We start from the raw sequence: 112,628 nt of genomic DNA on the forward strand, positions 1-112,628 counted from the left end.
TCGACGAGACAGCCCAACGCGAGTGCGTGCTTCGCGCCTCGAAGATGGGGGCGATCAGTCCCTGAACGGTGCGAAGGAAATGCGGTGCAGGCGAAGAGATGCGCCGTGCTCGACGATCGCGGCGCGATGGCGCGCGGTAGCATAACCCATGTGGACTTCGAAGCCGTAGCGATTGTCGTTTGAGCCGCAGACAGACATCATCCGGTCGCGTGTCACCTTGGCGACGATGGAAGCTGCGGCAATGGATTGCGAACGCTGGTCGCCCTTGACCAGTGCGCGACAGGTGCAGGCAAGACCAGGCGGCACGTCGCGGCCGTCGGCGAGTGCTGATTTGGCAATCATGGGCAGGCCTGCCAGCGCCCGTCGCATGGCTTCGAGACTGGCCTTGCGGATATCGCTGCGGTCGATGCTGTCGGCCGAGACGGAAGCGACAGCGACGCCGAGCGCCTTGCTGAGTACCTCGTCGAACAAGGCTTCACGCTGCGCCGCCGAAAGGCGCTTCGAATCATCAAGCCCAGTCGGAATATTGTCGGGATCCAGCACGACGGCAGCCGCCACGACCGGGCCGGCAAGCGGCCCACGCCCTGCTTCGTCGAGCCCCGCGCATGGCCACAGGCCAGCTGCCATCGCCTTCTTTTCGAAGGCGAAGTCGGGCTTTTCGATGAATTCGAAGAGGGGCGGAGAATCGGAACGCGGTCGAGCCATATTGCGGCGATGCTCGCATCGGCTCCGATTCTCCGCAAGTCTTTCCCGACCGATTGGGGCGGCGGTCGGGAAAGCTACACCGTCAACTGGCCACGGGGAGGGGCCGGACGGGGTGGTGGAGGCGGACCGGCAATGCGATCCGCCGTATCAGGTCAAAGCAGCGTCAGCTGCAGCTGGTCCTTGGGCGCGGCTTCAAACAGGTCGGTCCTGAGCGGTGTGCGCACGGCGTTGAGACCCAGGCGCTGGGCGGCGATCTCGAAGCGGCGGCCTATCTGCCAGGCATAGGGACCCTTGCCCTTCATGCGCTTGCCCCACTCCGAATCGTAATCCTTGCCGTCGCGCATCGAGCGGATCAGCGACAGCACATGGCGATAGCTGTCGGGATAATGACGCAGCAGCCAGTCCTTGAAGATCGGGCTGACTTCGAGAGGCAGGCGCAGGATGACGTAGCCGGCTCCGGTCGCCCCAGCAGCCTTTGCCGAGTCGAGGATGCGTTCGATCTCCTGGTCGGTGAGGCCGGGGATGATCGGGGCGACCATCACCGAGACGGGAATTCCGGCATCGGACAATTGCCTTATCGCCTCAAGCCGCTTGGTCGGGGTCGCGGCACGTGGCTCCATGGTGCGGGCCAGCATGCGGTCGAGCGTGGTGACCGAAAGCGCGACCTTGGCCAGGCCCTTCTCGGCCATGCGGCCGAGGATATCGATGTCCCTGACAACCATCGCCGACTTGGTGACGATGCCGACCGGGTGGTTGCGCGCCTCCAGCACTTCGAGGACTTCGCGCATGATGCGCCAGTGCTTTTCGATCGGCTGGTAGGGATCGGTGTTGGTGCCGATGGCGATGGTGCGCGGCTGGTAGCCGTCCTTCGACAGCTCGCGGTCGAGCAGTTTTGCCGCATCGGGCTTGGCAAACAACTTGGACTCGAAATCGAGCCCAGCCGACAAGCCCATATAGCTGTGGGTCGGCCTGGCGAAGCAGTAGACGCAGCCGTGCTCGCAGCCGCGATAGGGGTTGATCGAGCGGTCGAAGGAAATGTCGGGCGACTCGTTGCGGGTGATGATGGTGCGCGGCTTCTCGACCTGGACCTCGGTCTTGAAAGGCGGCAGCTCCTCAAGCGTGCTCCAGCCATCGTCGAAGACGTGGCGGCTCACCGGCTCGTAGCGCCCGGAAGGGTTGACGCCCGCGCCACGGCCGCGCCTGCGCTCGTGGTTGATGCGCAGGCCGCTTTCCTCGATCATGGCATTGGCCATTCCGGCTCCGCCGCCCTTGAAGGCGGCGATATCGGCCCGTGCAATGGGTTCCATTTCACTGTCTCCCGAAGGGAAAGGCGCCGTCCGTCGATTCGTTCGGCATGAAACTATTCCTATTTTGAAAATGAGAACAAAGCAAGAACTTTGTGGTTAGAGCAGCGAAGCTGGCGCTTTGGCCGGCTTTCGGATATGCGGCTAGATATGCTGAGCGTTCTGATCGAGACCAAGGACGACGAGGAGGGGCTGGCGCGTACGCTGGCCTCGCTGGTCGGTGGTGCGGTCGAAGGTGTCGTGCGCGAGGTGATCGTCTGCGACCGCGGCTCGACTGACCAGACCCACTATGTCGCCGAGCATGCCGGCTGCACCTATGTCGCCAGCGGCGGCATTCAGGCAGGCATCGCGCAGGCCAAGAGCGATTGGCTGCTGCTGATCGAGCCCGGCGCGCGCCTTGCCGAGGGCTGGACCGAGAGCGTCGTGCGCCACATGAGCCGGCTGGCGATGGCCGCGCGCTTCACGCGCTCAAGAGCAAGCAACCGGCCGTTCTGGGAGCGCATGACCTCACGGCCGCGCGCGCTGGAGCAGGGGCTGGTTATCACGAAAAAGCAGGCAGCGGTTCTCGGTCGCAATGGCGCCGATGCTGAAGGCATTGCGCGCGGGCTGGCGATGAAGACGCTCGACGCTGAAATTATGGTGGCGCAGCGCTAGCAGCTTCAGGCTGTCTTGGCGCCGCCTCGCCTGAGGTGCTCGTCGAGGCGCGGCATGATCTCCACGAAATTGCACGGCATGTGGCGGTAGTCGAGCTGCGCCTTGAGGATGCCGTCCCAGGCGTCGCGGCAGGCACCAGGTGAGCCCGGCAGCACGAAGACGAATGTGGCGTTGAGCACGCCGCCGGTGGCGCGTGACTGGATCGTCGAGGTGCCGATCTTGTCGTAGGAGATGCGGTGGAAGAGGGCGGAAAAACCGTCCATCCGTTTTTCGAAGATCGGCTCAAGCGCATCGGGGGTGACGTCGCGGCCGGTGAAGCCGGTGCCGCCCGTGGTGATGATCACGTCGATGTCGGGATCGAGCGACCAGGTGGTGACGCGGTTGCGGATCTGGTCCTTGTCGTCGGTGACGATGTCACGTGCCTTCAGCACATGACCGGTCTCGGTGATGCGGTCGGCGAGCGTCTGGCCCGATCTGTCGTCGGCCAGCGTGCGTGTGTCGGACACGGTGAGTACCGCTATTCGGACGGGCACGAAGGGACGGGGCTCGCTTGCCATTGTCTTGGGCTCCTAGGTCCGGGTCGTGGTCGCGGCGCTGAACCAGTTGGGGTGTTCGCCTGAGATTGCCTCCGCGGCGCGCGAGGCAGCAGTGGCACTCTGGTAAATGCCGAAGCAGGTGGCGCCGGAACCCGACATGCGGGCGAAGGCGGCACCAGACCGGCGAAGGGCAAAAAGTACCTCGGTGATCGAGGGTTCGATCGAGATCGCCGCTGGCTCCAGGTCGTTGCGGGTCGTGGCGAGCCAGTCGAGCACCGTGTCAGCGCTGTCGAGCGGCGCAAGGGCGGGGTTGTCGCGCGAGGCCAGCGCACGGAATACTTTCGGTGTCTCGACGGCGACACCCGGATTGACCAGCACCAGATGCAGCGCGGGGAAATGCGTGACAGGTTCAAGTTGTTCGCCGATGCCGCGCGCAAACAGCGGGCGCCCCGCCAGGCACATCGGCAGGTCGGCGCCGAGCGGCAAGGCGAGATTCGCCAACGCTGCCGCATCGGTAGGGATGCGCCAAAGCTGCTTGAGTGCTCGCAAGGTGGCCGCCGCATCGCTCGACCCGCCGCCGATACCCGAGGCGACCGGCAGGTTCTTTTCGAGCGAGATTGAAACCGATTGCGCCGTGTAGGCGGGATAGGCAGCGCGCAGTGCGTCGCGGGCGCGCAGGACGAGGTTGCCGCCGTCGCGCGGCACAGCGCCAGCGAACGGACCGTCGACGAAGAAGCGGTCCTCATTTGAGGCAGTCACCGTGATGCGGTCGCCGAGTTCGGCAAACACCACCAGAGAGTCGAGCAGATGGTAGCCGTCGGCGCGCTGGCCGGTGACATGGAGTGCAAGGTTGATCTTGGCCGGGGCGAGTTCGGCGAGCGCGACGCTGTTCAAGGTCACGGGCTGGTCGTCAGTCCTTCTCGAGCCGGTATTCGCCGGTCTCGGGATCCTTGACCAATGTGCCGTTGGCGCCGGTCTGGCGCTGTTTTTCGCTGCGGCGCACCTTGGCGGTCACCCGGTTGGCTTCCTTGATGAAGGAGCGATAGCCGATATATGCCACCACGCCGACAAGCACGAAAAAGATGAGCTGAGGCATCGTCATTCTCCTCCCGTCGGGGGCCGGCTTTCCGGCCAGTCGGGGTTTCCCCTCAATGATAATCCGCTATCTCGGTTTTTTCAAAGGCCGAACCGGCTCCACAGCGCGCGCTCTTCCGCCGCATCCACAAGCCCTGAGGCGACCGCGCCTGCGACCTCGGGCGTGAAGCCCAAGGCTTGCGAGCCGAGGCCCAGCCTGCGGCCGAACAAGCCGCGCGGTGCGGTGATCAGCTTGAGCTCGACCTTGGCGCCGTAGCGGTCCCTGAGCACGGTGCGCATGTCGCCGAGCGCATCGACAAGGCCGAGTTCCAGCCCCTTCTTGCCCGACCAGAACAGGCCGGTGAACAGGTCTGGATCGTCCTTGAGCTTGGAACCACGACGTTCCTTGACCATGTCGATGAAGGTCTGGTGGACCTCGAGCTGCAGCAGCTTCAGCCGCTCGACATCTTCTTTCTTTTCCGGCTTGAACGGATCGAGCGTCGCCTTGTTTTCACCTGCGGTATAGACGCGGCGCTCGACGCCGATCTTCTTGATCAGCTCGGTGAAGCCGAAGGACGACGACACCACGCCGATCGAACCGACGATGGAGGAGGGGTCGACGATGATCTCGTCGCCGGCGATGGCGATCATGTAGCCGCCTGAAGCGGCAACATCCTCGACGAACACAAGTACTTTCTTGTTCTTCTCTGCGGCGAGGTCGCGGATTCGCTTGTAGATCAGGCGTGCCTGCACCGGCGAACCGCCGGGCGAGTTGATCGAAATGGCCACGGCCGGCGCGCTGGTCATCGCGAAGGCCTTTTCGATCAGCCCTGCTGTCGTTGCCAGCGAAAGCGTGGGCCGGAACTGGCCGCCGCCCGACATGATGGCGCCTTGCAGCCTGATGACAGGAATGATGACTTCGCCACCACGCATGGATTTCGGCAGCAGGCGGCGGAAGGGGTTCTTCACTTAGTCTCTCCGGTCAGTGTCATGCGGGATGTATGTATTCTTGTGACATCCGCAATGCTCGAGCGTTGTTCAATCGCCGAAAAGCGACGAGCTGCCGCTGCTTATGTCTTGGGCACGTTGCGAGAAACTGTCGTCTTGTTCATGCAGGACCAGTGGCCGGCACAGCGCCAACGGTGCTCGCGAGGCCCGCACGGCGCGTATGATGACGCGGATCGCTGCCGCGTCATCGCGCGGATGAACCGGCACGATCTCGGCCTTGCCGAAGCGCCCGTCCATCGCAGTCAGGATCGGTGCCAGCTGTTCTGGCCTTGCAATGATGGCGAAGCCGCCGCGTGGCTTGACCATGGCGGCAGCACTGCGGATCCAGCTTTCGAATAGCCCGTCTTCCATGACATGCGCCTGGCGCTTCAGCGCATCTGGGGTCGGGCGATGGTGCGGCGGGTTGAAGGGCGGGTTCATGATGACGAAGTCGAGCGAGGCGTCGGCGAGACCGGCGTCGGTCCGGGCCTTGCCCGACAAAGCGACGTCGGCAACCAGAACGGCGGTGTGCCGGGCGAGTTCCTCGTTGCCCGGATGGGCAAGCGTGGCGTTGGCGAAGGCTGCCATTTCGGGGGTAAGTTCGACCAGCAATACCTGTGCGCCCTTGCAGCGTGAGGCGACCGCAAGGCCGGCGGCACCGGCGCCAGCGCCAAAATCGGCGAGCCTCCCGGAAAATGCGGTCGGTACCGTGGCTGCCAGCATCAATGCGTCCATGCCGGCGCGATGGCCGTCATTCTTCGGCTGCACCAGCCAGAACGCGCCGCGATGGAAAGCGTCCACCGTATGCGGCGGCAACTCTAAAGCTTCGGCAGGCGTCGGCTGATTGGTCACTTCTGGCGTATTTCGTGCTCGATGCCGGCATCGGTGAGCAATTGGCGTGCTTCGTCGGCGTCGTCTGCGTCGATCATGATGCGGCGCGGCAGGATGCCGATCGAACCGTCGAGCACGCTCATGTTCTGGTCGGCGACGAAGCAGCTGATACGCGCGTCGCGCAGCAGCGATTGCACAAAGGAAATGATGACGGCGTCGTTGGTGCGGATGAGTTCGATCATGTGGTGAAATTCGCAGTTTGGTGCGACGAAGTAAACGCTACGTGTTGCACCGCGCCAATTCGCCACTTGCGGGCACGGTGCATGCCGCCCTAGAATCGCCTAAGAGATACGCGCGCGACCACGCGTCTGTGTAATTGGGAGTGTTGGCCTTGGGTGTCGTTCTCAACATCGAGAAGGGAAAGCGGGACACCGCGTCGATCAAGGACCTGATCGACCTGACCTCGTCCGACATGGCCAGGGTCAATGAGCTGATCCTGTCCAAGGCCGGATCCGATGTCGAGATGATCCCGGAGGTGGCCAACCACCTCATTTCGTCGGGCGGCAAGCGCCTGCGTCCGATGCTGACGCTCGCTGCGGCCCAGATGTTCGGCTATTCCGGCGAGCACCATGTCAGGCTCGCCACGTCGGTCGAGTTCATGCACACGGCAACGCTGCTGCATGACGATGTCGTCGACGAAAGCGATTTGCGCCGGGGCAAGAAGACCGCGCGAACCATCTGGGGCAACCAGGCGAGCGTGCTCGTCGGCGATTTCCTGCTTGGCCAGGCCTTCCGCATGATGGTCGAGGTCGGTTCGCTCGAAGCGCTCGACATCCTGTCTTCCGCCGCATCGATCATCGCCGAGGGCGAGGTCATGCAGCTTGCGGCCGCCAAGAACCTCGAAACCACCGAAGACGAGCATTTCGCCGTCATCAAGGCCAAGACCGCAGCTCTGTTTTCGGCTGCCGCCGAAGTCGGCCCGGTGATCGCGGGCGCGTCAAAGAACGACAAGGCAGCCCTTCGCTCCTACGGCATGAACCTCGGTCTTGCCTTCCAGCTCATCGACGATGCGCTGGATTATGGTGGGTCGAGCAAGGACCTCGGCAAGAATGTCGGCGACGATTTCCGCGAGGGCAAGGTCACGCTTCCGGTCATCCTGAGCTATCGCCGGGGCACTGCCGCCGAGCGCACTTTCTGGAAGAGCGCGATCGAAGATGGCGTTTCTGACGATGCCGCGCTTGAAAAGGCGGTCGGCCTGATGGTGCGCCACAGTGCCATCGCCGATACGATCGGCCGCGCCAGCCACTTTGGCGAGATCGCGCGCGATGCACTCGCACCGCTCGAATCGACGCCACAGAAGGCAGCCCTGCTCGATGTCATCGATTTCTGCATCAGCCGCGTCGTCTGAAGTCGGAAATGGCGCCATGCTGGCGCACATATTCTGAAAACCTTAAGCCGGTTGTCGGATTGTGAAGTGGTGGCGGATTGAAGCGTGACCCCAAAAAGGCCATGCTTGGCAACGAAAACCAAGTTGCGGCCACGGATCCCGCCTCGCGGGTGTCATGATGACCATACGACCTGACTAGGAAGGACCTTCATGCGGCAGCGACTCGCAATCTGGCTTTTGGGCCTGGCAGCTCTTGGGGGCTTCACCGCCCTGACCCAGCCCGTATATGCCAAAAAGGTCTCCTCCGAACCGGTCGAAATCAGTTCGTTTTCAGGGGCTTATCTGGCGGCACGCACCGCTGAAGCCGATGACGATCTCGACAGTGCGATTGCCTATTACAAGCGCGCTTTGGCCTTCGATCCCGCAGATACCGCGCTTCAGCAAAGTGTGATGCTGGCGCTGATCGCGCAGGGTCGGTTCGACGAGTCGCTGCCCTACGCCGAGATGTTGAAGACGGTTCCGGATGTGGAGCGCTTCTCGCGGCTGGCGCTTGCAGTCGATACTTTCCGCAAGAAGGATTACGAAGCCGCCGAGAAATGGCTCAAGCTGGCGCTCGAATCCGATCTGGACCGGCTGATCACCGGCACCATGACGGCCTGGGCCAAGCAGGGCGAAGGCCGTGGCGGCGACGGGCTGCAGTTCCTCGACAAGCTCCAGGGGCCGGAATGGTATGATCTGTTCAAGACCTACCACCAGGCGCTGATCGCCGAGACGGCCGGCAAGAACGACAAGGCCAACGAAATCTACCGCGCAACCATCGACAATGTTGGCGCTGGCAGTGCGGCACCCGAGACCTGGATGCGTGCGGCCGAGGCTTATGCCGGCTTCCTGGCACGCACCGGCAAGAAAACCGAAGCACTGGCGATCCTCGACCGTGCCGACGAGTTCGCTCCCGGCAAGCTGCCGATTTCAGCATTGCGTGAGAAGATCACCAAGGGCGAGAAAATCCCCCCTCTGGTGGCCGGCCCGAATGACGGTGCCGCCGAAATCCTGCTCAACCTGTCGACCGCGCTCAATCGCGGCGGCGGCGAGCCTTTCGTCCGGCTCTATCTGCAATATGCGCTGGCGCTGAAGCCCGAGAGCGACGAGCTTTTGGTGCAGCTTGCAGCCATTGCCGAGCAGCAGCAGGACAGCGAGGCGGCGATAGCACTTTATCGTCGCGTGCCGGCGACCTCGCCGCTGAAGCGGCTGTCGGAGTTGCAGCTTGGCCTCAACCTCGCCGACCTCAAGCGTCATGACGAGGCGATCACGCATCTCAAGGCCCTGGTCGAAGCCAATCCCGATGACATGCGCGGATATCTGGCGCTTGGCGGGGTCTATGCCTCCACGGAAAACTACCGTGCCGCAGCCGACGTCTACGACAAGGCGGTTGGCGTGCTGAAGACGCCGACCAACGCCAACTGGAACATCTTTTATCAGCGCGGCATTGCTTATGAGCGGCTGAAGGAATGGCCCAAGGCCGAGCCGAACTTCCGCGAGGCGCTCAAGCTGTTCCCCAATCAGCCGCAGGTGCTGAACTATCTCGGCTATTCCTGGGTAGACATGAATACCAATCTCGAGGAAGGCCTCGGGATGATCAAGCAGGCCGCCGATCTGCGGCCGAGCGACGGCTACATCATCGATTCGCTCGGCTGGGCCTATTACCGCCTTGGCCGCTACGATGACGCCGTGCGCGAACTGGAGCGCGCCGTGTCGCTCAAGCCCGACGATGCCGTGCTGAACGACCACCTTGGCGATGCCTACTGGCGGGCCGGGCGCAAGCTCGAGGCGACCTTCCAGTGGAGCCATGCGCGCGACATGAAGCCGGAGCCGAACGTCCTGGCTGAGGTCGAAAAGAAGCTCGCCAACGGCCTGCCGCCGCTGCCCGAGAAGCCCACGGCCCTGGAAGCCCCGGCCAAGCCGCCGGTGACCGAGATCAAGCCGGCAGCACCGGCACCGGACAGCCAGAAAAAGAGCGAGGCGGAGACGCCTGCGGTCGAGCCCGCGGTTCAGGTGATCCCGGCTTCCTACAAGGTGCTGCGCGGCCAGTCCTTGTGGTCGATCTCCAACGAGGTGCTCGGCGATGGCGACCGCTATCGCGAGATCCTCGACCTCAACCCGCAGCTGCGCGGCGACCCCGCCCGGCTCGCACCGGGCCAGGAACTTCAGCTGCCGGGCAAGTGAGCCGCATCGCGCGGCCACTGCTTGACCCTTGCCGAAGGCCGGACTAGGACGAACCGTCTTGCGGCCCCGCAGTAGTGCGGGGCGCGCGCCAATGATCGAGCTTCGCCCGTGACCAACCCAATGCCCGCCCACATGCACCCCAGCCGTTCGTTTCAGGGGTTGATCCTGACGCTGCACAATTTCTGGGCCGCGCAGGGCTGCATCATTCTCCAGCCCTATGACATGGAAGTGGGCGCTGGAACGCTTCATCCCGCAACCACGTTGCGCGCGCTTGGACCCAGGCGCTGGAATGCCGCTTACGTCCAGCCTTCGCGCCGCCCCAAGGACGGCCGCTACGGCGAAAACCCGAACCGGCTGCAGCATTATTACCAGTATCAGGTGATCCTGAAGCCGAATCCGGCCAACCTCCAGGAGCTCTATCTCGGCTCGTTGGCGGCGATCGGCATCGACCCGCTGGTGCATGACATCCGTTTTGTCGAAGACGATTGGGAAAACGCGACAACCGGTTCGGCGGGGCTCGGCTGGGAGTGCTGGTGCGACGGCATGGAAGTGTCGCAGTTCACCTATTTCCAGCAGGTCTGCGGCATCGAATGCGCACCTGTCGCCGGCGAGCTGACCTATGGTCTCGAGCGCCTGGCGATGTATGTGCAGGGCGTCGACAATGTCTACGACCTCAACTTCAATGGCCTCGAAGGCGACGACAAGGTCACCTATGGCGAGGTCTTCCTGCAGGCAGAGCAGGAATATTCCCGGCACAATTTCGAGCATGCCGACACGGCCATGCTGTTCAGGCATTTCGCGGACGCCGAAGCCGAGTGCAAGGCGCTGCTTGATGCGGGTGCACCTGCCGAAGGCGGTAATCGCCACAAGATGGTGTTCCCCGCCTATGACCAGTGCATCAAGGCGAGCCATCTGCTCAACCTGCTCGACGCGCGCGGCGTGATCTCGGTCACCGAACGCCAGAGCTACATCCTGCGCGTGCGCAATCTCGCCAAGATGTGCGGCGAGGCGTTCCTGCTGACGGAAGCGGGCGGCAGCGCCGAAGGCGCGACTGACAAGAAAGATGGCATGCGGATGGAGAAACTCTGATGCCGGATTTGCTGCTCGAACTCCGTTCCGAAGAAATCCCCGCGCGCATGCAGCGCAAGGCGGCGGCCGATCTCAAGAAGATGCTGACCGACGGTCTGGTCGAAGCCGGCCTCACCTATGAGGCGGCGCGCGAATATTGGACGCCGCGCCGGCTGACGCTCGATATCAGGGGGCTGACTGCACGCTCCAAGGACATTCGCGAAGAGCGCAAGGGCCCGAGCACCAAGGCGCCTGAAGCGGCAATTCAGGGCTTTTTGCGCGGCGCCGGCCTCGCTTCGCTTGCCGAGGCACATGTCCACAGCGATCCCAAGAAGGGCGATTTCTACGTCGCCCATATCTCCAAGCCCGGCCGCTCGGCCGAGGGGATCATCGCCGAGCTGATGCCGGCGATCATCAAGAGTTTCCCGTGGCCGAAGTCGATGCGCTGGGGCCCGGCGTCAGCCAAGCCCGGCAGCCTGCGCTGGGTGCGTCCGCTGCAGTCGATCATCTGCACCTTCGGTCCCGAGACCGAGGAGCCGGTGGTGGTCGACTTCGAGGTCGACGGCATCCGTTCCGGCAATGTCACCTATGGCCATCGTTTCCATGCGCCCGAGGCTATCAAGGTCCGTCGTTTCGACGACTATGCCGCCAAACTCGAGGCCGCCAAGGTCGTCATCGATGCCGAGCGCCGCAAGCAGATGATCGTCGCCGACGCGCGCAATCTCGCTTTCGCCAACGGGCTTGACCTTGTCGAGGACGAGGGGCTGCTAGAAGAGGTTGCGGGTCTGGTCGAGTGGCCGGTCGTTTTGATGGGCACCTTCGAGGAAGCCTTCCTGCAGATCCCCGCCGAGGTCATCCGGCTGACCATCCGGGCCAACCAGAAATGCTTCGTCACGCGCCCGCAAGGCAGCGAGGACGCGCTGTCCAACCACTTCATCCTGACCTCGAACATCGAGGCCAAGGATGGTGGCAAGGAAATCGCTCACGGCAACGGCAAGGTTGTCCGCGCGCGCCTGTCGGACGCGCTCTATTTCTGGAACACTGACCAGCACGATCTGCCCGACCTCGACACGCTGAAGCAGTCGGCCGAGGCCTTCGGGCTCGATCTCAAGAAGCCGCTCGACCAGCGCATGGCCCGCCTCGACCATCTCGGCGTGACCTTCCATGCCAAGCTTGGCACGCAAGGGCAGCGCGTCCAGCGCATCCGTGGACTGGCGCGCGAGATCGCAAAGCTGGTCGGCGCCGAGCCGAAGCTCGCCGACCGCGCGGCGGTGCTTGCCAAGGCCGACCTTCAGACCGAGGTCGTCGGCGAGTTCCCCGAATTGCAGGGTGCCATGGGCCGCAAATATGCACTGCTGCAGGGCGAAAGCCCTTCGGTCGCTGCTGCCATCGAAGAACACTACAAGCCGCAAGGCCCGTCCGACCGTGTCCCGGCCGACCCGGTTTCGGTGTCGGTTGCGCTCGCCGACAAGCTCGACACGCTGGTCGGCTTTTGGACTATCGACGAGAAGCCGACAGGGTCGAAGGATCCTTATGCGCTGCGTCGTGCAGCACTCGGCATCGTCAGGATCATCTTGTCGGCGCGTGGCCGCCTGCCGCTGCAGCAGCTGTTTGACGCCGCTCTGCGGCAGCTTGAGGAGGCTTCTGTCCAGCGCCGGCTCGCTGTGTTCGAAGCGTCGCAGGCTGCGATCGACAGCGGCGATGTCGACGGCGAACAGGATGTCGACAATGCGCTTGCCGCCTTTGAGGCAGAGCTGCGCAAGGAAACGATCGACCGCGCGGCCCCGCTCAAGGCCGACCTGATCGCGTTCTTCCATGACCGCCTGAAGGTCTATCTGCGCGAGCTTGGCGCCCGCCACGATCTCATCGATGCGGTGATCACCCCTGACGCCGACGACCTTTTGACCATCACCCGTCGCGTCGAAGCACTCGGCAAATTCCTTGATACCGAAGACGGCAGGAACCTGCTCGCTGGCACCAAGCGTGCGGCGAACATCCTGGCCGCCGAGGAGAAGAAGGGCACTGTGGTTGCCAAGGCGGTCGACCCGGCGCTTTTCCGCGAGGAGGCGGAGAGGGCGCTGTTTGCACCGGTGGATCAGGCTGTCAGCGAAGCTGGCCAAGCCATTCGCAGTGAAGACTTTTCCGCCGCCATGCGGGCACTTAGCGTGTTGCGTGAACCAGTCGATTCATTCTTCGAGAAAGTTCTCGTCAATGATGAGGATGTAGCCGTGCGCGCCAATCGCCTGGCGCTGCTCGCCCGCATCCGCACGGCAACCGATCAGGTCGCCGACTTCTCCAAGATCGCGGGCTAAGGCGGGTAGCGCGAAACCGGTCTACTGAGGCTCGACAGCTGCCGGTTCGACGGCAGGCGCCTGATCGCCTGCCGAAGCTTGCTGTGTAGGCGCGGCATCGGCTGATGTCGGGGCGATTGCCGCCGGCTCCGGCGATGCGCTGCCAACCTCGCCGCCGCGGATGACCATCAATTCGGCGCCCATCTTGGTGCCGGAGCTTTTGGGTGCGGCATCGATTGCCGCGACCTTGCCGGCGTCGATGGATGGAACGCCGATCTCGACGATCGACCTGGGCGTCGATTGAGGAACATCGACCAGGATCGATGACGGGCTGGTCGCACCGCCTTCAACAATGATGATCGAAGACGCATAAGCCGAACCGGACACGGTGATACCGGCCGTAAGAAGCGCAGCAAACAGACGCATTTGGCCCCCAGGGTTGAAGCAACTTTTGCGGGCAAGCTACCTGAGCGGCGGTTGCAGCGGGCTTGCGAAGATGCCGCGCATTTTAGCCAATGGCTGAAATCTTGGCCGCCGCGCCTTGTCGCACCTTCTGATGCGGGCTAGGGACGGGCATGCAACTGGAAGCTATGACGTGGCGGAACTGATCGCAGCGGACAAGGCGATGGATCGGGCGCTGGCGCTGCTTGGCGCGGGCGAGGTCGTCGCCATACCGACCGAGACCGTCTATGGCCTCGCCGGCGACGCCACCGATGGCGAAGCGGTCGCGCGCATCTTCGAAGCCAAGGGCAGGCCGCGTTTCAACCCGCTGATCGCCCATGTCGCCGACATGGCCATGGCCGAACGCATCGGCGTGTTCGATCCGCTGTCGCGCAAGCTTGCCGAAAAATTCTGGCCGGGGCCGTTGACGCTTGTGGTGCCGCTACGTGCCGGTTCGGGCATCCACCCTCTGGTCACAGCCGGGCTCGACACGATTGCACTGCGCATGCCCAAGGGCTTTGGCGGCACGTTGATCGCCAAGCTCGGGCGGCCGCTGGCGGCACCCAGCGCCAACAGCTCGGGCAAGATCAGCGCGACCAGCGGCGAGGCGGTGGCGAACGACCTTGGCGGACGCATCCCGCTTGTCGTCGATGGCGGCGCGACGCCGGTTGGCCTCGAGTCGACGATCGTCAAGGTCGAGGATGGCCGGGTGCGGCTGCTGCGTCCGGGCGGTGTTCCCGCAGGCGAAATCGAGGCGGTGACTGGCGCCCCGCTGCTGCGCGGCGTGACCGCCGGCATCGAAGCGCCGGGCATGCTGGCCTCGCATTATGCGCCGGGTGCCCAGATGCGGCTCAATGCCGAGCGTATCCAGGCAGGCGAGGCGCTGTTGGGCTTCGGGCCCCATCGCGCCGAGGGCTGGCAGCAGGCGCGCGCGTTCCTCAATCTGTCCGAAGCGGGCGACCTGCGCGAAGCGGCGACGAACCTGTTTGCGCACCTTCAAGCGCTCGACCGCAGCGGTGCTGAACTGATTGCCGTCGAGCCGATACCGTTCGACGAGCTTGGCGAAGCGATCAACGACAGGCTGGCGCGGGCAGCAGCACCGCGTGACATTCCCCACATCTGAATTTAGCTTTCATCACATGACCCAGAATCTTCCCGGCCTTGACCCCGCGCTTGCCGAGCGCTTTGCTGCCATCGTCGGCGACCGATACGCGGTTCGCTCGGACACCGACATCGAACCTTACGTGCACGAGCCGCGCGGGCTGTTTACCGGCGCGACCTCTCTGGTGCTGCGTCCGGGCAATGTGGAGGAGGTGAGCGCGATCATGAAGCTCGCCACCGAGACCCGCACGCCGATCGTGCCGCAGGGCGGCAATACCGGCCTTGTCGGCGGCCAGGTGCCTGATCGTTCGGGCGGCCAGATAGTGCTGTCGCTGTCGCGGCTCAACCGCATCCGCGAGATCGATCCGGTGTCCAATACGGTGATCGCCGAAGCCGGCGTCGTGCTCGATGTGCTGCACAAGGCGGCCGATGAGGTCGACAGGCTCTATCCCTTGTCGCTGGCGTCGCAGGGCTCGTGCCAGATCGGCGGCAATTTGTCGTCCAATGCCGGCGGCACCGGCGTCGTGGCCTATGGCAATGCGCGTGAACTGTGCCTTGGCGTCGAGGTGGTGCTGCCCACCGGCGAGGTGCTCGACGACCTGCGCAAGCTCAAGAAGGACAACACCGGCTACGACCTCAAGAACCTGTTCGTCGGTGCCGAAGGCACGCTCGGCGTCATTACTGCTGCCGTGCTCAAGCTTTATCCCAAGCCCAAGGGCCGGGAGGTTGCCTGGGTCGGCCTGTCGTCGCCCGAGGCAGCGCTTGCGCTGTTCGACCGTGCCCAGGACCTTGCCGGCACCGCACTGACGGCCTTCGAGCTGATCGGGCATCTGCCGATGGAATTTGCCATGCGCCACATTCCCGATGCGCGCCCGCCGCTGGAAGGCGACTGGCCCTGGCAGGTGCTGATGGAAATCTCGTCGGGCCGCTCGGCCGAGGACGCGCGCACGCTGATCGAGGATATCCTTTCAGCCGGTTTCGAGGCGGAACAGGTTGGCGATGCGGCGATTGCCGCAAGCGTCGGCCAGGCCAACGAGTTCTGGCGCCTGCGCGAAATGTTGCCCGAAACGCAAAAGGCGGAAGGTGCATCGATCAAGCATGACATTTCGGTGCCGATCGCCAGCATCCCTGATTTCATCGAACAAGGCGCGGTCGCTGTCGCCAGCGTCTGCCCTGAAGCACGGGTGGTCTGCTTCGGCCACATGGGCGACGGCAATCTGCACTATAACATCTCCCAGCCTGTCGGCATGGACGGTGGCGCGTTCCTCGCGCTGTACCGCCAGATGAACAAGGCGGTTCATGACGTGGTGCGTTCCATGAATGGTTCGATCTCGGCCGAGCACGGCATCGGCCAACTCAAGCGCGACGAGCTGATCGCCACCGCACCGCCCATCGCCATCGAGCTGATGCGCCGGGTCAAGTCGGCGTTCGATCCTGCCGGCATCATGAACCCCGGCAAGACGATTTGAACGTCTCTGGTGGCATTCCGATAACCATCGGAGAGATCAGCAAAATTTAACCCAATTTCTTAAGCGGGGCGGTAAGGACCCCCCGCTAGTGTCCTTCCCAACGAGACCGGGAAAACTGGTCCGGAGAGACCGGAAACCGGCTCTCAGGAGATAACAGGAAGGCACAATATGAACACCGGACTGAAGCCAGTCTGGGCGGGACGCAACATGCGCCTCGACCCGTTCCGCTTGCCGCAGAAGGTCAGCTACACCACGCGTGATGACCTTGGCGACGTCACATTCACGATCGACCACCGCGGCGCGGTGATCCGCCGCGTGCTGGCGCAAAGCGGGCTGCCCGCCGCCATCGCACTGCCGGCGCGCGCTTTTCGTGGTGTCGCTGCGCGTGCGATGGAAGACCAGGATCTCAACGTCACGGTGACGCTGGAACTGCTGCACAACGATCCGATGCTTTCGGTGCCGCTTCTGGTCGCCGACGATCTCGAGGATGTAGCCGCCGACTGGCGCGCCTGGGCTGATTTCTACAACCTGCCGATGCTGCTGATCGAGGCGGACGGCGTTGCTCGCACGCTGGAAGAGTCGCTCGGGGCGGCGATCAAGACAATGCCGCCACAGGAACGCCGCAAGGGCCGCGTGTCGCGCATGCGCCGTCCGCGTTTTCTCGCCCGCCGCAAGTCGGGTGAACTGGGAGTTCGGCTCGTTATCGACGGCGAAGAGATCATCGCCCGGGCATGACGCGTACTAGATCAGCGGCTTCAGCGCCACCCAGGCCCCGCCGCAGACCAGACCGATGAAGATGATCCAGCCAATCTGGCCGTTCGACCTGAACAGCCTGAGACACTGGTCTGGATCGTCGATGTCGAGCGTGATGATCTGCCTTGCCATATGTGCACCGGCGGCGACCAGGCCGGCGAGTGCGGGCATCGGCACCTGTGCGATGGCAAAGGCTGTGGCAAACAGCATCAGTGCGCCGGCGTAGAGCCCGACCAGCCAAGACTTGGTGTTTTCGCCGAAGAAGCGCGCGGTCGATTTCACGCCGACCAGCGCGTCGTCTTCCTTGTCCTGGTGGGCGTAGATCGTGTCATAGCCGATCACCCACATGATCGAGCCGAAATAGAGCAGCACGGCCGGGCCGTCGATGTCGCCGAACTCGGCCGCCCAGCCCATCAGCGCGCCCCACGAAAAGGCAAGGCCAAGCACGAACTGCGGCCAGTTGGTGATGCGCTTCATGAACGGGTAGATCGCAACGACAGCCAGTGACGAGATGCCGAGCAGGACGGTGAAGCTGTTGAACTGCAACAGCACCAAAAGCCCGACAAGTGCCTGCAGCACCAGGAACACCCACGCCTGACGGCGGCTGACCTGGCCGGAGGGAAGCGGGCGCGAACGCGTGCGCTCGACCTGGGCGTCGATACCCTCGTCGACGATGTCGTTGTAGGTGCAGCCGGCACCGCGCATGGCGATGGCGCCGACAAGGAAGAGGGCCAGGAACCATGGCGAGGGCAACAGCGAGATCAGGCTGTCGCCGGGCCGCGCGAAAGCGCTTGCCGCCATGGCCGCCGACCACCAGCAAGGCCACAACAAAAGCACCCAGCCAATCGGCCTGTCCCAGCGCGCGAGCTGTGCATAGGGCCATAGCCCGCGCGGCAAGGCGCGGTAGACCCAGTGTCGGGTTGGGGCATCAGCGACCCGGCCCTGGCCGGCTTTTGATTGGATCTGTTCCATCCGATGGGAGTGCCAGCGGCGCGAGCGGGCGTCAAGCGGGCTTCGGCTTGCTTCCAGATGTCTGTACATATATACGTACAGAGACGAGATCGAGGAGGTCGACATGGCCTACGTTACGCTTACCGAGTTGCGCGCCAACATGGCCAAGCATTTCGACAAGCTCGAGGAAGATCGGACGGAGCTGATAGTCACCCGTCAAAACCATGAGCCTGTGGTGGTGGTTCCCCTTTCCGAGTGGGAGGGGATGAAGGAGACCCTTTACCTTCTCAGCAACCCTGCCAATGCGGAAAGATTGCTGAAGTCCATCGAGGATGCCAATGCCGGCAAGCTCGAAGAGCATGAACTGATCGAGCCGTGAAGCTTCTGTGGACTGCGAGAGGTTGGGAAGACTACCTCTACTGGCAGGGCACTGATGCAAAGATGCTGGCCCGCATCAACGAGATGATCCGGGATGCGCGACGTAGTCCGTTCAGCGGGATCGGCAAGCCCGAGCCCCTGCGCAATGAGATGTCAAGCTGGTGGTCGCGACGGATCAACCATGAGCATCGGTTGGTCTATCGCGTTACGGGTTCAGGAGACACGCAGGCGCTGGAAGTTGCAGCTTGCCGATTTCATTACGCACGATAGCGCCGTTTCGCTTGACCTCAACCGCCTCGGCCACTAGCGGGTGCATCACGTCTAGCATTGGCAAGAGGTCACTGGTATGAACATCCTGCTCATCGGCTCCGGCGGCCGCGAACACGCGCTGGCCTGGAAACTTGCGGCGTCGCCGATGCTGACCAAGCTTTATGCCGCGCCTGGCAACCCGGGCATCGCGCAGGAAGCTGACCTGGTGGCGCTCAACATAGCCGACCATGCCGCGGTCGCTACCTTCTGCAAGGACAAGAGCATCGACCTCGTCGTGGTTGGTCCTGAGGGCCCACTGGTGGCGGGTATTGGCGATGATCTGCGCGCCCAGGGCATCCGTGTCTTCGGCCCGTCGGGCAAGGCTGCCCAGCTCGAGGGCTCGAAAGGCTTCACAAAGGATCTTTGCGCCCGCTACGACATTCCGACGGCCGCCTATGGCCGGTTCGACAATGCCGCCGATGCTAGGGCCTACGTTAAAAAGATGGGCGCGCCGATCGTCATCAAGGCCGACGGCCTCGCCGCCGGCAAGGGCGTGACGGTGGCGATGACGCTGGACGAGGCACTGGAAGCTGTCGACGCTTGCTTTGAAGGCGCGTTCGGCGGTGCTGGTGCTTCGGTGGTCGTCGAAGAATTCATGACCGGCGAGGAGGCGAGCTTCTTTTGCCTGTGCGACGGCAAGACCGCATTGCCGTTCGGCACAGCGCAGGACCACAAGCGCGTCGGCGATGGCGATGTCGGGCCCAATACCGGCGGCATGGGTGCCTACTCGCCCGCTTCGGTGATGACGCCTGAGCTGATCGAACAGACGGTGCGCGAGATCATCGAGCCGACGATGCGCGGCATGGCCGAAATGGGCGCGCCTTTTGCCGGCGTCTTGTTCGCCGGACTAATGTTGACCGACAAGGGGCCGAAGCTGATCGAATACAACACCCGCTTCGGCGATCCCGAATGCCAGGTGTTGATGATGCGGCTCAAGGAAGACCTTCTCGTGCTGCTCAATGCCGCCGCCGATGGCCAATTGGCGCATGTATCGGCGCGCTGGCGCGACGAGGCGGCCCTTACGGTTGTGATGGCGGCCAAGGGCTATCCCGGCACGCCGGAAAAGGGTTCGGTCATCTCAGGCATCGGGAGGGCCGAGGCCTCCGGTGCCCAGGTGTTCCACGCCGGCACAGCGATTAAGGATGGCCAGATCGTCGCCAACGGGGGGCGTGTGTTGAACGTCACCGCGACCGGCGGCAACGTCGGTGAAGCGCAGCAAAAGGCCTATGCGGCGGTGGATCTGCTCGATTGGCCGGAGGGCTTTTGCCGCCGCGACATCGGCTGGCGCGCCGTGGAGCGCGAACAGCAGGCTTAGCGTCCAGCGCTGTCCAGTTCGGTGGAAGCCGTGGCGACCGGATCGAACTCGGCCTTGCTGCTTGCACGCAGGCGCTGGTCGAGCTTGGCAGCGGCATATTCCGCCATGCCATTGGCGTAGCGGCTGTCGGGAGCCTTGATCGCCGGCAGGGCGCCAAGAACAGCCTTGTTCCAGCTCGACCGCAGCGTTTCGGCGAGAAGATCAAGCCGCACCGGATAGGCGACTGAGGCATAGGTGATGCGGCTTTCGCCCTTGAGGCCTTGATCGCGTGCGATCGGGACCGGCACATTGACCATGAATTCGTCGGTCGTCTCGATCAGCTGGCCAAATGGCCAGGCCTTGCGCAAACCTTCCGCGTCCATCGGCGCGACATTGACGTCGATGTCATTAGGCGTGCCGGCGACGCGGTAGGGGCAGCGGCGGATGCCGCAATTGGCCTGCGACGAGAATTGCCACAGCGAATAACCCTGCCAGTTGCCTTTCGGGAAATGGATGCCGATCTCGGGCTTGTAGCGCGCATACCACAGCGGCAGGCGCGACAAGAGCTGGTAGCGGTAGCGATTGTCGGCGATGTAACGCGAAGTCGTGCCGTTGGTGTAGAGGATCGGGTAGCGGCCGGTGCGCTGAAAGATGCGGCGCACGAACAGTTCGGCGTCCTCCAGCGACATCCACTTTGTCGGGTCGTTGTCCTCGATGTCGACGGCCATCAGGTCGTCGGGGCCGGGCTCGGCGAAGTCGAGGAAGTTGTCGGCCTGCTCGATCGGATTGCCGGGACGGGCGAGGTGGTAGGCGCCCCATTTGAGGCCAAGCGCCTTGGCGACCACCTTGCGCGTCTGGAACAGCTCGCGGGCGACCGCATGGCGTTTCCACAGCGCCTTGCACAGCTTGTAGGCTGTTTCATCGCCTGAACAGGCGTAGGGCGGCGGCAAGCCGTCCGAGGCCTTGTTGATGAAGCCGACGATGCGTTTGTCGCCCGACAGCTTCTGCCAGTCGATGGAGTTGTATTCGTAGGCGTCGATGACCAGCGCGCGGTCGACCTTCTTCCACGGTTCGGAGAAGTCGGATGCTTGGGCTGTCGCTGGAAGGTGGAATGTCCACGCGGCGGTGAGCGCTGCGAGCGCAAGACCGTGAAGCTTAAACGCCAGTCCCCTCAAAGGCGATCCTCGGTGACGAGCCGATGGTGAACCGTCATGGTTAAGGAAATGCTGATAAAGCTCCACCGCCCCTAGGTTGAAAGCGACAGCGATGGGGTTTCACTCAAACGGATCAGGCGCTGGCGTGGTCGGCAATGTGCCTTCCGCCGCGCGCTTGCGATGGTGCGCGAGCGAGCATTTCGGCGAACACAGGATGCCGCGATCGGTCCAGTAGGCGGCGCCGTCCTCGATCTTGCCGCCGTGATACCAAAAGCCTTCGGAACGGTAGGGCAGGCCGCATTCGATGCAGCTATAGGCGTCGGGCCGGGCGAGCATGGTCATTCCTCTTGATTTCGCGTCTTCTACCAACCTGAGACTTTGGTGGAAAGTGCGGCCAAAAATTTGACGTTTACGTAAAAAGTCACTTCCCCTCGCCGAAAGAACGCGGCTAGTGTGCATGCCAGGCGGTGGTGAGGCCGCGACAGCAGTTCATCAGGTCAGGCAGGAGGAAGCGTCATGTATCGCGCCCCGGTGGAAGAGATAGCTTTTGCGCTGAAGCATGTCGCGGGCCTCAAGGCCGCGCTCGACGCCGGCACCTTCGGCGACCTTGGCGAAGACCTGATTGACGCCATCCTGGGCGAGGCCGGGCGCTTCGCCTCCGAAGAGGTGGCGCCGCTCTACAAGGTCGGCGACCGGACCGGCGCCAAGCTCAAGAACGCGGCGGTGACCACGCCGCCCGGCTGGAAAGAACTCTACAAACATTGGACCGAAGGCGGCTGGAACAGCCTGAACGGCCCTGAAGAATATGGCGGGCAGGGCCTACCGACCATGATGGGGGTTGCCGCCCTTGAAATGTGGAACTCGGCCTCGATGGCCTTCGGCATCGGCCCGACTCTGTCCATGGGGGCGGTCGAGGCGCTGGAAAAGCACGCCTCCGAGGAGCTGAAGGCAGCCTATCTCGCCAAGCTCGTCTCTGGCGAATGGATGGGCACCATGAACCTGACCGAGCCGCAAGCCGGTTCGGACCTTGCCGCCTTGCGCACCCGTGCCGAACGGGCCGGCGACGGCACTTACCGAATCTTCGGCCAGAAGATTTTCATCACCTATGGCGAGCATGATTTTACCGACAACATCGTTCATCTGGTGCTGGCGCGGTTGCCGGATGCACCGGCAGGCACGCGCGGCATTTCGCTGTTTTTGGTGCCAAAATTCCTGCTCAATGACGACGGCACCCCGGGCGCGCGCAACGACGTGTTCTGCTCGGGTATCGAGGAAAAGCTCGGCATCCACGCCTCGCCAACCTGCACGATGATTTATGGCGACGGTTTTGCCAAGGATCGCGAGCCGGGTGCGGTTGGCTGGCTGATCGGCGAGGAGCATCGCGGCCTCGCCTGCATGTTCACCATGATGAACAATGCGAGGCTGCTGGTCGGTATCCAGGGCGTGGCCATTGCCGAGACCGCGTTCCAAAAGGCGCTTGCCTATGCCAACGACCGGCGCCAGGGCAAGGCATCGTCCTACAAGGGCGAGGGCATGGCACCGATCGTCCATCACCCCGATGTGCAGCGCAATCTGCTGACCATGAAGGCGCTGACCCAGACCGCGCGTGCGATTGCCTATTCCTGCGCGCACGCCATCGACATGGCCCGGGTTTCGGAGGGTGCCGACAAGGCGCATTGGCAGGACCGTGCCAATCTGTTGACCCCGGTTGCGAAAGCCTTTGCCACCGATGTCGGTGTCGACGTCGCGTCGCTCGGCGTGCAGATCCATGGCGGCATGGGGTTCATCGAAGAGACCGGTGCCGCAGCCCTACTGCGCGACGCCCGCATCGCTCCGATCTATGAAGGCACCAACGGCATCCAGGCGATCGACCTGGTGACCCGCAAGCTGCCGCTCGGCGGCGGCGAGCATGTATTCGGCTACATCGGGGAGCTGGATGGTGTTGGCATCGCGGTGGCTGCGATGAATAGCGAAGCCTATGGCCGTACCGCGCTCAATCTCGACCAGGCGCTGGACGATTTGCAAGACGCTACGCGCGATCTGCAAATCAAGCTCAGCGACGGCCGAACGGACGATGCGCTGGCCGGGGCCACGCCATATCTCAGGCTGTTCGCGCTGGTGGCAGGCGGCGCCTATCTGGCGCGCGCGGCCCTTGCCAGCGGCGATCAGAACCGCATCGCCCTTTGCCGGTTCTTTGCCGAAAACCTGCTAGGCGAGACGGGGGCACTGAAGGACCGCATCACCGGTGGCGCGGGCAGCCTTGCCGCTGCCGCCACGGCGCTGATTTCGGCGTGACATCTGGGACGAGGACGAGACCAAAGTGAGCGACCACATTCTCATCGAGCGGCAAGACGCCGTGCAGATCATCCGGATGAACCGTCCGGACAAGAAGAACGCCATCACGCGCGCCATGTATGCCGAGATGGCGGCTGCACTTGCCGCGGGCGATGCCGACCCGACCGTGCGCTGCCATGTCTTCCTTGGCGTGCCGGGCGCGTTTTCGTCCGGCAACGACCTCGCCGATTTCATGGTGATCGCGACTGGTGGCGAAGGCGGCGGCGAGGTGTGGGATTTCCTGCTGGCAATCGCCAAGACCGAAAAGCCTGTCATCTCTGGTGTCGACGGCATCGCCGTTGGCATCGGCACGACCATCAACCTGCATTGCGACCTGACCTTCGCCACGCCGCGCACAGTGTTCCGCACTCCTTTCGTAGATCTCGGCCTCGTGCCCGAAGCGGGCTCCAGCCTGCTTGCGCCGCAGGTGCTTGGCCACCAGGGCGCCTTTGCGTTGCTCGGGCTCGGCGAGGGCTTTCCGGCCGAACGCGCCTTGGCCGCAGGACTGATCTACAAGGTTGTCGCCGAAGACGAGTTGGAGGCGGCAACACTTGCCGCCGCCCGCGAGATCGCAGCCAAGCCGCCGCAAGCGCTGAAGATCGCCCGCGACCTGATGCGTGGCGACCGCTCGGAGCTTGTCGAGCGCATCGAGGAAGAAGGCGCGCATTTCCGTGCTCGGCTCAAGTCTGACGAAGCAAAAGCCGCGCTCGTCGCCTTCATGTCGCGCAAGAAAGGCTGAACGTTACCCTTCCCCCGCAGGGGAAGGTAAAGCCCTTACGGATAGAGCCGGTCCTTGTCCCAGCCGCCTTCTTCGTTGCGGCTGAAGACGACACGGTCGTGCAGCCTAAACGGGCGGTCGTGCCAGAATTCGATCTGGCTCGGCACGATGCGGAAGCCTGACCAGTGCGGCGGGCGCGGGATTTCGCCGATGGCGTGGCGGGCAGTGTATTCAGCCACCGCCTTTTCCAGCGCGAATCGGCTTTCGAGCGGGCGTGACTGTTTCGATGCCCAGGCGCCGATTCGGCTGCCGCGCGGGCGGGTGGCGAAATACTCGTCGGCCTCGGCGTCGGTGACGATTTCCACAGGACCGCGCACCCGAACCTGACGGCGCAGCGATTTCCAGTGGAAGCACATGGCCGCCTTCATCGTCGCCAGGATCTCGCGGCCCTTAGCGCTTTCGAAATTTGTGTAGAAGACAAAGCCCTGTTCGTCGAAACCCTTGAGCAGCACCATGCGCACGTCGGGCAGCCCATCGGTGTCGACAGTCGCGAGTGCGAGCGCAGTGGGATCGTTCGGCTCGCTGGCCGTCGCATCCTTGAGCCACGCGGCAAAAAGCCGGAATGGCTCAGCACTCTCCGTGAAGTCACCGCTTGTTAACTCTGTGTCCGTCATAGCTTTTACTCGATCTGCCATTTCCGACCGGGAGAATGCCTATTGTCGCGCTTCGCGCAAGCCTTTGAGGGCCATTGCCTCCCACAATTCGGGTTCCGATCCTTCAAGGTGGTGCTGCTGCTTAGCCTGACGACGATCAGCGCCTGTGGTGCTGGCGGCTTCAGCCTTGATAAGGCGGAGGTGGATCGCAGCCTGGTGACCAGCAAGATCCCCGACGACGTGAACCGTACCACCGATGCGAATCGGCTGGCCGATGAGACAACGATCCGCAACGCGGTTTCGTCCGCCGACGTCGCCGAGCTGAAGGGGCAGGCGATTCCCTGGGCCAACGCCGATACCGGTTCGCGCGGCGCGATCAGCGCGCTGGTGGAGAGCACCGAGCGCGGCGTGTTGTGTCGGGAGTTCGCTGTTTCGCGCGAAAGCTTTGACGGCGTCAGGCTGTTCAAGGGCGAAGTTTGTGCCGCCGGTGCTGGTGCCTGGCAGATGCTGGCATTCGAACCTGTCTGACGATCAAGGCACTTCCGCCTCTGGAATTTCTTCCTAGCCAAGCGCATATAGGGAGGAACCAACCCTTTTCTCTGTTTATGGAATGAGACATGCGCGACCCCTATGAGGTGCTGGGCGTTGCCAAGAACGCCTCGGCCAAGGACATAAAAGCGGCTTACCGCAAGCTCGCCAAGAAGCATCACCCGGATCAGAACCCTGACGATCCGAAGGCAAAGGAACGCTTTTCCGCGGCCAACCAGGCCTACGAGATTCTCGGCGACGAGAAGAAGAAGGCAGCCTTCGACAGCGGCGAGATCGACGCCGAGGGCAAGCAGCGCTTCCATGGCTTTGAAGGCGCTGCGGGTGGCGATCCCTACAGCGGTTTCCGCCGGCAGCAGGCCGGACCTGGCGGCTCGCGATTCGAATTCCGCTCCGGTGGCCCGGGCGGCCAATCGTTCGATGCCGGTGACATATTCAGCCAGATTTTCGGCGATTCCTTCAGCCAGCGCGGTACTGGTCCCGGTGCCGGCGCAGGCATGGGTGGCGGACAGCGCGCCCAGCCGGGCGCCGACGTCAATGTCACCCTCGATGTGACCATCGAGGAAGCCGCGACCGCGCCAAAGGTCACCGCGATGTTCCCCGATGGCCGCAAGCTGGCGGTCAAGCTGCCGGAATATGTCGAGGACGGCCAGACGATCAGGCTCAAGGGCCAGGGCGAGCAGGGTTTTGGTGGTGCCGGTGACGCGCTGGTCAAGATCAGGTTCCGCCGTCATCCGCGCTACCGTGTCGAGGGCCGGGACCTGCATGCCGACCTGCCGGTTCAGCTTCACGACGCCGTGCTCGGCGCCAAGCTTGCAGTGGAAACGCCGACGGGGCGCATTGCCGTCAAGGTGCCGGCCTGGTCCAGTTCGGACAAGGTCTTGCGTATCAAGGGGCGCGGCCTGCCTGAAAAGGCGGGCGGCCACGGCGACATGTATGCTCATGTCCGCGTGATGCTGCCTGAAGGCGGCGATGCGGCACTCGAAGAGCTGATGCGCAAGTCCAACGGCTGAAAGCAGGCAGGCGCGACGTCGCCGCTCGATATGTGGCGGCGTATCAACGCTTGAAGCTGCAGATTGCCTATGCGATAGGCTCTCCCAAACAAATCATGCATTGGAGTGCGCTCACATGGCGGGTGGACAGGGCCTGATGGCCGGCAAGCGCGGCCTTATTCTTGGCGTCGCCAACAACAGATCGATTGCCTGGGGCATTGCCAAGGCTTGCGCCGACCAGGGCGCGGAATTGGCGTTCACCTATCAGGGCGATGCGCTGAAGAAGCGCGTCGAGCCGCTGGCCGCCGAAATCGGCGCTTTTGTCTGCGGCCATTGCGACGTCACCGACATGGCGACCGTCGACGCCTGCTTCGAGACGCTGGAAAAGAAGTGGGGCAAGCTCGACTTCGTCGTCCACGCCATCGGCTTCTCCGACAAGGATGAGTTGACTGGCCGCTACGTCGACACCAGCCACGGCAACTTCCTGCGCACCATGGATATCTCGGTCTATTCCTTCACGGCGATCGCCCAGCGCGCCGAGAAGCTGATGACCGATGGCGGTTCGCTTTTGACCATGACCTATTACGGCGCCGAAAAGGTGATGCCAAACTACAACGTCATGGGCGTGGCCAAGGCAGCGCTTGAGGCCAGCGTCAAATATCTCGCCGTTGATCTCGGCCCGAAGAATATCCGCGTCAACGCCATCTCGGCCGGCCCGATCAAGACGCTTGCCGCGTCCGGTATCGACGACTTCCGCTACATCTTGAAGTGGAACGAGTACAACGCGCCGCTGCGTCGTACCGTTTCGATCGAGGAGGTTGGCGACGCCGGGCTCTATTTCCTGTCGCATCTGTCGCGCGGTGTCACTGGCGAAGTGCATCATGTCGATTCCGGCTACCACGTCGTCGGCATGAAGGCTGTCGATGCGCCCGATATCGCTGCCGTGAAGGACTGACCTCGCGCCCCAGCCTCACATGACCCCGCTCATCTATTTCGTGCGCCATGGCCAGACGCCCTGGAACGCTGAGCAGCGTCTGCAGGGCCAGGCCGACATCGACATCAATGCGCTCGGGCGCGAGCAGGCCGACCGCAATGGTCGTAGGCTCGCCGAGCTTGTTCCCAATCCCGAGGCTTTCGATTTCGTGGCAAGCCCGATGCGGCGTACCCGCGAGACGATGGAGCGCGTGCGAACTGCGATGGGGCTCGATCCCTTGGCTTATCGCACTGACGCACGGCTCATCGAAGTGAATTTCGGCGATTGGCAGGGCTTCACCTTCGCCGAGCTCGAAGCCCGCGAACCGGGCGTGAGCGCTGCGCGGCAACTGGACAAGTGGGATTTCGTGCCGCCGGGCAAGGATGCGGAGAGCTATGAAATGCTCACCTGCCGTATTCGTCCCTGGCTTGCGGAGGTTGCGCGACCGACGGTCTGCGTGACCCATGGCGGTGTCTTGCGCGCGATCTTCAGGCTTGTCGAAGACCTGCCCAAAAACAAAGCCGCGGTCCTGGAGACACCCCAAGACCGCGTGCTGAAAGTGGAAAACGGCCGCCTGGAATGGCTCTAGCGGCCGCGAATTTCGCGTTTACTGCGGCAGTTCCATGTCGGTGATCAGGTTTTCGCCTTCGACCACGTCATAGGCCAGCAGGATTTCCATGCCCGGCTTGATGTTGTCGACATCGAACTCGCCCGGCAGCTTGTAGGTCTTGCCGTTGTCGAGCGTGATGATCGATTTTTCCTTGTCGACCGACTTGACCTGACCTTCGGCTTCGGCGGCCAGTGCTGCGCCTGACATCATGAGCACGGCGGCAACGGCGCCAATAAGGGTACGCATTGTCGTCCTCTTTTTCTCTGCGCCCCGCAAAGCGCGAGGCAAAACATACGGGGCGGTCGGAAGGAAGCAGAAACCAACCGAATGTGTCAAAACTAAATCGGCTCCGATCACAGTTTGACCACCGCTAAAATGGCCAATGGGGCGCTGCGCGCCTCAAAGGACATGCAGGCGCGCTCCATCACGTTGAATCGGCGCATCGTCCTTTGTCGAAAAGGAATTTTACTTTTCGAGGTCATGCGCTAGAACGCGGCCATACCCCGGCAGCTGCCGGAAAGGGCTCTTTGCATGTCGCACAACACCTTCGGCCATTTGTTTCGCGTTACCACCTGGGGCGAGAGCCATGGGCCGGCACTTGGCTGTGTTGTCGACGGCTGCCCGCCCGGTATCCGCTTCACGCTGAAAGACATCCAGGACGAGCTCGACAAGCGCAAGCCGGGCCAGTCGCGTTTCGTCACCCAGCGCCGCGAACCCGACGAGGTCAAGGTGCTGTCGGGCGTCATCACCGACGATGACGGCGAGACGTTGATCTCGACTGGCACGCCGATTTCGATGCTGATCGAAAATGTCGACCAGCGTTCCAAGGATTATGGCGAGATCGCCCGGCAATATCGTCCCGGCCATGCCGACTACACCTACGACGTCAAATACGGCCTGCGCGATCATCGCGGCGGTGGCCGTTCCTCGGCGCGCGAGACGGCTGCACGCGTGGCGGCAGGTGCGATAGCGCGCAAGGTCGTGCCCGGCCTCGTCGTGCGTGGTGCGCTGGTGTCGATGGGCGTGAAGTCGATCGACCGCGCCAACTGGGACTGGGATTTCATCGGAAGTTCGGAAAACCCGTTCTTCACGCCCGATGCGGGTTCGGTCCAGGTCTTCGCCGACTATCTCGACGGCATCCGCAAGTCGGGCTCGTCGGTCGGCGCTGTGGTCGAGATCGTTGCCGAGGGCGTGCCTGCTGGGCTGGGCGCGCCGATCTACGGCAAGCTCGACCAGGACATCGCGTCAAACCTGATGTCGATCAACGCGGTCAAGGGCGTCGAGATCGGTAACGGTTTTGAGGCCGCGCGCATCACCGGCGAAGAGAATGCCGACGAGATGCGCATGGGCAATGACGGGGTGCCACACTTCCTGTCCAACCATGCCGGCGGTATATTGGGCGGCATCTCGACCGGACAGGCCGTGATCGCGCGTTTCGCCGTCAAGCCGACCTCGTCGATCCTGACGCCGCGCAAGTCTATCGACAAGGACGGCAAGGACGTCGATGTGATGACCAAGGGCCGGCACGATCCGTGCGTTGGCATCCGTGCCGTGCCGATCGGCGAGGCAATGGTTGCCTGCGCGATTGCCGACCACTATCTCCGCCATCGCGGACAGACGGGGAGGATTTAGGGGAGTAGGGCAATAGGGCAGTAAGGCAATCGCCTGGTTCACATACTGCCCTATTCCCCTACTGCCCTACTCCCCTGCGAAAGAGAGAACGCCATGGCCTACGATCAGAAGAAAGTCGTCGAAGCGCTGAGAGCCTTCGAGCGCGGGGAGATCGTGGTCGTGATGGACGACGACGGGCGCGAGAACGAAGGCGACCTGATCGTTGCCGCCGTTCACTGCACGGCCGAAAAGATGGCCTTCATCGTGCGCCACACCTCCGGCATCGTCTGCACGCCGATGCTCAAGGAAGACGCAAGGCGGCTCAATTTGGCGCCTATGGTCGCCGACAATGATTCCGCCCACACCACGGCCTTCACCGTTTCCGTCGACTTCAAGCACGGCACCACGACCGGTATCTCGGCCGAGGACCGTACGCTGACGGTGCGCAATCTCGCCAATGGCAATGTCGGCGGTTCGGATTTCGTTCGTCCCGGCCATATCTTCCCGCTGATCGCGCGCGAAGGTGGTGTTCTGATGCGCTCGGGCCATACCGAGGCCGCCGTCGACCTTTGCAAGCTCGCCGGTCTGCCGCCGGTCGGTGTCATTTCCGAACTGGTGAACGACGACGGTACGGTGATGCGCGGCCCGCAGGTCGCTGCCTTTGCCGAGAAGAACGGCCTCAAGCAGGTCTCGGTCGCCGATCTCATCGCCTACCGCCAGCGCCAGGAGACGCTGATCCAGCGTGTCGACAGCTTCGACATCGAAACCCCTGCCGGCAAGGCAAAAGCCATCACCTACACGCTGCCCTGGGACGTCATGCACCATCTCGCCATCGTCTTCGGCGACATTCGCGACGGCGAGGAAGTGCCGGTGCGCCTGCACACCGAGGACGTGGTGACCGATGTGTTCGGCACCAGCAACCGCCTCGGCGACATCATGAAGACCTTCGGCGACTGCAACCGTGGCGTCATCGTTTACCTGCGTGAAGGCTCGGTCGGCGTTTCCAATCTCGGCCGCAACCGTCCGACACCCGAGCGCGAAGACCACGAAGAAGCGCGCCACCGCGAGGACGAATGGCGCCAGATCGGTCTCGGTGCGCAGATTCTCAAGGATCTCGGCATTTCCTCGATCAACCTGATCGCCTCGCGCGAGCGCCACTATGTCGGCCTCGAGGGTTTTGGTATCCGCATCGCCAAGACTGAAATCCGCTGATTTTGCTCCATCGGCGGGTGATTGACTTCCGCTAGCCACGGCGCATTCTCTCGCTCTCTCTGGGGGAGAGTCGGGGATGTGGGATTTCAGCATAGGCCAAAGCCTGGCGATCATGGCGCGCACCTGGCCGTTCATGGTGCTGCGCATGGTCGTCTATTTCGGCATCACGCTCGCCTATATCGTGGCGACGGGGGCGGGCGCCGGCTTCGGCTACGGCTTGGGTCACGCCACCGCCGACCCTGACAGCGCGATATCGTTTGCGCTGTGGGGCGGCATCGCCGGCTTCGGCGTGGTCTCGATAGCCGTCTACTGGATCCGCGAATACATCCTCTACATCGTCAAGGCCGGCCACATCGCCGTCATGGTCCATCTGATCGATGGGCGCGAAATCCCCGGCGGCCAGGACCAGATTTCTTATGCCCGCGAGGTCGTCACCACGCGCTTCAGCGAGGCGAGCATCCTGTTCGTTCTCGATCAGCTGGTGAAGGGTGTGATCCGCGCGATTACCGGCCTGGTCGGCGGCGTTTCCGCCCTCCTGCCGATCCCGGGGCTCAACGGGCTGGTCAGGTTCGTCAACACCGTCATCCGCATGTCGCTGACCTATGTCGACGAGATCATCCTGGGCTACAATATCCGCATCGGCAGCACTTCGCCTTGGCAGAGCGCGCGACAGGGCGTCGTGCTGTATGCCCAAAACGGCAAGACCATGGTCAAGAACGCCATCTGGCTGTCGCTGGTCGTGTGGGGCGTGTCGCTGGCGATCTTCCTGTTGATGCTCGCGCCAGCCGGCGCCATCCTCTACTTCATGCCGGGCGAACTCGGCGGCTGGGCTTTCGTTTTGGCGATCGTCTTTGCCTGGGCATTCAAATCGGCGCTGATCGAACCTTTTGCGGTCGCCTCGCTGATGCAGGTCTATTTCAAGGTCATCGAAGGCCAGGTGCCCAATCCCGAATGGGACCGCAGGCTGGAAGAGGCGTCGTCGAAATTCAGCGAGCTGAAGGAAAAGGCCTTCGGCTCAGGCGAGGCGTCACGCTGGGACGGTGCTCCGCGACACGTCTGAGCCTCTCGGCAAACGGTCGCGGGGCCGGCGGAACCCAGATCCCCTATTCCGCCGCTTGCACTGCAGGGGGCGCAATTCGCAGCGAGCGCACGAGCGGCCGCTGACCGAGGAAGGTGATCACCAGCGCGATGAAGCCCGCGACAAGCGAAACCATGAAGCCGCTGCTTGCGCCCATTTGATCGATGATCCAGCCTGAGGCCGACGAGCCTGCGGCCATGCCGATGCTGATGCCGGTGACAGCCCAGGTCATGCCCTCGGTGAGCTTGGAAGAGGGGACGACCTTCTCGATCAGTGCCATCGACAGGATGATGGTCGGCGAGACGGCAACGCCCGCCAGGAATAGCACGACCGAAAGCACCGTCACGTTGTTGACTGCCAGCAGCGGCAGCGTCGTCAGGGCGGCGAGCGAGATTGCGATCAGCAGCTGCCGGGCGAGCGGCATCTTGAGCTTCATGGCGCCGAATACGAGGCCGGCGACGAGCGAGCCGGCAGCATAGGCGGAAAGCGCAAAGCCTGCCGAGGCCTTGTTGCCCTGGGCCTCGGCGAAGGCCACGGCAGTAACTTCGGCGGTGCCGAAGATGGCGCCGATGGCGATCAGGGTCAGCACCAGAATTTGGACGGGACCGAGCCAGATCACGGATTGGCCGTCTTTGTGGTCCTGTGCGTGCACCTTCGGTTCGGTTGAGCGCTGGGCGGCAAAGAGCAGGCTGCCCACGGCGAGCATCACGGTCGCGACGAGAGGACCGGCCTCCGGGAAAAAACCGACGCTGAGACCGATGGCAACGATCGGGCCGGTCATGAAGATCACTTCGTCCATGATCGATTCGAATGCGAAGGCAGTGTGCAGATGTGGCGTGTCGCGATAGATCTCGGTCCAGCGCGCGCGCACCATGGCGCCCATGATCGGCGCTACGCCGGCGAGTATCGCGAAGGCGAAGAGCACCCAGGTGGGCGCGTCGTAGCGCGTCGCGAGCATCAGCCCGGAGAGGGCAATCACAGCCATGGCCGCACTCGGCAGCAGGATGCGGACCTGGCCATAACGGTCGATCAGCCTGGCGACCTGCGGTGCGATGACGGCACTGGAAAGGGCAAAAGCGGCAGCGACAGCGCCGGCCAACCAGTATTCGCCACGGGCTTCGGACAGCATGGTCACAATGCCAAGCGTGACCATGGACATCGGCACGCGCGCGACGAAGCCGGCAGCGGAGAATGCCTTGGCGCCGGGGGCCTTGAAGATTTCGCTATAGGGATTACGCATGGAAGTCACCGGGGACGGAGATAAGAGAGATTTCGAAGGCAGCCGAGCCGCCAGATGCGGCGGCTCGTTGGTGCTGTGGAGAGGCCTGGAATGCTGAGGGCCTCATTCCGCTGCTTGTGGTGTGGGTTGCGGTAACTCGACCTCGTGTTCGCCCGCAAGCGTATTCTGGCCCAGAAGAACGATCACGAGGGAAATCGTGCCTGCGGCCACCGACACCCAGAAGCCGTTCTGCGCACCGAAATTGTCGACCACCCAACCAGTTACGAACGCACCCAGCGCCATGCCGATGCCAATGCCGGCCATCACCCAGGTGATACCCTCGGTCAACATCGCTTCCGGCACGCGCCTTTCGATCAGGCCGAAGGCCATGATGAAGGTGGGCGAGATTGCCACGCCGCTGAAGAAAATGGCGAGTGCAAGCAGCGGCACCGTGTCAGCGACCAGCAACGGCAAGGTGGTCAGCGCCACGATGGCGATGGAGATGGCGAGCAGGCGCTGTTTCGGTGCCTTGGGGTTCAATGCGCCAACAATCAGGCCGACGACGAGGGAACCGGCTGCATAGACGCCAATGACGAGGCTGGCGGCGGTCGGCTGGCCAAGTTCCTTGGTGATCGCGACGGCGGCGACCTCGGCGGCGGCGAAGATCGTGCCGATGAAGACAAGTGCCAGCGTGATGATCTGAACGGGTCGCAACATGATCGCCGAGCCGCCGCTTGCACGTTCCGGCTCCCTGACCTTGGGTTCGCTGGACCGTTGCAGGATGAAGGCTGTCATGCCGAGGGCCAGGAACAGTGTGCTGGCGAGCATGCCAGCTTCCGGGAACAGGGCGACGCTCAGGCCGACGGAAAGCGAGGCGCCGGCGATATAGACCATTTCGTCGGCGACCGATTCAAAGGCGAAGGCTGTGTTGAGTTCCGGGCGATTGCGGAAGATTTCCGTCCAGCGCGCCCGCACCATCGCTGGCACGCTTGGCATGGCCGCCGCCAGGAAGGCAGCGACGAACAGCGTCCAGGCCGGCCAGTCATAACGGGTAGCAACGAGCAATGTGACAAAGGCAATGACGGAGATGATCGTGGTGGGTACAGCAACGGCAGTCTGGCCGAGACGGTCGATCCGGCGGGAAATCTGCGGGGCGGCAAAGGCATTGGTCAAGGCGAACGTGGCCGCGACGGCGCCGGCCAGCCAATATTCACCACGCGCCTGCGACAGCATCGCGACAATGCCGATAGGGGCCATGGCTATCGGCAACCGGGCGATGAAGGCAGCCGCTGCGAAGCCTTTGGCTCCTGGGATTCTGAAAATTTCACCATAAGGATTGTGCATCGGAGCACTCCTGGCAATTTGAGGATCTGCCACTTACATACGTGGCGTATGTGAAGGAAATAATTGCATACGCGGCGTATGTCAATTACCATACGCGTCGTATGCGAAATAAATATACGCGACGTATGTGAATGGGACCGGCAGGTGAGAAACGATGAGGACTGCGCACAAACCCCGCAGCGAGATGATTGCTGAAACACGTGCCAAGCTGATTGCTGCCGCGCGCCGGGCATTCGCGACGGTGGGCTACGCGAATGCATCGATGGACGATTTCACTGCCGAGGCCGGGCTCACGCGTGGCGCGCTCTATCATCACTTTGGCGATAAGAAGGGCCTGTTCGAGGCCGTCGTGGCCCAGATCGACCATGAGATGTCGTTGCGCCTCAGTGCCATCTCCGCCAGGGCCAGGACCCGCTGGCAGGGCTTTGTCGACGAGAACATCGCCTATGTCGAAATGGCGCTGGAACCGGAAATTCAGCGCATCTTGTTGCGCGACGGCCCGGCAGTCCTCGGTGATCCGGCGCAATGGCCCAATGCCAACGCCTGCATCCTGGCGATCACGAAGAACCTCGCCGCGCTCAAGGAGGAGGGCCTCATTCGTGATATCGACCCGGAAGCGATGGCGCGGCTGATCAGTGGCGCTTCGCTCTACGCGGCGCAGTGGATCGCCACCTCCGAGGACCCTGGCGCGACGTCTGAGAAAGCGGTGAAGGCTTTCCGAGCGCTTATGGAGGGGCTCTTGGTCCCCGGCCAGTCACCAATTGATCCTCACTCATCCTCGGCCGGTGCCGGCATCACGAAGCCGATTTCCCCAGGGGTTTGACAGGTACTGCATGGTCTGGCTGGCCATTGCTGATAAGGTGGGGTGATGACCACCCGGCTCTATTCCCATCCCATCTATCTGGAGCACCTGGCGACGCCAGGGCATCCCGAGCGTCCCGACAGGCTGCGTGCCATCGAGCGCGCGCTTGACGACGAGCCTTTCGAAATGCTCGATCGTGCCGAGGCACCCATGGGTGACGAGCAGACAATTCTCTCCGTTCATCCCGAGAAATTTGTCGAAAACATCCGCCGTCGGGTGCCAACGGAAGGCTTGGCTACGATCGATGGCGATACCACGCTGAGCCCGAAAAGCTGGCAGGCGGCTCTCACGGCGATTGGTGCTGCAAATGCCGCCGTCGATGACGTCTTTTCCGGCAAGATCGACAATGTCTTCGTCGCTTCGCGCCCACCTGGACACCATGCCGAAAAGACCACGGCGATGGGCTTTTGCCTGTTCAACAATGCGGCGATTGCGGCGCGCTACGCCCAGAGCAAGCATGGTGCCGAGCGGGTGGCGATCGTCGATTGGGACGTGCATCACGGCAACGGCACCCAGGACATCTTCTGGGACGATCCGTCAGTGCTTTATTGCTCGACTCACCAGATGCCGCTGTTTCCCGGCACCGGCGCCAAAAACGAGACGGGCGTGGGCAACATCGTCAACGCGCCGCTCGCGCCGAACACCGGCAGCGATCATTTTCGCGAGGCGATCCGCTCGCGCGTTTTGCCGGCACTCGAGCGTTTCGCGCCCGACCTGATCATCATCTCGGCCGGCTTCGACGCGCATCACCGCGACCCGCTGGCCGAGATCAATCTGACCGAAGCCGATTTCGACTGGGCGACCGGCCAAATGATGGATAGTGCTGCAAGCCATTCCGGCAATCGCCTTATCAGCCTGCTGGAAGGCGGCTACGATCTTCACGGGCTGGCCTTTTCGGTGGCCGCCCACGTCACACGCCTGATGAAAGGATGAACCATGGCCGCTGAGCCCAATGACGAAATCAAGGCGATGAGCTTCGAACAGGCGTTGGCCGCATTGGAAAAGATCGTCGACGATCTTGAGCGCGGCGACGTTCCGCTCGACCAGTCGATCAAGATCTATGAGCGCGGCGAGGCGCTGAAGGCGCATTGCGACCGCCTGTTGAAGGCAGCCGAAGACAAGGTAGAAAAGATTCGCCTGTCGCGCGACGGCAAGCCGGTTGGCACCGAACCGCTCGACGCGGAGTGAGCGATGCCTGAGCGCTTGCACCGGCAGGCGCTCAGCTTGACCTTGTGGCACATTGCGCCCAGTTATGAGGTGCCCAAGTGGAAAGCCCGGGAGCAAGCGATGTGCCGCAACATCAAGACATTGTTCAACTTCGATCCGCCGGCAACGCATGACGAGATCCGCGACGCCGCGCTGCAGTTTGTCCGCAAGCTGAGCGGTTCGACAAAACCCGCAAAGAAGAACGAAGAAGCGTTCAACCGCGCGGTCGACAGGATTGCCGAAGCAGCGCACGACTTGCTGCATTCGATGGAAACGCACCACCATCCGCGCAATCGCGAGGAAGAAGCTGCCAAGGCGAAGGCACGCTCTGCGCTGAGGTTTGCCTGAGTGTTGTGCTACCCTTGGCGGCAGCAACGCTCCCATCGCACCAGCTAGGAGGTGGCCATGAGCTTTTTTCCCGCACCCGACCCAACGCCCGGCGACGCTTTTTCCTGCGACGCCATCGAGTTGATGGTCATCCCCAACGCCAAGGACATTGATGGCTTCCAGGTCCGCCGCGCTTTGCCGACGGCCAAACGCCGGCTGGTCGGCCCGTTCATCTTCTTCGATCGCATGGGCCCGGCGATCCTGCGCGCCGGCCACGCGCTCGACGTTCGTCCGCACCCGCATATCGGTCTTGCGACCGTCACCTATCTCTTCGACGGCAAGATCAGGCATCGCGATTCGCTCGGCACCGAGATGGTCATCGCGCCGGGCGACGTGAACCTGATGACGGCGGGCAGGGGCATCGTGCACTCGGAGCGTACGCCCGAGGAATTGCGCGGCGCGCCGATGTCGGTGTCTGGCCTGCAGACCTGGCTTGCGCTGCCCGACGGCAAGGAGGAAGTGGCGCCGCTATTTGAAAACACCGGTCATGCCGAACTGCCGACATTTGCCGCTGACGGCGCCACCGGTCGCCTCATCATCGGCGACTTCAAGGGGCTGCGCTCGCCCGTGCGGGCGGCGTCCGACACGCTTTATGCCGACATTTCGCTCGCGCCGGGAGCCAGGATCAAAATCCCTGCCGATGCCGAGGAGCGCGCCATCTACACGCTGAACGGCGAACTCGACATTTTGGGCGATCGTTTTCCCCCCGAGCGGCTTTTGGTGTTTCGGCCCGGCGACGAGATCGTCGTTGGCTCTGAGAGCGGCGCGCATTTCATGCTGTTCGGCGGCGCGTCGCTGGGTTCCAAGCGCTACATCTGGTGGAATTTCGTCTCCTCGTCGAAAGAACGCATCGAGCAGGCCAAGAACGAGTGGAAGACCGGGCGCTTCGATATCGTTCCTGGCGACGAGGAAGAATTCATTCCGCTGCCCGAAAGCTGAGCCGCGTCACCTCCACGCATTTACTTTCGCAGCCTGTGGACGTATCTGCCAAAGGTTAACTGATGTTAGTGCTGAGTGATGAACGCAAAACCTGAAACGCCCCTTCTGGACAAGGTCCGCCTGCCGTCCGACCTGCGCGCGCTCGATGAGGACCAGCTGCCGCAGCTGGCCGCCGAGTTGCGGGCCGAGTTGATCGACGCGGTCTCGCAGACGGGCGGGCATCTGGGTGCTGGTCTCGGCGTGGTCGAGCTGACAGTGGCGTTGCATTATGTCTTCGACACGCCTGACGACCGCATCATCTGGGACGTCGGCCACCAGGCCTATCCGCACAAGATTCTGACCGGCCGACGCGACCGCATCCGCACGCTGCGCCAGGAGAACGGTCTTTCCGGTTTCACCAAGCGTTCCGAAAGCGAATACGATCCTTTCGGCGCGGCGCATTCCTCGACTTCGATCTCTGCTGGCCTCGGCATGGCGGTCGCGCGCGACCTCAGCGGTGGCCGCAACAACGTCATTTCCGTCATTGGCGACGGCGCCATGTCTGCCGGCATGGCCTATGAGGCGATGAACAATGCCGGTGCGCTCGACGCGCGCCTGATCGTCATCCTCAACGACAATGACATGTCGATCGCACCGCCGGCGGGCGCGATGAGCGCCTATCTGGCACGCCTCGCATCTGGCCGCACCTATGCCGGTGTGCGCGAACTCGGCAAGAAGCTGACCTCTTATCTCGGCCGCCGCGTCGACCGTGCGATCACGCGTGCCGTCGAGCATGCGCGCGGTTTCGTCACCGGTGGCACGCTGTTTGAGGAGATGGGCTTTTTCCACATCGGCCCGATCGACGGCCACAATCTCGAGCATCTGATTCCGGTGCTGAAGAACGTTCGCGACAATGGCACCGGCCCGGTGCTGATCCATGTCGTGACCCAGAAGGGCAAGGGCTACGCGCCTGCAGAAGCTGCCTCCGACAAATACCATGGCGTCAACAAGTTCGACGTCATCACCGGTGCCCAGGCCAAGGCGCCTGCCAATGCGCCAAGCTACACCAAGGTGTTTGCCGAAAGCCTGCTCCAGGAAGCGCGCGCCGACGACAAGATCGTCGCCGTCACCGCCGCCATGCCTTCGGGCACCGGGCTTGATCTTTTCGGTGAAGCGTTTCCGTCGCGCACCTTCGATGTCGGCATCGCCGAGCAGCATGCGGTGACGTTTGCCGCAGGTCTGGCCACCGAAGGCTACAGGCCGTTCGTTGCGATCTACTCGACCTTCCTGCAGCGCGCCTACGACCAGGTCGTGCACGACGTCGCCATCCAGAAACTGCCGGTTCGTTTCCCGATCGATCGTGCCGGTTTTGTCGGCGCGGACGGGCCCACCCATTGCGGTGCCTTCGACACGACCTATCTCGCCTCGCTGCCCGATTTCGTCGTCATGGCAGCCGCCGATGAGGCGGAACTGCGCCACATGGTGCGCACGGCCGCCGAATATGACGAAGGCCCGATCTCGTTCCGTTACCCCAGGGGCAATGGCGTCGGTGTCGACATGCCTGAGCGCGGATCGGTGCTGGAGATCGGCAAGGGCAGGGTGGTCAAGGAAGGCACCAAGGTCGCACTGCTGTCGTTCGGCACGCGGCTCAAGGAGTGCCTGCTCGCCGCCGAGGAGCTCGGTGCTGCCGGCCTGTCGACCACGGTTGCCGATGCGCGCTTCGCCAAGCCGCTTGACGAGGACCTGATCCGCCGCCTGGCGCGCTCGCATGAGGTGTTGGTCATGGTCGAGGAAGGCTCGGTCGGCGGCTTCACCAGCCAGGTGCTCGATTTCCTCGCCCGCAACGGTTTGCTCGACAACGGCCTCAAGGTGCGTGCGCTGACGCTGCCCGACAGCTTCGTCGACCACGCCAATCCCGACAAGATGTATGTCGATGCCGGCCTTGATTCAGGCGGCATCGTGCGTGCTGTCTTCGCAGCGCTCGGCAAGTCGGCCCACGCCGTCCGCGCCTGAGCATTTCGAGTGAGCGCTTGCCTTGCAGGCGCGCATTCGCCATTGAAAGCCATGGAAATCTCAAGGCAAGCCCGCACTAGCCTGCGGCTCGACGAATTGCTCGTCAGCCGCGGTTTGTTTGCGAGCCGCTCGCGGGCCCGCGATGCGGTGGCGCGCGGTGCTGTATCAGTCGATGGCCAGTTGGCCAAGAAGCCCGGACAGACCGTAGCCGCCGACGTGGTCATCGCCGTTAATGATCCGGCCCAGGCCTATGTCTCCCGGGCTGCGCTCAAGCTGATTGCCGGGCTTGACCATTTCGGTTTCGATCCAGCAGGCAGTCATGCGCTTGATGTTGGCGCATCGACCGGCGGCTTCACGCAGGTGCTGTTGGAACGCGGCGCTACGCATGTGGTGGCGATCGACGTCGGTCATGGCCAGATGCACCCGATGCTGCGCGCCGATCCGCGCGTGACGTGCCTGGAAGGGCTCAACGCCCGCAACCTGACATCAGATGATCTTGGGGGGCGGCAACCTGATTTCCTGGTTTCGGATGTCAGCTTCATTTCGCTGCGCCTGGCCTTGCCCAATGCGCTCGATCTGGCCGCGCCGGGCGCCAAAGGCGTGTTCCTGGTCAAGCCGCAGTTCGAAGCCGGGCGCGAGGCGATCGGCAAGGGTGGGCTGCTCAAGAATTCTGAAGATGGGCCGCGCATGGCTGAAGAATTGCGCGCGTGGCTCGACGCCGTTCCGGGTTGGCGCGCGCTCGGCATCTGTGCTTCGCCGCTCGAAGGCGGTGACGGCAACCGCGAATATCTGCTCGGTGGAGTGAAAGACCAATGACGACTCGTTTCGAGATTGCGCGGCTGGGCGCGCATGGCGACGGCGTCGTCGATGCCAATGGCGGGCACATTTTCATCCCGTTCGCGCTGCCTGGGGAGACGGTGACCGCCGCGCGCGAGAAGGACCGCGCGCAGCTGCTCGCGGTGATCGAGCCGTCACCTCAACGCATCGAGCCCGCTTGTCGCCATTTCACCGAATGCGGCGGCTGCGCCATCCAGCATCTTGAAGACAGCGCCTATCGCGACTGGAAACGCGGCCTGGTGGCCCACGCGCTGAAGGCGAGGGGCATCGAGGTCCCGGTTGGCGATCTCATTGCCTGTCCGCCGCATAGCCGGCGCCGCGCGGCCTTTACCGCACGCAACACCGAAACCGGACTGCATCTCGGCTACAACCAGGCGTTTTCCCATACCCTCGTCGACATCGAGGAATGCCCAGTCCTTCTGCCGGAAATCGTCGAAGCGAGTGCTGTCCTGCGTCACCTGGCCGGCATCATCGCCAATACGTCGAAGCCCTTCAGGTTCCTGGTCACCGCCACCGAGTCCGGTTTCGACGTGGCGGCCGCCGATTGCGGCAAGCCGACTGAAGCGATCCGCCGTGCGGCGACCGATTTTGTCATCAAGTCCAAGATCGCCAGGCTCTCCATCGACGGCGAGATCATCGTCGAGCCGGTCAAGCCGATGCTGACCTTTGGTGCGGCGACGGTTACGCCCCCGCCGGGCGCATTCGTCCAGGCCGTGGCCGAGGCCGAGGGTGCGATGGCATCACTCGTCACCGGCCATATGCGCAAGGCCAAAAAGGTCGCCGACCTCTATTCGGGCTGCGGCACCTTCGCGCTCAGGCTCGCGGCAAACTCCGAAGTTCATGCGGTGGAAGGCGACGCGCCGGCATTGGCAGCGCTCGATCGCGGCTTCCGCTTCGCCAATGGCTTGAAGCGCGTCACGGTCGAGCGCCGCGACCTCGACCGGCGTCCGTTGACTTTCAAGGAACTGAATGCGTTCGACGGCATCGTCTTCGACCCACCGCGTGCCGGTGCCGAGGATCAGTGCAAGCAGATTGCCCGCTCGGACGTGCCGATGGTGGCCGCCGTCTCGTGTAATCCGGCGACGCTCGCACGGGACCTGCGCATCCTCATCGACGGCGGCTATACGCTCAAGGCTGTGACGCCGATCGACCAGTTCCTCTGGTCGCATCATGTCGAGGCCGTAGCCCTGCTGGAAAAGCCGAAAAAGCGGCGGTGAAGGCGCGCCGATCGCGCCTTGCCGACCTTAAACGCGTGTGCCGCCGACCGTCATCTGGTTCATCCTGAGATGCGGCTGGCCGACGCCGACGGGCACGCCCTGGCCGGCCTTGCCGCACATGCCGATGCCGGTGTCGAGCTTCATGTCGTTGCCGACCATGCTGACCCGGTGCATCGCGTCCGGGCCGTTGCCGATCAGCATCGCGCCCTTGATCGGCTGGGTCACCTTGCCGTCCTCGATCATGTAGGCTTCGGTGCAGCCGAACACGAACTTGCCCGAGGTGATGTCGACCTGACCGCCACCGAAGGAAACGGCATAGATGCCGTTCTTGACCGAAGCGATGATCTCTTCGGGCGTCATGTCGCCTGAGGTCATGTAGGTGTTGGTCATGCGCGGCATCGGCTGGTGCGCATAGGATTCGCGGCGGCCGTTGCCGGTCGCCTTCATGCCCATCAGCCGCGCGTTCTGGCGGTCCTGCATGTAGCCGACAAGTTTGCCGTCCTCGATCAGCACGTTGCGGCCGCTCGGCGTACCCTCGTCGTCGACGGTGAGCGAGCCACGGCGTTCGGCGATCGTGCCGTCATCGACGACCGTGACGCCCTTGGCCGCGACCTGCTGGCCCAACAGGCCGGCAAAGGCCGAGGTCTTCTTGCGGTTGAAATCACCTTCGAGGCCGTGGCCGACGGCCTCATGCAGCATCACGCCGGGCCAGCCGCTCGACAAGACGATGTCGAAGGTGCCGGCAGGGGCGGGGATGGCTTCCAGATTGACCAGCGCCTGGCGAAGCGCTTGGCCGGCCGCATCCTTCCAGCTTTCCTCGGTCAGGAACTCGTCGAAGCTCTTGCGTCCGCCCGCGCCATAGGAGCCGCTTTCCTGGCGGTCGCCGTCGCCGACGACAACAGAAATGCTCATGCGCACCAGCGGGCGGATGTCGCGCACCACCTGGCCGTCGCCGCGCAGGATCTCGACATGCTGCCACGACGCAGCAAGCGACGCCGTGACCTGGCGGACGCGCGGATCCTTGTCGCGCAGCCACGAGTCGATTTCCTGCAACAGCTTGGACTTGGCCTCGAAAGAGGGTGAGGAAATCGGGTTTCCCTCGCCGTAGAGATGAGTGTTGGTGCGGGCGGGCGCTGCGGCAAGCGTGCCGGAATAGCCGCCCTTGACGGCGGAGACCGCGTCGGCGGCACGCAGCAATGCCGACTCAGACAGGTCGCTCGAATGCGCATAGCCGGTTGCCTCGCCGGCAACGGAGCGCAGGCCAAAACCCTGGTCGGTGTTGAAGCTGGCCGTCTTCAGCCGGCCGTTGTCGAACATCAGCGCTTCGCCCTCGCTATATTCGAGGAACAATTCGCCGTCGTCGGCGCCCTCGATCGTCTCGGCGACGATCTGGCGTACGCGGTCTTCTGATATGTCGAACTGGCTGAGAAGGCTGGTCATGGCGCTTGCCCTTCAAAAAACGATTTTAGCGGATGTAGGCGCGCGGGCACCGTTAGGCAACGTCACAACGAGGCAAGGCGACCGGAAGCCAGGCGTCGTGCCATCATGATTTCGTCGATTTCCCGGCCTTCGTGAAGAATGCCGCCGGGTATGCGGCCGATTTCTTGAAAACCTTCGCGAAGATAAAATCGTATAGCTGCGGGATTTTCCGCGCTCACGGCCAGTTCGACCTGGCGTACGCCCAAAGTGCGGGCGTGATCGAGCAGCAGGTCGAGCATGGCGACGGCCCGCTTGGCGCCCCGTTCGCTCTCGCGCAAATACACCATGATGATGGTGGCGCGATGCGCCATCTTGCTGGCCCGCTGCGGCATCAGCCCCATGATGCCGACAGGCTCTTCGTCCCGAAAACAGACGACGACGGAATTGTTCCTGAGGCGTCGTTGCCATTCCTCATCGGGAAGTGCTGCCCAATCCCGTTCGCTGCTGGCAAAGGCTTCGGGAACCGTGCGCAAGGCTTCCAGGCGAATTCGCTTGAAAACCTCGTAATCTTCAGGGGCGAGCAGCTTCAAGGTCAAAGGCGGTCGGCCTCAGGGAAGCGCGGCGAAACCTTCGCCAAAGCCGTTAAGGTCGACCGGGATGCCGATGCCTTCCTCGGGCGTCTGGAACACGATGAAGGTAGCCGACTTGCCAGTCTTGAACGTGTCGAGCAGCGTCTTGTCGAGGATAACCTCGGCATAGCAGCCGTCCTGGAAGCAGCGCACGAAATAAGCGCGGCCGATGTCCTTCTGGTCGACATTGAGGCCAAGGCCGTTGGGCAGGAGCACGCCAAGCGGGGCGAGCACGCGCAGGATCTCGGCCTTGTTGTCGGCGGTGCGCAGGATGACCACCGACAGCCCCATCTCCGGGCGGTCTTCGGCGATGACGTTTTGCATCATCACGCATTGTTCGTTGGTGGCACCCGCGGGGGTGTCGCAAATGATCGACCAGGCGCCATGGGTGGACTTTACCGTGCCGCTTTGCTGCGCGCCGGCTTGCATGGGAACCACGCAGGCAGCGGCGACCAACACCTTCGCCAAGGTTTTAAACAGCCCAGACTTCATGACGGCTCCATTGCGAATCACGACAATTTAGGTCGTGCAGGCAGCAAGTAAATAACAAGACAGCGCCATCGCCATCCCGCAATCTAAGGTTTTCCAGACATTCGAGCCCAATTTGGCCCGAATTGCGACGCCTTTCCAGGGCATGGCAGCACAAAGCGGGCGAATAGCCGCTCCGCCTGCGCGTTCTTCAACTAGCGCCAAACGCGTCGCGGCGCCAGCCTCTGTGCCTGCGCGCAAAAATGCCGCATGGGTTACGCCTCTGCTTCCTTGCGGTTGGAAAGAGAGTATGGTTTGAACCTCCGAACGTCTCTGGGATTCCCGTCCCGGAGCGGCAGGATGTCCTTGCGGCTACGCCCGCATGGAAATGGGAGATACAGAGGGCGATGAGAAAGATCTTTGCTAGCGCCGTCGCGGCGACTGCTACCCTTGCCAGCGTCGCGGCCTATGCGGCACAGCCGACGCCTTGGCAGACTACCTTCCAGCCGGCCGCGACCGGTATCATGGAACAGATCACCTGGTTCGAGCGCTACACGCTTTGGTTCATCATCCCGATCACGCTCTTCGTGCTCGCGCTCTTGGCCTATTGCATCTGGCGGTTCCGGGCGAGCGCCAATCCAGTTCCGTCACGTACAAGCCACAACACGCTGATCGAGGTCATCTGGACCGTTGGTCCGGTTGTGATTCTGCTGTTTTTGGCGATCCCGTCCTTCCAGCTTCTGACAGCGCAGTACTCGCCGCCGGAAGAAGCCAAGCTGACGATCAAGGCGACGGCAAACCAGTGGAACTGGGACTACGAGTACCAGAACGCCGAGCCGCTTTCCTTCAATTCGGCGATGCTCGCCGAAGGTGATCGCGCTGCTGCCGGCAAGGAAGACAAGGCGGCCTATCCGCGTCTTCTCGCCGTCGACAACGAGGTTGTCGTCCCCGTCAGCACGATGGTTCGCGTCCTGGTCACCGCCAGCGACGTCATCCACGCCTTCGCCATGCCGGCTTTCGGCATCAAGACGGACGCGGTGCCGGGTCGCATCAACGAGATTTGGTTCAAGGCTGACAAGGAAGGTCTCTATTACGGCCAGTGCTCCGAGCTTTGCGGCAAGGATCACGCCTACATGCCGATCGCAATTCGCGTCGTCTCCGACGCACAGTACAACACGTGGCTTGCCGCTGCGAAGTCCGACCTGCCAGGTGCCAACAAGGCGCTGATGGCTGCGACGGATGGTGCGGCCAAGGTTGCGGCCGCCGGCAACTGAGCCGCGGTAGATAAGATCAGGGAACGGAGCGGAACATGGCAGGCGCTGCAGCTCACGACCATCACGACCATAAGCCGAAGGGCTGGGTTCGGTGGGTGTATTCGACCAACCACAAAGATATCGGCACGATGTACCTGATCTTCGCGATTTTCGCGGGTATCGTGGGCGGCTTCTTGTCGGTGATGATGCGCTGGGAGCTCGCAGAGCCGGGCGTCCAGATCTTCAGCGGCCTGGCCGAGATGGTCTATGGCGTCAACGGCGATGCCGCGGTCGATGCTGGCAAGAGCATGTACAATGCCTTCACCACGGCGCACGGCCTGGTCATGATCTTCTTCATGGTCATGCCCGCGCTGATCGGTGGTTTTGCCAACTGGATGGTTCCGATCATGATCGGCGCGCCTGACATGGCGTTCCCGCGCATGAACAACATCTCGTTCTGGCTGCTTCCGCCGGCCTTCATCCTGCTGATCCTGTCGGCATTCATGCCGAGCGCTCCGGGCGCCCATGGTGTCGGTGGTGGCTGGACGATCTATCCGCCGCTGTCGACCTCGGGTCAGCCTGGGCCGGCGATGGATCTCGCGATCCTGTCGCTGCACATCGCTGGTGCCTCGTCGATCCTGGGAGCGATCAACTTCATCACCACGATTTTCAACATGCGCGCTCCGGGCATGACGCTGCACAAGATGCCGCTGTTTGCCTGGTCGGTGCTGATCACCGCCTTCCTGCTGCTGCTTTCGCTGCCGGTTCTGGCAGGTGGCATCACCATGCTTCTGACCGACCGCAACTTCGGCACGACCTTCTTCGCGCCTGAAGGCGGCGGCGATCCGATCCTGTTCCAGCACCTGTTCTGGTTCTTCGGTCACCCGGAAGTGTACATCCTGATCCTGCCGGGCTTCGGCATCGTCAGCCACATCGTGTCGACCTTCTCCAAGAAGCCGATCTTCGGCTACCTCGGCATGGCCTACGCCATGGTCGCCATCGGTGCGGTCGGCTTCGTCGTGTGGGCTCACCACATGTACACCACCGGCCTGTCGCTCGACACGCAGCGCTACTTCGTCTTCGCCACGATGGTCATCGCGGTTCCGACGGGCGTGAAGATCTTCTCGTGGATTGCCACCATGTGGGGCGGTTCGATCTCGATGAAGACCCCGATGATCTGGGCGATCGGCTTCATCTTCCTGTTCACCGTCGGTGGCGTCACCGGCGTGCAGCTGGCCAACGCCGGTCTCGACCGTTCGCTGCACGACACCTACTATGTCGTCGCGCACTTCCACTACGTGCTGTCGCTGGGTGCCGTGTTCGCGATCTTCGCGGCCTGGTACTACTGGTTCCCGAAGATGACCGGCTACATGTACTCGTCGGCGATCGCCAACACCCACTTCTGGGTGACGTTCGTGGGCGTGAACCTGGTCTTCTTCCCGCAGCATTTCCTCGGCCTTGCCGGCATGCCGCGCCGCTACATCGACTATCCCGATGCGTTCGCCGGCTGGAACATGGTGTCGTCCTACGGCTCCTACATCTCCGCCGTCGGCGTGCTGATCTTCCTGTTCGGCGTCTTCGAAGCCTTCTCCAAGAAGCGCGTCGCTGGTGCCAATCCCTGGGGCGAGGGTGCGACCACGCTCGAATGGCAGCTGCCTTCGCCGCCGCCCTTCCATCAGTGGGAACAGCTCCCGAAGATCAAGTAAGTCGCTGACTGAACTACGAAGCCGCCGGCCAGACCGGCGGTTTCGGCCAAACGGAACGACTGGACGTAAGTACGCATGGCCCTTGTCCACAACCGGTTTGAAGACCAAACCATCCGCATGTCGGAAGCGACGGCGGGCGATTTCTTCGCCCTGCTGAAGCCGCGTGTCATGTCGCTGGTCGTCTTCACGGCCTTTGTCGGCATGGTTGCCGCGCCCGAGACCATCAACCCGTTCCTCGCCGTTGTTGCGATCCTTGCGATCGCCATCGGTGCCGGCGCTTCGGGTGCCCTCAACATGTGGTACGACGCCGACATCGACGCCGTCATGACGCGCACCGCCAACCGGCCGGTGCCTTCAGGCAAGGTGACGCCGCATGAGGCGTTGACCTTCGGCCTGGTGCTGTCGGTCCTTTCGGTGATGACGCTCGGCGTCCTCATCAACTGGCTGTCGGCGGGACTGCTCGCCTTCACCATCTTCTTTTACGCCGTCATCTACACGATGTGGCTCAAGCGCTGGACGCCACAGAACATCGTCATTGGTGGCGCAGCTGGCGCGCTGCCGCCGATGATCGGCTGGGCCGCCATTACCGGATCCGTCAGCTTCGAGAGCTTCGTGCTCTTCCTCATCACCTTCTTGTGGACGCCGCCGCACTTCTGGGCGCTCGCGCTGTTCAAGTCGCAGGACTATGAGCGCGCCGGCATCCCGATGATGCCGAACGTCGCCGGTGAAGCTTCGACGCGCCGGCAGATATTTGCCTATTCGCTGCTGCTTGCGCCCATTGGCGTGGCACCCTGGCTGCTCGGCTACACCACCATTGGCTACGGCGTGGTTTCGCTGGCGCTCGGCATCGGCTTTGTCTGGTATGCCTGGAAAGTGCTTCGCATGCCCGACAGCGACCGGGTGATGAAGCCCGCCAAGGCGCTGTTTGGCTACTCCCTGCTTTACCTGTTCGTGATCTTTGCGGCCTATCTGGCTGACAGCGTCATCGAGCGTGTCTTTGCGCTTGGAGGCGCATGATATGTCCGACAACAATTTCGTCACGCTCACCGACAAGCAGAAGAAAGCGCGGCGCAGCCGCAACATCGCCATCGGCCTGGCGCTCGCGGCACTCGTCATCATCTTTTATCTCGCCACGATAGCGAAGTTCGGCCCGGCCATCCTGGACCGCTCGCTATGAGCAACGGCATGACAAACGACACCGAGGCCGACGCCAAGAAGCAGAACTCCAACCGCAAGGTTGCGGGCATGTGCATCGCTTTTGTCGGTGGCATGGTTGGCATGGCTTATGCCGCGGTGCCGCTCTACGCGATGTTCTGCCAGGTCACCGGTTATGGCGGCACGACCCAGCGCGTCGAGCAGTATTCCGACAAGATCCTCGATCGCGAGGTCACCATCCGATTTGACGCCAATATTTCGGGTGGATTGCCCTGGCAATTCCAGCCGGTCGCGCGCGACGTCAAGATCAAGATCGGCGAAACGACCCAGGCGCACTACACGGCAAAGAACGTCTTCGACAAGCCGACCCAAGGCCGCGCGACGTTCAACGTCACGCCGGAACTGGCAGGCGCCTATTTCAACAAGGTTGAGTGCTTCTGCTTCAGCGACACCACGCTGAAGCCGGGCGAAACGCTGGATATGCCGGTCGTCTTTTTTGTCGATCCGGCGATCGTCAACGAGCCCGATCTCAAGGACCTCAGGACGATTACTTTGTCTTATACCTTTTTCCCAATTGAGGGGGAAAAGCCCGTAGCTGCCGCGCCAAAGGTTGACGGCGAAGCGAAAAATGTTAATTCCGACGGAAAAGCCGGGGGCTGATATGGCAGACGCGCACGCGAAACCACAACACGACTATCACATCATCGATCCTAGCCCGTGGCCGTTCCTCGGCTCGCTGGGCGCGCTCGTCATGGCTTTCGGCGGCGTCGCCTGGATGCAGCACATGAAGGGCAGCGTCTTCCCGATCTTCGGCTACAACGCCGCGAACGCCAATTACTGGATCTTCGCGATCGGCCTGCTGATCGTGCTCTACACCATGTTCGGCTGGTGGTCGGACACGATCAAGGAAGGCAATGAGGGGCATCACACGCGCGTCGTGTCGCTGCACCTGCGCTATGGCATGATCATGTTCATCGCCTCCGAGGTGATGTTCTTCGTTGCCTGGTTCTGGGCGTTCTTCGACGCTGCACTGTTCCCTGGAGAAGTTCACCAGGTGATGCGCGCCGAGTTCACCGGTGGTGTCTGGCCGCCGAAGGGCATCGAGGTTCTCGATCCCTGGCACCTGCCGCTCTACAACACCATCATCCTGCTGCTTTCGGGCACGGCGGTGACCTGGGCGCACCACGCGCTGCTGAACAATGATCGCAAGGGCCTGGTCAACGGCCTCGCGCTGACGGTCGGCCTCGGCATCCTGTTCTCCTTCGTGCAGGCCTACGAGTACATCCACGCTCCGTTCGCTTTCCGCGACTCGATCTACGGCGCGACCTTCTTCATGGCGACCGGCTTCCACGGTTTCCACGTCATCGTCGGCACGATCTTCCTGCTGGTGTGCCTGTTCCGCGCCATGGGTGGCGGCTTCACGCCGAAGCAGCATTTCGGCTTCGAGGCGGCTGCCTGGTACTGGCACTTCGTTGACGTGGTCTGGCTGTTCCTGTTCACCGCGATCTATGTCTGGGGCTCGGCGGGCGCCACCATCGCTGCTGGCCACTGATCGATCCGGTTCTTGATGCAAGGCGGTCGCGGCAACGCGGCCGCCTTCTCTTTTTTGGCGCTTTTCTGCGGCAACCACCCAGTATGTTGATCAGCCGCTTCGCCCTTTCTTTGATTGCCCTTGTCGCCTCAACGGTATTTGCGTCTGCAGACGTCATCGACCTGGTGCGGGTGGCCAAGTCCGAGCGCCGGCTGGAGTTGGTTTCAGGCGACAAGGTGGTTCGCAGCTATGCTGTCGCGCTCGGTGCCAGTCCGATTGGTCACAAGAGCCAGGAAGGCGACGAGCGCACGCCCGAAGGCCGCTATGTGCTTGATTGGCGCAACCCTGGCAGCGGCTATTACCGATCGATCCACGTCTCTTATCCCAATGCCGACGATGTGGCTGCGGCAAAGAGAGCAGGTGTCGATCCCGGCGGAATGATTATGATCCACGGCCAACCGAACGGGTATGGCTGGTGGTCCTGGCTGGTGCAGATGTTCGACTGGACGAATGGCTGTATCGCCGTTACCGACGAGGAAATGGCGGAGATCTGGCAGATGGTCGAAGACGGCACTCCCATTGAGATAAATCCATGAGTGAAGACAAGGCGATCTGGCCGCCGGTCGAACCGATCGCGGCCGGGCTCAAGGGACGCTGTCCGCGCTGCGGCGAAGGCAAGCTGTTTTCGAGCTTCCTGACCGTCGGCAAGGAATGCAGCGCCTGCCGGCAGGACTATTCCTTTGCCGATGCCGGCGACGGACCGGCGGTGTTCGTCATCCTGATCATCGGCTTCGTGGTCGTCGGTCTCGCTTTGTGGATGGAGGTGACGCTGGCGCCACCGCTCTGGCTTCACCTGCTGCTCTGGATACCGCTGACCCTCGTCCTCAGCCTCGGCTCGCTGCGGCTGATCAAGGGCGTACTGATTACCCTGCAATACCGTAACAAGGCCGCCGAAGGGCGTTTGGACAAGGGCGAATGAGCGACCAGAAAACCATGTCTGCCCCGGCGCGCCGCTCCGGGCTTGTTCTGATGCTCGTGCTCGGCACCATTGCTTTCGCGCTTTTGATCGCGCTCGGCAGCTGGCAGGTCCAGCGCCTCTATTGGAAAGAGGAGCTGATCGCCCAGATTGCCGAACGCACCCGGTCCCAGCCGCTGCCCTTGTCCGAGATGGAAGTGAAGTTCCGCGCCACCAGCGATGTCGACTATTGGCCGGTGACGCTTTCGGGAACCTTTGTTCACGAAGGCGAGCGGCATTTCTTCGCCACCTGGGAAGGCCAGTCGGGCTTTTACGTCTACACCCCGCTCAAGCTGGAAGACGGCCGCTTTGTTCTGGTGAACCGCGGCTTCGTTCCCTACGATTTCAAGAATGCCGCCAAGCGACCGGTCGGCCAGGTGACGGGTCCGGTCAACATCGTTGGCCTCGCGCGCAATCCGCTCGACGGCAAGCCCGGTTCCCTGGTGCCGGACAACGACCCGGTGAAGAACATCTTCTACTGGAAGGATCGCGACGTGATGGCTGCGACCGCAGGCCTGCCGTCAGGTGCTGTCGTGCTGCCATTCTTCGTCGATGCCGACGATACGGCCAACCCAGGTGGCCTGCCGGTCGGCGGCGTCACCATGGTCGATATGCCCAACAACCACCTGCAGTATGCCGTCACATGGTATGGGCTGGCGGCTGCACTTTTGGGTGTCATGGGCTTTTGGCTGATGCGTCGGCCCGAAGGCAAATGACTGCGGGTCTCCCTTGACAGCAAGGGGTTGCAGACATCATTTCGGCACTGAATGAAGAACCGGATTAAATGCCCCAGACGCTTACAAAACCGCCCCTGACAATCAGGCTCTGCCAGCCGCGCGGCTTTTGCGCAGGCGTCGACCGTGCGATCCAGATCGTTGTTCTGGCGCTCAAGAAATACGGCGCGCCGGTCTTTGTCCGCCATGAGATCGTGCACAATCGCTATGTTGTCGAGGGGCTGCAGAACCTTGGCGCGGTCTTCATCGAAGAGTTGAGCGAAATCCCTGTCGAGCACCAGGATGCGCCGGTGGTGTTTTCCGCCCATGGCGTGCCGAAATCGGTGCCGGCAGATGCGGTTGCGCGTAATCTTTTCTATCTCGACGCTACCTGCCCGCTGGTCTCCAAGGTGCACAAGCAGGCGATGCGCCATCAGCGCAAGGGACGCCATGTGCTGTTGATCGGCCATGCCGGCCACCCCGAAGTGATCGGCACCATGGGGCAACTCAACGAGGGCGCGGTCACGCTGATCGAGACCGAAGCTGACGTTCAGAATTTTGCCCCGGTGGATCCCGAACAGCTCGGCTTCGTCACCCAGACCACGCTGTCTGTCGAAGACACCGCAGGCATCTTGAAGGCGCTCCAGGAAAAGTTCCCGGCGCTGCAGGCGCCTGCTGCCGAATCGATCTGCTATGCCACCACCAACCGCCAGGACGCGGTGAAGGAGACGGCCCCAGGATCCGACCTTTACCTGGTTGTCGGTGCGCCCAACTCGTCCAATTCGCGCCGTCTCGTCGAGGTCGCCGAGCGGGCAGGGGCCAAGATGTCGCTGCTGGTTCAGCGTGCGTCGGAGATACCGTGGAACGATATAGGCGGCATCGCTACGCTGGGACTGTCGGCGGGTGCTTCGGCGCCGGAGATCATCGTCGACGAGATCATCAACGCTTTCCGTGAGCGGTTCGAGGTGAATGTGGAACTCGCGATAACGGCGACCGAGACAGAGGACTTTCCGGTGATGCGGGTATTGCGCGACGTCGAGCTGACGCCAGCCGACATGGCCTTCGTCAACGGTAACGGCTGATGGCAGTCTATACCGACGTCGGCGAGGGCGAACTCGAAGCGTTCCTGCGCAATTATCCGGTCGGCGAGCTTTTGTCCTACAAGGGCATCGCCGAGGGCACCGAGAACACCAATTTCCTGCTGCACACGACGACCGGGTCGTACATCCTGACGCTGTATGAGAAGCGGGTCGAAAAATCGGACCTGCCGTTCTTCCTTGTCCTGATGCAGCACCTTGCCCACAAGGGATTGTCCTGCCCGCTGCCGGTCGACGGCAAGGACGGCAATGTCATTGGCACGCTTGCCGGCCGCCCGGCCGTGATCATCACCTTCCTTGAGGGCATGTGGTTGCGCCGGCCCAAGGCCGTGCACTGTCGCGAGGTCGGCAGGGCGCTGGCCGAGCTGCACATCGCCGGACAGGACTTTGCGATGACGCGGCCGAACTCGCTTGCCATCGACGGTTGGCGTAAGCTGTGGGATGCCGCGCACCCACGCGCCGACGAGGTCGAGCCGGGGCTTGCCAGGGAAGTCGACGCCGATTTCGCCGAATTGGCAAAAAGCTGGCCGAAGGATCTGCCCTCGGGCGTCATCCACGCCGACCTGTTTCCCGACAACGTCTTTTTCCTCGGCGACAAGCTGTCGGGCCTGATCGACTTCTATTTCGCCTGCAACGACATCTACGCTTACGATCTGGCTACTTGCCTCAATGCCTGGTGCTTCGAGAAGGACTTTTCCTTCAACCTGACCAAGGGCACGGCACTGCTGGAAGGCTACCAGAGCGTCCGCCCGCTGAGCGATGACGAGAAGGCGGCACTGCCCATCCTGGCGCGCGGCTCGGCCCTGCGCTTCATGCTGACGCGGCTCTACGACTGGCTAACGGTGCCGGATGGCGGGCTGGTCATGAAGCGTGACCCGTCGGAGTATATCCGCCGCCTGCGCTTCCACCGGACGATCAAGTCCGCACAAGAATACGGCCTGAAATGACAAAACACATCGAGATCTTCACCGACGGAGCCTGTTCGGGCAATCCGGGCCCTGGCGGCTGGGGCGCGATCATGCGCTACAACGGAAAGACCAAGGAACTCTGCGGCGGCGAGGCCGAGACGACCAACAACCGCATGGAGCTGCTTGCGGCGATTTCGGCGCTGAACGCGCTGAAGGAGCCGTGCACCGTCGATCTGCACACCGACAGCAAATACGTCATGGACGGGATCTCCAAGTGGATCCATGGCTGGAAGAAGAATGGCTGGAAGACGGCCGACAAGAAGCCGGTGAAGAATGGCGAGCTGTGGCAGGCACTGGACGAAGCCAACAAGCGTCACAAGGTGACGTGGCATTGGGTCAAGGGCCATGCCGGCCATGCCGAAAACGAGCGCGCCGACGAACTGGCGCGCGAGGGCATGGCGCCCTTCAAGACCGGACGCGGCGGGCCACCGGCCGGACTGCGCGCCGCCAAGGGCTGACGACGCGCAAAGCCAGTTTCAGAGCTGCTCGAGGATCTTGGCAGCGCCCGAGTCGATCGCCTGGCCGGGCGAGCCTTCGACGTTGAGCTGCGTGACCTTGCCGTCCTCGACGACCATCGAGAAACGCTTCGAACGCAAGCCCATGCCGGCTGCCGATAGGTCGAGGTCGAGACCGGTCGCGCGGGCGAAATCACCGCTGCCGTCGGCGAGGAACAGCACCTTGCCTTCACCGCCGCTGAAACGCGCCCAGGCGCCCATGACGTGGACGTCGTTGACCGCAACGACAGCGATGGTGTCGACGCCGCGTGCGATGATGGCGTCGTGGTTCTCGACATAGCCGGGCAGGTGGTTGTTGCTGCAGGTCGGCGTGAAAGCGCCAGGCACAGCAAACAGCACGACCTTCTTGCCGGCGAAGATTTCGCTTGTGGTGAGGTTCTTGGCACCGTCGGCGGTCATCGTCTTGAACGTGGCCTCAGGCAGCTTGTCGCCAATCGAAATGGTCATGAATTTCCTCGCATGCGTGGTGGTTAAAAGATCCAGGATGAACGCGCATCCCAACTAGCGCAGATGCGCGTTTTATCCAATGGCCGGCCAGATGTAGGAAGTTGAGCTGATCTTGCTCAGGGGTAGGGCAAGAATCCTTCGACCGCGCCGGCAGCACTCGTCAGCGTATAGGGAATGCCCTTGCCGGAGGGTTTCGTGGCCGGGCGCTCGAGCACCTTGATCGTGAAGACCGGCTTCCCGGTCTCCAGATGCCGCACGGGCGTGCCGAACTGATAGCCGTCCGTACCGGCAATGAAGATGTCGACGGCCTCTGGCGCGCCCGGGGAGGTTGCCTGGAGCGAGATGTGTTCGCCCTCGCTGGACTTCACGGTCACCCCGAATTCGGGCTGTGCGGCCGCCGGCAGGGCCGCAAGTGCGGCCTTCACCAGCGTGGCATCGTCGGCGTTGTCGGGGTCGGCTGCCGGAACAACTTCAAGGCGTGCCTGCACCGGCACGCAAATGGTGTCGCAAACGCCGAGGAAGACATCGGCGGCGATCGTTGAAGGCTCGCCGGTTGCGGGAATAGTGAAGCTGACCGGCAGGCGCACCGAATAGTCGTAGCCGGCCCATTTGGAATAGCCGTCGTCATGCCGCTGCGGTGCGGGGTAGGAAAACTCCGCCGCCAAGACGTTGCGGCTTGCCTTCACGTCGATCAGCGGCGGCACGCCTGAGTTGCCGGGGTCGCGCCAATAGGTCTTCCAGCCGCGCTTGAGCTCGATGTCGAGCACGCCCTGGAGCTTGCCCGAGGCGTCGGGTGCGCCTGACGTGACGAGGCGGAAACGCCCGCCTTCGGCCTCGAACCAGGCCGATGACGAAGCGTGGGCAGGGGCAGCGGCAAGCAAGGCCGAGCCCAGGCAGATGGTGGAACCTAATGCAATTTTCATGGCGCTGATTTGATAGGCTCCCGCAGCGTCCGCAACAGGGAGCGCCAACACATCGCATCATATTTGCGTGACGTTGCCTTTGAAAAGATGAACGCCGCGACCCTATCGCCATCTTTCAAGAAGCCGGGAAACGCGTTAGGTTCTTGTTATGGACCTCTTACGCCAGAAAAAGGGTGCTTCACAGCACGGTTTTCTCGACGATCAGTTCCTCATCGCCATGCCGGGGATGAAGGACGACAGGTTCTCGCGCGCCGTCATCTACATTTGCGCCCACAGCGATGAGGGCGCCATGGGCCTGATCATCAATCAGGTCCAGCCACTGCTGTTTCCCGATCTGCTGGTTCAGCTCGGCATACTCGACGAGCACGAGGCGATCCGGCTGCCGATGAAGGCCAAGGATTTCATCGTGCGCAATGGCGGCCCTGTCGATCGCAGCCGCGGCTTCGTGCTGCATACCGACGACTACAAGGTCGAGTCCTCGCTGCCGGTCTCGGAAGAGATTTGCCTGACCGCAACGGTCGACATCTTGCGGGCGATTTCCGCAGGGCGCGGGCCGCGCCACGCGCTGATGGCGCTTGGCTACTCCGGCTGGGGTGCCGGCCAGCTTGAAAGCGAGATCGCCGAGAACGGCTGGCTGACCTGTCCGGCGACGCCTGAGCTTTTGTTCGACACCGACATCGACCGCAAATACGACCGCATCCTCGCCGCGCTTGGCATCGACCTTGCGCGGCTCAGCAGTGCTGCCGGTCACGCCTGAGCAAGCGGGTACTGCTCTTTCAGCATCTTCAGGGCCTGGTCGCCGGGGATAGGCGCGCCGAACATGAAGCTCTGCACATATTCGCAGCCCATCTGGCGCAGTTCGAGCGCATCGCTCTCATCGGAGATGCCTTCGGCGACCACCGACATCCCCAGTTCATGCGCCATGTTGACCATCGATTTGATCAGCACCGCGCGCTTGGGCGAGGTGTCGTCGACAAAGCTCTTGTCGATCTTGATCGTGTCGAATGGGAAGCGGGTCAGGTAGGACAGCGACGAATATCCGGTGCCGAAATCGTCGAGCGACAGGCCGATGCCGAGCTGCTTGAGCTTGGTCAGTACGTGGTTGGTCTGCTCGGGATTGTCCATGACGAGCGATTCGGTGAGTTCGAGGCGGAAGCAGCGCGGCTTGAGATTGGCTCGGGCGATGACCGAGCGGACGTCGCTGACGAGGTCGCGGCGGATAAGCTGGCGGCTCGACAGATTGACCGACACCGAAAGCGGCGCGTCGCTGATCTGCTTTTGCCAATCGGCCAGATCGTCGGCGGCGCGCTGCATGGCAAACAAGCCAAGCTGGACAATCAGGCCACAACCTTCGGCGACTGGAATGAAGTCGCCCGGCGGGATCATGCCGCGGCGCGGGTGATCCCAGCGTAGCAGGGCCTCGAAGCCGGCGACGCTGCCATCTTCGAGCCGCACGATCGGCTGGTAGGCAAGCGTGAATTCCTTGCGCTCGATGGCGCGGCGGAGGTCCGATTCAAGCTGCAGCCGGTCTGTGCCCACGGTGCGGAAAGCCGGGCGGAACGGCTCGATGCGGTCGCCGCCGAAACGCTTGGCCTGATGCATGGCGAGTTCGGCGTCCTTGACCATGTCTTCGGCTGAGGCCTGGGCCGTGGTCCAGGTGATGAGGCCGACAGACGCGGTGAGCACGATTTCGCGTTTGGCGAAGGTAATCGGTGCCTTGATCGCCTGCTTGATCGCGTCTGCGACAACGGCGATGCGCGAGGGGTCCTGTTCCGACAAAAGCATCAACGCGAACTGGTCGCCGGCGAAGCGCGATAGCGAGTCCTTGGGCTTGAGCAAGCGGTGCAGGCGACGTGCGATGGTCAAAAGGATGGTGTCGCCGGCCGAAATGCCAAGCCCGTCATTGACCAGCTTGAAGCGGTCGATGTCGATGACGAAGACCGACGGACGCACCTTCTCTTCGGTGCGGGCAATCGAGATGATCGCCTCCAGCCGGTTCATGAACAGTTCGCGGTTGGGCAGGCCGGTCAGATTGTCGTGCACGGCATCGTGCAGCAGGCGTTCTTCGGATTTCTTCTGCTCGGTGACGTCGACAAGCGTGCCGACGCAGCGGATCACTTCGCCGTCCGAACCGATCACCGGCCGCGCCTTGAGCGAGAACCAGTGATAGTGACCGTCGGCACCGCGCAGGCGAAAACTCTGCGCAACGCGGCCGCGGCGATGTTCGAGCACCACGTCGAGCGTGGTGCGGAAGGTGTCGCGGTCGTCGGAATGCAGCACCGGCAGCCAGTTGCGCGCCGCACCGCCCAGGCTGTTGGGCGCGAGCCCCAGCTGTAGCGAGACGTCAGGTCGGGTGACGACGCGGTCACGCAGCACGTCCCAGTCCCAGACGATGTCGCCTGAGCCGGAGATCGCCAGCGCTTGGCGTTCCATGTCGCTGAACAGGCCCTGATGTGCCCCGCCGCCGGCGAAGGCGTGCTGCATGACGGTGAAGCCGATGAGCAGGATGATGAGGATCAAGCCGCCGCCAAGTGCTGGCTGGACGATGTCGTTGTCCAGAACGCCGGTGATCGCCATCCACGAGCCGCTGAGCCAGATCAGCACCATTGCCCAACTGGGCACCAGCATGATGGCGCGGTCATAACCGCGGATGCTGAGATAAACGATCAGCCCGAGGCCGGTGATGGCGGTGGCGGCGAAGGAAATACGGGCGATGCCGGCGGCAACCGCCGGATCGATGATGGCGACACCGGCGATCAAAAGCAGGCCGATGATCCAGACGAAGGCGCCATAGCTGAAATGGCCGTGCCATCGGTTGAGGTTGAGATAGGCAAACAGGAAGACGACGAAGGTGCCGGCGAGTGCCACCTCCGTGCCCGCTCGCCATATCTGCTCGTTGCCGGGCGAGACCTCGATGACCTTGTTGAGGAAGCCGAAATCGACGCAGATGTAAGCAAGCACCGCCCAGGCGAGCGCTGCGGTTGCCGGGAACATCGAGGTTCCCTTGACCACGAACAGGATGGTCAGAAACAGCGCCAGAAGGCCGGCAATGCCGATGACGATGCCGCGAAACAGCGTGTAGGAATTGACCGTGTCCTTGTAGGCTTCAGGTTCCCACAGATAGACCTGCGGCAGCTTGGGCGAGGAGAGCTCGGCGATGAAGGTCACGACCGAGTTCGGATTGAGCGTGACCAGGAACACGTCGGCGTCGGGGCTTGCCTGGCGGTCGAGCGCGAAGCCCTCGCTGGGCGTGATGGCGGCAATGCGGCTGGAGCCGAGGTCGGGCCAGATCAGGCCGGAGCCGACGAGACGGAAATGCGGCGCAACGATCAGCCGGTCGATCACCTGGTCGGTGGTATTGGCAAGCGCAAACACCGCCCAGTCACCGGTGGAGCGCTTGTCGTTGGCCTCAACCTCGATGCGGCGAACGATGCCGTCGACGCCTGGCGCTGTCGAGACCTGAAAGTTTTCACCCTGGTTGCGGTAGATCTCGACGGCACCCGAAAGGTTGAGCGCGACGTCGTCACGGGAGATCTTGATCGGTTCCACGGCCCACGCTTGCGACACCGCGCAGACGCTGGCGATCATGGAAACAATGAGCGCAAACAAGGGCGCCAGCAGGAAATGCTTCGACAAGTTCAAGCCTTCATGGTGACAGCTTGCGGATCGTCCGCAATCAGGGCGTAGAGATAGTGGTCATGCCATTCGCTGTTGATCCTGAGATAGGATCGCAAAAGTCCTTCGCGCCGGAATCCGGCTTTTTCAAGCACGCGTACGGAACGTGCATTGTCGGGGATACAGGCAGCCTCGATCCGGTGCAACCGAAGCGTATCGAAGGCATGTCGCACCACCAGCCCGAGAGCGTCGACCATGTAGCCCTGGCCGGCATAACGTTCGCCGATCCAGTAGCCAATGTGGCCGGTCTGGGCGACGCCGTAGCGGATGTTGCCAAGCGTGATGCCGCCGATGAGTTTCCTGGTTGAATTTTCGTAGATGAAAAAGGCCGCCGCCGTGCCCTGGATGTATTCGTCCTTGTAACGCGAAATCCTGATGCGCCAGGCCGAGCGATCAAGCTCGTCGGGTGCCCAGCGCGGCTCCCACGGTTCGAGGAACGCGCGGCTTTCGGCGCGCAGGGCCATCCATTCGTGATAGTCGCGCCAGGTCGGCATGCGCAGGCTGACGCGTTCGCCTTCTAGTGCCGGAGTTTCGCGGCGAAAAAGCGAGAGCGAAAACATATGCGCAAAGTCTGCTCAGACAGCGAGCTTGCGGGTGGTCGCCTGTACGCCCGGCAGCGTGTCCAGGATTGATTCGTAGGGCGCAAGCGTGCCCACAGGTCCGACCGCCGCAATCGTCGGGCGGGTCGAAAACAGGCGCGACGACAGGTCGGTCAGGCGCTCGACGGTAAGGGCCGACAGGCGTTCCATCAGCTCTTCCTTGGCGATCGGGCGACCAAACAGAAGAAGCTGGCGCGCGATCTGAGAGGCGCGGCTGGAGCAGCTCTCGGCCGACATGATGAGGCCGGCGCGATATTGCGCGCGGGCGCGATCGAGCTCTTCGAGCAGTATGCTTTCACCGGTCCGCTGCAATTCGCTGACGATCACAGGGATCAGTTCGGCGATGTCGCTCTGGCCGGTCGCGGCGTGGATGCCGAAAATGCCGGTGTCGGAGAAGCCCCAATGGAAGGCATAGACCGAATAGCAGAGGCCGCGCTTCTCGCGCACTTCCTGGAACAGGCGCGACGACATACCGCCGCCGAGAATCATCGAGAGCACCTGCGAGGCGTAGAAGTCGCGGACATGATAGGCGCGGCCTTCGAAGCCGAGCACGATCTGCGCGTCCATAAGGTCGCGGTCTTCGCGGAAGTCGCCGCCGACATATTGCGCATATTGCGGAATGGCGCTTTCGGCCTTGGGGCGGAAATTGCCGAGCCGCTTTTCGACGTGGCGGACGAAATCGTCATGCTTGACGTCGCCGGCAGCGACAATGACCATGCGCTCGGCGCCATACTGACGCTGCATGAAATCGTGAAGCTGTGCAGAGGTGAAGGATTTCACCGTCTCGGGCGTGCCCAGGATCGAGCGGCCGATTGTCTGGTGACGGAAAGCGGTTTCGGTGAAGCGGTCAAAGACGATGTCGTCGGGCGTGTCGTGGGCGGCGCCGATTTCCTGCAGGATGACGTGCTGTTCGCGCTCAAGCTCGTTGGGATCGAACTCGGAATCCTGGAGGATGTCGGACAGGATGTCGACTGCCAGCGGCACGTCGTCGGCCAGGACGCGAGCATAAAAGGACGTCGTTTCGACTGACGTTGCGGCGTTGATCTCGCCGCCGACATTCTCGATCTGCGATGCGATCTCAAAGGCGGTGCGGTTCTTGGTGCCCTTGAACGCCATGTGCTCAAGCAGGTGGGCCATGCCGTGTTCGTCGTCGCGCTCATTGCGTGCGCCGGACTTGACCCATGTGCCGAGAGCTACAGTCTCTACGCTTGGAAGTGTTTCAGTGGCTACTGTCAGGCCGTTCGACAGACGGCTTACCTCAACACCCATATTACGCATACTCCCTAACCCGCCGCTCGTGTGCGGCGGCTAATGTAATCTTCCACCATTTTTATCTCTGATGGAAGTACCGTGAACTTTTCCTTACGTTCCATCAGCCCCGACAGCCATTTTGGCAGGTTGGGCTCGATGCCGCAGGCAGCCTTCACGGCAGCAGGAAATTTGGCTGGATGAGCAGTGGCGAGCACCACCATCGGCACGTCGCTTTTGGGCTGGTTGGCTGCGACATGCATGGCGGTTGCGGTGTGCGGGTCGAGCAGATAGCCGCTTTTTTCAAGTGTCGAGCGGATTGTCGCTGCGGTTTCATCCATGTCGGCGCGGCCGGCCTGGAACTCAGCGCGGATGCCGGCGAGCGACTTCGCCTCGATGGTGAAGGCGCCCGACTGCTTGAGGCTCGCCATGTAGCGGCGCACCAGTGTCGCGTCGCGGTCGGAGGCCTCAAACAGCAGGCGTTCGAAGTTCGATGACACCTGGATGTCCATCGACGGCGAGGTGGTCGCAACGACCCCGGTCTGGCGATATTCGCCGCTCTTCAACGTGCGGGCGAGGATGTCGTTGTCGTTGGTGGCGATGACCAGCTGGTCGATTGGCAGGCCCATTTTCTTGGCGGCGTAAGCAGCGAAGATGTCGCCGAAATTGCCGGTCGGCACGGTGAAGGAGACCGGCCTGTCGGGTGCGCCGAGCGAGATGGCGGAGGAGAAATAATAGACGATCTGGGCCATGATGCGGGCCCAGTTGATCGAGTTCACGCCAGACAGCTGCACCCGGTCGCGGAAGCCGTGGTCGTTGAACATGTCTTTGACCAGACCCTGGCAATCGTCGAAGTTTCCCTCGATCGACAGCGCATGGACATTTGCCGCCGTCGACGTCGTCATCTGACGCTGCTGTACCGGCGAAACGCGGCCATGCGGGAACAGGATGAAGATGTCGGTGCGTTCACGTCCGGCAAAAGCGTCGATCGCAGCGCCGCCGGTATCGCCCGAGGTCGCGCCGACAATGGTCGCGTGCTGGCCGCGTTCGGCAAGCACATGGTCCATCAACCGCGCCAGCAACTGCATGGCGACGTCCTTGAAGGCGAGGGTGGGGCCATGGAACAGTTCGAGCACGAAGCTGTTGGCACCTGTCTGCACCAGCGGGCACACCGCGTCATGGCGGAAGGTGCCATAGGCCTCGCGCACCAGACGCTCGAAGACGTCATGTTTGATTTCGCCGCCAAGGAACGGGGTCAAAAGCCTGATCGCCAGATCGGCGTAGCTCAGGCCGCGCATGGCGCGAATCTCGGCTGCGCTGAAATGCGGCCATACGGCTGGAAGGTAAAGGCCGCCATCGCGGGCGAGGCCGGCAAGTACAGCGTCAGAAAATCCGAGCGCGGGAGCTTCCCCGCGGGTGCTCACATAGTGCATAGCTATCCATTCCAAGGCGATGCGACCTGCTGCCTGCGGCAGGACGGGAAAACTGCGCTCTATCAGTCGCATTTTTGCCGCGCGGTTGATATAGAACGACTGCTTTGCGAGAGGGAAGTGCAGTTCATGGTGTTTCGTTTGATCGACGGCCGTTTTATGACGGCTTTGGCGACCGCCGGCTTTATGCTCGCCGTCGCAGGTTGCCAATCTGGCGGCAGCGGCGGTTTTTTTAGCCCTACTCCGAAAGATCCCAAGCAGGTTGCCGCCGACGAGGGCAAGATTCTGGCCAGCGAGTTGCTCGCTTATTGCCCCGGTGTCACGTTGCGTGACGGTACGGCCTTCTTCAACAGCTATGCCAAGGGCGGCCAGGACGACCCGAGCAAGCTGGTCAATCAATCGGCGATCACAGACGTCACCCGCAGTTGCACGCGCGCCGATGGTCAGATGACCATCAAGGTGGGGGTTGCCGGCAAGGTGGTGGTCGGTCCGGCCGGTGGCGCAGGAACGGTCAACATGCCGATCCGCATTGCGGTGACCCGCGGCACCGAGGTGCTTTACTCGCAGCTTCACAAGAACGTCGTGCAGGTCACCGACCCGTCGACGGCCACCCAGTTCGTCTTCACGGTACCGAATGTCGTGATTCCGATCCCGACCGCGCGCGACATCCAGGTCTTCGCGGGCTTTGACGACGCCCCGGCCAAGAAGGCCCCCAAGCAATAACGCTGAACCACACCGGTCAGCTGTCTTTGTGGCGCTGGTAGTAGCGCGCCACGCGGACGCGATTGCCGCAACGCGCCGCCGCGCACCAGCGCCGGCGGCTGCTTGCCGGCAAAAACAGCATCGTGCAGTCCTCGGCTTCGCATTTGCGGATGCTGGCGACTGCAGGATCGGAAAGCACTTGCGCCACTGCTTCCGCCAGGCAGGCAGCGAGATCGGCGATAACCGAACCGCTGCGCTTGGGCCGTACTGCCATCGACGATCCGTTCCACTGAAGCTCAAGATGCAACGGCGCTGCCCTCAGCGCCTGGTTGAGCCCGTTCAGGCTTGAGTCTGGCGGCGCCTTGCCGTGGCGGACATGGTCGATCGCCCTGGTTGCGCATTCGCGTACTGCGTGGATGAGGGCAAGGTCGGCTTGCGAGACTGCCATTAGCGCTTCTCCGCCAAAGCCCTGCAGCCGCTCCGCTTCCAGCGCGATCCACGCCCGCAAGCCGTCTGGCGTCGCCAGGTGGTCGATGCTGTCCGCACCGCTGCGGGCACGCGTGTTGACCAGATCCAATCCAAGCAGTTCACCGGTCAGCGGTGTGAAATCGGCACCCATGCTAACTCCTAAAATCATCATTGACACATTAGTCGACTTAGCGGATGTTGCTAATGCATAATTATAAACAGAAGGCATGTGAAATGACAGCCCTGGCATTTCCCCGCGTGATCCATCGCCATCTCGACGTCGGCGGCGTCGGGATATTTTATCGCGAGTCGATACCGGCCGATGGCGGCGCCGATGCCCCGGTGCTTCTGCTGCTCCACGGCTTTCCCTCGGCCTCGCATCAGTTTCGCCGGCTGATTGATGCCATCGGCAACAGTTACCGGGTGATCGCGCCGGATTATCCTGGGTTCGGCCATAGCGACATGCCCAAGCCGGCAAGCACGGGCGGAACATTCGGCTACAGCTTCGACCAACTCGCCGACACGATGGAAGGGTTTGTCAAAGGATTGGGGCTGAACCGCTTTGTGGCCTATCTGTTCGATTTCGGCGCACCGGTTGGCTTTCGCCTGGCGACGCGGCATCCCGAGTGGTTCGCCGGCCTGATCGTCCAGAATGGCAATGCCTATGAGGAGGGGCTGTCGGACGGCGCGCGCGACTTCATTGCGCTGCGGCCCGACCAGCCGAATGCCGAGCAGACGATCCGGGACCTGCTTACCCTTTCGGGCACGCGCTTCCAGTATGAGAGTGGCGTTGGCAGGCCCGAATTTCTGGCACCCGATGGCTGGACGCTTGACCAGCATTTCCTCGACCTACCCGGCCGCAAGCAGCCGCAGATCGATCTGGCCTTCGACTACCACAGCAACGTCGCGCGTTATGGCGAATGGCAGGCCTGGCTCAGGCAACACCAGCCTTCGACGCTGATTCTATGGGGCCGGCACGACCCCTTCTTCCCGGAGCCGGGTGCCCAAGCCTATCTCGGCGACGTACCCGAAGCGGAGCTGCATCTGTTCGACACCGGGCACTTCGCGCTTGAAGAGAATTTGCCGGAGATCGCGCCCCTGATCGCCGATTTTGTCGATCGGATCTGGCACAGGCCTGGTTAGCAATCAGGTCGGAAAACGGTCAGGCGTTTTCCGACCACATGCTGAGTGCTTCGAGCACGCCGCCAAGGTCGGCCCAGCGGCGAATCACCGTTTCAGCACCAGCCTCCGTCAGCATGTCGGCATGACCTGGATAGCTGTGTCCGCCGCCGGTGAAGCCAATGACGCGCATGCCGGCTGAAACCGCGCCCGATATGCCGTGCACCGAATCCTCGATGACGAACGTCTTGGCTGGATCGACGCCGTAGGTTTTTGCCGCGTGCAGGAAGACGTCGGGCGAAGGCTTGGGCTTCTTGCTCGGCGTTTCCAGCGCCGAAAAGATGCGGCCCTTGAACAGCGGCAGGATGCGGGTGCGCTCAAGCATCATCTCGATGCGTTCGCTCGTCGAGTTGGAGCAGATGCAGCGCGGGGCTGTGACAGCAGCCACTGCCTCGTGGACGCCGTCGATGGCGCGGACTTCGTTCTTGAGGCGGCGGTCGACCAGATCCTCGGCCTGGCTGATCAGGGAGGCCTGGAACGGGATCGCCGACTTCTCCTCGATCCTGAGCAAGATGTCCTTGAAGGTCAGGCCGGCATAGCTCTCGGCGATCTCCTCGGCAGTGATCTCGAAGCCGGCAGAGGTCAGAAGCTCTGCCTCGATGCGGGCGGCGATGATTTCGGAATCGACGAGCACGCCGTCGCAATCGAATATCACTAGGTCTGGCTGGGTCATGACGGTCCGGAAAATGGGGGCGGCGCCGGGGCGCGGGCGGAAAAGTTCAAGGCGCGGCGATTACACCATTCTGGCCCGATCCGCAAATTTGGGCGGCGGCTTCACCAATTATTTACGCTGATCGGTAACCATAACAGCGAGTAAACAGTAACGCGTCAGCCGGGTGTCAGAATGTCAGCAGTGCGTCCTCTTAGCCAACTTTCCCGCACACCACAGCGCTCTGAATGGCTCGATACCATTATCAAGGGTGACTGCATCGCCGCACTCGATAAGCTTCCCACGGCCTCGGTCGACGTCATCTTTGCCGACCCGCCCTACAACCTCCAGCTCGACGGCGACCTGCATCGTCCCGATCAGTCGAAGGTCGACGCGGTCGACGATCATTGGGACCAGTTCGAAAGCTTCGCCGCCTACGACGCCTTCACCCGCGCCTGGCTTTTGGCTGCCCGCCGCGTGCTGAAGCCGAACGGCACCATCTGGGTCATCGGCTCGTACCACAACATTTTCCGCGTCGGCGCGATCATGCAGGATCTCGGCTTCTGGATGCTCAATGACATCGTGTGGCGCAAGACCAACCCGATGCCGAATTTCCGCGGCCGCCGCTTCCAGAACGCCCATGAGACTATGATCTGGGCCTCGCGTGACCAGAAGGGCAAGAACTACACCTTCAACTACGACGCGCTGAAGGCTTCGAATGACGACATCCAGATGCGCTCGGACTGGCTGTTTCCGATCTGCACCGGCGGCGAGCGGCTGAAAGACGACGACGGCAACAAGCTGCATCCGACGCAGAAGCCGGAGGCGCTGCTGGCTCGCGTCATGATGGCTTCGACCCAGCCGGGCGACGTCGTGCTTGACCCGTTCTTCGGTTCCGGCACGACCGGTGCCGTCGCAAAACGCCTCGGCCGCCACTTCGTCGGCATCGAGCGCGAACAGGCTTACATCGACGCGGCCCAGGAGCGCATCGCCTCGGTGCGCCCGCTCGATGGCCCGACGCTGACCGTCTTGACCGGCAAGCGCGCAGAACCGCGTGTCGCGTTTGGCAGCCTCCTCGACATGGGACTGCTGACGCCGGGCACCACGCTCTACGACGCCAAGAGGCGCTGGGCGGCGAATGTTCGCGCCGACGGTACACTGTCGATCGGCGATACCGCCGGCTCGATCCATCGCGTCGGTGCTGCGGTTCAAGGGTTGGATGCCTGCAACGGCTGGACCTTCTGGCACTATGAACGTGCCGGCGGCCTGACCCAGATCGACGAATTGCGCCGCATCGTGCGCGTCGGCATGGAAAAGGCCGGGGCCTGATCAATCAAGCGTCGCGCCGGGCCTCGAAGGGCATCCGGCGCGGCTGCACAGGCACCATGGCCAGCCAGTTCTGGCCCTGCAGAAGCTTTCCAGATCCTGCAATAAAAGCTCGAATTCCGGGCGCCTAGGCGCTCCGGATTTTGCAGATCGGCGGGTTTCCAGTCACCGTCCGATCCCGAGACGCTCGAGGTCCGCCTCGAGCGTCTTCGCATTTGTGAACAGAACCGCCTGCCAGCCGGCATTTATCGCGCCATCAACATTCTTCTGGCTGTCATCGATGAACAGCGAAGCCTTCGGGTCGAGATCGAAGGACGCTACGTGACGGTCGTAGATGCGGCGATCGGGCTTGATCAGGCCGATGTCGCCGGAAACCGTCACGCCACGCGGCCTTTCTAGGAAGGGAAAGCGACCGCGCGCCTCGCGAAACGTGTCGGATGCCCAGTTGGTCAGCATGGTGACGTCATGGCCGGCGTCGACGAGGCCTTCCATTAAGGCGACCGAGTCGTCATAGGCGTGCGGCACCATGTCGTGCCAGTGCCGGCGGAAGGCGCGGATGCTGTTTTCATGCTCGGGAAAATCGGCGATCAGCAGCGCTTCGGCCTCTTCCCAGGTGCGGCCGCGATCCTGTTCGATATTCCACTCGCTGGTGCAGACATTATCGAAGAACCAGCGGCGCACGACCGGATCGGGGATGATGCGGCTGAAAGGCAGGTCAGGGTCGTAGTGGATCAGAACCTTGCCGATGTCGTAGACGATGTGGCGGATTTCGCTCATGGCTTCGCTAGCGTCCTCGTTTCGTAGCACCCGGTATGGCAGCTTCGATGACTTTTTTCATGACGCTTGGCAAGGCTTCGCCAGCAAGGTCGGCGGCTGCCGACCAGAAGTGGCCGTCGGGCGCCTGATCCGAGGCCGCTTCGGCGCGAAAGACGTCGAGATAGAGGGAAAAATGGGTGAAGACGTGGGTGATGGTGCCCGCACGCTGCCATTTCGCGGCAAAAGGCGCGCTGTCAGCGCCGGTCGCGCCATCGACGCGCGAGGTCCAATCGGTGGTCGGCACCTCGGTCATGCCGCCGAGCAGACCCTTGCCCGGACGCTTGCGCAAAAGCACCGCGCCGTCATTCCTGACCGCGACGAAGGCCGCACCGCGCCGCTGCGGTCGTTCCGCCTTGGCCGGTTTGACCGGATAGAACTCCGGATCGCCTGAGACGACCGCGCTGCAATCGGACCGTAGTGGGCACAGCATGCAGCGCGGGCGGCGTGGCGTGCAGATGGTGGCGCCGAGATCCATCATCGCCTGGGCGAAATCGCCAGGTCGCGCGGTGGCCAGCATGCGTTCGACATGGGCGCGGATTTCGACCTTGGCCTGGGGCAGGGGCGTTGCGATCGAAAACAGCCGCGTGACCACGCGCTCGACATTGCCGTCGACGACCGCCGCAGGCCGGTTGAACGCGATGGAGGCGATCGCAGCTGCCGTATAGGGCCCGATGCCGGGCAAGGCGCGCAGGCCATCTTCGCTGTCGGGGAAGCGTCCACCATGCGAAAGCGCCACTGTTTCGGCGCAGACCTTGAGATTGCGGGCGCGGGAATAATAGCCGAGCCCGGCCCAGGCTTTCATGACGTCTTCGGTTTCGGCAGCGGCGAGAGCGCCGACATCGGGCCATTTGTCCAGAAACGCCCGAAAATAGGGCTTCACCGCCTCGACGGTGGTCTGCTGGAGCATGATTTCGGAGAGCCAGACACGGTACGGGTCGGGTTTGATGCCGCGCTTCAGGTCGCCTGGGGCCGTGCGCCAGGGCAACTCGCGATGATGAACGTCATACCAGTCGAGCAATTGGGTGGCGATGGTGCCATCCACGTCAGTGGCGTGCTTGCGGGGATCGGTTCGGGATGCCATTGATGGGGTGGACTGCCTTCGGCGTTGCGTGTCGACAGGGTCATTTCTGGAGAACGACATGGCAGGGAAAAGATGGACGGGCAATCCCGTTCCGGTCAGCGATCTGGCAAATGCCATCCTCGATCCGGTTCTACGCAAGCGCACCGGCATCTCGGTAGGTCTCGTCCAGTCATGGGAGGAGATCGTCGGCCCGCGCCTGGCTCACAACACAAGGCCCGAAAAGATCCAATGGCCGCGGCGCATGCATGAGGACGACCCGTTCGAGCCGGCGGTGCTGATCGTTGCCTGTTCGGGACCGGCAGCCCTTCACCTCCAACACGAGACCGGCGAGATCATCGGCCGGGTCAATTCTTATCTAGGCTTCAACGCCATCGGCCGCATTCGCATCGTGCAGAAGCCGGTGACTTCGGCAGCGGCCAAGGCTCGTCCGCGCCTGCGCAAGCTCACCGACGCCGAGCAGGGCAAGCTGGCGGGAACGGTCCAATACATAGAAGACGAGGGCCTGAAGGCTTCGCTGGAAAAGCTTGGGGCGAGCATCCTGGGCAGCCGAAAGTAGAATTTTGCCGTCTTTCTCGCGTATTTGTGATCGCATGTGCGGATAATCGCGATTGGTTTGGGGACAGCCATGCCTTAATTCGCGCCAACTATCGCTTTCACGTATCTGAACATCGCAAAATCCAACCATCGTCAGGTGATTCGTATGCTCCGTTCCATTTCTCGCAGGACCGCACTTACCGGGCTCGCAGCCGTATCGGCAGCAGCGTTGCTTTCCGCTTGCAGCGACTCCGGCGAGCAGGCCAACGCAGCAACGCCCGCCAAGCCTGCCGAACCGGCGACCCCAGCAGCAACGCCAGCTGCAGCTGCAGCACCTGCTGTAAAGGCTCCCGTCTCGCAGGGCTCAGTCGACATGGCCAAGCTGCTCGAAGCCGGAAGCCTGCCTGATATGTCGCTGGGCAAGGCCGATGCGCCGGTCACCATCGTTGAATATGCCTCGATGACCTGCCCGCACTGCGCGCATTTCCACGAGACGACGTTGCCGGCGCTCAAGACCAAATACATCGACACCGGCAAGGTGCGGCTGATCTACCGCGAGTTTCCCTTCGATCCGCTGGCCGAAGCAGGCTTCATGCTTGCGCGCTGCTCGAAGGACAACTACTTCCCGATGGTCGACGTGCTGTTCAAGCAGCAGCAGAACTGGGCGGCTTCGCAGACGCCCAAGGATGCACTGCTGCAGATTTCCAAGCTCGCCGGCTTTACACAGGAGTCGTTCGAGGCCTGCTTGACTGATCAGAAGCTTCTGGACGATATCAGGGCAGTGCGCGCCCGCGGCGAGAAGGATTTCAAGGTCGACTCGACCCCGACCTTCTTCATCAACGGGAATGTCTACAAAGGGGCAATGACGATTGAAGAAATGTCGGCGGTTATCGACGGCATGCTCTGATAGGGTCATGGCGCCGAGGCAACGCAGCTTCGGTGCACCCTTCCGTGCGGAACGGCGCGAATGAAGTTTTCGCGCCTCCGCCTCCTCGGTTTCAAATCATTCGTCGAGCCCGGCGAGTTCGTCATCGAACGCGGCCTCACCGGCATCGTCGGGCCGAATGGCTGCGGCAAGTCCAATCTGGTCGAAGCGTTGCGCTGGGTGATGGGCGAAAGCTCATACAAGAACATGCGCGCTTCGGGCATGGACGATGTCATCTTCTCGGGCTCTGGCACGCGGCCGGCACGCAACACCGCCGAAGTGACGCTGTTTCTCGACAACACCGACCGCACCGCGCCAGCTTCTTTCAACGATGCCGACGAATTGCAGGTGTCGCGCCGCATCGAGCGCGAGGCCGGCTCCATCTATCGCATCAACGGCAAGGAAGCCCGCGCCAAGGATGTGCAGCTGCTGTTCGCCGACCAGTCGACCGGCGCGCGCTCGCCCTCGATGGTGGGGCAGGGCCGCATCGGCGAACTCATCCAGGCAAAGCCGCAAGCACGCCGCGCGCTGCTTGAAGAAGCGGCTGGCATTTCGGGCCTGCATACGCGCCGCCATGAGGCCGAGCTGCGCCTGCGCGCCGCCGAACAAAATCTCGAGCGCCTTGACGATGTCGTCGGCGAACTCGAAAGCCAGATCGAAAGCCTGAAGCGCCAGGCGCGGCAGGCTTCGCGCTTCAAGAACCTGTCGGCCGATATCCGCAAGGCGGAAGCGACGCTGCTGCATCTGCGCTGGACGCTGGCCAAAGTGCAGGAAGGCGAGGCTCAGTCGGCACTTGCGACGGCCACAGCACTTGTCGGTGACCGTGCCGCCGCCCAGATGGCCGCCGCCAAGGACCAGGCGATAGGCGCGCACAAGCTGCCTGAAATGCGCGATGCCGCGGCAGCGGCAGCCGCAACCTTCCAGCGGCTTTCCATCGCCCGCTCCCAGCTTGAGGAAGAAGCAGGCCGCATCAATTCGCGCCAGAGCGAACTCGACCGGCGCCTGCAGCAGCTTGACGCCGACATCGCCCGCGAACAGCGCATGATCGGTGACAATGCCGCAATCCTTTCGCGCCTCGACGCCGAGGAGAAGGCGCTCAACGACGAGAATGCCGGGGCTACCGATCGCGAGACGCATACCCGCGCGGCCTTCGAAGAGGCGATGGCAACGCTTGCGCTGACCGAGGCCGATCTGGGCCGCGTGACCGCCGAGCGCGCCGAGGCTGCCGCTGGTCGCACCCAGGCCGAACGCGCGATGCGTGATGCCGCCGAGCGTCGCGACCGTTTTGCCCGCCAGCTAACCGAGCTTGATCGCGAGGCCGGTGAAATCGCCGCGCGCATTTCAGCGCTCGCCGACCCGGCGGAAAAGCAGATGCTGGCCGAGGCCGCCCAGGAAGCGCTGGAAGAGGCCGAATTCGCCGCCACCGAGGCCGAGCGTGCTGTCACCGAGGCACGGCAGGCGGAGGCCTCGTCGCGTGCGCCGTTGCAAGAGGCGAAGGCCGAGCTCGCGCGCATCGAGACCGAGGCGCGCACGCTGGCCAAGATCATCAACGCCGCGTCGGGCGACCTTTTCCCGGCCGTGCTGGAGCAGATCGGCGTCGAGCGTGGCTTTGAGACGGCGCTTGGTGCGGCGCTTGGCGACGACCTCGAAGCAGCTCTTGACCGCGCCGCTCCCGTCCACTGGGGCGATACCAAGCCAGCCGCAAGCGACCCGAAGTTGCCCGATAACGTGCGTAGCCTCGCTGAGGTGGTTCGTGCGCCGCACCAGCTGGCGCGCCGCCTGGCCCAGATTGGCGTCATCGATACCGCTGATGCGGCACGGCTTCAGCCGCTGCTTGCGCCCGGCCAGCGTCTGGTCAGCCGCGAGGGCGGGTTGTGGCGCTGGGATGGGCTGACCGCAAGTGCCGACGCACCGACTGCCGCCGCACAGCGCCTTGCCCAGAAGAATCGCCTGGCCGAACTCGATGCCGAGGCGGTCGAGGCGACGCTCCTGGTTCGAGCTGCCGAAGAAGGTTTGGCGCTCGCTGAAAATACCGTGCGCGAAAACACCGAAGCCGAACGGCAGGCGCGCCAGGCTTGGCGCGACGCGCAGCATCAGGTCGGTGCCGCGCGCGATGCGCTTGCCCAGGCCGAAAAGGCTGCCGGCGAGTTGACCAGCCGCCGCGCGGCCCTGGACGAGGCACGTGCCCGTGTCGCCGACGCGCATGAGGAGGCGCAGGCCGGCTACGTCGAAGCCGAGGACACGCTTGGCTCGGCGCCTGATCTCGCCGATCTCCAAGTGCGGCTTGAGCAGCTTTCCGGCGCGGTTGCTCGTGATAGGTCGGCGGTCGCTGACGCGCGCGCCGTGCATGACGGCCTCAACCGCGAAGCCGAAGCAAGGACGCGGCGGCTGACGGCCATCGCCGCCGAGCGCCAGAGCTGGGTGCTGCGCGCCGAAAGTGCCGCCGAGCAGATCGAAGCGCTGGCCGAACGGCGCGAGGAGGCTGCTGCCGAGCGCGAGCTGCTGGCTGAGGCGCCTGATGAACTCGATGCGCGCCGCCGGGCGCTGATGTCGCAACTCACCCAGGCCGAAGCTCTGCGCAAGGAAGTGTCCGACCGACTTCAGGATGCGGAAAACAAGCAGGCCGTGCTCGACAAGGCTGCGACTGCCGCGATCCAGGGGCTCGCCGAAGCGCGCGAGGCGAGGGCACGTGCCGAAGAACGCCTGACTGCCGCTGACGAGCGCCGTCGCGAGGTCGAGGCGCGCATTCAGGAAGTGCTGAATACGCCGCCGCATCTGGTCATTCGCCACACCGGCCTCGAAGCCGATAGCCCGATGCCCGATCCCGCCGAGATCGAAAGGACGCTGGAGCGCCTCAAGATCGAGCGCGAGCGGCTCGGCGCGGTCAATCTGCGCGCCGAAGAAGAGCAAAAAGAGTTGTCCGACCGGCTCGAAGCAATCGTTTCCGAGCGCGAGGACATCATCGAAGCGATCCGCAAGCTCCGGCAAGGCATCCAGGGATTGAACAGGGAAGGCCGCGAGCGCCTGCTGGCAGCTTTCGACCTCGTCAACGGCCATTTCAGGCGGCTTTTCACGCATCTGTTCGGCGGCGGCACGGCTGAGCTTCAGCTCATCGAGTCGGAAGATCCACTCGAAGCCGGCCTCGAAATCCTTGCTCGCCCGCCGGGCAAGAAGCCGCAGACGATGACGCTGCTATCAGGCGGCGAACAGGCGCTGACTGCAATGGCACTGATCTTCGCAGTGTTCCTGACCAACCCGGCGCCCATCTGCGTGCTCGACGAGGTCGATGCACCGCTCGACGACCACAATGTCGAGCGTTTCTGCAACCTGATGGACGAGATGGCGGCGTCGACCGAGACGCGTTTTGTCGTCATCACCCACAACCCGATCACCATGGCGCGGATGAACCGCCTGTTTGGCGTGACCATGGCCGAGCAGGGCGTGAGCCAGCTCGTGTCGGTCGACCTCCAGGCGGCCGAGGCCCTACGCGAGGCGAGCTAAGCCACGCGGTTCAAGGGTTTTTGAGCTTGAGGCCGTAGTGCTTGCGGTAGCGGCGATAGTTGAGCTGGCGCAGCACTGTCTGGCCTAGTCCTTTGACCGACACCGTCCAATGCCGCTGCTGCTTGATCTCCGTGCGCTCCGCCTCGATCATGCTGCCGCCAAGCTCATGGCTGACATCGGTGACGAGATTGGGCTGAACCGACAGCACCCGTAGGTCCAGTTCCCAGAAGAACTTGATGTCCTCGTCGATCTGCCGGTAGACGGTCGGCCGGCTGAGCATGCGCTCCGCGCCACGCCGTGTGATCAGGTAGCCGACCATGCCGGCGGTCGGGCTGCCATGCGACACGATCGAGATGTCCGCTACGCCAACCGATTCCACAACCGGGCGCTCCTGGAAGTCGAAGAGCTTGAGGATGTCCCATTCGACCGGCGCTGCCTGGAGTGCTGCGACACGTGCAACAAAAGCGCCTGGTTCGAGCAGGCGGAAGTCGTCCTCCAGGATCAGCCCTATCGCTGCATCCGTATCCAGGAATGCGCGCATCGCCTTGCGGTGACTGGCGTAGGCCGCCACTTCAGCCGGGGCAAGCGGGCGCTTCGAGCGCCTGCGGTTTCGCTTCGGATCATAAAGGTCAATGGTTTCAGCGGATTGTGGTGTCAGGCCTTCGACGAAGGCGAAGGGCCAAGCGATTGCTGAAAGCTGTGCATGCGCCGATTTCCGACGAGGCCCAGCTTCGACATCTACTGTCACGACGAACGTGACGGGCAAAGGCGAAGTCATGTAGTGGCTCACTTAAAGGGTGTACCGCTAAATTAGCGCATGATCATTGGGCAACATGGCCATGCGTTCGAATGCACGATGTTTCGTGCGGCATTTGAATTTCATAAAAATCGCTCAACGTATAGTGAGAAAATCGTGAACGCAGGTTGATGCCATCGTCGGTGACCTGTCACGCAGCCGCTTCGGCGAGCAGGTAAGCAATCGCCATGTCGCGTTCATCTTCGTGGAGTATGTCCATGTCGAAAAGCTTCATGCTACGCAGCCCCTCTATGACCAGGAACGCCACGATCAGCTTGGCTTGGTCGGGTGTTTCCGCCTTCAGGCGGTCGAGCAGATGGCGCTTGAAATCCCTGACGGGATTGAGGAAATCCGGGTCTTCGGCAAGGGCTGCGAGTACGCCTGCTGCGGATGGCTGCTTCTGTCCGCATTCCTCGGCGGATAGTTCGATATAGGCGGCAAGGCTGCTGTCGGGCGTATCGCCGCTTTTGCTGGCCGCCTTTGTCGCGAGCGCTTCCTCGAAGCTTTTGAGATAGTCCTGAACCAGGGCCTGCATCAGCTTGGCTTTGGTGGGGAAGTTGTAAAGGAGCCCGCCTTTGGAGACGCCGGCGCGCTGGGCGACAGCGTCGAGCGACAGGTGGCCCGGGCCGACGATATCCGCCAGTTCCGCCGCGGCGGCGAGGATTTTTTCGCGAGAGCTTGGTCTGTGGCCCGACATTGGTGGTGTCTCCGTTCGCATCACATTATCGTGGATTGACAATACCGTCCAGTCGGTACAGTAAGCCTCTCGCTCTTGGGCTTTCCAAGAAAGAAGTCCAATATATGCGTCGCGGCCCGCCCTGGTGCCGATTCCTTACCGATTGGGGATCTCCTTTGATTAAGCGTCTCATCATCGCGATCGTATTGCTCGTCGTCGTTTGCGGCGGCATCGTTGGTTTCAACATGTTCCGCGACAATGCAATCCAGCAATTCTTCGCCAACATGCCTGTCGCATCAGTCACAGTGGCGACCGCCAAGGTCGAGCCCGCTGCCTGGACGCCCGGCATCGAAACGATCGGCACGGTCGCCGCATCCCAAGGTGTCGACCTCACGGTCGAAACAACTGGTATCGTCAAGGAGATCAAGTTCACGGCAAACCAGCGCGTGAACAAGGGCGACGTGCTCATACAGCTCGACGACAGCGTGCAGCAGGCAGACCTGGCCGCCGCCAAGACGCAGGCCGCGCTCGACAAGCAGTTGTTTGAAAGGGCAGTTGCCTTGCAGCAGCGCGGTGTCGGCTCCGACGTCGTACGCGACTCGGCTAGCGCGGCTGCGTCCACCTCGGCCTCGCAAGTCGAAAAGCTGCAGGCAGTGCTCGACCAGAAGCAATTGCGCGCGCCGTTCTCCGGCACGATCGGCATTCCGAAGGTCGACGTCGGTCAATATCTCCAGCCAGGCACCATCGTGGCGACGCTTCAGGATATCGACACGATGCGGGCGGATTTCGCCATTCCCGAACAGCAGCTTGGCCTTTTGAAGATTGGCCAGCCTGTGCGTTTCGGTGTCACTGACGCCGAAATGCCCTTCATTGGTTCAGTGGTTGGCATCGATCCGAAGGTAGACCCGCAGAGCCGCCTGGTTTCGGTCCGCGCAAAAATCGACAACCCGGATGGCAAGCTGAGCCCGGGCCAGTTCGTGCGCGTGCGTGTCGTGCTTCCTGAGGAAGACGGTGTCGTAGCCGTACCGCTGACAGCCCTGACCACCAGCCTCTACGGTGATTTTGTCTATGTCGTGAAACCTGCGGAGACCACCGAAGCTTCCGGAGCAGCCGCAGCGCCAGCCAAGGAACAGGCCGAGCCAGCGCTCGTGGTCAAGCAGATCTTCGTCAAGGTTGGCCGCCGTTCAGAAGGCCGCGTCGAGATCACGGAAGGTGTTTCTTTCGGTGACGAACTCGTCGTTGCCGGACAAAACAGGCTCTCCAACGGCACCCCGGTCAAGGTCGACAACACGGTCTCTCCTGTTGCGTCGACCGATGCGAAGGCAGCTGCAAAATGAGTTTCTCTGACATCTTCATCCGCCGTCCCGTCCTTTCGACGGTCGTCGCGCTCATGATCCTGCTCCTGGGTTTCCAGGGGTTGTTCAACCTGTCCGTCCGGCAATATCCGAAGGTCGAGGAGACGGTGATCACCATCTCCACCGTCTATCCGGGTGCGAGTGCGGACCTCATCCAGGGCTTCATCACGGCACCGATTGCCGCTGCGGTGGCGACCACTGAAAACATTGACTACGTCACCTCGCAGAGCAGTCCTTCGTCGAGCACCGTGACCGTCCAGATGGAGCTTGGCTCCAACCCGGATACGGCGCTGACCGAGGTCATGTCCAAGGTCCAGCAGGTGCGCGGCCAGCTGCCGACAGACGCCGAGGACCCGACCATCGTCAAGGGCACGGGCATGCAGTTCGCCATCATGTATCTGGCGATGCAGAACCCCAACATGACCGCCGAGCAGCTGACCGAGTATATCGAGCGCGTCATCCGTCCGCGCGTCTCGACCATCGAGGGCGTGGCCGAGGTACAGGTCCTGGGCGCGGCCAAATATTCGATGCGGGTATGGATCGATCCGATCAAGCTCGCAGCGCGCGGTCTGACGGCACCTGAGGTTCTTCAGGCCATCAATGCGTCCAACTTCCTGTCCGCACCGGGCAAGACCAAGAACGAATACGTCGCCTATTCGATCACCATGAAGTCGACGCTGCAGACGCCAGAGGCCTTTGGTGAGCTGCCGCTCAAGTCCAGCAATGGTGATGTCGTCAGGTTGCGTGACGTGGCCCGTGTGGAGCTGGCGGCCGAAAGCACCGACACCGTCGTCAATTTCAACGGCGAGCCGGGCACCTTCATTGGCATCTTCCCGACACCTTCGGCCAACCCGCTGACCACCGCTGCTGCGGTGATCAAGGAGTTGCCGGCGATCAGCGCGAGTTTGCCGCAAGGCATGACCATCACCATGGTCTATGACTCGACCGAGACGATCAGTGCGTCGATCGACGAGGTGTTCAAGACCATCGCCGAGGCGGTCGCGATCGTCATCGTCGTGATCTTGCTGTTCCTTGGCTCGTTCCGCTCGGTGCTGATGCCGGTGGTGACCATTCCGCTGTCGCTGATCGGCGTCTGTTTCATCCTGTTGATGATGGGCTATTCGATCAACCTGCTGTCGCTGCTGGCCATGGTTCTGGCGATCGGCCTGGTGGTCGACGACGCCATCGTGGTGGTGGAAAATATCCATCGGCACATCGAAGACGGCATGTCGCCGATGCAGGCGGCATTCAAGGGCATGCGCGAGATCTTCGGGCCGGTGGTCGCCATGACCATCACGCTCGCGGCCGTGTTTGCTCCGCTGATGTTTACCGGCGGCCTGACCGGGTCGCTGTTCCGTGAGTTTGCGGTCACGCTTGCGGGCGCTGTCATCCTCTCTGGCTTCATCGCCGTGACGATCACCCCGATGATGTCGGCGCGGATGTTGAAGGCCGGCAACCACAGCCGGTTTGCAAAATTCGTCGACCGTACGTTCGAGCGCATCGCCAACCGCTACGAGCGGCTGGTGTCGGGCTCGCTCAATTATCGTCCGGTGACGTTGCTGATTGTCATCGCGCTTGTTTCGGTCACCGCCTTCATGTTCTTCAAGACGTCGAACGAATTGGCGCCTGAAGAAGATTCCGGCGCATTGTTCGCGCTGGTGACTGCGCCGCGCTACGCAACATCCGAATATACAAGTCTCTACACCGACCAGATCCGCGACCTGACCAAGGATCTGCCTGAGCTGAAGACCAACTTTTCCATCGTCGGCATGGGCGGCGCCACCAATTCGGGCTTCTCCGTTTGGGCACTCAAGGATTGGTCCGACCGTTCGCGTTCGCAAAAGGAGATCCAGGCGGATATCCAGGCGCGCCTGTCCAAGGTCAGCGGCGTCGAAGCACTGGTCTTTGCGCCTCCGTCTTTGCCGGGTGCCGGCGGCGGCCTGCCGATTTCGGTCGTCGTCCAGTCGACCGGCGATCCGAGCCAGGTCTTCGAGGTGGCCGAGCAGATCAAGGCAAAGGCCCAGGCCTCGGGTCGCTTCATCGTCGTGCAGAACTCGCTGTCCTTCGATGCGCCGCAGGTGACGGTGACCATCGACCGCGACCGGGCCGCAGCGCTCAACCTGTCGGTGCGCGACATCGGCATGACGCTGAGCCTGCTTGTGGGCGGTGGTTCGATCGCCCAGTTCGATCGCGATTCCAACAGCTACGACATCATCATGCAGGTGCCTGATCAGTATCGCGGCAACCCTGAAAAGCTCGGCGAGTTCTATGTCCGCAGCGTCAACGGCCAGATGGTGCCGCTGTCGGCTGTGGTGACGATCAAGACAAATTCGTCGCCGGCTTCGATCGAGCAGTTCAACCAGCTCAATTCGGCAACGATTTCGGCGCTGCCGGTGCCTGGTGTGACCACCGGCGATGGCTTGAAGACGATCGAGGATATCGCCCGGCCGCTGCTGCCGGCCGGCTTCTTCATCGACTATTCCGGCCAGTCGCGTCTGGAAAGCGAACAGGGAAATACCATCCTGATCGCCTTTGCGCTGGCGATCGTGGTGATCTACCTGGTTCTGGCGGCACAGTTCGAAAGCTTCCGCGACCCGCTCATCATCATGATGTCGGTGCCGTTGGCGATTTTCGGCGCCATCGTGCCGCTCAATCTCGGGCTAGGGACGCTGAACATCTACACCCAGGTCGGTCTGATCACACTGATAGGACTGATCACCAAGCACGGCATTCTGCTTGTTGAATTCGCCAACCAGCAGCGCGAGGAACACGGCCTGTCGCGGCGTGAGGCGATCATCGCTTCAGCCAAGGTTCGCCTGCGTCCGATCCTGATGACGACGGCCGCCATGGCGCTAGGCGTCGTGCCTCTGATCCTCGCTTCGGGTGCTGGCGCTGCCGCGCGTTACTCGATGGGCCTGGTGATCTTCTGCGGCGTGCTCGTTGGAACGGTCTTCACTCTGTTTGTGGTGCCGATGTTCTATACCTTCATCGCCCGCAAGGACCTGGCCGCGCATGTCGAGGAGCCCGACGCCAAGCAGATGGCTGAGCCGGCTCATCACTGAGGCGAGCTAGGAACGTAAGGAAAAAGGCCCCAGAGAAATCCGGGGCCTTTCTTGCGCCACATCGCCATTCGCTGCCTGGCCGGCAAGTTCACACGTTCTTCAGAGCCTCAAGCTCGGGGAATGGGAAATACTTCATGTTCGGAAGGTGGCACCCCATAGCGTTTTCCAGCGTGCCAACCGGCTTGTTGTTTACTAGGCGCACTGAAACGGCTGTTCTGCCGGTGTATCCACCCATTCGGTTCTTTGAGTTCGCCTTGACGCATACGGCCTGAATCTTGCCGTCTGGTGTGGCATCTACGATGCTCGAAATCTCAGCGTCACGCACTGAATACGGATCTACAAGGTAGTCGCGGGCCGCGTTGACAATCGAGGCTTTGACGCTTGGCGACGGCGGTCTCTGTGACGCTTCGACCCTCTGAATCTCTTGGCTGGACACACAGCCCGACAGCGCTAGAACTGTTACAACTAATGTCTTGAACTTCATGATCCCCCAGGCCCAATTGGATTGCCCGGCGCGAAATTTGCATGGCCCAGGGAGCTTGTCGAGATTCCCTTTCCAATTCAGGAGCTTCGAGCTTAGGCCTTTGTCCATCGGCCAGCTTGCGTCTGCTTCTGGCCGAGAGATTTAACCGCACCAGTGTTGGGTTCGGAATGAAGCGGACTGAATATCAAAACTGGAAGGTTGGCTGGGGCGCCAGGATTCGAACCTGGGAATGTCGGTACCAAAAACCGATGCCTTACCGCTTGGCGACGCCCCAACAAGCCGCAGGCTAACAACTATGAGCCGCAGGCGAGTCAATCGACCGCCGCCTTATATGCAGTGCGCGGCAAAAGCACAATCGCGCCTTTGCCGCTTTTCTTATCTGAATGTGTTGACTATTCGCCCCAGACGGCGAGCTCGTTGCCAGCTGGATCAACGAAGTGAAAACGCCGCCCGCCGGGGAACGAAAAGATCGGTTTGACGATCGTGCCGCCGGCTTCTTCGACCGCGGCAAGGGTTTGTTCCAGCGCTTCGGAATAGAGAATCGGCAGCGGCTTGGCTGGCACCTCAGCCTGGAACCCGCCGTCGAGGCCTTCTGCGAATGCGGCATAGTCAGGACCGTAGTCGGTGAAGGTCCAGCCGAAAGCCGCGCTGTAGAAGGATTTGACATGGTCGAGCGTGCCGCCAACCGCGGCCATTTCGATATAGTCGAGCTTGCCGGTCTTGCGCATTGTCGTCTCCAAAGTTGTTCTTGATATGTTCTATATGAGCCGACCAAGGCCCGCAAGCGTGTCGTAGCGCCGGTTCATTAATCGATTGTAGGTCATTGCCCGGCCGAACTGCGCCTTGCCTTTCGCAGCGCAGCATCATATCGCTCGGCCCATAAGCGGGCGGCAGCCACCGTCCTGCTCCACACTCAGTCGGCGAGGAGACGGCATGACCAAGTGGGTTTACAGGTTTGGCGACGGTGCAGCGGAGGGGCGCGCAAGCGACCGCAACCTGCTCGGTGGCAAGGGGGCGAATCTCGCCGAGATGTGCAGTCTCGGCCTGCCGGTTCCGCCCGGGTTCACCATAACCACGGCTGCCTGCAACTGGTATTATGGCAATGGCCGCAGCTATCCTGAAACGCTGGAAGCCGATGTTCGCTCGGCACTCGATCATATCGGTGCGATCACCGGCCGTCGTTTCGGCGATCCCAAAAGCCTGCTGCTCGTGTCGGTGCGCTCGGGCGCCCGCGCCTCGATGCCGGGCATGATGGACACAGTGCTCAATCTCGGCCTCAACGATGTTACCGTCGAGGCGCTTGCTGTCGATGCCGGCGACGCGCGTTTTGCCTATGACAGCTACCGCCGCTTCATCACCATGTATTCCGATGTCGTTCTCGGGCTCGATCACGAAGTGTTCGAAGAGCTGCTTGAGGAGGAAAAGGCGCGTCTGGGCTACGAACTCGACACCGAGTTCACCGCCACGCAGTGGCAGGCGGTCATCGCGCTGTACAAGGCCAAGGTCGAAGAAGAGCTTGGCCGCTCGTTCCCGCAGGATCCGCACGAGCAGCTATGGGGCGCCATCGGTGCGGTGTTCTCAAGCTGGATGAACCACCGCGCGATCACCTATCGCCGCCTGCACGACATTCCCGAGAGCTGGGGCACGGCCGTCAACGTCCAGGCCATGGTGTTTGGCAATATGGGCGACACCTCGGCCACGGGCGTTGCCTTCACCCGCAACCCCTCGACCGGCGACAAGATGCTTTATGGCGAGTTCCTGGTGAACGCGCAGGGCGAAGACGTTGTCGCCGGCATCCGCACGCCGCAGAACATCACCGAAGCAGCACGCATTGCCGCTGGCTCCGACAAGCCCTCGCTGCAGAAGCTGATGCCGGAGGCGTTCAACTCTTTCGTTGCGATCTCCAATCGCCTCGAACAGCACTACCGCGACATGCAGGACCTCGAATTCACCATCGAGCGCGGCAAGCTGTGGATGCTGCAGACACGTTCGGGCAAGCGCACGGCCAAGGCAGCGCTCAGGATCGCCGCCGAGATGGCCGGCGAGGGGCTGATCACCAAGGATGAGGCGATCTGCCGGATCGACCCGTCTTCGCTCGACCAGCTGCTGCACCCGACCATCGACCCCAAGGCGCAGCGCGAGGTCATCGCGGTCGGCCTGCCGGCGTCGCCTGGTGCCGCCACCGGCGAGATCGTGTTCTCGTCCGACGAGGCCGAGGAGCTGAAGTCGGCCGGCCGCAAGGTCATCCTGGTGCGCATCGAGACCAGCCCCGAGGATATCCACGGCATGCATGCCTCCGAAGGCATTCTGACGACGCGCGGCGGCATGACCAGTCACGCGGCGGTTGTTGCGCGCGGCATGGGCAAGCCTTGCGTGTCGGGTGCCGGATCGCTGCGCGTCGACTACCGCGCCGGCACGCTGATCACCATGGGCCACACCTTCCGCAAGGGCGACATCATCACCATCGACGGCTCCACCGGACAGGTGCTGAAGGGCACGGTGCCGATGCTGCAGCCGGAACTTTCTGGTGATTTCGCCGCGATCATGGAATGGGCCGATGCGGCGCGCCGCATGAAGGTGCGCACCAATGCCGAAACGCCGGCGGATGCGCGCATGGCGCGTTCGTTCGGTGCCGAAGGCATCGGCCTTTGTCGCACCGAGCACATGTTCTTCGACGGCGATCGCATCGTTGCCATGCGCGAGATGATCCTCGCCGACATCGAAAAGGACAGGCGCACGGCCCTCGACAAGCTGTTGCCTATGCAGCGTTCGGACTTCATCGAGCTGTTTGAGATCATGGCCGGCCTGCCGGTGACGATCCGCCTGCTCGACCCGCCGCTGCATGAGTTCCTGCCCAAGACCGAGGACGAAATCGCCGAAGTCGCCGCCGCGATGAACGTGCCGGCCGACAAGCTGCGCCAGCGCACCGAAGCGCTGCACGAGTTCAACCCGATGCTCGGCCATCGCGGATGCCGTCTTGCCGTCTCCTATCCGGAGATCGCCGAGATGCAGGCGCGCGCCATCTTCGAGGCGGCGGTCGAAGCCGGCAAGAAGACCGGAAGCCCTGTAGTGCCGGAAATCATGGTGCCGCTGGTCGGCCTGATGAAGGAACTCGACTACGTCAAGGCCCGCATCGATGCGGTTGCCAAGAGCGTCATGCAGGAAACAGGCGTCAACATCGACTATCTCGTCGGCACGATGATCGAGCTGCCGCGCGCGGCGATCCGTGCGCATGTCATTGCCGAGGCGGCCGAATTTTTCTCCTTCGGCACCAACGACCTGACGCAGACGACCTTCGGCATCTCGCGCGACGACGCGGCGTCGTTCCTCGAGACCTATCGCCAGAAGGGCATCATCGAGCAGGACCCGTTCGTCTCGCTCGATATCGAAGGTGTCGGCGAACTGGTGAAGATCGCCGCGGAAAAGGGCAGGGCGACGCGGCCCGAGATCAAGCTCGGCATCTGCGGCGAGCATGGCGGTGATCCGGCCTCGATCCACTTCTGCGAAAGCGTCGGGCTCGACTATGTATCGTGCTCGCCCTTCCGCGTGCCGATCGCACGGCTGGCAGCGGCACAGGCAGCGGTGAAGGCGAAGCGGTAGGCGAAGGCGATTGGTTATACCCATTTAGCAGATTGGGTATAACCGGCTGCATCAGGTGATCTCGCCAAGCAGGCGGCCGATTTCGGGCCGCTGCTTTAGCGATGCGTTGATGGCTTCGCGCCATTTCGTTCCGTTGCCCAGAGCGGTCTCATAAGCGATTGCCAGTTCCTGGGGGCGATCCTCCACCAGGACACGGATCAGCGTTTCGGCTTGGGCCAGGTCTTTTGCGACTTTGGCCAAGCCCGGCCCGGTTCGCCTTTGGGCGACAATCAGCTTGTGTACGGCATAACGTTCGGGTTTCGGTATCTGAACCAGCACGCCGCTCCGATATAACGCCACGGCTGGTATCGGCTCCGCGATCAGGAAGTTCAGGAACGGAAGCGTCTGCGCGTAGACGTTCAGCGGTTCTAGCCTGACGATCTCGCTTTTGCTCTGCATGCGAGGTGCCAGGAAGTCGACCATCGCTCCGCCGCCTTTCAAGCGCCACCGCGTTGACCTTCCTTTCGGGTCCAGGCCGGGCGCGGGTTCCAGAGACAGGGATTTGAACGTTTCAGCGAGCGAAGGATCGACCTTGTCGTCGATCGCCAGTTTGAGGTTTTCGAATGCGGCGATGTCGACGTCCTGTGTAACTGCGAGCGTGCCTGAAAAGGCAAATCCCAGTTCGGCGCCATAGAGGCGGAACGCGTGTGTTCCAACCAGTGTTCCACCGAGGCGAAACACGCCCACTCTCGCCATCGCGTTCAGTATGCTGCCAGTTTGGCGATCCACTGTAACGAGACCGGCAGCACGCAGCTGAGCAACCAGCAACGCACAGTGCCGTTCAAAGGTCTTGTCGTCTTCGATATCCTCCCGCATGCGCGCAATGCGCTGACGAAGGTCTTCACTGTCAGGGCCGATGTAGCGATCGACCGGCTTGTCACCGATTCTTTGCCGGGCGTACCAATATTTGCCCTGTGGAAGCTCCTTGAGGAATGGAGATCCGGCGATGGTCTTCACGTCGCGCATTCGGTGGGCTTCGAGAAGATCCTGATACGCAGTGTGAACAGAGAGCGGGAAGCGCATGACTGTACCCTACATCAATCTTTGGCGTAGGGTACGAAACATACCCTACATAGGCAACTCGCGTAGGGTATTGCATGCCAGCCGTTCTGGCCAGCGCCACGGCAAAATAGCCTCAGCCGTCATCATGGCGCCAGATTTGAGGTGCCAGTGGCCGCAGTTCGAGACAGCAATACCCGGAAATTCGCATGCGTATGTTTGGCAGGTTTTTGATTGGCGTCGGCCTTGCGGCGCTGGTGAGTTCTTCAGCTTCGGCTGCGTTGCTCGAACCCCGGCTGCGTCTTAAGCCGTCCGGCGAATCCAGCCCGCGCGTGGCATTGACGCTCGATGCATGCGGCGGCAAGACCGATGCACGCATCCTCTCGGCGCTCGTCGACAACAAGATACCGGCGACAATCTTCGTCACTGGCATGTGGCTGAAGCGGAACGCCGAAGCCTTGGCGATCATGAAGGCGCATCCAGAGCTGTTCGAGCTCGAAAACCATGGTGCCAGGCACATTCCGGCTGTCGATACGCCCCGCAGCATCTACGGGCTGAAAAGCGCTGGCAGTGCCGAGGCCGTTCAGGCCGAGGTCGAGGCCGGCGCGCGGGCTCTGACCGACCACGGCGGACGGGCGCCAAAATGGTTTCGCGGCGCGACCGCGCAATACAGCCCAACCTCCATAGCGCTGATCCGTGGGCTTGGCTTCAGGATCGCCGGCTACTCGATCAATGGCGACGGCGGTTCGTTGCTTGGCGCACGCGAAACCGAACGCCGCGTTTCTTCAGCCAAGGATGGTGACGTCATCATCGCGCACATCAACCAGCCCACGCACGCTGCCGGCGGCGGTCTGGTCAAGGGGCTGCTGAAGCTCAGGGAAAAAGGCTACGCCTTCGTGCGCCTCGACGATGTCGACGACGATGGCACGGACGGCACGACGAACTGAGATATTGCGCGTCCTTTTGGACGCGCAAGCCGCTGCATTGGCTCAGGCAGCGGCATGGAACGCTTCGACCACCCCGACATAGGCTACGGCGAGCTTGGCCAGAGGGCTGGTACTGCGCGAGGCCGATTCCACCTTGAGCTTGCCGCCGCTGACGGGAAGCGAAAGCAGCAGGAACTGACGCCGTGCACCGTCTCCAATCGAAGCGGCGGCGACATGCTTGTCGTCTCCGTCTTCATCGAGGCGCATCTTGAACAGAAGGATGCCGCCTACAGCTTCCAAAGCGTCGTCGACCATCTGGGTAAACTCAGCCTCCGAAACGTCGCTCGGTGCCATGGCCGGAACCTCGACTTGGATTCGCTCGACAGCCTCGACGGTGCGTTCATCGGCCGAAAGTTCGACCGACGCCGGCTCGTCGGCGGTCGCTTCTTCCGCACCAGGCTCTAGCCCTTCGGCGGCTGCCGTTTCCGGTAGGTCTTCGAGCGGGGCTTCAGGCTCGGTGCCGACCGCTTCGTCGAGCAGTTCTTCCGCCGACAGCGAAAGGTCGTCGGTGGCTTCGGCGATCGGCTCGTCAGCGCCATCGGCCTCGTCGGCAGCCATCAGGACGCCGGAAGCGGCATCGGATTCTTCGGGGGCAACATGCTCTTCAGATTGCGTGTCATGCTGCGGCAGGACTTCATCCTCCGCGCGCGGCTGCGTATCCATGTGATCCCTCACATTACTCTACCCACCACACCAGCCGGTAATAAAGGTTAACCGCGACCGTGGCCGCAATATGGCCGCTACGGTTTGCCGGCTCGGCTGAACTTTGGTCAGGCTGGACAAAACAGCTATTGCGACCAGAATGGCCAGATATGATCTGGGAGGATCCACATGCTTGGACTGATGCAGGAATGGCCGCTGCTGTGCCACAAGATCATTGACCACGCTGCCCGCCAGCACCCGCATCGCGAGATCGTGTCGAGATCGATCGAGGGACCCATTGTCCGGACCAACTATGCCGAATTGCGCATAAGGTCGCTGAAGATTGCGCAACGGCTGGAGCGCGACGGCTACAAGGTTGGCGACCGTATCGCCACGCTTGCCTGGAACTCCGCCCGCCACATGGAAGCGTGGTACGGCATCATGGGCATGGGCGGGGTCTACCACACGCTCAACCCGCGCCTTTTTCCCGAGCAACTGGTCTGGATCATGAACCACGCGCAGGACCAGGCGCTGTTCGTCGACCTTACCTTCTTGCCGCTGGTGGAAAAGATCGCGCCGCAGGTACCGTCGCTCAAGCGCATCATCGTGCTGACCGACGCCGCCCACTTGCCGCAAACGGCGCTGCCCAATGTCGTGGCTTTCGAGGAGTGGCTGGCCGAGGCCGATGGCGACTATGTCTGGAAAGCGTTGGACGAGCATGCGGCGGCCGGCATGTGCTACACCTCGGGCACGACGGGCGATCCCAAGGGCGTCGTCTACAGCCACCGTTCCAACGTGTTGCATGCCATGATCGCGGTGATGCCGGACGCGATGGGCATTTCGGTGCGCGACGTCGTCATGCCGGTTGTGCCGATGTTCCACGCCAATGCCTGGGGGCTCGCCCAGAGCACGCCGATGGTCGGCGCGAAACTCGTCATGCCAGGCGGCAAGATGGATGGTGCTTCGATCTACGAAATGCTCGACACCGAACGCGTCACCTTCACCGCCGCCGTGCCGACCGTGTGGCTGATGCTGCTGCAGCATCTCGAAGAGACCGGCAAGAAATTACCGCATCTCAACAAGGTGGTGATCGGCGGTTCGGCCTGCCCGCGCACGGTGACTGAGAAGTTCGAGCGCAACTATGGCGTCGAGGTCATCCACGCCTGGGGCATGACCGAGATGTCGCCGCTCGGCACGTTGTGCTCCATCAAGCCGGAATATGACGATCTCGAAGGCAGTGACCGGCTGAACATCCAGCAGAAGCAGGGCTATACGCCGTTCGGCGTCGAGATGAAGATCACCGACGACGACAACAATGAACTGCCTTGGGATGGCAAGACCTTCGGTCGGCTCAAGGTGCGCGGTCCGGCGGTCTCAGCCTCCTATTTCGGCGGCGCCAGCGCCGAGCAGTTTGACGCAGACGACTGGTTCGACACCGGCGATGTCGCCCATATCGACACCAACGGCTACATGCAGATCACCGATCGTTCCAAGGATGTGATCAAGTCGGGCGGCGAGTGGATTTCCAGCATCGAACTCGAAAACCTCGCCGTCGGTCATCCCGACGTCCAGGAGGCCGCGGTGATAGGCATCAAGCATTCGCGCTGGGACGAGCGCCCGCTGATGGTGATCGTGCGCAAGCAGGGAAGGGAGCCTGACAAGACCGACATCTTGGCTTTCCTCAACGGCAAGGTCGCCAAGTGGTGGATGCCGGACGATGTCGCCTTCGTCGACGAGATCCCTCACACCGCAACCGGCAAGATCCAGAAGATGGCCTTGCGCGAGACGTTCAAGGATTATCGTCTGCCCACGGACACTGCCATTTGACAGGTTCATGTGCGGGACGGCGGCCCATGCCGCCTTTCCGCTTCAACCGTCGAAGGAAACGCTCTAGTTTGAGTCCGCAGCGATGTATGCCGTGGGGACGGCGATGCTGGGTGCAGGGTGGGTAACGGGTTTTATGGTTGAGTTTCAGACGCGATATGTTGAGCAGCGCACCACGCGCGCGGCTGGCCTGTCCCGGGGCATGGCATCCTTCTCGGCCGTTTTGCTGATCACCGCCGTGCTCGGCCATCGTCGCGGTCTTGTCGACACCACTGCCTTTTTCTGGGTTCTCGGCATTGTCGCATTGCTCGCCGCTTTGGCGTTGCTGCTCTCGGGCCTTGCGTTTTCGCGGTTGTGGAAATTCGGCGACCGGGGCGGACACGACCTGACGGTCGGCGCCTTGCTGGGACTGGCCGTGCTCGCGCCCTTTGGCTTCATAGCCTACCAGATCGCCACCATGCCCATGCTCCGCGACATCTCGACCGATGTCGAAGACCCACCCGCATTGACGGCGGCCATGTCGTTGCGCACGCCGGCCATGAACCGGCTGGAGCCCTCGACAGCGGGGGAACGCGCGTTGCAAGCGCAGGCCTATCCGCTGGTTGCCGGCCGGCGCTACGACCTGTCGCTCGACCGTGTTCTTGACAGCGTGAATGCCGTTTTGGCGCGGCAAGGCTGGGAGATCGTCGTGCCGCCACCGGCTGTCGACCAGGCAATTGGCGAGGTCGACATCGAAGCCGTTGCGCGCACCTACATTCTCGCTTTGCCCTCCGACGTGGTGATCCGTCTGGTGGACGACGGCGACTCGACCTTCGTCGACATGCGCTCTGCCTCGCGCTACGGCCGCCACGACCTCGGCGACAATGCCGAGCGCATCATCGGCTTCCTGACCGAACTTGATCAGGAGATCGCCAATCAGGCCGGAACCGCGACGAGCACGACGCCAGAGCAATAGGCTATTTGACTGGGGAATAGACGCTGTCGATCGCCGGCGCTTCGCTGCTGAGCGCCTTGCCGCGCCCGACAAGATCTTCGAGATGGGCGAGCACCGACAGGCCGGCCGCTCCATAAAGCCTGGGGTCGGTGTCGCGATAGATCGCCTGCACGATATCGGGAATCGTGCAGTCGCCGGCCATCAGGCGCTCGAGGATCGCGTGTTCGCGCATCTGGCGGTGCGCCTTCAGCCCGCGCACGAACGTTTGCGGCGCCAAGACCGGGCCGCCATGGCCGGGCAGATAGATGCGGTCGTCTCGTTGGATCAGCTTTTCAAGCGAGGCCATGTAGTCGGACATCGCCCCGTCAGGTGGTGCCACGATCGAGGTCGACCAGGCCATGACATGGTCGGCTGAAAACAGGATGCCGGTGCCTTCGAGCGCAAACGCCGCGTGATTCGCCGCGTGGCCCGGCGTCAGCACGGCGCGCATGCGCCAGCCGTCGCCATCGATGACCTGGCCATCGCCAACGACCAGGTCGGGAACGAAGTCGGTATCACTGCTGGCGTCGAGCGGGGCAACTTCGCCGATTCGCAACGGTCGCGCCGAGCGATGCGGCCCTTCGGCGACGGTCACAGCCCCGGTCAGCGCCTTCAACCGGGCAGCGAGCGGCGAGTGGTCGCGATGGGTGTGGCTGACGAAGACGTGGCTGACAGGACGGCCTGCAATGGCCCGGACCAGCGCTTCGAGATGGGCGTCATTGTCGGGACCGGGATCAAGGATCGCCAGCGTTTCGTCGCCGATGATGTAGCTGTTGGTGCCGTGGAAGGTGAAGGCGCTCGGATTGTTGGCGGTGACCCGCACAATGCTATCCGCGACAGCGACAGGCTGGCCGTAGGCGGGTTCGAAGCGTTTGTCGAAATCGAGAGACATGGCCAGCCGATATCTGTGAGTCCGAGGAGCGAACGGCAAATTCGTTTGCCGCTTAGCACGGAAGACAATATAGGGAAAACAACATCTGGCACGCCTCGGCGCGCATACCACAAGGGGATTTACATGGCTGTTGCATCCAGTTCCACCGCGCTCGTTTCCGCGGCGCTGCCCGAAAAGGGTGCAATGCGCCTGGCGACCCAGCTGCTGCTGGCTGTCGCGGGTTCGATGCTGCTTATCGCTTCGGCCAAGACCAAGGTCGTGCTCGGACCAGTCGACATGTCGCTGCAGACGCTCGTCGTTCTCGGCATCGGCGCTGCCTACGGCCTGCGCCTCGGCGTGGCGACGCTGCTGCTCTATATGGCGCAGGGCGCCATGGGTTATCCGGTGTTCCAGAGCACGCCTGAAAAGGGCCTCGGCATTGCCTACATGCTCGGCTCGACCGGCGGATATCTCCTGGGCTTCGTTGCCATGGCGGCAATCGTTGGCTGGGCCGTCGATCGCGGCTGGGGCCGCAGCATCGTCAAGATGCTTGGCGCGATGCTCGTCGCCGAGATCGTCATGATGGCGCTCGGCTTCTCGTGGCTGTCGCTGCTGATCGGTGCCGAAAAGTCCTGGCGGTTCGGCGTCGTGCCGTTCATCGTGCCAGACCTGATCAAGGTGGCACTTGCCGCTGCCGCCGTTCCGGCCATCTGGGCGCTTCTGCCCAAGAAGGGCTGATCAGCCCGCACAGAGCAATGGATTTGCGAACGCCCCGGCTTTAGAAAGGCCGGGGCGTTTTGCATTTGAAGAGACGGAAATCATGACTGTTCTTGTCACGGGCACGGCCGGCTTCATTGGTTTTCACGTTGCACGACGGCTCTTGGCCGAGGGCTATGATGTCGTCGGTTTTGACAGCGTGACCGACTATTACGACACCTCGCTCAAGCGCTCGCGACTTGAAATGCTCGCCGAACATGGCGATTTCCGCTTCATCCAGGCCGATCTCGCCGATGCGGCCGCGGTGAAGGCCGCTTTTGAATGCCGGCCCGAGATCGTCATCAATCTCGCCGCTCAAGCCGGCGTGCGTTATTCGCTCGATCATCCCCAAGCTTATGTCGACGCCAACATCACCGGCTTCCTCAACATCCTCGAAAACTGCCGCGCGACGCCGCCGAAACACCTGATCTACGCGTCGTCGAGTTCTGTTTATGGCGGCAACAAGAAGCAGCCCTATTCGCCGCGCGACGGCGTCGACCATCCGGTCAGCCTGTATGCGGCGACCAAGAAGGCCAACGAGCTGATGGCGCACACCTACAGCCATTTGTTCGGCGTGCCGGCGACCGGCTTGCGCTTCTTCACGGTCTACGGACCTTTGGGCCGGCCCGACATGGCCTACTACAAATTCACCCGCGCCATCTTCGCCGGCGAGACCATCGACATCTACAATGGCGGCGACATGTACCGCGACTTCACCTACATCGACGACATCGTCGAAGGGATCGTGCGCCTGATCGATCTGCCGCCCAAAGCCGACTCTGATTACGACATCTCAGCCGGCGGTGCATCGGGCAGCTGGGCGCCGCACCGGGTGATGAACATCGGCAATCGCCGCAAGGAACATCTGATGGAGATGATCCGCATCCTCGAACGCGCGACGGGCCGCGAGGCGGTGAAGAATTTCATGCCGCTGCAGCCGGGCGATGTGCTCAGCACCTGGGCTGACGTGAGCGACCTCGAAGCATTGATCGGCGAGCTTCCACACACGCCGATCGAAGAGGGGCTGGTCCGCTTCGTCGACTGGTACGGCAGGTATTACCGCGTCCAGTAGCAAAGCAACCGGTCAGGCATACTGGCCCCCCGTTGCGGCACTGCCAGCGGCATTGCCCGGCAGATAGGCAGCGCCACCGCCAGCGGAATTGATCACGCCGTTGAGGGTGGTGTTGTAACGGGCGCCAGTGGCTGAACCAACGAAGGTCATGCCGCCGCATGAGATTTCGCCGTTCTGGCAAAAGGCGAAAGCGGTGGCAAATGTCGGCGTTCCGGTCAGCGTCACCGTTCGGGCCTCGGTGTTGATCGTTCCACCGCTGCGCGCCCACAAATGGATCGGCGATGCGCCCGAAATGGCGTAGTTGCCTGTGGCGGTTGCCGTGCCGCTGTTGTGGCACATGATGTGGCCCTGGGCGCAAGCGCCGAACCTGACATTCTGGAACTGGATCGTGCCGCCGTCGGCATTGAGGCCAAAGCCGCTGGTGGTTGTCCTGAGCTCCAGGTTCTTGACCAGGCAGCGCGTGCCTTCCGCAGCAGAGATTGCGCTGGCCGACGTGGTTGAGACGATCACGTTGCCGGGGGTGGCGCTGTTGCCGGCGATGGCCAGACCTGCGGTACTCGCCTGGCCCAGCGTGGCTGGGATGTCGATTGCGCCGCTATAGGTGCCGTCGCCAATCTGGATGGTAACCGTGAAGCCGGCCATATCGAGGCTTGCAGCGACGTTGAGCGCTTTCTGGATTGTCAGAAACGCGCCGCTGGCTGTGTCCGCGAGCCCTGTGTTGGCGTCGGCCCCATCGGTGCGGACATAGTAAGTCCGGTTGGCTGCGAGCATCTCGCGCACATGCCGCCTCGCCACGGCCTGGTTCTGGTCGGACAGTGCCAGGCCTGCCGGCAAAAGCACCCGCCCGTCCGTGCGACTGACCTTCAGCGCCTCGGTCCATGCGGAGCCGTCCGGCGAAACCTTGACGTGCCAGTCGTCATCGCCGGCGAGACCGAACTCGGCCCGGCCTGAATAGCCCGTCTGAAACAGCAGCGAGGCGTTGTCGCCTGCTGCGGCCTTGTTGATCTTGACCTGCTGTCCCGCGCCCAGATTGTCGAACAGCACGGCCTGGCTCTTCACGGACAGTCGGTTGGTGGCATCGGCGGTGGTGTTGACGCCGACCATGGCGGCCGGATTGATGCCGAGTGCAACTGCATCCTGCCAGGCGCTGCCGTCAAAGGCGAAGAGGCGCTGTTCATCGGCCACCCAGGCGAGCCAACCCCTGGCCGGGGGATGGAATGCCCAGGCACCGTCCTGCCAGGCAGCAATCTGGCCGCTCTTGCCGATCCAGGCACCGGTTGCCGCCGCAGCAACGATGTAGCGGTCACCTTCCGCTGGCAGTGCGGGCGGTGCGGCCAGATGCCGGTCGAGCACCGACAGCTGCACCACAACATCGAGCGCCAGCAGCGCCTCGTTGTGGGTGACGTGCTTCTGTGCCTGCGAAGGCATGATGAAGGGCATTTTCAGATTGGTTGTTTGTTCCAAGGCCGGCTCCTGTGGTTGGCTTTGGAGCAATGATACGGCCGTCGGAAAGGGCGTGGATAAACAGGCGCCTCTATCCACGCTTCGGACCCTGTTCGCACACGCGGTGGAATTGCATTCCCGCAGACGTGGCGCGGGGGGCAAAACTGACTTGGCCGGCCGCGAAATTTGGTCTTGCGCTGCTTGAGACACCGCCTGTTTGTCGGGACAATGCGCGCAACAGGTCATTTCGGCGCCAAAGCCGCGACCAGGAACGATTTCCGAAGGCTTTGCAATGCTTGCCAGATTGACTCACCTGGACCGTCTCGAGGCGGAGGCGATCCACATTTTCCGTGAGGTCGCGGCCACATTTTCCAAGCCTGTGATGCTCTATTCCGTGGGAAAGGATTCCTCGGTCCTGCTGCATCTGGCGATGAAGGCGTTCTATCCGGCCAAGCCGCCATTTCCGTTCCTCCATGTCGACACGACCTGGAAGTTCCGCGAGATGATCGCCTTCCGCGATGCCATGGCGCGCGAACTCGGCTTTGACCTGCTCGTCCACGTCAACCCGGATGGCGTACGGGACAATATCAACCCGTTCGATCATGGCTCGAACACCCATACGCATGTGATGAAGACGGTTGGTCTGCGCCAGGCGCTCGACAAATACGGCTTCGACGCAGCCTTTGGCGGCGCGCGGCGCGACGAGGAGAAATCGCGTGCCAAGGAGCGCATCTTCTCGTTCCGCAATGCCCAGCATGCGTGGGATCCGAAGAACCAGCGCCCGGAAATGTGGAAGATCTTCAACACGCGTGTTTCACCGGGTGAATCGATCCGCGTCTTCCCGCTGTCCAACTGGACCGAGCTCGATATCTGGCAGTACATCCTTCAGGAAAACATCCCCATCGTGCCGCTCTATTTCGCCAAGCATCGGCCAGTGGTCGAACGCGATGGCATGCTGATCCTGCGTGACGACGACCGCATGAAGCTGCATCCCGGCGAGGTGGTGGAAAACAAGCTGGTGCGCTTCCGCACGCTCGGTTGCTACCCGCTGACAGGCGCGATCGAATCCGACGCCGACAGCCTCGAAGGCATCGTCAGCGAGATGCTGATCGCCCGCACCTCGGAGCGGCAGGGACGCCTCATCGACCGCGACGAAGCCGGCTCGATGGAAAAGAAGAAGCGCGAAGGGTATTTCTGAGAATGCGCCACGCCATGGCCACCAAGATCGAGGCCGCCGAAAGCGTCCGCGACTACCTCGCAGCGCAGGAGCAGAAATCGCTGCTGCGTTTCTTGACCTGCGGCTCGGTCGATGACGGCAAGTCGACGCTGATCGGTCGTCTTTTGTCCGATACCAAGCAGATTTTCGAGGACCAGCTCGCAGCGCTCGAGCGCGACTCGCGCAAGCACGGCACCACGGGCGAGGACGTCGACTTCGCGCTTCTCGTCGACGGGCTGGAAGCCGAGCGCGAGCAGGGCATCACCATCGATGTCGCCTACCGCTTTTTCGCCACGCCCAAGCGCAAGTTCATCGTCGCCGACACGCCCGGCCACGAACAATACACGCGCAACATGGCGACCGGTGCCTCGACGGCAGATCTCGCCATCGTTCTGGTCGACGCGCGCCAGGGCGTGCTGCGCCAGACGCGGCGCCACTCGATCATCGCCTCGCTGCTGGGCATCAAGAACATCGTGGTTGCGATCAATAAGATCGATCTTGTCGGCTTCGACCAGAATGTGTTCGAGCGCATCACGGCCGAGTATGCCGCCTTTGCCGCGAGCCTTGGCTTCAAGTCGATTGTGCCGATCCCGATGTCTGCGCGCTTCGGCGACAACGTCACGCGGCGCTCGGACAAGATGGACTGGTATTCGGGCCCGACGCTCATCGAACATCTCGAAACCGTGGTGGTCGAGGAAGAGCCGGCCGCGCGTCCGTTCCGCTTTCCTGTGCAATATGTGAACCGGCCTAATCTCGATTTCCGCGGTTTCGCCGGCACGATCGCCTCGGGCTCGATCTCGCAGGGCGATGAGGTCGTCGTTGCCAAGTCGGGCAAGCCATCGAGGGTCAAGCGCATCGTTGCCCATGGCGGTGATCTCAGCACTGCGGTTGCCGGCCAGGCGATTACGCTGGTGCTCGACGACGAGGTCGAGGTGTCACGTGGCAATGTGCTGGTTACGCCTGACGCGCGGCCACATGTCGCCGACCAGTTCGCCGCCAATGTCGTGTGGTTCGACGAAAACGCGCTTTTGCCCGGCCGCTCCTATATCCTGCGCACAGAGACCGACCAGGCGAGTGCCACGGTCACCGATCTCAAATACCGCATCAACGTCAATGATTTCGCCCATGAGGCGGCGAAGTCGCTGGAAATGAACGAGGTCGGCGTCTGCAACATCTCGACCCAGTCGCCCGTCGCCTTCGACAGCTTTGCCGACAACCGCACCACCGGTGCCTTCATCCTGATCGACCGAATCAGCAATGCCACTGTTGGTGCCGGCATGATCGTGCATGCGCTGCGCCGCTCGGAAAACATCCACTGGCAGTCGCTCGATGTGTCGCGCACGGCGCGTGCGGACCTCAAGAACCAGCGTCCTTCGGTACTCTGGTTCACCGGCCTGTCAGGCTCAGGCAAGTCGACGGTCGCCAACCTCCTGGAAAAGAAGCTGCACGCGGCCGGTCGCCACACCTACGTGCTCGATGGCGACAATGTCCGCCACGGCCTCAACCGGGATCTCGGCTTCACTGACGAAGACCGGGTCGAAAATATTCGTCGGGTCGCCGAAGTCGCCAAGCTGATGGCCGACGCCGGCCTGATCGTCATCGTGTCGTTCATTTCGCCCTTCCGTGCCGAACGCCGAATGGCGCGGGAAATGATGGGGCAGGGCGAGTTCGTCGAAGTCTTTGTCGACACCCCGTTCGAGGAATGTGCCAAGCGCGATCCCAAGGGGCTCTATGCACGTGCGCTCTCCGGTGCGATCAAGAATTTCACTGGCGTCGATTCACCCTATGAAACGCCGGAAAAACCTGAGATTCATCTTCAGACTCTGGGCAAGACGCCTGAAGAGATGGTCGAGACGGTCGAGAACTGGCTGAATGAGCGAGACTTTGCAGAGCATCAGTACGACGACGGCGGCGGCATCTGACGAGGCGATCCTCGAACTGCTCGAACGCCTGGCGCTCGATGCCGGGCGCGCGGTGATGGAGGTCTTCCACTCCGGGATCACGGTGACTGACAAGGCGGATGCCTCGCCGGTCACGCAGGCCGATCGTGCCGCCGAGCGCGTGATACTTGCAGGCCTGCGTGCGGCCTATCCCGACGTGCCGTGCGTTGCCGAGGAGGAGACAGCCGAAGGCGTGGTTCCACCTGAGCTTGGCCGTGCGTTCTTCCTTGTTGATCCGCTCGACGGCACCAAGGAATTCGTCAGGCGCCACACCGATTTCACGGTCAATATCGCGCTGATCAGGGACGGCGCGCCTGAAATTGGCGTGGTTTATGCGCCATGCACCGGCCGTTTCTTTTCCGGTCGTCCAGGTCGCGCGGAAGCCTTCGAGGCACGCGACGGCAAGCCCATCTCGGAGCGTCATCGCATTCATGTGCGCGAAGGCCGTCAGCCGCTGACCATCGTTGCCAGCCGTTCGCACCGTACGCCCGAGACCGATGCCTTCATCAAGAAGGTTTCAGCTGCGGAAATCGTTTCGGTGGGGTCGTCGTTGAAATTCTGCTTGGTGGCGTCCGGCGAGGCGGACCTCTACCCGCGCTTTGGCAGGACCATGGAATGGGATACGGCAGCCGGCGATGCCGTTCTGCGTGCAGCGGGCGGGAGCACTCACACGCTGGATGGCAAATCGCTCGTCTACGGCAAGCGCAACCAAGCGGACGATGCGGATTTCGCCAATCCGCATTTTGTCTCGAGCGGCCGGATCATCGATCCGGCCTTCATTTACTGATCAGAAAGTCGCGGCTTACTCGGCCGCGATCTTGGCCGAGTTGGAGCCGACATAGTTGCGGATCGTGGTGATGATCCGGTCCTGATCGGCTTCGCTGAGATAGGGATGCATCGGCAGGCACAAGATGGTGCCCGGCACCGCGTCCGATACGGGCAGGCCACCCGGAGTGCGGGGGTAGTGGCTGTAGGCCACCTGCACATGCAGCGGCTTCACGTAATAGATGACCGACGGAATGCCTTGCTCCTGGAGGTGCTTCTTCAGGCCGTCGCGGTCCGCGGTCTCGATGGCGTACTGGGCCCATGCCGAGCGACCACCGGTGGGAGCGCGGGAGGCCTTCACCACGTCGCCGAGGCCGTCGGCATAACGCTTGGCGACGCGGGCACGCGCCTCCATCTCGTCTTCCAGGATGGCGAGCTTTTCGATCAGGATCGCTGCCTGCAGCGTGTCGAGGCGCGAGTTCAGGCCGACATGGATGTTGTCGTACTGGGTCTCGCCCTTGCCGTGGAAGGCAAAGGAGCGCAGGCGCGCGGCGAACGCGTCGTCATTGGTGAACATCGCACCGCCGTCGCCGTAGCAGCCGAGCGGCTTGGCCGGATAGAAGCTGGTTGCCGCGACATGGCCGTAAGCGCCGCACATCTTGCCATCCTGCGAACCGCCGATCGACTGGGCGGCGTCTTCGATGACCAAAAGGTTCTCGCGCTTGGCGATGGCGTCGAGTGCTGCATAGTCGGCGGCGATGCCGAACAGATCGACGGGGATGATCGCCTTGGGCTTGAGGCGACCTTCCGCCTTGATCATGGCGATGGCAGCTTCGAGGCTGTTGATGTCGATGTTGTAGGTATCGGGCTCGATGTCGACGAACACCGGCTCGGCCTTGGCGAGCGCCACCACTTCGGCGGTCGCAGCGAAGGTGAAGCTCGGTACGAACACCGCATCGCCGGGACCAATGCCCGAGGCAAGTAGCGGCAGCAGCAGCGCGTCGGTGCCGTTGGCACAGGCCACGACATGCTTGACGCCGACATACTTTGCCAGCTGGTTTTCGAACTCGGTGACTTCTGGGCCGAGGATGTAGCGGCCGTCGTCGACGACCTTGTCAATTGCCGCCTTCAGACGGTCGCGGATTCTTTCGCGCTGTGCGCCGAGATCGATGAACTGCATTATTGCCCCAAAACCCAATCGTTTTCTTCGGGCCGCTGATAGCAGAGTTGCCGAAAGCGAAAAAGACGAGCGCCCTGCGGCATCCAAGGCGCGCCTGCGGTTCTCGTTACTTTCGGTTGCAGCGATTTCGCGCTCAAATTGGCGGAAAACATGGGATTTCGCGAGCAGGCTGCTGAGCCGGCTTGGCGAAGCGAAACATAAAGTGATCGGCCATTTCGCCCGAAAGCGCCTGATTCAGGCCAATTCGCGCCGCCATGGCGGGTTTGCGCCCGCGCGTGAAACGGTGACCGCAGCGGCCCGTGCACCGAGCGACAGCGCCTTTTCGATGGCTGTTTTGGACAGCTCGGCGATGGCGCCCTTGGTCAGAACATTCTGTTCGTGCAGCGCGGCGAGCACGCCTGCATTGAAAGTGTCGCCGGCGCCGACAGTGTCGACCACGGCGACCTTTTCCGACGTCACCGAAACCGTGTGCTTGTCGGAGTAGGCGGTAGCACCTTTGCTGCCCTTGGTGATGATGACCAGCTTGGGTCCCTTGCGCAGCCAGCGCGCTGCAATCTCGTCATGACTGCCGGTCTCGCCGAACCATGACAGATCCTCGTCGGAGAGCTTGACGATGTCGGCCATGGCAAGCATTCGCTGCATGCGTTCGAGATGAGCCTGCTTGTCCTGGATGAAACCCGGCCGGATGTTGGGGTCGAACATCATCACGCGGTTTTCGTGCTCGCGCTTCATCAGCGCTTCATAGGTAGAGCCGCACGGCTCGGGGATCAGGCTGATCGCACCAAACAGCATGGCGTCGATGTCATCGCCAAGTGCTGGCAAGTCGGCTTCGGTGAGCATGCGCCCGGCGGTGTTCTCGTCGTAGAAAGTGTAAGTCGCGTGTCCGTCAGTGAGGCGCACGAAGGCAAGCGTTGTCGGCCGCGCCGAGACATCGGCATAACGCGAGCCGGCATTGCTGGCCGCAAGGACCTCGCGGATTTGCTGGCCAAACAGATCGGAGGAGAGCCCGGAAAAGAACTCGACCGGTACGCCGAGCCGCCCAAGCGCAATCGCCGAGTTGAAGATCGCACCCCCGGCGTAAGGCGCAAAGGCCGGTTCGCCCGCCTGGCTTTGCCTTGGCAGCATGTCGATGAGCGCCTCGCCGCAGCACAGGATCATGGCTTGCCGGTTCCCTTTGGATAGATGACGCCCTTGCGGATAATGACATTGGCGTAGAGCCTCGGCTCGCTTGTGGCAATGATCGTGTGCGCTGCTTTCACACGTTCATAAAAAGCATTGCCGGCGAGCGGCACGACGGCGAAGCTGGGCGCGCGCGTGGCGCAGACCGCTTCGATCTCTTCGTGCACCGGGTCGGACAAGGCCGGATCGCCTTTGACAGACGACCGGAAAATCGCCTGTGGAACGAAGTCGTCCACGGGCAACACCTGCAGCACGGCGTCGAGCACCGGGATCAGGTCGAGCCCATCGGCACGGATGACGCGTCGGCCATGTTCAAGGGCGGGATAGTTGCCGTCGACAATGGCGATCTCATCGCCGTGCCCCATGGCGCGCAGGGTGAACAAGAGGTCCGGGCCGAGTAGGGCGGGAATTCCTATGAGCACGCTTAGACCCCTCGTGACGGTGCGGACGAGCCGATGAGGAACCGTTCGGACAGCGGCAGGCTGGCGCCGCCCAGGGCGCGGGCGTGGATGCCGACAGTGCCTTCGCGAACGCTCGGCATGCGCAGGCCTTCGATGTCGATCTTGCCGATCGCGGCTTGCACCGCTTCGACGAGGCGGGCACGGATCGTCGAAGGCATCCAGCCGTCGATGACGGCGCATTCAAAATCGATGACGGACGCCGACGCAACGATGGCGTAGGCAAGCGCATCCGATGCCGTTGCGATCCACGCATCCAGCTCCGGGCCGAGATCGCCCCATTCTTCCGGCGAGGTCCAGAGATAGGCGGCCTCGATGCCTTTGGCATTCAACGACTTTTCGAGCACGGCAATCGATGCGATATCGATGAGCTGGGTCGGCTTGCCGCCTGGTCCGGGGACGGGCATCGACCCGAGCGCCCCGGCATTGCCGGTCGGCCCGCCATAGAGCCTGCCATTGAGCACAACGCCGCCGCCGGCAAAGGCGCCGATGTAGAAATAGACGAAGTCGCGCAGTGTGCCGATGTCGCCGAACACCAGCTCCGCACCGCAGGCCGAGGTCGCGTCGTTCTGCAGATAGACGGGGAACCCGAACAGCGCCTGCAGGTCAGCGCGGATATCGCGGTTGCGCCATTCGTCCATGATCTCGCGCGGCGCGCCCGCTGTATCGACCCAGTTCCACAGCTCGAAAGGCATGGCGACGCCGAGACCTGCGATGCGCTGGTCCTGCTCGCGCTTCAGCGTTGCGCGCATCTGGGCGATGCCCGATTTGACGAAGTCGATGGTGTCGCGCGGGGTAGGGTAGCGATAGGAGTTCTGCAGCATCGCGCGTGTCTGGCCCAAGAAATCGATGAGCACGAGCTCGGCGCTGCGCCGTCCGATCTTGAGGCCGATGAAATAGGCGCCATCGGGATTGAGCGACATCGGGATGGATGGCTGGCCGATCTTGCCGCGCACCGGCGCTTGTCGGAGCAGCAGGCCTTCAACCTCCAGCTCGCGCATGATGACAGAGACCGTCTGGGCCGACAGGCCAGTCATCCGCGCGATGTCGGATTTGGCCAGCGCACCGCTTTGCCGCACCAGCGACAGCACCAGCCGCTCGTTGTGATCGCGCATGCCACTTTGGTTGGTGCCGCGCGGCTGCGGGCTCTCCGCAGCATCTGGCGAACCGTGCCTCACACTCCCGGCCTCCACCGGCTTCCTCCCCGTAATTTCCATCTTCTTGTTTTGGGACAGAATGCGGGCCGACCGCAATCCTGTCAATAATAAATAAGAGTGATTTAATTATTGACTCACGATGGCGTTTGGTGTTTCGTTGGTGCCGGATACTCGACTGGGAAGAGTGCATGAGTGTCCGGGGCGGTGCCCGGCGGACGGGACCGCATGGTTTGATTTTGGGAGGAGTACCCGATGAAGTTTTCAGTTCTGAAGACGACCGTCTTTGGTGCGGCAGTTGCGGCACTTGCCGGTTTCGCAGCACCCGCTTCGGCTGCCGATGTTGGCGCATGCCTGATCACGAAGACCGACACCAATCCCTTCTTCGTCAAGATGAAGGAAGGCGCTACCGCCAAGGCAAAAGAGATCGGCGTCAGCCTCAAGAGCTACGCCGGCAAGATCGACGGCGACAGCGAAAGCCAGGTCGCGGCGATCGAGACCTGCATCGCCGACGGCGCCAAGGGCATCCTGATTACGGCTTCCGACACCAAGGGCATCGTGCCGACGATCAAGAAGGCGCGCGATGCGGGCATTCTGGTGATCGCGCTCGACACCCCGCTTGAGCCTGCCGATGCGGCTGACGCGACATTCGCCACCGACAACCTGCTTGCCGGCAAGCTGATCGGCCAGTGGGCCGCCGCGACTCTCGGCGACAAGGCCAAGGATGCCAAGGTTGCTTTCCTCGACCTGACCCCATCGCAGCCCACCGTCGACGTTTTGCGCGACCAGGGCTTCATGATGGGCTTCGGCATTGACGTGAAAGATCCCAACAAAATCGGTGACGAGGACGATGCCCGCATCGTTGGACATGACGTCACCAACGGCAACGAAGAGGGCGGCCGCAAGGCCATGGAAAATCTTCTCCAGAAGGATCCCGGCCTAAACGTCGTCCATACCATCAACGAGCCTGCCGCCGCGGGTGCCTATGAGGCTCTCAAGGCTGTCGGCATGGAAAAGAACGTGCTGATCGTTTCCGTCGACGGCGGCTGCCCGGGCGTCAAGAACGTCGAGGCCGGCGTTATCGGCGCAACCTCGCAGCAATATCCGCTGGCCATGGCTGCCCTCGGCATCGAGGCGATCAAGAAGTTTGCCGACACCGGCGAAAAGCCCAAGCCGACCGAAGGCAAGGCCTTCTTCGACACCGGCGTGGCGCTGGTGACCGACAAGCCTGCCAAGGGCGTGGACTCCATCGACGTCAAGACCGGCCTGGCCAAGTGCTGGGGTTGATCTGAGCGCCTGACGGCGTGACACTCTCTTCAGACGAAGGGCGGCCCCTTGGTCGCCCTTCCCACAAGAGGGATCAAAATCCCTCATTGGGAGGAATTCGACATGTCTGACGCATCGGCAGATGCCAGGCGACCGCAGGAGTTCGAGAAGGTTCTCTCGGCCAGCGACACGTCAGTGGCAAGCTTCGACACGCACACACGCTCGCCTGTCGAAAAAATCCAGCACTTCCTGCATTCAAATCCGGCGGCGGTGCCGCTGATCGTGCTGGTCGCCTCGCTGATCGCCTTCGGCGTCATCATAGGCGGCAAGTTCTTCTCTGCATTCTCGATGACGCTGATCCTGCAGCAGGTCGCCATCACCGGCATCATCGGCGCGGCGCAGACGCTGGTCATCCTGACTGCCGGCATCGATCTCTCGGTCGGCGCCATCATGGTGCTGTCATCGGTGGTGATGGGACAGTTCACCTTCCGCTATGGCTTGCCACCGTCGCTGGCGATCCTGTGCGGCTTCGCCGTCGGCGCCTTCTGCGGGTGGATCAACGGCGTGCTTGTCGCCTATATGAGGCTGCCGCCGTTCATCGTCACACTTGGTATGTGGCAGATCGTGCTCGCCTCCAATTTTCTGTATTCGGCGAATGAGACGATCCGCGCCCAGGATATCGAAGCGCAAGCGCCGATCCTCCAATTGTTCGGTGGGACGTTCAGGCTTGGCAATGCGGTCTTCACCTATGGCGTGGTCGCCATGGTGCTCCTGGTGTTGGTGCTTTGGTACATTTTGAACCAGACCGCCTGGGGCCGGCACGTCTATGCCATCGGCGACGATCCCGAGGCAGCCCAGCTTTCCGGCGTGCGCGTCAACAGGGTACTTATCTCCGTCTACGTCATCTCCGGGCTGATCTGCGCGCTCGGCGGCTGGGTGCTCATCGGACGCATCGGCTCGGTTTCACCGACCGCTGGCCAATTCGCCAACATCGAATCCATTACTGCAGTGGTGATCGGCGGTGTCTCGCTGTTCGGCGGGCGTGGCTCGATCCTCGGCATGCTGTTTGGGGCGCTGATTGTCGGCGTGTTCCAGCTCGGCCTGCGCCTGATCGGCACCGACCCGCAGTGGACATATCTGTTGATCGGCGCGCTCATCATCATCGCGGTCGCCATCGACCAGTGGATCAGAAAGGTTGCAGGCTAATGTCGACCGAACCACTTCTCACCGCACGCGGCCTGGTCAAGCGTTATGGGCGCGTTACCGCCCTCGACCAGGCCGATTTCGACCTCTATCCCGGCGAAATCCTCGCCGTGATCGGCGACAACGGTGCCGGCAAATCCTCGCTCATCAAGGCAATCTCAGGCGCGATGACGCCCGACGAAGGCGAAATCCGTCTCGAAGGCAAGGTGATCAACTTCAAGGCGCCGATGGAAGCCCGCGACGCCGGCATCGAGACGGTCTACCAGAACCTTGCTTTGTCGCCGGCCCTGTCGATCGCCGACAACATGTTCCTGGGCCGCGAGATCAGGAAGCCAGGTATCCTGGGCAACTGGTTCCGTATGCTCGACCGAACGACCATGGAAAAGCGCGCCCGCGACAAGCTGACTGAGCTTGGCCTGATGACCATCCAGAATATCAGCCAGTCGGTCGAGACACTGTCTGGCGGCCAGCGCCAGGGCGTGGCGGTGGCGCGCGCTGCCACCTTCGGCTCCAAGGTCGTCATCATGGACGAGCCGACTGCCGCCTTGGGCGTCAAGGAATCCCGGCGCGTGCTGGAATTGATCCTCGACGTGAAGCGGCGCGGGCTGCCGATCGTGCTGATCTCGCACAACATGCCGCATGTGTTCGAAGTCGCCGACCGTATCCATATCCACCGGCTCGGCCGCAGGCTCACCGTCATCGATCCAAAGGAATACACGATGTCGGATGCCGTGGCCTTCATGACCGGAGCCAAGGCCCCGCCGGAGGCGGCGCTCGCCGCCGCCTGAGTGTTGGCTACAACCCTAAGTCTCCGCGTCGCGCGATATTGACGCGGAGGTTTAAATCGATTGAGATCGCATTCTTAATGGCTAACATGAGTGCGGGAGGATAGGTGTCGGCGAGGGAGGCAACAATCCGGTGGCCGAACAGGATGCGAGAGGCGACATGACCCGCGCAGTGACCCCGAAAATTCCCCAGCCGCAGCTTGGCGATACCAGTCCTGAGGCACTTGCTGCCGAAATCCTGAGCGCGCTGAAATACCGGCTTGGCAAGGACGCCACCGTTGCCACCGAATATGATTGGCTGACAGCGTCGATCAAGGTCGTGCGCGACCGTATCGTCGATGAATGGATTTCCTCGACCAAGGAGGCCTACGACCAGAGCGCCAAGCGCGTCTATTACCTTTCCTTGGAATTCCTGATCGGCCGCCTGATGCGCGACGCATTTTCCAATCTCGGCCTGATGGAAGCGATGCGCGAGGCGCTCGCCTCACTGGGTGTCGAATTCGACGTCATCGCCAAGCTGGAACCCGACGCGGCGCTTGGCAATGGCGGTCTTGGCCGACTTGCGGCATGCTTCATGGAAAGCATGGCGACTGTCGACATTCCCGCCCATGGCTACGGAATTCGCTACGCCAACGGCATGTTCCGCCAGGAAATCCATGACGGCTGGCAGGTCGAATTGCCCGAGACCTGGCTCGAACATGGCAATCCGTGGGAATTCGAGCGCCGCGAGCGCGCCTTCGAGGTCGGCTTCGGCGGATCGGTCGAATCGATCACCGCCAAGGACGGGCGGCTCGAACGTCACATCTGGAAGCCTACCGATCGCGTGCTGGCCGTTGCCTACGACACGCCCGTGGTCGGCTGGCGTGGGGCGCGCGTCAACACGTTGCGCCTATGGTCCGGCATGCCGCTCGACCCGATCCTGCTCGACAAGTTCAATGCGGGCGACCACATCGGTGCGCTCGCTGAAAGCAACAAGGCCGATGCGCTGTCGCGCGTGCTCTATCCGGCGGACGCCACCCCGTCGGGGCAGGAGCTTCGGCTGCGCCAGGAATATTTCTTCTCCACCGCCTCGCTACAGGACATCCTTCAGCGGCACCTGAGCCAATATGGCGACCTGAATTCCTTGCCCGACAAGGCGGCGATCCATCTCAACGACACGCACCCGGCTGTGGCTGTGCCCGAACTCATGCGTTTGCTGATGGACGTGCACGGGCTCGATTTCGATACGGCCTGGGGCATCGCCAAGAGTACCTTCGCCTACACCAACCACACGCTGCTGCCGGAGGCACTGGAAAGCTGGCCGGTGCCGCTGTTTGAGCGGCTGTTGCCGCGCCACATGCAGATCGTCTACGCGATCAACGCCGAGGTGCTGCTCGAGGCGCGGGCGACCGGCCGCTTCACCGGCGAACAGATCACCCGGATCTCGCTGATCCAAGAAAATGGCGAGCGGCGCGTGCGCATGGGCAATCTTGCCTTTGTCGGCTCGCACAGCGTCAATGGTGTCTCGGCCCTGCACACCGAACTGATGAAGGAGACGGTGTTCGCCGACCTTCACAGCCTCTATCCCGATCGCATCAACAACAAGACCAACGGCATCACGCCGCGCCGCTGGCTGATCCAGTGCAATCCTGGCCTGACCGGCCTTGCGCGGGAGGCTATCGGCGACGGCTTCCTCGACGATATCGAGGCGATACGGGAACTCGACGCGTTCGCTGGCGATGCGGCGTTCCGGGAGAAGTTTGCCGCTGTCAAACGCGCCAACAAGGAACGCCTTGCCAATCTCGTCGCCGAGCGACTGGGCATAAAGGTCGATCCGTCGGCGCTGTTCGATATCCAGATCAAGCGCATCCACGAATACAAGCGCCAGCTCTTGAACATCATCGAGGCGGTGGCGCTCTACGACCAGATCCGCTCACACCCCGAGCGCGAATGGATGCCGCGCGTAAAATTCTTCGGTGGCAAGGCGGCGCCGAGCTACCATAACGCCAAGCTGATCATCAAACTGGCCAATGACGTCGCCAAGGTGATCAATCGCGACCCGTCGGTGCGCGGACTACTCAAGGTCGTCTTCGTGCCGAACTACAATGTCAGCGCCGCCGAAATCCTGATGCCGGCAGCAGACCTGTCGGAGCAGATTTCGACCGCCGGCATGGAGGCGTCGGGAACCGGCAACATGAAGTTCGCGCTCAACGGCGCGCTCACCATCGGCACGCTCGACGGCGCCAATGTCGAGATCAAGGAACATGTCGGCGACGACAACATCTTCATCTTCGGCCTGACTGCTGGAGAGGTAGAGCAGCGGCGCAGCGGTGGATATCAGCCGGGCGTGGTGATCGACGGTTCGCCAGAACTGAAGCAGGCGGTGGCGGCAATCTCGTCAGGCGTGTTTTCACCCGATGATCCCACTCGTTACCGCGAGCTGATGGACGGGCTTTACCAGCATGACTGGTTCATGGTCGCGGCCGACTTCGATTCTTACGCGGCCGCCCAGCGGCAGGTTGATGCGGTCTGGCGCGACAGCCCGGACTGGTATGCGCGCGCAATCCGCAATGTCGCGCGTGTCGGCTGGTTTTCTTCCGACCGAACCATTCGACAATATGCCAAAGAAATCTGGAACGTACCGGCCTGATGTGATTGCATGAACTGACCTCACGAAGAACCCTGGGAGGGGACACCGCAACATGCTGAAGCCCGGCGCTGCCGCCGAAACCAAACCGGAGCTTGAAAAGGCGGCGGACAGCGATGTCGAGGCGATCGTCAACGGAACCCATGGCGATCCATTCGCGGTTCTGGGGCTTCAGCAATCGGGCAAGGGCTTCCTCGCACGCTGTTTTGTACCCAATGCCGAATCGGTCACGGCCCACACGCTGGATGGCAAAGCCTGCGGCGAACTTGCACGCCGCAACGACGTTGGTTTCTTCGAAGGCAAGCTGACAATCCGCAAGCGCCAACCGCTGCGCTACCATGCCCGCAATGTCGGCGGCGACTGGTGGCTCACCGATCCCTACAGTTTCGGCCCGGTGCTTGGACCGATGGACGACTACTTCATATCAGAGGGTTCGCATCTCCGGCTGTTCGACAAGCTTGGGGCGCATCTGATTTCGCATGAAGGTGTCGATGGCGTTCATTTTGCGGTGTGGGCGCCCAATGCCCATCGCGTCTCAGTCGTTGGCGATTTCAACGATTGGGACGGCCGTCGTCATTCGATGCGGTTGCGCCAGGACACCGGCATCTGGGAAATCTTCATTCCCGATATCGGACCCGGCCGGCCCTACAAGTTCGAGTTGATCGGTGCCCGTGGTGTCAGGCTGCCGCTTAAGGCCGATCCTTACGCCATCCGCTCCGAGCTTCGGCCGGCAACCGCATCGGTCACCGACAGGCCTCAGGCCCATGAATGGGCCGACGACGCGCATCGCGCTTATTGGAGGGCGGCCGACCATCGGCGCCAACCGATCAGCATCTATGAGGTTCATGCGGGCTCGTGGCAGCGCCGCGACGACGGCTCTTTCCTGTCATGGGACGAGATGGCCGACAGGCTGATCCCCTATGTCGCCAAGACCGGGTTCACCCATATCGAGTTCCTGCCGATCTCCGAGCATCCTTACGACCCGTCATGGGGCTACCAGACAACGGGGCTCTATGCGCCTTCGGCCCGCTTCGGCGATCCCGATGGTTTTGCCCGCTTTGTCGACGGCGCCCATCAGGCCGGTATTAGCGTTCTCCTCGATTGGGTGCCCGCGCATTTTCCGGTCGACGAGCACGGGCTCGCCCATTTCGATGGAACAGCACTTTACGAACATGCCGACCCGCGCCAGGGCTTTCATCCCGACTGGAACACCGCGATCTACAATTTCGGCCGGCGCGAGGTGGTTTCGTTTCTCGTCAACAACGCCCTGTTCTGGGCCGAGAAATACCATGTCGACGGCCTGCGCGTGGATGCGGTGGCGTCGATGCTTTACCTCGACTACTCGCGCAAGGAAGGCGAGTGGATCCCCAACGAGTTCGGCGGCCGCGAGAACCTGGAATCGGTGCGTTTCCTGCAGAAGATGAATGCCGCCGTCTATGGCACGCATCCCGGCGTGATGACGATCGCCGAGGAATCGACGTCATGGCCGAAGGTGTCGCAGCCGGTGCATGAGGGCGGGCTCGGCTTCGGCTTCAAGTGGAACATGGGCTTCATGCACGACACGCTGGAGTACCTGTCCAAGGAGCCGATCCACCGCAAGCACCACCACAACGAAATCACCTTCGGGCTGCTTTATGCCTTCAGCGAGAATTTCGTCCTGCCGCTGTCCCATGACGAGGTCGTGCACGGCAAAGGCACGCTGCTCAGCAAGATGGCCGGCGACGACTGGCAGAAGTTTGCCACGCTGCGCGCCTATTACGCATTCATGTGGGGTTACCCCGGCAAGAAGCTTCTGTTCATGGGCCAGGAGTTTGCCCAGCGTGCCGAATGGAGCGAAGCGAAGGCGCTCGACTGGAACCTGCTCGACTATGCGCCGCATCGCGGTGTCCAGGCGCTGGTGCGCGATCTCAACTTTCTCTACCGCTCGCGGCCAGCACTTCATGCGCGCGACTGCGAAGCCGAGGGTTTTGAGTGGCTGATCGTCGATGACGCGGCGAACTCGGTTTTTGCCTGGCTGCGCAAGGCGCCGGGCGCAGCACCGATCGCTGTCATCTCTAGCTTCACACCGATCATGCGCGAAAATTATCGCGTGCCGTTGCCGCAGGTCGGCACCTGGCGGGAAATCTTCAACTCCGACGCGCTGGATTATGGCGGGTCGGGCAAGGGAAACAGCGGCAAGGTCACCGCACGGACGACGGATGGAGGAGGGGCAGCCGCGACGCTGCTTCTGCCGCCGCTGGCGACGATCATGCTTGAATTTGTGGCGGACTGAGCAGGGAGGGTGCCGTGGAAATCAAGAGAAACCAACCGCTGGCGCGCGATGCCATGGCCTATGTGCTGGCGGGCGGGCGCGGTAGCCGGCTCAAGGAACTGACCGACCGGCGGGCCAAGCCCGCCGTCTATTTCGGCGGTAAGACGCGCATCATCGATTTTGCGCTGTCCAATGCGCTAAATTCGGGCATCCGCCGCTTGGGCGTCGCGACACAATACAAGGCGCATTCGCTGATCCGGCATTTGCAGCGCGGCTGGAACTTCCTGCGGCCCGAGCGCAATGAGAGTTTCGATATCCTGCCAGCTAGCCAGCGTGTCTCAGAGACGCAATGGTATGAAGGCACCGCCGACGCGGTCTACCAGAACATCGATATCATCGAGGCCTACGGCCCCGAATACATGGTCATTCTCGCTGGCGACCACATCTACAAGATGGATTACGAACTGATGCTGCGCCAGCATGTGGATGCCGGCGCAGACGTCACCGTCGGTTGCCTCGAAGTGCCGCGCATGGAAGCGTCAGGTTTCGGCGTGATGCATGTCGACAAGAAGGACAACATCATCTCCTTCATCGAAAAGCCGGCCGATCCGCCCGGCATTCCCGACAAGCCCGACTATGCGCTGGCTTCGATGGGCATCTATGTCTTCAAGACCAAGTTCCTGATGGACCAGTTGCGCCGCGATGCCGCCGAGCCTGAATCGAGCCGCGACTTCGGCAAGGACATCATCCCCTACATCGTCCAGCACGGCAAAGCGGTGGCCCATCGCTTTGCCAAATCCTGCGTGCGATCGAGCACGGAAGGCGAGGCCTATTGGCGCGATGTCGGAACGGTCGATGCCTATTGGGAGGCCAATATCGACCTGACCGACGTCACGCCCGAACTCGATCTCTATGATCGCGATTGGCCGATCTGGACTTATTCGGAACTCACGCCGCCGGCAAAATTCGTCCACGACGAGGACGGACGACGCGGCTCCGCCGTGTCCTCGCTGGTATCGGGCGATTGCATCGTTTCAGGCGCTTCGCTGCGGCGCAGCCTGATTTTCACCGGCGCGCGGATCAATTCCTACGCGACGCTGGAGGATGTGGTGATGCTGCCGGCTTGCCATGTTGGACGCTATGCCCGGCTTAATCGCGTGGTCATCGATCACGGCGTACACATCCCCGAGGGGCTGGTCGTCGGCGAGGATCCCGTGCTCGACGCCAAGCGTTTCCGCGTCTCGGAAAAGGGCATCTGCCTGATTACCCAGGACATGATCAACAGGTTGGAGTTGTAATTGGTGCAGGTGCTTTCGGTCACGCCTGAGATTTTTCCGCTAATCAAGACCGGCGGGCTGGCCGATGTGACTGGGGCACTGCCTGTGGCGCTGGCCGGGCTCGGCGTTCGGACGCGTAGCCTGCTGCCGGGCTATCCCGTGGTGATGGCAGCGCTGAAGAAGAAAAAGCCGGTTCATCAATACGCGGCGCTGCAAGGCGGCAAGGCAACATTGCATGCCGCCGAAGTCGCAGGCCTCGATATGCTGGTGCTCGACGCGCCGCATCTTTTTGACCGGCCAGGTGGTCCCTATGGCGACGCCACAGGTGCGGACTGGCAGGACAATTGGCGGCGCTTTGCGGCGTTGGGTCGTGTCGGCGCCGACATCGCTGCGGGTGCAATCAAGGACTACAAACCCGATATCGTGCATGCGCATGACTGGCAGTCGGCAATGACGCTGGCCTATATGCGCTATGGCGAAGCGGCGAATGTGCCCTCGGTGATGACGGTGCACAACCTGGCGTTCCAGGGCCAGTTTGGTGCGAGCATCTTCAACGGTCTGGGCCTGCCGCAGCAGGCGATGGCGCTGGACGGCGTTGAATATTATGGCGGCGTCGGTTTCCTCAAGGCTGGCCTTCAGGCGGCCTGGGCGGTCACCACGGTCAGTCCGACCTATGCCCAGGAGATCAGGTCTCCGGCCTTCGGCATGGGCCTGGACGGGCTGATCAACCTGCGAGCCGGCGAATTGCACGGCATCGTCAACGGTATCGACGATGACATCTGGAACCCCGAGACCGACAAACATCTCGCCGCGACTTATACCGCAAAGACCTTGAAGGGGCGCAAGGCCAACAGGCACGCGATCGAGGAGCGCATGACGCTCGATCGCGAAGATGGCCCGATCTATTGCGTGGTCAGCCGCCTGACCTGGCAGAAGGGCATCGACATCCTTGCGTCCATCATCGATCCGGTTATCGCCTCCGGCGCGCGCCTGGCGATCCTGGGCTCTGGCGATGCCGGGCTGGAAGGCGCGCTGTTGGCGGCTGCTGCGCGGCATCGCGGCCGGGTCGGCGTCGTTATCGGCTATGACGAGGGGCTGTCGCACCTGCTGCAAGGCGGCGCCGACGGCATATTGATTCCGTCAAGGTTCGAGCCCTGCGGCCTGACCCAGCTCTACGGCCTGCGCTATGGCTGCGTGCCCATCGTCGCCCGCACCGGCGGGCTTGCCGATACCGTCATCGATGCAAACGAGGCGGCTGTAGCGGCGGGGGTCGCCACCGGCTTCCAGTTCACGCCGGAAGATGCAGGTGCTTTCCACCATGCTATTCTTCGCGCCAACGCACTTTATGCCGATCCCGCCGGCTGGACCTCGCTGCAAAGGCAGGGCATGAAATCGGATGTTTCCTGGGATCGAAGCGCCCAGAAATATGCCGCACTTTACCGCAAGCTACTCCCAAAAAGGGATGCCTGAATGATTCGTACAGTCTCGACCTCGCCCTATGACGACCAGAAGCCCGGCACTTCGGGCCTGCGCAAGAAGGTGCCCGTCTTCCAGCAGCCGAACTATGCCGAGAACTTCATCCAGTCGGTGTTTGATTCGCTTGAAGGTTTTGCCGGCAAGACGCTCGTGGTCGGCGGCGACGGCCGCTTCTACAATCGCGAGGTGATCCAAAAGGTCATCGCCATGGCGGTGGCCAACGGTTTCGGCCGCGTGGTGGTAGGGCAGGGCGGCATCCTGTCGACGCCGGCGGCCTCTCACCTCATTCGCAAGCGCAAGGCCTTCGGCGGCATCATCTTGTCGGCCAGCCACAATCCCGGCGGCCCGCACGAAGATTTCGGCATCAAATACAATGCCGAAAACGGCGGCCCGGCGCCGGAGAAGATGACGGATGCGATCTACGCCCACAGCAAGGTCATCTCGAGCTACAAGATCGCCGATGTCGCACCGGTCGACATAGACCGCCTGGGTACCTTCGAGGTTGGCGGCATCAAGGTCGAAATCGTCGATCCGGTGACCGATTACGCCGAGCTCATGGAAACGCTGTTCGATTTCGATGCGCTGCGTGCCCTGTTCAAGTCGGGCTTCCGCATGCGCTTCGATGCCATGCATGCTGTGACCGGTCCCTATGCCAAGGAAAT

107 protein-coding genes and 1 tRNA gene (1 of these 108 cut by a window edge) are annotated in these 112,628 nt (G+C 62.5%); 66 read left to right on the forward strand and 42 right to left on the reverse strand.

What is annotated here, in order from left to right:
* Positions 1–54: 54 nt before the first annotated feature.
* Positions 55–705: a ribonuclease HII gene (locus AC1DLV_RS14390; protein WP_476800604.1), complete on the reverse strand. Its 651-nt coding sequence runs from the start codon at positions 703–705 to the stop codon at positions 55–57.
* A 152-nt stretch (positions 706–857) separates the two neighbouring features.
* The gene (locus tag AC1DLV_RS14395; protein WP_476800605.1) at positions 858–2,012 is read right to left on the reverse strand and encodes a PA0069 family radical SAM protein; all 1,155 of its coding nucleotides are present in this window, start codon (positions 2,010–2,012) and stop codon (positions 858–860) included.
* Between the two features lie 147 nt (positions 2,013–2,159).
* Between AC1DLV_RS14395 and AC1DLV_RS14400 the strand changes: the two genes are divergently transcribed.
* On the forward strand, positions 2,160–2,663 hold the full coding sequence (locus tag AC1DLV_RS14400) for a glycosyltransferase (RefSeq protein WP_476800606.1): 504 nt from the start codon (positions 2,160–2,162) through the stop codon (positions 2,661–2,663).
* Positions 2,664–2,668: 5 nt separating this feature from the next.
* Here the strand turns inward: AC1DLV_RS14400 and moaB are convergent, their stop codons facing one another.
* The 6 genes from moaB to AC1DLV_RS14430 all read right to left on the reverse strand — a co-directional run bounded on the left by moaB (position 2,669) and on the right by AC1DLV_RS14430 (position 6,333).
* A complete protein-coding gene (gene moaB / locus AC1DLV_RS14405; protein WP_476800607.1) occupies positions 2,669–3,220 on the reverse strand; it encodes a molybdenum cofactor biosynthesis protein B in 552 nt (183 codons plus the stop codon).
* 12 nt (positions 3,221–3,232) lie between these two features.
* Positions 3,233–4,093, reverse strand: coding sequence for a 4-(cytidine 5'-diphospho)-2-C-methyl-D-erythritol kinase (locus tag AC1DLV_RS14410; protein WP_476800813.1), 861 nt, complete (start codon positions 4,091–4,093; stop codon positions 3,233–3,235).
* Positions 4,094–4,109: 16 nt separating this feature from the next.
* On the reverse strand, positions 4,110–4,295 hold the full coding sequence (locus tag AC1DLV_RS14415; RefSeq protein WP_476781887.1) for a hypothetical protein: 186 nt from the start codon (positions 4,293–4,295) through the stop codon (positions 4,110–4,112).
* Positions 4,296–4,375: 80 nt separating this feature from the next.
* Positions 4,376–5,206 carry a S49 family peptidase gene (locus AC1DLV_RS14420; RefSeq protein ID WP_476800814.1) on the reverse strand — a complete coding sequence of 277 codons (831 nt, stop codon included), beginning with the start codon at positions 5,204–5,206 and terminating at the stop codon, positions 4,376–4,378.
* A 105-nt stretch (positions 5,207–5,311) separates the two neighbouring features.
* A complete protein-coding gene (locus AC1DLV_RS14425; RefSeq protein WP_476800608.1) occupies positions 5,312–6,112 on the reverse strand; it encodes a tRNA1(Val) (adenine(37)-N6)-methyltransferase in 801 nt (266 codons plus the stop codon).
* Entirely contained in the window at positions 6,109–6,333 is a 225-nt protein-coding gene (locus AC1DLV_RS14430; protein ID WP_476800609.1) for a putative signal transducing protein, read from the reverse strand. The genes AC1DLV_RS14425 and AC1DLV_RS14430 overlap by 4 nt, the downstream gene beginning before the upstream one ends.
* A 149-nt stretch (positions 6,334–6,482) precedes the next feature.
* Between AC1DLV_RS14430 and AC1DLV_RS14435 the strand changes: the two genes are divergently transcribed.
* The 4 genes from AC1DLV_RS14435 to glyS all read left to right on the forward strand — a co-directional run bounded on the left by AC1DLV_RS14435 (position 6,483) and on the right by glyS (position 13,081).
* Positions 6,483–7,499: a polyprenyl synthetase family protein gene (locus AC1DLV_RS14435; protein WP_476800610.1), complete on the forward strand. Its 1,017-nt coding sequence runs from the start codon at positions 6,483–6,485 to the stop codon at positions 7,497–7,499.
* 189 nt (positions 7,500–7,688) lie between these two features.
* Positions 7,689–9,701, forward strand: a complete 2,013-nt coding sequence (locus AC1DLV_RS14440; RefSeq protein WP_476800611.1) for a tetratricopeptide repeat protein — start codon at positions 7,689–7,691, stop codon at positions 9,699–9,701.
* Positions 9,702–9,809: 108 nt separating this feature from the next.
* A complete protein-coding gene (locus AC1DLV_RS14445) occupies positions 9,810–10,790 on the forward strand; it encodes a glycine--tRNA ligase subunit alpha (protein WP_476800612.1) in 981 nt (326 codons plus the stop codon).
* Positions 10,790–13,081, forward strand: a complete 2,292-nt coding sequence (glyS, locus tag AC1DLV_RS14450; RefSeq protein ID WP_476800613.1) for a glycine--tRNA ligase subunit beta — start codon at positions 10,790–10,792, stop codon at positions 13,079–13,081. Before AC1DLV_RS14445 ends, glyS begins: the two co-directional genes overlap by 1 nt.
* A gap of 21 nt (positions 13,082–13,102) precedes the next feature.
* Here glyS and AC1DLV_RS14455 read toward each other — a convergent pair whose 3' ends face one another.
* A complete protein-coding gene (locus tag AC1DLV_RS14455) occupies positions 13,103–13,486 on the reverse strand; it encodes a hypothetical protein (protein WP_476800614.1) in 384 nt (127 codons plus the stop codon).
* 199 nt (positions 13,487–13,685) lie between these two features.
* Between AC1DLV_RS14455 and AC1DLV_RS14460 the strand changes: the two genes are divergently transcribed.
* The 3 genes from AC1DLV_RS14460 to AC1DLV_RS14470 all read left to right on the forward strand — a co-directional run bounded on the left by AC1DLV_RS14460 (position 13,686) and on the right by AC1DLV_RS14470 (position 16,806).
* Positions 13,686–14,624, forward strand: coding sequence for an L-threonylcarbamoyladenylate synthase (locus AC1DLV_RS14460; protein ID WP_476800815.1), 939 nt, complete (start codon positions 13,686–13,688; stop codon positions 14,622–14,624).
* A 16-nt stretch (positions 14,625–14,640) separates the two neighbouring features.
* Entirely contained in the window at positions 14,641–16,071 is a 1,431-nt protein-coding gene (locus tag AC1DLV_RS14465; RefSeq protein WP_476800615.1) for an FAD-binding oxidoreductase, read from the forward strand.
* 168 nt (positions 16,072–16,239) lie between these two features.
* Positions 16,240–16,806 (forward strand): DUF6101 family protein, encoded by a 567-nt coding sequence (locus AC1DLV_RS14470; RefSeq protein WP_476800616.1) that lies wholly within the window; start codon positions 16,240–16,242, stop codon positions 16,804–16,806.
* Positions 16,807–16,812: 6 nt separating this feature from the next.
* Here AC1DLV_RS14470 and ubiA read toward each other — a convergent pair whose 3' ends face one another.
* Positions 16,813–17,796: a 4-hydroxybenzoate octaprenyltransferase gene (gene ubiA, locus AC1DLV_RS14475; RefSeq protein WP_476800617.1), complete on the reverse strand. Its 984-nt coding sequence runs from the start codon at positions 17,794–17,796 to the stop codon at positions 16,813–16,815.
* Positions 17,797–17,899: 103 nt separating this feature from the next.
* On the opposite strand from ubiA, the gene AC1DLV_RS14480 reads away from it, so the two are divergent.
* The 3 genes from AC1DLV_RS14480 to purD all read left to right on the forward strand — a co-directional run bounded on the left by AC1DLV_RS14480 (position 17,900) and on the right by purD (position 19,777).
* Positions 17,900–18,154, forward strand: a complete 255-nt coding sequence (locus tag AC1DLV_RS14480; protein ID WP_476800618.1) for a type II toxin-antitoxin system Phd/YefM family antitoxin — start codon at positions 17,900–17,902, stop codon at positions 18,152–18,154.
* Positions 18,151–18,423 (forward strand): Txe/YoeB family addiction module toxin, encoded by a 273-nt coding sequence (locus AC1DLV_RS14485; protein WP_476800619.1) that lies wholly within the window; start codon positions 18,151–18,153, stop codon positions 18,421–18,423. Before AC1DLV_RS14480 ends, AC1DLV_RS14485 begins: the two co-directional genes overlap by 4 nt.
* Positions 18,424–18,499: 76 nt before the next feature.
* Complete coding sequence (purD, locus tag AC1DLV_RS14490; RefSeq protein WP_476800620.1) at positions 18,500–19,777, forward strand: phosphoribosylamine--glycine ligase; 1,278 nt, start codon at positions 18,500–18,502, stop codon at positions 19,775–19,777.
* Here the strand turns inward: purD and AC1DLV_RS14495 are convergent.
* The gene (locus AC1DLV_RS14495) at positions 19,774–20,931 is read right to left on the reverse strand and encodes a glycoside hydrolase family 25 protein (protein ID WP_476800621.1); all 1,158 of its coding nucleotides are present in this window, start codon (positions 20,929–20,931) and stop codon (positions 19,774–19,776) included. The two genes, purD and AC1DLV_RS14495, sit on opposite strands and share 4 nt — an antisense overlap.
* A 99-nt stretch (positions 20,932–21,030) precedes the next feature.
* Positions 21,031–21,246: a hypothetical protein gene (locus tag AC1DLV_RS14500; RefSeq protein WP_476781898.1), complete on the reverse strand. Its 216-nt coding sequence runs from the start codon at positions 21,244–21,246 to the stop codon at positions 21,031–21,033.
* Between the two features lie 180 nt (positions 21,247–21,426).
* On the opposite strand from AC1DLV_RS14500, the gene AC1DLV_RS14505 reads away from it, so the two are divergent.
* Both AC1DLV_RS14505 and AC1DLV_RS14510 read left to right on the forward strand, forming a co-directional pair.
* Positions 21,427–23,205, forward strand: a complete 1,779-nt coding sequence (locus AC1DLV_RS14505) for an acyl-CoA dehydrogenase (RefSeq protein ID WP_476800622.1) — start codon at positions 21,427–21,429, stop codon at positions 23,203–23,205.
* 25 nt (positions 23,206–23,230) lie between these two features.
* Entirely contained in the window at positions 23,231–23,983 is a 753-nt protein-coding gene (locus AC1DLV_RS14510; protein WP_476800623.1) for a crotonase/enoyl-CoA hydratase family protein, read from the forward strand.
* A 35-nt stretch (positions 23,984–24,018) separates the two neighbouring features.
* Here AC1DLV_RS14510 and pdxH read toward each other — a convergent pair whose 3' ends face one another.
* Positions 24,019–24,636 (reverse strand): pyridoxamine 5'-phosphate oxidase, encoded by a 618-nt coding sequence (gene pdxH / locus AC1DLV_RS14515; RefSeq protein WP_476800624.1) that lies wholly within the window; start codon positions 24,634–24,636, stop codon positions 24,019–24,021.
* A 42-nt stretch (positions 24,637–24,678) separates the two neighbouring features.
* Between pdxH and AC1DLV_RS14520 the strand changes: the two genes are divergently transcribed.
* From AC1DLV_RS14520 to AC1DLV_RS14535, 4 genes are all read left to right on the forward strand, one after another.
* Positions 24,679–25,143 carry an RT0821/Lpp0805 family surface protein gene (locus AC1DLV_RS14520; RefSeq protein WP_476800625.1) on the forward strand — a complete coding sequence of 155 codons (465 nt, stop codon included), beginning with the start codon at positions 24,679–24,681 and terminating at the stop codon, positions 25,141–25,143.
* An 89-nt stretch (positions 25,144–25,232) separates the two neighbouring features.
* A complete protein-coding gene (locus AC1DLV_RS14525; RefSeq protein WP_476800626.1) occupies positions 25,233–26,174 on the forward strand; it encodes a DnaJ C-terminal domain-containing protein in 942 nt (313 codons plus the stop codon).
* A gap of 115 nt (positions 26,175–26,289) precedes the next feature.
* The gene (gene fabI / locus AC1DLV_RS14530) at positions 26,290–27,108 is read left to right on the forward strand and encodes an enoyl-ACP reductase FabI (RefSeq protein WP_476800627.1); all 819 of its coding nucleotides are present in this window, start codon (positions 26,290–26,292) and stop codon (positions 27,106–27,108) included.
* Between the two features lie 19 nt (positions 27,109–27,127).
* The gene (locus AC1DLV_RS14535) at positions 27,128–27,715 is read left to right on the forward strand and encodes a histidine phosphatase family protein (RefSeq protein ID WP_476800628.1); all 588 of its coding nucleotides are present in this window, start codon (positions 27,128–27,130) and stop codon (positions 27,713–27,715) included.
* 18 nt (positions 27,716–27,733) lie between these two features.
* Here the strand turns inward: AC1DLV_RS14535 and AC1DLV_RS14540 are convergent, their stop codons facing one another.
* Positions 27,734–27,982 carry a DUF1344 domain-containing protein gene (locus tag AC1DLV_RS14540; protein ID WP_476784276.1) on the reverse strand — a complete coding sequence of 83 codons (249 nt, stop codon included), beginning with the start codon at positions 27,980–27,982 and terminating at the stop codon, positions 27,734–27,736.
* Positions 27,983–28,267: 285 nt separating this feature from the next.
* Between AC1DLV_RS14540 and aroC the strand changes: the two genes are divergently transcribed.
* The 3 genes from aroC (at position 28,268) to AC1DLV_RS14555 (ending at position 31,619) form a co-directional block, all read left to right on the forward strand.
* A complete protein-coding gene (gene aroC / locus AC1DLV_RS14545) occupies positions 28,268–29,368 on the forward strand; it encodes a chorismate synthase (RefSeq protein WP_476800629.1) in 1,101 nt (366 codons plus the stop codon).
* A 93-nt stretch (positions 29,369–29,461) separates the two neighbouring features.
* Entirely contained in the window at positions 29,462–30,559 is a 1,098-nt protein-coding gene (ribB, locus tag AC1DLV_RS14550) for a 3,4-dihydroxy-2-butanone-4-phosphate synthase (RefSeq protein WP_476800630.1), read from the forward strand.
* A gap of 76 nt (positions 30,560–30,635) precedes the next feature.
* A complete protein-coding gene (locus AC1DLV_RS14555) occupies positions 30,636–31,619 on the forward strand; it encodes a hypothetical protein (RefSeq protein ID WP_476800631.1) in 984 nt (327 codons plus the stop codon).
* Between the two features lie 43 nt (positions 31,620–31,662).
* Here the strand turns inward: AC1DLV_RS14555 and AC1DLV_RS14560 are convergent, their stop codons facing one another.
* Positions 31,663–32,877, reverse strand: a complete 1,215-nt coding sequence (locus AC1DLV_RS14560; protein WP_476800632.1) for an MFS transporter — start codon at positions 32,875–32,877, stop codon at positions 31,663–31,665.
* Between the two features lie 102 nt (positions 32,878–32,979).
* Positions 32,980–34,200: an MFS transporter gene (locus AC1DLV_RS14565; RefSeq protein WP_476800633.1), complete on the reverse strand. Its 1,221-nt coding sequence runs from the start codon at positions 34,198–34,200 to the stop codon at positions 32,980–32,982.
* A gap of 154 nt (positions 34,201–34,354) precedes the next feature.
* Between AC1DLV_RS14565 and AC1DLV_RS14570 the strand changes: the two genes are divergently transcribed.
* The 8 genes from AC1DLV_RS14570 (at position 34,355) to AC1DLV_RS14605 (ending at position 41,640) form a co-directional block, all read left to right on the forward strand.
* Positions 34,355–35,023, forward strand: coding sequence for a TetR/AcrR family transcriptional regulator (locus tag AC1DLV_RS14570; protein WP_476800634.1), 669 nt, complete (start codon positions 34,355–34,357; stop codon positions 35,021–35,023).
* Positions 35,024–35,068: 45 nt separating this feature from the next.
* Positions 35,069–35,995, forward strand: a complete 927-nt coding sequence (locus AC1DLV_RS14575; protein WP_476800635.1) for a histone deacetylase family protein — start codon at positions 35,069–35,071, stop codon at positions 35,993–35,995.
* 3 nt (positions 35,996–35,998) lie between these two features.
* Entirely contained in the window at positions 35,999–36,250 is a 252-nt protein-coding gene (locus AC1DLV_RS14580) for an exodeoxyribonuclease VII small subunit (RefSeq protein ID WP_055978295.1), read from the forward strand.
* Positions 36,251–36,349: 99 nt separating this feature from the next.
* Positions 36,350–36,616, forward strand: a complete 267-nt coding sequence (locus AC1DLV_RS14585; RefSeq protein ID WP_476800816.1) for a DUF2277 domain-containing protein — start codon at positions 36,350–36,352, stop codon at positions 36,614–36,616.
* A 57-nt stretch (positions 36,617–36,673) separates the two neighbouring features.
* On the forward strand, positions 36,674–37,594 hold the full coding sequence (locus tag AC1DLV_RS14590; RefSeq protein WP_476800636.1) for a pirin family protein: 921 nt from the start codon (positions 36,674–36,676) through the stop codon (positions 37,592–37,594).
* A 78-nt stretch (positions 37,595–37,672) separates the two neighbouring features.
* Entirely contained in the window at positions 37,673–39,586 is a 1,914-nt protein-coding gene (gene dxs / locus AC1DLV_RS14595; RefSeq protein WP_476800637.1) for a 1-deoxy-D-xylulose-5-phosphate synthase, read from the forward strand.
* A 51-nt stretch (positions 39,587–39,637) separates the two neighbouring features.
* On the forward strand, positions 39,638–40,402 hold the full coding sequence (locus AC1DLV_RS14600; RefSeq protein WP_476800817.1) for a TlyA family RNA methyltransferase: 765 nt from the start codon (positions 39,638–39,640) through the stop codon (positions 40,400–40,402).
* Positions 40,399–41,640 carry a class I SAM-dependent RNA methyltransferase gene (locus tag AC1DLV_RS14605; RefSeq protein WP_476800638.1) on the forward strand — a complete coding sequence of 414 codons (1,242 nt, stop codon included), beginning with the start codon at positions 40,399–40,401 and terminating at the stop codon, positions 41,638–41,640. The genes AC1DLV_RS14600 and AC1DLV_RS14605 overlap by 4 nt, the downstream gene beginning before the upstream one ends.
* Before the next feature lie 27 nt (positions 41,641–41,667).
* Here the strand turns inward: AC1DLV_RS14605 and tldD are convergent, their stop codons facing one another.
* The 3 genes from tldD to AC1DLV_RS14620 form a co-directional block, all read right to left on the reverse strand.
* Positions 41,668–43,080 (reverse strand): metalloprotease TldD, encoded by a 1,413-nt coding sequence (gene tldD, locus AC1DLV_RS14610; RefSeq protein ID WP_476800639.1) that lies wholly within the window; start codon positions 43,078–43,080, stop codon positions 41,668–41,670.
* Positions 43,081–43,142: 62 nt separating this feature from the next.
* Entirely contained in the window at positions 43,143–43,655 is a 513-nt protein-coding gene (locus tag AC1DLV_RS14615; RefSeq protein ID WP_476800640.1) for an N-acetyltransferase family protein, read from the reverse strand.
* Between the two features lie 12 nt (positions 43,656–43,667).
* Positions 43,668–44,180 carry an invasion associated locus B family protein gene (locus AC1DLV_RS14620; protein ID WP_476800641.1) on the reverse strand — a complete coding sequence of 171 codons (513 nt, stop codon included), beginning with the start codon at positions 44,178–44,180 and terminating at the stop codon, positions 43,668–43,670.
* A gap of 383 nt (positions 44,181–44,563) precedes the next feature.
* On the opposite strand from AC1DLV_RS14620, the gene coxB reads away from it, so the two are divergent.
* The 12 genes from coxB to rnhA all read left to right on the forward strand — a co-directional run bounded on the left by coxB (position 44,564) and on the right by rnhA (position 54,052).
* Positions 44,564–45,430 (forward strand): cytochrome c oxidase subunit II, encoded by an 867-nt coding sequence (gene coxB, locus AC1DLV_RS14625; protein ID WP_476800642.1) that lies wholly within the window; start codon positions 44,564–44,566, stop codon positions 45,428–45,430.
* A 35-nt stretch (positions 45,431–45,465) separates the two neighbouring features.
* Positions 45,466–47,115: a cytochrome c oxidase subunit I gene (gene ctaD, locus AC1DLV_RS14630; RefSeq protein ID WP_476800643.1), complete on the forward strand. Its 1,650-nt coding sequence runs from the start codon at positions 45,466–45,468 to the stop codon at positions 47,113–47,115.
* A gap of 75 nt (positions 47,116–47,190) precedes the next feature.
* The gene (locus AC1DLV_RS14635) at positions 47,191–48,132 is read left to right on the forward strand and encodes a heme o synthase (protein ID WP_476800644.1); all 942 of its coding nucleotides are present in this window, start codon (positions 47,191–47,193) and stop codon (positions 48,130–48,132) included.
* Between the two features lies 1 nt (position 48,133).
* A complete protein-coding gene (locus AC1DLV_RS14640) occupies positions 48,134–48,292 on the forward strand; it encodes a hypothetical protein (protein ID WP_476781493.1) in 159 nt (52 codons plus the stop codon).
* A gap of 8 nt (positions 48,293–48,300) precedes the next feature.
* Entirely contained in the window at positions 48,301–48,930 is a 630-nt protein-coding gene (locus AC1DLV_RS14645) for a cytochrome c oxidase assembly protein (RefSeq protein ID WP_476800645.1), read from the forward strand.
* 1 nt (position 48,931) lies between these two features.
* Positions 48,932–49,822, forward strand: a complete 891-nt coding sequence (locus AC1DLV_RS14650; protein ID WP_476800646.1) for a cytochrome c oxidase subunit 3 — start codon at positions 48,932–48,934, stop codon at positions 49,820–49,822.
* An 83-nt stretch (positions 49,823–49,905) separates the two neighbouring features.
* Positions 49,906–50,397, forward strand: a complete 492-nt coding sequence (locus AC1DLV_RS14655; protein WP_476800647.1) for a L,D-transpeptidase family protein — start codon at positions 49,906–49,908, stop codon at positions 50,395–50,397.
* A complete protein-coding gene (locus tag AC1DLV_RS14660; protein ID WP_476800648.1) occupies positions 50,394–50,780 on the forward strand; it encodes a DUF983 domain-containing protein in 387 nt (128 codons plus the stop codon). Before AC1DLV_RS14655 ends, AC1DLV_RS14660 begins: the two co-directional genes overlap by 4 nt.
* A complete protein-coding gene (locus AC1DLV_RS14665) occupies positions 50,777–51,532 on the forward strand; it encodes an SURF1 family protein (RefSeq protein ID WP_476800649.1) in 756 nt (251 codons plus the stop codon). Before AC1DLV_RS14660 ends, AC1DLV_RS14665 begins: the two co-directional genes overlap by 4 nt.
* Positions 51,533–51,600: 68 nt before the next feature.
* A complete protein-coding gene (gene ispH / locus AC1DLV_RS14670) occupies positions 51,601–52,611 on the forward strand; it encodes a 4-hydroxy-3-methylbut-2-enyl diphosphate reductase (protein WP_476800650.1) in 1,011 nt (336 codons plus the stop codon).
* Entirely contained in the window at positions 52,611–53,573 is a 963-nt protein-coding gene (locus AC1DLV_RS14675; RefSeq protein ID WP_476800651.1) for a homoserine kinase, read from the forward strand. Before ispH ends, AC1DLV_RS14675 begins: the two co-directional genes overlap by 1 nt.
* Positions 53,570–54,052 carry a ribonuclease HI gene (gene rnhA, locus AC1DLV_RS14680; RefSeq protein ID WP_476800652.1) on the forward strand — a complete coding sequence of 161 codons (483 nt, stop codon included), beginning with the start codon at positions 53,570–53,572 and terminating at the stop codon, positions 54,050–54,052. The genes AC1DLV_RS14675 and rnhA overlap by 4 nt, the downstream gene beginning before the upstream one ends.
* An 18-nt stretch (positions 54,053–54,070) precedes the next feature.
* Here the strand turns inward: rnhA and AC1DLV_RS14685 are convergent, their stop codons facing one another.
* Positions 54,071–54,556, reverse strand: a complete 486-nt coding sequence (locus tag AC1DLV_RS14685; RefSeq protein WP_476800653.1) for a redoxin family protein — start codon at positions 54,554–54,556, stop codon at positions 54,071–54,073.
* A gap of 116 nt (positions 54,557–54,672) precedes the next feature.
* A complete protein-coding gene (locus AC1DLV_RS14690; protein ID WP_476800654.1) occupies positions 54,673–55,479 on the reverse strand; it encodes a protein-disulfide reductase DsbD domain-containing protein in 807 nt (268 codons plus the stop codon).
* Between the two features lie 148 nt (positions 55,480–55,627).
* On the opposite strand from AC1DLV_RS14690, the gene AC1DLV_RS14695 reads away from it, so the two are divergent.
* Positions 55,628–56,236, forward strand: a complete 609-nt coding sequence (locus tag AC1DLV_RS14695; RefSeq protein WP_476800655.1) for a YqgE/AlgH family protein — start codon at positions 55,628–55,630, stop codon at positions 56,234–56,236.
* On the opposite strand, the gene AC1DLV_RS14700 is transcribed toward AC1DLV_RS14695, so the two are convergent.
* Genes AC1DLV_RS14700 through thrC form a run of 4 tightly spaced genes read right to left on the reverse strand, consistent with a single transcriptional unit; the run spans position 56,227 to position 62,434 of the window.
* Positions 56,227–59,067 (reverse strand): EAL domain-containing protein, encoded by a 2,841-nt coding sequence (locus AC1DLV_RS14700; RefSeq protein WP_476800818.1) that lies wholly within the window; start codon positions 59,065–59,067, stop codon positions 56,227–56,229. The two genes, AC1DLV_RS14695 and AC1DLV_RS14700, sit on opposite strands and share 10 nt — an antisense overlap.
* 50 nt (positions 59,068–59,117) lie before the next feature.
* Positions 59,118–59,714, reverse strand: coding sequence for a GNAT family N-acetyltransferase (locus AC1DLV_RS14705; protein WP_476800656.1), 597 nt, complete (start codon positions 59,712–59,714; stop codon positions 59,118–59,120).
* Between the two features lie 15 nt (positions 59,715–59,729).
* Positions 59,730–61,022 carry a M16 family metallopeptidase gene (locus AC1DLV_RS14710; protein ID WP_476800657.1) on the reverse strand — a complete coding sequence of 431 codons (1,293 nt, stop codon included), beginning with the start codon at positions 61,020–61,022 and terminating at the stop codon, positions 59,730–59,732.
* A 14-nt stretch (positions 61,023–61,036) separates the two neighbouring features.
* Positions 61,037–62,434 carry a threonine synthase gene (gene thrC / locus AC1DLV_RS14715; protein ID WP_476800658.1) on the reverse strand — a complete coding sequence of 466 codons (1,398 nt, stop codon included), beginning with the start codon at positions 62,432–62,434 and terminating at the stop codon, positions 61,037–61,039.
* A gap of 117 nt (positions 62,435–62,551) precedes the next feature.
* On the opposite strand from thrC, the gene AC1DLV_RS14720 reads away from it, so the two are divergent.
* Positions 62,552–63,154 carry a hypothetical protein gene (locus AC1DLV_RS14720; RefSeq protein WP_476800659.1) on the forward strand — a complete coding sequence of 201 codons (603 nt, stop codon included), beginning with the start codon at positions 62,552–62,554 and terminating at the stop codon, positions 63,152–63,154.
* Between the two features lie 16 nt (positions 63,155–63,170).
* Here AC1DLV_RS14720 and AC1DLV_RS14725 read toward each other — a convergent pair whose 3' ends face one another.
* Positions 63,171–63,752, reverse strand: a complete 582-nt coding sequence (locus AC1DLV_RS14725; RefSeq protein WP_476800660.1) for a CGNR zinc finger domain-containing protein — start codon at positions 63,750–63,752, stop codon at positions 63,171–63,173.
* An 83-nt stretch (positions 63,753–63,835) separates the two neighbouring features.
* On the opposite strand from AC1DLV_RS14725, the gene AC1DLV_RS14730 reads away from it, so the two are divergent.
* Positions 63,836–64,744, forward strand: a complete 909-nt coding sequence (locus tag AC1DLV_RS14730) for an alpha/beta fold hydrolase (RefSeq protein WP_476800661.1) — start codon at positions 63,836–63,838, stop codon at positions 64,742–64,744.
* A 19-nt stretch (positions 64,745–64,763) separates the two neighbouring features.
* Here the strand turns inward: AC1DLV_RS14730 and AC1DLV_RS14735 are convergent, their stop codons facing one another.
* Positions 64,764–65,453, reverse strand: coding sequence for an HAD family hydrolase (locus tag AC1DLV_RS14735; RefSeq protein ID WP_476800662.1), 690 nt, complete (start codon positions 65,451–65,453; stop codon positions 64,764–64,766).
* 171 nt (positions 65,454–65,624) lie between these two features.
* Between AC1DLV_RS14735 and AC1DLV_RS14740 the strand changes: the two genes are divergently transcribed.
* Positions 65,625–66,758 (forward strand): DNA methyltransferase, encoded by a 1,134-nt coding sequence (locus AC1DLV_RS14740; RefSeq protein ID WP_476800663.1) that lies wholly within the window; start codon positions 65,625–65,627, stop codon positions 66,756–66,758.
* A 162-nt stretch (positions 66,759–66,920) separates the two neighbouring features.
* Here AC1DLV_RS14740 and AC1DLV_RS14745 read toward each other — a convergent pair whose 3' ends face one another.
* Together AC1DLV_RS14745 and mutY are read right to left on the reverse strand one after the other, a co-directional pair.
* Positions 66,921–67,532: an HAD family hydrolase gene (locus AC1DLV_RS14745; RefSeq protein ID WP_476800664.1), complete on the reverse strand. Its 612-nt coding sequence runs from the start codon at positions 67,530–67,532 to the stop codon at positions 66,921–66,923.
* Between the two features lie 7 nt (positions 67,533–67,539).
* A complete protein-coding gene (gene mutY / locus AC1DLV_RS14750) occupies positions 67,540–68,652 on the reverse strand; it encodes an A/G-specific adenine glycosylase (RefSeq protein ID WP_476800665.1) in 1,113 nt (370 codons plus the stop codon).
* 58 nt (positions 68,653–68,710) lie between these two features.
* On the opposite strand from mutY, the gene AC1DLV_RS14755 reads away from it, so the two are divergent.
* The 3 genes from AC1DLV_RS14755 (at position 68,711) to smc (ending at position 73,612) form a co-directional block, all read left to right on the forward strand.
* Positions 68,711–69,208: a DUF721 domain-containing protein gene (locus AC1DLV_RS14755; protein ID WP_476800666.1), complete on the forward strand. Its 498-nt coding sequence runs from the start codon at positions 68,711–68,713 to the stop codon at positions 69,206–69,208.
* Between the two features lie 144 nt (positions 69,209–69,352).
* On the forward strand, positions 69,353–70,093 hold the full coding sequence (locus tag AC1DLV_RS14760; RefSeq protein WP_476800667.1) for a DsbA family protein: 741 nt from the start codon (positions 69,353–69,355) through the stop codon (positions 70,091–70,093).
* Between the two features lie 60 nt (positions 70,094–70,153).
* A complete protein-coding gene (gene smc, locus AC1DLV_RS14765) occupies positions 70,154–73,612 on the forward strand; it encodes a chromosome segregation protein SMC (protein ID WP_476800668.1) in 3,459 nt (1,152 codons plus the stop codon).
* 10 nt (positions 73,613–73,622) lie between these two features.
* On the opposite strand, the gene AC1DLV_RS14770 is transcribed toward smc, so the two are convergent.
* Together AC1DLV_RS14770 and AC1DLV_RS14775 are read right to left on the reverse strand one after the other, a co-directional pair.
* The gene (locus AC1DLV_RS14770) at positions 73,623–74,390 is read right to left on the reverse strand and encodes a glycosyltransferase family 25 protein (protein ID WP_476800669.1); all 768 of its coding nucleotides are present in this window, start codon (positions 74,388–74,390) and stop codon (positions 73,623–73,625) included.
* A gap of 169 nt (positions 74,391–74,559) precedes the next feature.
* Positions 74,560–75,105, reverse strand: a complete 546-nt coding sequence (locus AC1DLV_RS14775) for a TetR/AcrR family transcriptional regulator (protein ID WP_476800670.1) — start codon at positions 75,103–75,105, stop codon at positions 74,560–74,562.
* A 155-nt stretch (positions 75,106–75,260) separates the two neighbouring features.
* Here AC1DLV_RS14775 and AC1DLV_RS14780 point away from each other — a divergent pair, with 155 nt between their 5' ends.
* Together AC1DLV_RS14780 and AC1DLV_RS14785 are read left to right on the forward strand one after the other, a co-directional pair.
* Positions 75,261–76,421, forward strand: coding sequence for an efflux RND transporter periplasmic adaptor subunit (locus AC1DLV_RS14780; protein ID WP_476800671.1), 1,161 nt, complete (start codon positions 75,261–75,263; stop codon positions 76,419–76,421).
* Complete coding sequence (locus AC1DLV_RS14785) at positions 76,418–79,501, forward strand: efflux RND transporter permease subunit (protein WP_476782750.1); 3,084 nt, start codon at positions 76,418–76,420, stop codon at positions 79,499–79,501. Before AC1DLV_RS14780 ends, AC1DLV_RS14785 begins: the two co-directional genes overlap by 4 nt.
* An 88-nt stretch (positions 79,502–79,589) precedes the next feature.
* On the opposite strand, the gene AC1DLV_RS14790 is transcribed toward AC1DLV_RS14785, so the two are convergent.
* The 3 genes from AC1DLV_RS14790 to AC1DLV_RS14800 form a co-directional block, all read right to left on the reverse strand.
* A complete protein-coding gene (locus AC1DLV_RS14790) occupies positions 79,590–79,985 on the reverse strand; it encodes a hypothetical protein (protein ID WP_476800673.1) in 396 nt (131 codons plus the stop codon).
* Between the two features lie 199 nt (positions 79,986–80,184).
* Positions 80,185–80,259, reverse strand: a tRNA-Gln gene (locus AC1DLV_RS14795).
* 118 nt (positions 80,260–80,377) lie between these two features.
* Complete coding sequence (locus AC1DLV_RS14800; RefSeq protein ID WP_476800674.1) at positions 80,378–80,713, reverse strand: VOC family protein; 336 nt, start codon at positions 80,711–80,713, stop codon at positions 80,378–80,380.
* Positions 80,714–80,918: 205 nt separating this feature from the next.
* Here AC1DLV_RS14800 and ppdK point away from each other — a divergent pair, with 205 nt between their 5' ends.
* On the forward strand, positions 80,919–83,585 hold the full coding sequence (gene ppdK / locus AC1DLV_RS14805) for a pyruvate, phosphate dikinase (RefSeq protein ID WP_476800675.1): 2,667 nt from the start codon (positions 80,919–80,921) through the stop codon (positions 83,583–83,585).
* 51 nt (positions 83,586–83,636) lie between these two features.
* Here the strand turns inward: ppdK and AC1DLV_RS14810 are convergent, their stop codons facing one another.
* Positions 83,637–84,647 (reverse strand): nucleotidyltransferase family protein, encoded by a 1,011-nt coding sequence (locus AC1DLV_RS14810; RefSeq protein ID WP_476800676.1) that lies wholly within the window; start codon positions 84,645–84,647, stop codon positions 83,637–83,639.
* A 185-nt stretch (positions 84,648–84,832) separates the two neighbouring features.
* On the opposite strand from AC1DLV_RS14810, the gene AC1DLV_RS14815 reads away from it, so the two are divergent.
* Positions 84,833–85,570 carry a polysaccharide deacetylase family protein gene (locus AC1DLV_RS14815; protein ID WP_476800677.1) on the forward strand — a complete coding sequence of 246 codons (738 nt, stop codon included), beginning with the start codon at positions 84,833–84,835 and terminating at the stop codon, positions 85,568–85,570.
* Positions 85,571–85,612: 42 nt separating this feature from the next.
* On the opposite strand, the gene AC1DLV_RS14820 is transcribed toward AC1DLV_RS14815, so the two are convergent.
* Positions 85,613–86,272: a hypothetical protein gene (locus tag AC1DLV_RS14820; RefSeq protein ID WP_476800678.1), complete on the reverse strand. Its 660-nt coding sequence runs from the start codon at positions 86,270–86,272 to the stop codon at positions 85,613–85,615.
* A gap of 168 nt (positions 86,273–86,440) precedes the next feature.
* Here AC1DLV_RS14820 and AC1DLV_RS14825 point away from each other — a divergent pair, with 168 nt between their 5' ends.
* Both AC1DLV_RS14825 and AC1DLV_RS14830 read left to right on the forward strand, forming a co-directional pair.
* Positions 86,441–88,078, forward strand: a complete 1,638-nt coding sequence (locus AC1DLV_RS14825; RefSeq protein WP_476800679.1) for a fatty-acid--CoA ligase — start codon at positions 86,441–86,443, stop codon at positions 88,076–88,078.
* A gap of 133 nt (positions 88,079–88,211) precedes the next feature.
* Positions 88,212–89,030 (forward strand): DUF1499 domain-containing protein, encoded by an 819-nt coding sequence (locus AC1DLV_RS14830; protein ID WP_476800680.1) that lies wholly within the window; start codon positions 88,212–88,214, stop codon positions 89,028–89,030.
* A gap of 1 nt (position 89,031) precedes the next feature.
* Here AC1DLV_RS14830 and AC1DLV_RS14835 read toward each other — a convergent pair whose 3' ends face one another.
* Complete coding sequence (locus tag AC1DLV_RS14835) at positions 89,032–89,940, reverse strand: MBL fold metallo-hydrolase (protein WP_476800681.1); 909 nt, start codon at positions 89,938–89,940, stop codon at positions 89,032–89,034.
* A 123-nt stretch (positions 89,941–90,063) separates the two neighbouring features.
* Here AC1DLV_RS14835 and AC1DLV_RS14840 point away from each other — a divergent pair, with 123 nt between their 5' ends.
* On the forward strand, positions 90,064–90,657 hold the full coding sequence (locus AC1DLV_RS14840; RefSeq protein ID WP_476800682.1) for a biotin transporter BioY: 594 nt from the start codon (positions 90,064–90,066) through the stop codon (positions 90,655–90,657).
* 82 nt (positions 90,658–90,739) lie between these two features.
* The gene (locus AC1DLV_RS14845) at positions 90,740–91,747 is read left to right on the forward strand and encodes an SDR family NAD(P)-dependent oxidoreductase (protein ID WP_476800683.1); all 1,008 of its coding nucleotides are present in this window, start codon (positions 90,740–90,742) and stop codon (positions 91,745–91,747) included.
* A 12-nt stretch (positions 91,748–91,759) separates the two neighbouring features.
* Here AC1DLV_RS14845 and AC1DLV_RS14850 read toward each other — a convergent pair whose 3' ends face one another.
* A complete protein-coding gene (locus AC1DLV_RS14850) occupies positions 91,760–93,211 on the reverse strand; it encodes a DUF2793 domain-containing protein (RefSeq protein WP_476800684.1) in 1,452 nt (483 codons plus the stop codon).
* Between the two features lie 271 nt (positions 93,212–93,482).
* Here AC1DLV_RS14850 and cysD point away from each other — a divergent pair, with 271 nt between their 5' ends.
* From cysD to cysQ, 3 genes are read left to right on the forward strand one after another with little or no spacing between them, the layout of a single operon-like run.
* Complete coding sequence (gene cysD, locus AC1DLV_RS14855) at positions 93,483–94,388, forward strand: sulfate adenylyltransferase subunit CysD (protein ID WP_476800685.1); 906 nt, start codon at positions 93,483–93,485, stop codon at positions 94,386–94,388.
* A gap of 2 nt (positions 94,389–94,390) precedes the next feature.
* Complete coding sequence (cysN, locus tag AC1DLV_RS14860; RefSeq protein ID WP_476800686.1) at positions 94,391–96,328, forward strand: sulfate adenylyltransferase subunit CysN; 1,938 nt, start codon at positions 94,391–94,393, stop codon at positions 96,326–96,328.
* On the forward strand, positions 96,279–97,133 hold the full coding sequence (cysQ, locus tag AC1DLV_RS14865) for a 3'(2'),5'-bisphosphate nucleotidase CysQ (protein ID WP_476800687.1): 855 nt from the start codon (positions 96,279–96,281) through the stop codon (positions 97,131–97,133). The genes cysN and cysQ overlap by 50 nt, the downstream gene beginning before the upstream one ends.
* A gap of 15 nt (positions 97,134–97,148) precedes the next feature.
* On the opposite strand, the gene AC1DLV_RS14870 is transcribed toward cysQ, so the two are convergent.
* The 4 genes from AC1DLV_RS14870 to AC1DLV_RS14885 all read right to left on the reverse strand — a co-directional run bounded on the left by AC1DLV_RS14870 (position 97,149) and on the right by AC1DLV_RS14885 (position 101,145).
* Entirely contained in the window at positions 97,149–98,291 is a 1,143-nt protein-coding gene (locus AC1DLV_RS14870) for a DegT/DnrJ/EryC1/StrS family aminotransferase (RefSeq protein ID WP_476800688.1), read from the reverse strand.
* 234 nt (positions 98,292–98,525) lie between these two features.
* Entirely contained in the window at positions 98,526–99,449 is a 924-nt protein-coding gene (locus AC1DLV_RS14875; protein ID WP_476836177.1) for a carbohydrate kinase family protein, read from the reverse strand.
* The gene (locus AC1DLV_RS14880) at positions 99,446–99,892 is read right to left on the reverse strand and encodes an RbsD/FucU family protein (RefSeq protein ID WP_476800690.1); all 447 of its coding nucleotides are present in this window, start codon (positions 99,890–99,892) and stop codon (positions 99,446–99,448) included. Before AC1DLV_RS14880 ends, AC1DLV_RS14875 begins: the two co-directional genes overlap by 4 nt.
* A gap of 2 nt (positions 99,893–99,894) precedes the next feature.
* Positions 99,895–101,145, reverse strand: coding sequence for an ROK family transcriptional regulator (locus AC1DLV_RS14885; protein ID WP_476800691.1), 1,251 nt, complete (start codon positions 101,143–101,145; stop codon positions 99,895–99,897).
* 192 nt (positions 101,146–101,337) lie between these two features.
* On the opposite strand from AC1DLV_RS14885, the gene AC1DLV_RS14890 reads away from it, so the two are divergent.
* The 8 genes from AC1DLV_RS14890 to AC1DLV_RS14925 all read left to right on the forward strand — a co-directional run.
* On the forward strand, positions 101,338–102,369 hold the full coding sequence (locus tag AC1DLV_RS14890) for a substrate-binding domain-containing protein (RefSeq protein WP_476800692.1): 1,032 nt from the start codon (positions 101,338–101,340) through the stop codon (positions 102,367–102,369).
* Positions 102,370–102,471: 102 nt separating this feature from the next.
* Positions 102,472–103,554 (forward strand): ABC transporter permease, encoded by a 1,083-nt coding sequence (locus tag AC1DLV_RS14895; RefSeq protein ID WP_476800693.1) that lies wholly within the window; start codon positions 102,472–102,474, stop codon positions 103,552–103,554.
* Positions 103,554–104,339 carry an ATP-binding cassette domain-containing protein gene (locus AC1DLV_RS14900; protein WP_476783496.1) on the forward strand — a complete coding sequence of 262 codons (786 nt, stop codon included), beginning with the start codon at positions 103,554–103,556 and terminating at the stop codon, positions 104,337–104,339. The genes AC1DLV_RS14895 and AC1DLV_RS14900 overlap by 1 nt, the downstream gene beginning before the upstream one ends.
* Positions 104,340–104,496: 157 nt before the next feature.
* Complete coding sequence (locus tag AC1DLV_RS14905; protein ID WP_476800694.1) at positions 104,497–106,965, forward strand: glycogen/starch/alpha-glucan phosphorylase; 2,469 nt, start codon at positions 104,497–104,499, stop codon at positions 106,963–106,965.
* Positions 106,966–107,017: 52 nt separating this feature from the next.
* The gene (gene glgB, locus AC1DLV_RS14910) at positions 107,018–109,234 is read left to right on the forward strand and encodes a 1,4-alpha-glucan branching protein GlgB (RefSeq protein ID WP_476800695.1); all 2,217 of its coding nucleotides are present in this window, start codon (positions 107,018–107,020) and stop codon (positions 109,232–109,234) included.
* Between the two features lie 14 nt (positions 109,235–109,248).
* A complete protein-coding gene (glgC, locus tag AC1DLV_RS14915; RefSeq protein WP_476800696.1) occupies positions 109,249–110,511 on the forward strand; it encodes a glucose-1-phosphate adenylyltransferase in 1,263 nt (420 codons plus the stop codon).
* Between the two features lie 3 nt (positions 110,512–110,514).
* Positions 110,515–111,960, forward strand: a complete 1,446-nt coding sequence (gene glgA, locus AC1DLV_RS14920) for a glycogen synthase GlgA (RefSeq protein ID WP_476800697.1) — start codon at positions 110,515–110,517, stop codon at positions 111,958–111,960.
* On the forward strand, positions 111,961–112,628 hold the 5' portion of the coding sequence (locus AC1DLV_RS14925; RefSeq protein ID WP_476800698.1) for an alpha-D-glucose phosphate-specific phosphoglucomutase. 961 nt of this gene lie beyond the right edge of the window; only the first 668 of its 1,629 coding nucleotides appear in the window; it begins with the start codon at positions 111,961–111,963; its stop codon lies off the right edge, out of view.

The sequence above is a fragment of the Aminobacter sp. 01T433 genome, assembly GCF_056398585.1.

What these genes read in the sequence shown, in the direction of transcription:
- AC1DLV_RS14600 (WP_476800817.1), top strand. Translation starts at nt 39,638, where the DNA reads ATGGAAATCTCAAGGCAAGCCCGCACTAGCCTGCGGCTCGACGAATTG.
- cysN (WP_476800686.1), top strand. Translation starts at nt 94,391, where the DNA reads ATGCGCCACGCCATGGCCACCAAGATCGAGGCCGCCGAAAGCGTCCGC.
- AC1DLV_RS14735 (WP_476800662.1), bottom strand. Translation starts at nt 65,453, where the DNA reads ATGACCCAGCCAGACCTAGTGATATTCGATTGCGACGGCGTGCTCGTC.
- AC1DLV_RS14470 (WP_476800616.1), top strand. Translation starts at nt 16,240, where the DNA reads ATGAACACCGGACTGAAGCCAGTCTGGGCGGGACGCAACATGCGCCTC.
- AC1DLV_RS14540 (WP_476784276.1), bottom strand. Translation starts at nt 27,982, where the DNA reads ATGCGTACCCTTATTGGCGCCGTTGCCGCCGTGCTCATGATGTCAGGC.
- AC1DLV_RS14825 (WP_476800679.1), top strand. Translation starts at nt 86,441, where the DNA reads ATGCTTGGACTGATGCAGGAATGGCCGCTGCTGTGCCACAAGATCATT.
- glyS (WP_476800613.1), top strand. Translation starts at nt 10,790, where the DNA reads ATGCCGGATTTGCTGCTCGAACTCCGTTCCGAAGAAATCCCCGCGCGC.
- AC1DLV_RS14460 (WP_476800815.1), top strand. Translation starts at nt 13,686, where the DNA reads ATGGATCGGGCGCTGGCGCTGCTTGGCGCGGGCGAGGTCGTCGCCATA.
- tldD (WP_476800639.1), bottom strand. Translation starts at nt 43,080, where the DNA reads ATGACCAGCCTTCTCAGCCAGTTCGACATATCAGAAGACCGCGTACGC.
- glgB (WP_476800695.1), top strand. Translation starts at nt 107,018, where the DNA reads ATGCTGAAGCCCGGCGCTGCCGCCGAAACCAAACCGGAGCTTGAAAAG.
- AC1DLV_RS14810 (WP_476800676.1), bottom strand. Translation starts at nt 84,647, where the DNA reads ATGCGCTTCCCGCTCTCTGTTCACACTGCGTATCAGGATCTTCTCGAA.
- mutY (WP_476800665.1), bottom strand. Translation starts at nt 68,652, where the DNA reads ATGGCATCCCGAACCGATCCCCGCAAGCACGCCACTGACGTGGATGGC.
- AC1DLV_RS14745 (WP_476800664.1), bottom strand. Translation starts at nt 67,532, where the DNA reads ATGAGCGAAATCCGCCACATCGTCTACGACATCGGCAAGGTTCTGATC.
- AC1DLV_RS14620 (WP_476800641.1), bottom strand. Translation starts at nt 44,180, where the DNA reads ATGAAGTCTGGGCTGTTTAAAACCTTGGCGAAGGTGTTGGTCGCCGCT.
- AC1DLV_RS14845 (WP_476800683.1), top strand. Translation starts at nt 90,740, where the DNA reads ATGACTGTTCTTGTCACGGGCACGGCCGGCTTCATTGGTTTTCACGTT.
- AC1DLV_RS14395 (WP_476800605.1), bottom strand. Translation starts at nt 2,012, where the DNA reads ATGGAACCCATTGCACGGGCCGATATCGCCGCCTTCAAGGGCGGCGGA.
- AC1DLV_RS14580 (WP_055978295.1), top strand. Translation starts at nt 35,999, where the DNA reads ATGGCCGCTGAGCCCAATGACGAAATCAAGGCGATGAGCTTCGAACAG.
- AC1DLV_RS14525 (WP_476800626.1), top strand. Translation starts at nt 25,233, where the DNA reads ATGCGCGACCCCTATGAGGTGCTGGGCGTTGCCAAGAACGCCTCGGCC.
- AC1DLV_RS14725 (WP_476800660.1), bottom strand. Translation starts at nt 63,752, where the DNA reads ATGGGTGCCGATTTCACACCGCTGACCGGTGAACTGCTTGGATTGGAT.
- AC1DLV_RS14585 (WP_476800816.1), top strand. Translation starts at nt 36,350, where the DNA reads ATGTGCCGCAACATCAAGACATTGTTCAACTTCGATCCGCCGGCAACG.
- AC1DLV_RS14840 (WP_476800682.1), top strand. Translation starts at nt 90,064, where the DNA reads ATGGCTGTTGCATCCAGTTCCACCGCGCTCGTTTCCGCGGCGCTGCCC.
- AC1DLV_RS14400 (WP_476800606.1), top strand. Translation starts at nt 2,160, where the DNA reads ATGCTGAGCGTTCTGATCGAGACCAAGGACGACGAGGAGGGGCTGGCG.
- AC1DLV_RS14760 (WP_476800667.1), top strand. Translation starts at nt 69,353, where the DNA reads ATGCTCCGTTCCATTTCTCGCAGGACCGCACTTACCGGGCTCGCAGCC.
- AC1DLV_RS14465 (WP_476800615.1), top strand. Translation starts at nt 14,641, where the DNA reads ATGACCCAGAATCTTCCCGGCCTTGACCCCGCGCTTGCCGAGCGCTTT.
- AC1DLV_RS14635 (WP_476800644.1), top strand. Translation starts at nt 47,191, where the DNA reads ATGGCCCTTGTCCACAACCGGTTTGAAGACCAAACCATCCGCATGTCG.
- AC1DLV_RS14665 (WP_476800649.1), top strand. Translation starts at nt 50,777, where the DNA reads ATGAGCGACCAGAAAACCATGTCTGCCCCGGCGCGCCGCTCCGGGCTT.
- AC1DLV_RS14505 (WP_476800622.1), top strand. Translation starts at nt 21,427, where the DNA reads ATGTATCGCGCCCCGGTGGAAGAGATAGCTTTTGCGCTGAAGCATGTC.
- rnhA (WP_476800652.1), top strand. Translation starts at nt 53,570, where the DNA reads ATGACAAAACACATCGAGATCTTCACCGACGGAGCCTGTTCGGGCAAT.
- AC1DLV_RS14905 (WP_476800694.1), top strand. Translation starts at nt 104,497, where the DNA reads ATGACCCGCGCAGTGACCCCGAAAATTCCCCAGCCGCAGCTTGGCGAT.
- AC1DLV_RS14815 (WP_476800677.1), top strand. Translation starts at nt 84,833, where the DNA reads ATGCGTATGTTTGGCAGGTTTTTGATTGGCGTCGGCCTTGCGGCGCTG.
- AC1DLV_RS14660 (WP_476800648.1), top strand. Translation starts at nt 50,394, where the DNA reads ATGAGTGAAGACAAGGCGATCTGGCCGCCGGTCGAACCGATCGCGGCC.
- AC1DLV_RS14420 (WP_476800814.1), bottom strand. Translation starts at nt 5,206, where the DNA reads ATGCGTGGTGGCGAAGTCATCATTCCTGTCATCAGGCTGCAAGGCGCC.
- ispH (WP_476800650.1), top strand. Translation starts at nt 51,601, where the DNA reads ATGCCCCAGACGCTTACAAAACCGCCCCTGACAATCAGGCTCTGCCAG.
- AC1DLV_RS14390 (WP_476800604.1), bottom strand. Translation starts at nt 705, where the DNA reads ATGGCTCGACCGCGTTCCGATTCTCCGCCCCTCTTCGAATTCATCGAA.
- AC1DLV_RS14645 (WP_476800645.1), top strand. Translation starts at nt 48,301, where the DNA reads ATGACAAACGACACCGAGGCCGACGCCAAGAAGCAGAACTCCAACCGC.
- AC1DLV_RS14575 (WP_476800635.1), top strand. Translation starts at nt 35,069, where the DNA reads ATGACCACCCGGCTCTATTCCCATCCCATCTATCTGGAGCACCTGGCG.
- AC1DLV_RS14415 (WP_476781887.1), bottom strand. Translation starts at nt 4,295, where the DNA reads ATGCCTCAGCTCATCTTTTTCGTGCTTGTCGGCGTGGTGGCATATATC.
- AC1DLV_RS14705 (WP_476800656.1), bottom strand. Translation starts at nt 59,714, where the DNA reads ATGTTTTCGCTCTCGCTTTTTCGCCGCGAAACTCCGGCACTAGAAGGC.
- AC1DLV_RS14555 (WP_476800631.1), top strand. Translation starts at nt 30,636, where the DNA reads ATGTGGGATTTCAGCATAGGCCAAAGCCTGGCGATCATGGCGCGCACC.
- ribB (WP_476800630.1), top strand. Translation starts at nt 29,462, where the DNA reads ATGGCCTACGATCAGAAGAAAGTCGTCGAAGCGCTGAGAGCCTTCGAG.
- AC1DLV_RS14440 (WP_476800611.1), top strand. Translation starts at nt 7,689, where the DNA reads ATGCGGCAGCGACTCGCAATCTGGCTTTTGGGCCTGGCAGCTCTTGGG.
- cysQ (WP_476800687.1), top strand. Translation starts at nt 96,279, where the DNA reads ATGAGCGAGACTTTGCAGAGCATCAGTACGACGACGGCGGCGGCATCT.
- AC1DLV_RS14675 (WP_476800651.1), top strand. Translation starts at nt 52,611, where the DNA reads ATGGCAGTCTATACCGACGTCGGCGAGGGCGAACTCGAAGCGTTCCTG.
- coxB (WP_476800642.1), top strand. Translation starts at nt 44,564, where the DNA reads ATGAGAAAGATCTTTGCTAGCGCCGTCGCGGCGACTGCTACCCTTGCC.
- ppdK (WP_476800675.1), top strand. Translation starts at nt 80,919, where the DNA reads ATGACCAAGTGGGTTTACAGGTTTGGCGACGGTGCAGCGGAGGGGCGC.
- AC1DLV_RS14455 (WP_476800614.1), bottom strand. Translation starts at nt 13,486, where the DNA reads ATGCGTCTGTTTGCTGCGCTTCTTACGGCCGGTATCACCGTGTCCGGT.
- AC1DLV_RS14775 (WP_476800670.1), bottom strand. Translation starts at nt 75,105, where the DNA reads ATGTCGGGCCACAGACCAAGCTCTCGCGAAAAAATCCTCGCCGCCGCG.
- AC1DLV_RS14565 (WP_476800633.1), bottom strand. Translation starts at nt 34,200, where the DNA reads ATGCACAATCCTTATGGTGAAATTTTCAGAATCCCAGGAGCCAAAGGC.
- AC1DLV_RS14430 (WP_476800609.1), bottom strand. Translation starts at nt 6,333, where the DNA reads ATGATCGAACTCATCCGCACCAACGACGCCGTCATCATTTCCTTTGTG.
- AC1DLV_RS14875 (WP_476836177.1), bottom strand. Translation starts at nt 99,449, where the DNA reads ATGATCCTGTGCTGCGGCGAGGCGCTCATCGACATGCTGCCAAGGCAA.
- fabI (WP_476800627.1), top strand. Translation starts at nt 26,290, where the DNA reads ATGGCGGGTGGACAGGGCCTGATGGCCGGCAAGCGCGGCCTTATTCTT.
- AC1DLV_RS14885 (WP_476800691.1), bottom strand. Translation starts at nt 101,145, where the DNA reads ATGGAAATTACGGGGAGGAAGCCGGTGGAGGCCGGGAGTGTGAGGCAC.
- AC1DLV_RS14685 (WP_476800653.1), bottom strand. Translation starts at nt 54,556, where the DNA reads ATGACCATTTCGATTGGCGACAAGCTGCCTGAGGCCACGTTCAAGACG.
- pdxH (WP_476800624.1), bottom strand. Translation starts at nt 24,636, where the DNA reads ATGACGGACACAGAGTTAACAAGCGGTGACTTCACGGAGAGTGCTGAG.
- AC1DLV_RS14730 (WP_476800661.1), top strand. Translation starts at nt 63,836, where the DNA reads ATGACAGCCCTGGCATTTCCCCGCGTGATCCATCGCCATCTCGACGTC.
- smc (WP_476800668.1), top strand. Translation starts at nt 70,154, where the DNA reads ATGAAGTTTTCGCGCCTCCGCCTCCTCGGTTTCAAATCATTCGTCGAG.
- AC1DLV_RS14640 (WP_476781493.1), top strand. Translation starts at nt 48,134, where the DNA reads ATGTCCGACAACAATTTCGTCACGCTCACCGACAAGCAGAAGAAAGCG.
- ubiA (WP_476800617.1), bottom strand. Translation starts at nt 17,796, where the DNA reads ATGGAACAGATCCAATCAAAAGCCGGCCAGGGCCGGGTCGCTGATGCC.
- cysD (WP_476800685.1), top strand. Translation starts at nt 93,483, where the DNA reads ATGCTTGCCAGATTGACTCACCTGGACCGTCTCGAGGCGGAGGCGATC.
- AC1DLV_RS14605 (WP_476800638.1), top strand. Translation starts at nt 40,399, where the DNA reads ATGACGACTCGTTTCGAGATTGCGCGGCTGGGCGCGCATGGCGACGGC.
- AC1DLV_RS14870 (WP_476800688.1), bottom strand. Translation starts at nt 98,291, where the DNA reads ATGCAGTTCATCGATCTCGGCGCACAGCGCGAAAGAATCCGCGACCGT.
- thrC (WP_476800658.1), bottom strand. Translation starts at nt 62,434, where the DNA reads ATGCACTATGTGAGCACCCGCGGGGAAGCTCCCGCGCTCGGATTTTCT.
- AC1DLV_RS14790 (WP_476800673.1), bottom strand. Translation starts at nt 79,985, where the DNA reads ATGAAGTTCAAGACATTAGTTGTAACAGTTCTAGCGCTGTCGGGCTGT.
- AC1DLV_RS14740 (WP_476800663.1), top strand. Translation starts at nt 65,625, where the DNA reads ATGTCAGCAGTGCGTCCTCTTAGCCAACTTTCCCGCACACCACAGCGC.
- AC1DLV_RS14535 (WP_476800628.1), top strand. Translation starts at nt 27,128, where the DNA reads ATGACCCCGCTCATCTATTTCGTGCGCCATGGCCAGACGCCCTGGAAC.
- AC1DLV_RS14800 (WP_476800674.1), bottom strand. Translation starts at nt 80,713, where the DNA reads ATGCGCAAGACCGGCAAGCTCGACTATATCGAAATGGCCGCGGTTGGC.
- AC1DLV_RS14835 (WP_476800681.1), bottom strand. Translation starts at nt 89,940, where the DNA reads ATGTCTCTCGATTTCGACAAACGCTTCGAACCCGCCTACGGCCAGCCT.
- AC1DLV_RS14690 (WP_476800654.1), bottom strand. Translation starts at nt 55,479, where the DNA reads ATGAAAATTGCATTAGGTTCCACCATCTGCCTGGGCTCGGCCTTGCTT.
- purD (WP_476800620.1), top strand. Translation starts at nt 18,500, where the DNA reads ATGAACATCCTGCTCATCGGCTCCGGCGGCCGCGAACACGCGCTGGCC.
- AC1DLV_RS14890 (WP_476800692.1), top strand. Translation starts at nt 101,338, where the DNA reads ATGAAGTTTTCAGTTCTGAAGACGACCGTCTTTGGTGCGGCAGTTGCG.
- AC1DLV_RS14900 (WP_476783496.1), top strand. Translation starts at nt 103,554, where the DNA reads ATGTCGACCGAACCACTTCTCACCGCACGCGGCCTGGTCAAGCGTTAT.
- AC1DLV_RS14480 (WP_476800618.1), top strand. Translation starts at nt 17,900, where the DNA reads ATGGCCTACGTTACGCTTACCGAGTTGCGCGCCAACATGGCCAAGCAT.
- AC1DLV_RS14695 (WP_476800655.1), top strand. Translation starts at nt 55,628, where the DNA reads ATGGACCTCTTACGCCAGAAAAAGGGTGCTTCACAGCACGGTTTTCTC.
- AC1DLV_RS14560 (WP_476800632.1), bottom strand. Translation starts at nt 32,877, where the DNA reads ATGCGTAATCCCTATAGCGAAATCTTCAAGGCCCCCGGCGCCAAGGCA.
- AC1DLV_RS14570 (WP_476800634.1), top strand. Translation starts at nt 34,355, where the DNA reads ATGAGGACTGCGCACAAACCCCGCAGCGAGATGATTGCTGAAACACGT.
- AC1DLV_RS14500 (WP_476781898.1), bottom strand. Translation starts at nt 21,246, where the DNA reads ATGCTCGCCCGGCCCGACGCCTATAGCTGCATCGAATGCGGCCTGCCC.
- AC1DLV_RS14770 (WP_476800669.1), bottom strand. Translation starts at nt 74,390, where the DNA reads ATGACTTCGCCTTTGCCCGTCACGTTCGTCGTGACAGTAGATGTCGAA.
- AC1DLV_RS14785 (WP_476782750.1), top strand. Translation starts at nt 76,418, where the DNA reads ATGAGTTTCTCTGACATCTTCATCCGCCGTCCCGTCCTTTCGACGGTC.
- ctaD (WP_476800643.1), top strand. Translation starts at nt 45,466, where the DNA reads ATGGCAGGCGCTGCAGCTCACGACCATCACGACCATAAGCCGAAGGGC.
- AC1DLV_RS14590 (WP_476800636.1), top strand. Translation starts at nt 36,674, where the DNA reads ATGAGCTTTTTTCCCGCACCCGACCCAACGCCCGGCGACGCTTTTTCC.
- moaB (WP_476800607.1), bottom strand. Translation starts at nt 3,220, where the DNA reads ATGGCAAGCGAGCCCCGTCCCTTCGTGCCCGTCCGAATAGCGGTACTC.
- AC1DLV_RS14650 (WP_476800646.1), top strand. Translation starts at nt 48,932, where the DNA reads ATGGCAGACGCGCACGCGAAACCACAACACGACTATCACATCATCGAT.
- AC1DLV_RS14655 (WP_476800647.1), top strand. Translation starts at nt 49,906, where the DNA reads ATGTTGATCAGCCGCTTCGCCCTTTCTTTGATTGCCCTTGTCGCCTCA.
- AC1DLV_RS14895 (WP_476800693.1), top strand. Translation starts at nt 102,472, where the DNA reads ATGTCTGACGCATCGGCAGATGCCAGGCGACCGCAGGAGTTCGAGAAG.
- AC1DLV_RS14820 (WP_476800678.1), bottom strand. Translation starts at nt 86,272, where the DNA reads ATGGATACGCAGCCGCGCGCGGAGGATGAAGTCCTGCCGCAGCATGAC.
- AC1DLV_RS14830 (WP_476800680.1), top strand. Translation starts at nt 88,212, where the DNA reads ATGGTTGAGTTTCAGACGCGATATGTTGAGCAGCGCACCACGCGCGCG.
- AC1DLV_RS14700 (WP_476800818.1), bottom strand. Translation starts at nt 59,067, where the DNA reads ATGATCGCCAGCGTCTGCGCGGTGTCGCAAGCGTGGGCCGTGGAACCG.
- AC1DLV_RS14710 (WP_476800657.1), bottom strand. Translation starts at nt 61,022, where the DNA reads ATGGGTGTTGAGGTAAGCCGTCTGTCGAACGGCCTGACAGTAGCCACT.
- aroC (WP_476800629.1), top strand. Translation starts at nt 28,268, where the DNA reads ATGTCGCACAACACCTTCGGCCATTTGTTTCGCGTTACCACCTGGGGC.
- dxs (WP_476800637.1), top strand. Translation starts at nt 37,673, where the DNA reads ATGAACGCAAAACCTGAAACGCCCCTTCTGGACAAGGTCCGCCTGCCG.
- AC1DLV_RS14755 (WP_476800666.1), top strand. Translation starts at nt 68,711, where the DNA reads ATGGCAGGGAAAAGATGGACGGGCAATCCCGTTCCGGTCAGCGATCTG.